Consider the following 115,343-nt stretch of genomic DNA (forward strand, 5'->3'; position numbering starts at 1 on the left):
CGACATTAGATGAAGAAGATCGCCGCGAATACTACCGTATCGAGGACACGATCGCACTGGAAATTCGGCCCCTGTCTGCCCCCGAAGCAGCAGGCCAGGAAGTGTTGCAGGATGCTTCCCCACTATTCAACCTGCTCAGCGAACTGCACTTGAGCGAATTCGAGTCACAGCACCTGCTGCGCCAGATCAGCGAGCGAGATCGAAACATCGCCAACTATCTGAAGGCACAGAACAAACGCATCGACCTGCTGAGCCAGGTCGTGGCACAAACCGTGCTCGGCAAGTTCGGTGAACCGCAGCACGTGGTGCTGTCGGAAGGCGGTATCGAGTTCGAGCACCACGTCGCCTACCCAGCCGGTAGCCATGTGGCGATCAAGCTGTTGCTGATGCCGCAAGCGCTGGGCCTGCTGTTGCGAGCCAAGGTCACTCACTGTGAACCGGAAAGCTTCGGCACCTTTGCAATCGGCACCGAGTTCGAAGCCCTGACCGATGCGCAACGACAGCTGCTGGCCCGCTATATCTTGCAGAGACAGGCACATGATCGACGTCTTGCACGCGAGCAAAACGAATCAGGCAATTAATTAAGGAAGACCCGTGACCCTAATCTACGGCCACCGTGGCGCCAAAGGCGAAGCACCGGAAAACACCCTGACCAGTTTCCAGCAATGCCTCAAGCACGGCGTACGCCGCTGCGAACTGGACCTGCACCTGTCCATGGACGGCGAGTTGATGGTCATCCACGACCCGACGCTCAAGCGCACCACCGAACGTCGCGGCAAGGTAGTCGAGCATTCGGCGGCGGAGCTTGTGACCTATGACGCACGCAAGGGCGGCCCGGGCTGGATCAAGCCCTGCCCGATTCCTACGCTGGAAGAATTGTTCGAAAAGTGCGATTTCGAGCACTGGCAACTTGAAGTCAAAAGCGCTTCACGCACCCGCGCCGTAACCACCGTGCTGGCGATTCGCGAAATGGCGCAACGTTTCGACTTGCTGGACAAGGTCACCATCACCTCGAGCTCGCGCGAAGTGCTGAAAGCCGCAGTGGATCTGGTTCCGGATGTATCGCGTGGACTGGTCGCCGAATACGCCTGGCTCGACCCGCTGAAGGTCGCGCAAAGTTATGGCTGTGAGATTCTTGCGCTGAACTGGACCCTGTGTACGCCGGAACGCCTGCAGAAGGCGCAGCGACAAGGTCTGCATGTGTCGGTATGGACAGTCAACGAACCTGCGCTGATGCGCAGGCTCGCTGATTTCGGCGTTGACAGCCTGATTACAGACTTTCCCGGTTTGGCCAGCGCCACGCTCGAGAATTGCTGAAATCGGTCTCCCCGGCCGGCTCAGGCCACCGGCCGGAGCCGCTCAAAAAAGCCGGTTGAGGCCGTCGTAGGCCGCTACCCGATAGGCTTCGGCCATGGTCGGGTAGTTGAACGTGGTGTTGACGAAGTACTTCAACGTGTTCAGTTCGCCCGGCTGGTTCATGATCGCCTGACCGATGTGAACGATCTCCGACGCCTGATAACCGAAGCAGTGAACACCCAGCACTTCCAGCGTTTCGCGGTGGAACAGGATCTTCAGCATGCCTTGCGGCTCACCGGCGATCTGCGCGCGCGCCATGCTCTTGAAGAACGCCTTGCCGACTTCGTACGGCACTTTGGCCTGGGTCAGCTCTTGCTCGTTCTTGCCGATCGAGCTGATCTCCGGAATGGTGTAGATCCCGGTCGGTACGTCGTTGACGAAGCGCCAACTGCCATTGTCGACGATGCTGCCAGCGGCCGAACGACCCTGGTCGTGAGCGGCACTGGCCAGGCTCGGCCAGCCAATCACATCGCCTGCACCGTAGATGTTCTGTATGCAGGTACGATAGTTCTCGTCGACTTCGATCTGGCCACGGCTATTGACCTTGACGCCGATGTTCTCAAGCCCCAGGGCGTCGGTATTACCGGTACGGCCGTTGCACCAGAGCAAGGCGTCGGCCTTGATTTTCTTGCCGGACTTGAGGTGCAGGATCACACCGTTGTCTACGCCTTCAACGCGATCGTAATCTTCGTTGTGGCGCACGGTGATGTTGTTATTGCTGAAGTGGTAGCTCAGCGCCTGGGAGATTTCCGAGTCAAGGAAGCTCAGCAGCTGACCGCGGTTGTCCACCAGTTCTACCAGCACACCCAGACCACTGAAGATCGAAGCGTATTCGCAACCAATCACGCCGGCGCCGTAAACGATGAGTTTGCGCGGGGTGTGGCCGAGGCTGAGGATGGTGTCGCTATCGTAGATACGCGGGTGGTGGAAATCGATGTCGGCCGGGCGATACGGGCGCGAGCCAGTGGCGATGATGATGTGCTTGGCCACCAGTTTTTCGACCACGCCGTTGGCGCAGACCACTTCGATGGTTTGCTCGTCAGCGAAGCTGCCGGTGCCGAAGAACACGTCGACCCGATTGCGCGCGTAGTAACCGGTGCGCGAGGCGACTTGCTTGGAAATGACTTTTTCTGCGCTTTTCAGCACGTCCGGGAACGAGAACCAGCGCGGCTCACCAATGGCCCGGAACATCGGGTTGGTGTTGAACTGCATGATCTGCCGGACCGAGTGACGCAAGGCCTTGGACGGGATGGTGCCGAGGTGGGTGCAGTTGCCGCCGACCTGGCGACGACTATCGACCATCGCCACTTTGCGCCCTGCTTTGGCGGCGTTCATTGCCGCGCCTTCTCCCGCCGGACCGGAACCCAGCACCACCACGTCGTAGTTGTAGACAGCCATGCGTACTCCTCAGAACAGGCCGCGGCACCCCGTTGGCACCTGCGGCTAAATCATGCCGGCCTTGCGGCATGAAGGAACAATTTGGGGTCAGTCGAGAACCCGGACACAGTCTATAGAAGCGTCAACGCCGCGCACATTAACCCTTGGTCGCGTCGTAGGCTAGTTTTGCCTGCACTACAGCACCAGCAATTGATGCCAATGACGCCGTATTTACTTGGCTTTTTCGGCGTTCAGGCGATCAAAAGCCTGACTGGTTCGCGTGACAAAGCCGGTATCGGTTCGAATCACAAAAAATGCACCGATGTCATGTTTTTCGGCGTAATCCCAACCACGCTCGGGGCCGAGAATCAGCAACAGCGACGATAAGCCATCGGCCATTAGCGTCGAAGGATGAATCACCGTGACGGACGCCAGGGTATGGGTGATCGGTGCGCCGGTTCGGGCATCGAACGTGTGGGAATAGCGCCGGCCATCCTGCATGAAATAATTGCGGTAGTCGCCTGAGGTTGAAACGCCGTTGCCATTCAGAACAATCACCCGTTCGACAACCTGCTGGTCATCGCGCGGCTCCTCCAGTGCAATCTTCCAGGGCGAGCCGTCGAGCTTCTTGCCGACGGCCTTGAGTTCGCCCGTGGCATCGGCGATGAAGCTGTCGATACCCATTTCCTGCAACTTCGCAGCGATCCTGTCGATGGCGTACCCGGCGCCAACGCTGCCGAAGTCAACCTCGACCGGCGCGTCTTTGCACAATTGATCGCCTTCAATCCGCAGATGAGCATAGCCGACGCGTTGTCGGGCCAGAGCCAAGGCCTCGGCGCTCGGGACCTTTTCATCGCGCGATTGTGGGCCAAACCCCCAAAGGTTCAGCAGCGGCTCCACTGTCAGGTCGTAGGAACCGTCGCTCGCCTCTGACAGTTGCTCGCCAACCTTGACCAACTGCAAGACCGGTGCCGGCATTGGCTGACAGCTGTTGGCCGGCAAACCATTAAATCGCTCAATATCGGAGTCGCTGCGGTAGGTCGACATCTGTCGATCGACCTCGGCCAGAATCAACTCGACCTGCTTCTGCACCTCGACCGGCCCCGGGGTACCCGGATGACGGATGTATTTGATCGAATAAGTGCTGCCCATGGTCGGGCCGCCAAAGCTTTCCATGGAATCGCCGTTACCGCAGCCCGATAAGGCGCCGACAAGCACCACGAAAACGCCCAGTCGCCGGTTCAACAACTCGCATATCCCCCAAAGAATTCCCTGACAGAACGCCAAGGCCGGCCATTATGCGATAGATGTGTGGGAGCGGGCTTGCTCGCGAAGAACGATGACGCGGTTTCCCTGCTTGACCGCAGCGCCCCCTTCGCGAGCAAGCCCGCTCCCACACTTGATCAGCGTCGCCCATACACCAGGTTTTAATTCACTCGGGTCCAGGATTTGAACTAGCTAATGGCTATAACGTTTAAGCAGCACGCTAACTATTGGTTGCCTACCGTTCTTGTTACACATATCGTTACAAAACTGTTCGCGGCACCGGCACAGACCATACCCGGCAGTGAGGATGTTTCAAGACCAGGGATTTCTAACAAGACAGCCAAAGTGAGTACGTCCAATGTCCTCGAATACGGGCAAAGGCAAAGCGATATTTCGCGTTGTCAGCGGTAACTTTCTCGAAATGTTCGACTTTATGGTCTATGGCTTTTACGCCACGGCCATCGCCAAAACCTTCTTCCCCGCCGACAGCGCTTTCGCTTCCTTGATGTTGTCGCTGGCGACCTTCGGTGCCGGCTTCCTGATGCGCCCACTGGGTGCAATCTTTCTCGGCGCCTACATTGACCGCCACGGCCGTCGTAAAGGTTTGATCATCACCCTCGCGCTGATGGCTGCCGGCACCGTGCTGATTGCCTGTGTGCCGGGTTATGCGACCCTTGGCGTCGCTGCGCCGCTGATCGTGCTGTTCGGCCGTTTGCTGCAAGGCTTCTCCGCCGGCGTGGAACTGGGCGGTGTGTCGGTTTACCTGGCAGAAATCTCGACTCCTGGCCGTAAGGGCTTTTTCGTCAGTTGGCAATCCGCCAGCCAACAAGCGGCGGTGGTGTTTGCCGGTTTGCTGGGCGTGGGCCTCAACCATTGGCTGAGCCCTGAACAAATGGGTGATTGGGGCTGGCGCGTACCGTTCCTAGTCGGCTGCATGATCGTTCCGGCGATTTTCATTATTCGTCGTTCGCTGGAAGAAACCCCTGAGTTCCAGGCGCGTAAACATCGTCCTTCCCTGCAGGAAATCGTCCGTTCGATTGGTCAGAACTTCGGTATCGTGCTGGCGGGCATGGCGCTGGTGGTGATGACCACCGTGTCGTTCTACCTGATCACCGCGTACACCCCGACTTTCGGTAAAGCCGAACTGCATCTGTCGGACTTCGACGCGTTGCTGGTGACAGTGTGCATCGGTCTGTCGAACTTCTTCTGGCTGCCGGTGATGGGTGCGCTGTCCGACAAGATCGGTCGTAAACCGCTGCTGCTGGCGGCGACCATTCTGGCGATCCTGACCGCCTACCCGGCGCTGTCCTGGCTGGTAGCCAACCCGAGCTTCAGCCATCTGCTGATCGTCGAGTTGTGGCTGTCGTTCCTGTATGGCTCGTACAACGGCGCCATGGTCGTGGCCCTGACCGAAATCATGCCGATTGAAGTCCGCACCACCGGTTTCTCCCTGGCCTACAGCCTGGCAACCGCGACCTTCGGCGGCTTCACCCCGGCGGCCTGTACCTACCTGATCCACGTGCTGGACAACAAGGCTGCACCGGGCATCTGGTTGAGCGGCGCTGCGGTGCTTGGCCTGATCGCAACGCTGGTGCTGTTCCGTGGCAACCGGCATGAACTGCGTACAGCACAGGCTGCTGTAGTCGGCGGCGCGCGGTAGATCGCATCGCTGGCAAGCCATGCTCCTACAGGATTTCGGTCAGATTTTGCATATGTGAACGACACGATACCTGTAGGAGCAAGGCTTGCCCGCGAAGAGGCCCGCCAGTACACCACAAATCATCGGTTCGCCATTTTCACAGACTGACTCCACCCCCCGCCCAACGCCTTGTACAAGTCCACCTGATTGATCTCCCGCGCCAGCTCCATCTGCGCCAGCTTCTGCTGTGCGTCGAACAACGAACGCTGCGCATCCATCGCCGAAAAGTAGCTGTCCAGCCCCGCCTCGAAGCGCAACCGGGATTGTCGGTAGGCTTCTTGATAATCCCCCACCAGACGCTTCTGATAGTCGACCTGGGTGAGCATCTCCTGACGGGCGTTGAGAGCATTAGCGGCTTCGCGGAAAGCGTTCTGCACCGTGGCTTCGTACGCCGCCGTCTGCCCGTTGAACCGCGCATGGCTGGCGTCCACCTGCGCCTTTCGCGCACCGCCGTCGATCAGGGTCAACGACCCCGCCAGAGCCACCGACCAGAACTCGGCCGGCGCACTCAACAATCGCGAAAAATCACCGGTCAGGCCGCCTACCGCCGAGGTCAGCGAAAAGGTCGGGAAGTAAGCGCTACGAGCTGCGCCAATGTCCGCGTTGGCCGCTCGCAACAAGGCTTCGGCCGCCATGATGTCGGGCCGCCGCGCAATCAGTGACGACGGCAACCCGGCGGGCACATCGGCGGTTGCCAACTGCTCACCCAGCACGCCAGTGGGCAACAACCCAACCGGCACCGGCTGCCCGACCAACACCTGCAGCGCATTCATGTTCTGCGCCACCTGCATGCGGTACGTGTTGATCTGAACCGCCGCCGTGTTGGTCTGCGCATCCGCCTGGTGAACATCGATTCGTGCACTGGAACCCAGATTGTAGCTCTTGCGCAACAACTCACCGTAGTGGTCCTGGGACTTGTAGGTGTTTTGTGCGAGGTCGAGCAGATTCTGATTGGCCTTGAGGCTAAGCCAGGTGCTGGCCACTTCACCGATCAACGCCAGGCGAGCCGTCTGATAGTCCGCCTCGGTCGCCTCGAAGCGTGCGCCTGCGGCGTTTCGCTGACTGCGGATGCGCCCGAACAGGTCCAACTCGTAAGACGTGAAGCCACCGCTGGCCTGAAAGGTGTTGGACGTGCTGCCTGAACTGACGCCGCCTCCCTGCGTCCTGACCTGTGACGGAAACTTGCTGCGGCCGGCGTAGGTGTTGAGTCCGATGGAGGGAAACAGCCCGGATTCGGCACCGGCGTACCCTGCCCTCGCCTCCTCGACGCCCGCCTCGAACTGACGCAGGCTGCGATTGTTCTTCAACGCCAGGTCGATCAACTGGCGCAGTCGGTCATCGAGCACGAAGCCGTGCCAATCCTTGTCGAACGCCTGCTTGGCGCTGCAACAGTCACTGGCCGAACTGGCTGGCCATTGCTGATCGATCGGCGCCTCCGGCTTCTCGTATTTGGGTTCCAGAGAACAACCGCCGAGCAGTAACAGCGACATGAAACATGAGGTGGATAAGCGTCTGTTCATGAGGCGCACCTACAAGCGTTGGCCGAGCAAAGCTCGTAACGAAGTGAGAAGGAAAGCCCAAAGACCTGAGCGGGTGGCGCTGATTTGCGGCAGCGGCTGCTGACGCGAGCGGAGGCTGATCGGGCGTAATCCAGGCAGTGAGCTGTAGGACGGCGCCTTGACCGGCCGCCACGAAGGCGGCGCCGTGCGCTTCTCGCCGAGCAACGAACGCCGTAACAAGGTGCCGAAAGCCAGGCCTGGTTCAGCCTTGCCGACCACGTTGACCGGCGCGTCACTGAACAGCCGCGCGATCAGCCGGCGCCGAAGCGTTTCGTCAAGGTCGACGAACCTCAAGCCCAAACGGTCCTCGCCGTGATGACGCATGACCTCGACATCCAGCCAGCCAAGTTTATTGATCCATACCTGCCCCCGCAGCCCGGGCTTGATCAATGACGCAACGGCACAGGAAATGGAGGCGCCACTCAGCGAAATATCCACCAGTTGGCCCGCCAGGGTTTTGCCGGCGAAGCGCAATCCACTGGGTTTATCGAAAGGAAAGCGCTCTTCGCCGTGCAAGCGCGGCCGGTCAACACACGCCACCAGGGTGGCCAGGTTGTAGATCAGCGCGACCACCGTCCAGCACAGGTTGAACAGCATATTGCCGTCGAACGCAGCCGCGTTGCTGATGGTGATGTAAGCGCCGATCTGCGAGAACAGTGTCAGCGCAAAAAAGAATCCGAACAGTTTCCAGTGGACCGTTGTGCGTGAACGATCCAGGCCCTTTGCCGTGACCTTGAAGGGTCGCCCGAACGGCCGGACCATGGCGCTGATGATCGTCGCCGTCACCGCCAGTGAGGCGACGATTTGGGTGACCTCGGTAAAAATCGGCAAGGTACGCCGGTCAGTGACCCACGTCCCGTAGCCCCAGAATGCAATCAACGCCGGCATGCCGAAGGCCATGAAATCCGCCGGATGGGCGTAGAACCCGGCAATACCGAAATACCAATACAACACCGGCGACACCAGCATCATCAGGATGAATGGCTTGGAGAACCAGTGCATCAAGCCATGCACGAAGTGCAACCGTTCATTGAGTGAGTAGCCACGACCGCGCAAGGGGCCCTCTTTGAGCAGCGCGACCTGGATCGTCCCCAGGCACCAGCGCCCACGCTGATTGATGTACTCGGTCAACCCCTCGGCGGACAAACCAATCGACAGTCGCTCATTCAACCAGCGGGTGACGTAGCCTTTTTGTTGCAGACGGCAGCTGGTGTAGAGGTCTTCGCAGACCGAGCCAGTGGGAAAGCCGCCGATCTCGTTGATCAAATCGCGCCGCACGACAAACGAGGTGCCCACGCAAAACGCTGTATCCCAAGCATCCTTGGCCGGCTGGTAGACGTCGAAGAACACCCGCTGCTCATCGACCCAGCAGGCGGATGTACCGAGGTTGTGCTGAATCGGATCGGGGTTGTAGTAGAACTGCGGCGTCTGCACCAGGCCGACCTTGGGATCATCGAACAATCCCAGGGTGCGCATCAGGATCGGCTGCTGCGGGGCGAAGTCGGCGTCGAGCACCAGTATGTACGGCGCATTGCTGCTGGCCGCCGACAGACGCAGGCCGTTGTTCAGGTTACCGGCCTTGGCGTGGGAATTGTCGGGACGTCGAGCATACTGCACGCCGACCTCGGCGCAGTAGTCGCGCAACCAGTCGCGGCGAGTGTCGTCCAGCACCCAGATGGTCACGTTGGGGTAGTCGATCGCCTGGGCGGCAATGATGGTTTTTTCCAGGATCTCGAGGCCTTCGTTGTAGGTGGCAATGAACACATCCACCGCCGGCACCGAGTGGCCCAGAGCGCGCAAGCGTTGCTCCCCGGCATCGGCACTGGCGTGGTGATCCGAGCGACAGAGCAGGACGATGATCGAAAATAGCGTGTAGCCGATCGCCAACATTTCGAAAAACAGGAAGGCGTAAGCCCAGACCGTGGCAAACCCGGAGTGTCCATCGGGCAAGGTGTCGCGAATCCGCCAGGCCACGTAATTGATCAACAACAGCGCGGTCAAGGCTCCGAAACCGGCACGTGCCATCCATTGATCACGGTGCGTCAGGCAGGTGAACAGAATCACCGCGACCACGGTCCAGAAATTGATTTGCACAAGTTGCAGCGTGTCCAGTGCCTGCATGTCAGTCAGCCTCTTGAAAACCGGTAAAGGGGTTGATGCCGGTGGCAGCGATCGCAGCCCAAGCTGTAGCGCCCAAGTGAGGCAGGTGGTAATAGAAAAAGTCGTTGGTTGTTGAGTCCGGGCCGATGGCCAACCCGGTACTGATACGCGGGGCGGGTGTTGCAAACAGCCAGCCATTGCCGGCCTGTTGGGCCAGCAACACATTCCACAGCGGCTGCGCCTTTTCCTTCATACCGCTCAAGCCCGCCACGGCGGCGGTTTGCGCGGTGCCCTCGGTCCATAAACCGTCCGGGTCGCGGTTGAAGCCATACCCGGCACCCGAGCGGTGCGCCTGATCGATAAACGTGAAGACGCGCCGCCAGTCCGCAGGAGGATCACTCAAGGCGATCAGGGGCCAGATCTGTGCGTCCAGTCCCGAGCGCTGGCGATCCGAGGTTCGTCCATCCTTCCCGGTGCCAATCAGAAAGCGCCCCTCCCCCGCGTCCCACTGACTCGATACGAATTGCCGGGCAATCTGCGCCTGGTGCGCCGAGCCCGGGTCGGGCGCAACCGTGTTGAGTGCCGACCAGGCCGCCGCCAGGTCGACGTTGTGTTCGGTGGACTTCCAGGTCTGCTGGATCTGCTTGGGGAAATACCCGTAGTAACCGCCGCTGAAACCCGCCGGAGCCTGTCCGTCATAAGTGTTTTTCCCGGACCACTGCAACACTCTGCGAGCGGCCTCCAGATAAGAGGAATCACCGCTCTGGCGCAACGCCTCCAATAACGCCAACGCGGCCCAGGCCTGATTACCGGTGGCACTGCTGACCTGATAGGCGTCTTGATTCCAGGCATTGCGCTCGATGCTCCAATAACCCGGCAGGCGCATCGACGACGAACCCACCGGGCCTGCCGCGTAGGCATTGCGCAAGCGTCCATCCTGATATTCCGGGTCATGAGTCGTGGCGAAAGCCAGTGCATCGGCAATCCGTCGCGCCGACTCGGCTTTGCCGCAGGCAAACAAGGCGATGCTGGCCAAGGCGTTGTCGTAGGTGAACGCAACCCCGCGTAACGCCTGGATTGGCGCCGGCTGACCATCCAGCGGCGGGTAGCTGGCCAGCAACACCGGCCCCGCCGCTTGCGATTGCACCGCATGATCCAGCGCTGCACACGTCATCGCCGCCAATTGCGGCTTGGCCGGCGTCGCCAGCGCAGATCCCCCGCTGCTCATCAGCATCACCCCGATCAGGCCCGGCAGCCACGGCCATTGCACAACGTTGCGCGGACTCATGAGTGAGACACCTCGGCGCTGGCCCACAGCCCTGGATTGCAGGTCATGGCGCGCTGGCTGTCGGTTAGGTCAGCGGCAAAAGTACCGACGACGTACACCGAGTTCTGCTCGGCATACGGGAAAGGAACGCTGTAGCTGTTAGGGCGAATGTCCTTAGTGCTGGATAACAACTGCACGACATTGGCCTTGAGTGGTTCGTCCAGGCCATGGATTCTCACCGTCAGGACACTGTCGTGATCAATCTTGCTGGCCATGCGTTCGGGAAACACTGCGACGACATAGCTTTCTTGGCAGTTGGTGGCGCGCAGCAAGGTCGACCCGGCTTGCACCACCGTCCCTTGGGGCGCCAACAGCTCTTGAACCGTACCGGACGAATACGCCGTGACCTCATAGCCAGCTGTCAACTTGACCCGATTCTGTTCGGTTTCAATCAGGTGGTTGAGATTGTCGAGTTCGCGTTGATAGGTCTCGCGGTTGCGGGCCTGATTTTCCAGGCTCAGTTTCAGGGTGGTCATCTGCGCGCTGAGGTCGAACATGCGCAACTGATCAGGGTCAAGGTAGACCTGCTTATTGGCGGCATTGACATCACCGTCATTGATTTGCAGCTGTGAACGGACAGACTCTGCCGCGCCTTGTAACGAGGCCAACTTGGCTTTCGAGGAGGCGACCACCGCGCCACTGACCGCCCCTTGAACGAACAACTCAAGGTTGCGCTCGACGGTTTCCTGCGCGTCCGTCAATCGGGCGCTGGCGGCACTGCTCTCGGCCTTCAGCGCGCGTTGGGCATAGAGCTGACGGGTATGAAACGCCGATTGATAGCGCTGACTGGTTTTCTCCAGCTCGTCGTAATACTGCTGATCGTGCTCGGCCTGACTGGCCGATGACGAGAGTTCCTGCTCCAGGGTCAAACGCCGGGTTTGCAGGGTCAGCAACGTCTCCTGGTTGGCCCGCGGGTTTTCAACCACTGCAATCTTCTGGCCTTGGGCGAAGGTCGAGCCGGGTTTGACCTCAAGCGAATTCACCACCCCCTCGATGGGTGTCGTCAGCAGAATGACCGGCGCATTCAAAATTGCCCGTGTCGCCGATGTCGACACCAGCGGCATCAGCAACGTCGAGAGCAACAGCCAGATGATAAATACCAGGACACCCAAGCCCACCAGACGCGGCAACAGGGACCATGAAAAAAACCTTGAGCGTTCTTCTGCCATGTTTAATTCTCCCAATAAGCCATGAATACACACGGCTATATGTCAGCACTGCGCAGCCGTCATGCCCGATTAGAACGTAACCGCGAAACACATTAAGCAGGATCAACGAAAGCGGATCATCAACTCCCCGGACAGCAATAAAGCCCGCACGGTTTATTTAGATTCAGTGTGATGTGAGCAGGAATAAGTTCCCTGTCTTTTTGGAGTATTAGTTGCCATCATGACGCACATTAAAACGCCACCATCTTTAAAATAGCACTGCCAAAGTTGTGCCAAAATTTTGAAAATTACCGTGAGTACTTGCCCGACAATACAGGCAATTTGCAGTCACCCAACCCCGACCAGTGCCGGAGCTGTCAGGGGGAGACACTAATTTCAGCACCCATCACTGTCAAGCAGCGAAGCATTCAATAAAATGGCGTCAATTATTGAACGCACCGTGTATTGGATCCATATACAGCAAGCAACAACACTCTTCCATTTCAACTGCTTATTTTATTTGAGGATTTTTTTATTATTGAATTTTTATAGCAATGACATGTCGATCTTTACAGCGCTCTGATTTGGCACACATCAAGAATAAAACGATATAACTGCACTGACCGGACATAGCAGATGACGCATGAACACTTCCAATTTAATAGATGATGTCTAATTGCTTCTTATAATGAACCGCTGCACATGAAAACGCCCCGACAAGTCGGGGCGTTTTCATGTGCAGCCAGGGCTTAGCGCGGCAACGCTGGAGAGTTCACATCGGCCGCCACTCAATCCTCCGCCCGCGAACAGCAATCCAGTTCAGTCAGGATTCGATGCGCCAGGCGCACCCGGGGTTCGTTGGGGTAGCTCTTGTTGGCCAGCACCACAATGCCAAACTTCTTCTCGGGGACGAAGGCCACATAAGCGGAGAACCCGCCGGTCGAACCCGTCTTGTTGACCCAGACCGCCTCCTGTGGTGCCAGTGGCGGATTCAATGCCGTGACGACATGACTGTCGTAAATCATCTTGTCGGCGTTGCCTTCAAGTAGCGCACTCAGCTGCACCGGGTAGTCGTACTGCTCCCAGATCAGGTCTTGAGTCATGGGTCCTGCCTGGAAATAGCCCTTGTGCGTTTCCATCAGCGCGCGACCGAGTTTTGCTTCAACCTTCGCGACTCCCAGATTGGCTTCGACAAAGCGAATCAGGTCCGTGGAGCTGGTTTTTACCGAGTAGGCCTCGTCGCCCAGTACACCGGCATTCAACCTGACCGGGGCATCCTTTTTGTTGTAACCCTGAGCATAGAGCGACAGCTTGCTCGCCGGGACGTTGATGAAGCTGTTTGGCATACCGAGTGCCGGGAAGAGTCGCTGTTCGAGCGCCGCCGCGAACGGCATCTTCATGCTGCTCGCCGTAATCATGCCCAACGCCCCGATGCTGGGATTGGCATAGGTTCTTTGAGTGCCCGGCGCATAAGTCGGCTGCCACGCCTTGAAGTAGTCCATCAGTTGTTGGTTGTTCTGTACCTGATCAGGCACCTGCAAGGGGAAGCCGCCAGCGGTATGGGTCGCCAGGTTGATCAGTGTCACTTTATCGAACGGGCTACCCGCGAGTTCGGGCAGGTACTTGCCGGGGTGGTCAGTGAGTGAAAGCTGACCGTTGACCTCAGCGTAGGTCGCCAAGGTGACCGTGAAGGTTTTACTGATCGAGCCGATCTCAAACAGCGTATCGCTTGTGACCTTCTGCTTCGTATCCTTTGAGGCCACGCCGAAGTTGTAGAACTGCTGCTTGCCATTAGCGGTCACCGCAATGGCCAGGCCGGGAATATTGTACTGCTGCATGACCCTCTGGGCGGCATCTTGCACGATGCTATCGAAATCCGACCGTTCGGCATTCGCCATGGCGAGATTGCCGAAAGAGACAGCACAGGTCAGCAATAGAAGCGCTGTGCAACGCTTTCCGATAAGGCGCATTGAAATCGTCCTCAGGTGTTTTGATTGGGGCGTAAAGGACGACAAACTATCATTTTGATGCGAAGGCTCTGGAGGCGATTTATCACAGAATATTTCGCCGACTCTGTAGAGGGCCAGTCAAACCGCACAAACAAAAACGCCCCGAACCAGTCGGGGCGTTTTCATGTGCGGCTAAGGCTTAGCGCGGGAATGCTGGCGGGTTTACACCGGCCATGTCTTCCATCACGCGAACCACCTGGCAGCTGTAACCGAATTCGTTGTCGTACCAAACGTACAGAACAACGCGGTTGTCTTGGCAGATGGTTGCTTCAGCGTCCACAACACCTGCGTGGCGCGAGCCAACGAAGTCGGTGGAAACCACTTCCTGCGAGTTGACGAAGTCGATTTGCTTATGCAGGTCGGAGTGCAGCGCCATGTAGCGCAGGTACTCGTTCATCTCTTCACGGGTAGCGGCTTTCTCAAGGTTCAGGTTGAGGATTGCCATCGACACGTTCGGCGTTGGAACACGGATCGCGTTACCGGTCAGCTTGCCGGCCAGCTCAGGCAGGGCCTTGGCAGCAGCGGTAGCAGCACCGGTCTCGGTGATAACCATGTTCAACGCGGCGCTACGACCACGGCGATCGCCTTTGTGGAAGTTGTCGATCAGGTTCTGGTCGTTGGTGTACGAGTGAACCGTTTCAACGTGTCCGTTGACGATGCCGAACTTGTCATTCACAGCCTTGAGCACCGGCACGATGGCGTTGGTGGTGCAAGAAGCCGCGGAAACGATCTTGTCGTCAGCGGTGATTTCGCCGTGGTTGATACCGTGAACGATGTTCTTCAGCTTGCCTTTGCCCGGCGCGGTCAGAACAACGCGGTCGATACCCGGGCAGGACAGGTGCTGGCCCAGGCCGTCGGCGTCACGCCATACGCCAGTGTTGTCCACCAGCAGCGCGTTTTTGATGCCGTACTGGGTGTAGTCCACTTCAGTCGGGTTCTTCGCGTAGATAACCTGGATCAGGTTGCCGTTGGCGGTGATGGTGTTGTTGGCCTCATCGATAGTGATGGTGCCATTGAACGAACCATGAACCGAATCGCGACGCAGCAGGCTGGCGCGTTTGACCAGATCGTTTTCAGCGCCTTTGCGCACAACGATGGCGCGCAGACGCAGGCCGTCGCCACCACCGGTTTTTTCGATCAGGATGCGTGCCAGCAGACGGCCGATACGACCGAAGCCGTACAGCACAACGTCGGTGCCTTTGCGTGCGCTAGCGTTTTGCTGACCCACTACATCGGCCAGTTCTTCACGGACGAACTGCTCGGCAGTGCGGCCATTGCCTTCGGCCTTGAACTTGACCGCCAGCTTGCCCAGGTCTACCGAAGCGGCGCCGAGCTTGAGCTCGCTCATCGCTTTGAGCAGCGGGAATGTTTCGTGAACGGACAGTTCGGCGTCATCGGACTGACGATGGCGAGCAAAGCGGTGAGCTTTGAGAATCGCGATGACAGACTGGTTGATCAGGCTGCGGCCATAGATCGAACTCACCACGTTGTTATTGCGGTAGAGCTGACCGATAAGCGGAATCATCGCTTCTGCGAGTGCTTCACGGTCGATCCATTCACCAAGACACTGGTCGGGCTTCTGAGTCACGGGAACCTTCCACATGTAGGGGCTGAAAAAAGGGGCTACATTATGCCGCCGAGTCGTCTGCGGAGCAATGCACGCCTATCGCAACATGGTTTTCCTTTCGTCGGCGGTAGTCTGCAACTGACAGCCGGCACCTTCGCCCGCTACAATTACCGACTTTGTCGCAACGCTGGAGCTCAACCTTCCGTGCCCGTTCTGCGTCTACCGCTTCTCCCTGCCGCGGCAGGTAAACAGCACTGGGGCAACCTGCCTGGTGCCGCCCTGAGCCTGGCCATTGCCGAGGCCGCCAGCGCTGCCAAGCGCTTTACCCTGCTACTGACCGCCGACAGCCAAAGTGCCGAACGGCTGGAACAGGAGCTGAGTTTCTTCGCCCCCGATTTGCCGGTGCTGCATTTCCCGGACTGGGAAACCCTGCCTTACGACCTGTTTTCGCCGCATCAGGACATTATATCCCAGCGCATCGCCAGCCTGTATCGCCTGCCTGAGCTGAGCCATGGCGTTTTGGTAGTGCCGATCACCACCGCCCTACATCGCCTGGCACCGACCAAATTCCTGCTCGGTAGCAGCCTGGTGCTGGACATCGGCCAGAAACTCGACGTCGAGCAAATGCGTACGCGGCTGGAGGCCAGCGGCTACCGCTGCGTCGACACTGTTTATGAGCACGGCGAATTTGCGGTGCGTGGTGCGCTGATCGACCTGTTCCCGATGGGCAGCAAACTGCCCTACCGCATCGACCTGTTCGATGACGAAATCGAGACGCTGCGTACCTTCGACCCGGAAAACCAGCGCTCCATCGACAAGGTCGAATCGGTTCGACTGTTGCCGGCGCGCGAGTTTCCGTTGCAAAAAGACGCGGTTACCCGTTTCAAGGCACGCTTCCGTGAGCGCTTCGATGTCGATTTCCGTCGCTGCCCGATCTTCCAGGACCTGAGCAGCGGGATTACCCCGGCCGGTATCGAGTACTACCTGCCGCTGTTCTTCGACGAAACCTCCACGCTGTTCGACTACCTGCCGCAGGACACCCAGGTGTTTTCCCTGCCGGGCATCGAACAGGCGGCGGAGAATTTCTGGAACGACGTGCGTAACCGCTACGAAGAGCGCCGTATCGATCCATCTCGGCCATTGTTACCGCCGGCCGAACTGTTCCTGCCGGTAGAAGACTGCTTCGCACGTCTCAAGAGCTGGCCGCGCGTGGTTGCCAGCCAGCAAGACGTCGAAACCGGTGTCGGCCGCGAGCGCTTCCCGGCCACACCATTGCCGAACCTCGCCATCGAAGCCAAGGCCAACCAGCCGCTGGAAGCGCTGTCGAACTTCCTCGATGCGTTTTCCGGTCGCGTGCTGTTTACCGCCGAGTCGGCCGGTCGCCGCGAAGTGTTGCTGGAACTGCTGGAACGCCTGAAGCTGCGACCGAAAACCGTCGACAACTGGCCGGATTTCGTCGCTGGCAAAGAACGCCTGGCGATCACCATCGCACCACTGGATGAAGGCCTGCTGCTGGACGATCCGGCCCTGGCACTGATCGCCGAAAGTCCGTTGTTCGGTCAACGAGTGATGCAGCGTCGTCGTCGCGAGAAACGCGCCGACGCCAATAACGATGCGGTGATCAAAAACCTCACCGAGCTGCGCGAAGGCGCGCCGGTGGTGCATATCGATCACGGCGTTGGCCGTTATTTGGGCCTCGCGACTCTGGAAATCGAAAACCAGGCCGCCGAGTTCCTGACCCTCGAATACGCCGAGGGCGCCAAGCTTTATGTGCCCGTCGCCAACCTGCATTTGATCGCCCGTTACACTGGCAGCGACGATGCACTGGCGCCGCTGCACCGCCTCGGCTCCGAAACCTGGCAGAAGGCCAAACGCAAAGCCGCCGAACAGGTGCGCGACGTCGCCGCCGAATTGCTCGACATCTATGCTCGCCGCGCGGCCCGCGAGGGTTATGCCTTCGCCGACCCGAAAGCCGATTACGCAACCTTCAGCGCCGGCTTCCCGTTTGAAGAAACTCCGGACCAGCAAACCACCATCGACGCGGTACGCGAAGACATGCTCGCGCCGAGACCGATGGATCGACTGGTCTGCGGCGACGTCGGTTTCGGCAAGACCGAAGTGGCGATGCGCGCGGCATTCATTGCCGTGCACGGCGGACGTCAGGTAGCGATTCTGGTGCCGACCACCCTGCTCGCCCAGCAGCACTACAACAGCTTCCGCGACCGCTTCGCCGACTGGCCAGTGACCGTGGAAGTGATGAGCCGCTTCAAGTCGACCAAGGAAGTGAATGCCGCCGTCGCCGATCTCGCCGAAGGCAGGATCGACATCGTCATCGGCACGCACAAGCTGCTGCAAGACGACGTGAAGATCAAAAACCTCGGGCTGGTGATCATCGACGAAGAACACCGTTTTGGTGTTCGTCAGAAGGAACAGCTCAAGGCTCTGCGCAGCGAAGTCGACATCCTGACCCTGACCGCCACGCCGATTCCGCGCACGCTGAACATGGCGGTGTCAGGCATGCGCGATCTGTCGATCATCGCCACGCCGCCGGCACGACGCTTGTCGGTGCGCACCTTCGTCATGGAACAAAACAAGAGCACGGTCAAAGAAGCCCTGCTTCGTGAGTTGCTGCGTGGCGGCCAGGTCTATTACCTGCACAACGATGTAAAAACCATCGAGAAATGCGCTGCCGACCTCGCTGAACTGGTGCCGGAGGCACGGATCGGTATCGGTCACGGGCAAATGCGCGAGCGCGAACTCGAACAGGTGATGAGCGACTTCTACCACAAGCGCTTCAACGTGCTGATCGCCTCGACCATCATCGAGACCGGCATCGACGTACCGAGCGCCAACACCATCATCATCGAGCGTGCCGACAAGTTCGGTCTGGCACAGTTGCACCAGCTGCGTGGCCGCGTCGGTCGCAGCCACCACCAGGCTTACGCCTACCTGCTGACACCGCCGCGCCAACAGATCACCCCGGACGCGGAGAAGCGTCTGGAAGCCATCGCCAACACCCAGGACCTGGGCGCAGGCTTCGTGCTCGCCACCAACGACCTGGAAATCCGTGGCGCGGGAGAACTGCTGGGCGACGGCCAGAGCGGACAGATCCAGGCCGTCGGTTTCACCCTGTACATGGAAATGCTCGAACGCGCGGTGAAATCGATCCGCAAGGGCGAGCAGCCAAACCTCGATCAACCGCTGGGTGGCGGCCCGGAAATCAACCTGCGTTTGCCGGCGCTGATCCCGGAAAACTACCTGCCGGACGTCCACGCACGACTGATCCTCTACAAACGCATCGCTTCGGCGACCGATGAGGACGGCCTCAAAGACCTGCAAGTGGAGATGATCGACCGCTTCGGCCTGCTGCCCGAACCGACCAAGAACCTGGTGCGCATGACCTTGCTGAAACTACAGGCCGAGCAACTGGGGATCAAGAAAGTCGACGGTGGCCCGCAAGGCGGCCGTATCGAGTTCGGCGCGCAAACGCCGGTCGATCCGCTGGTGCTGATCAAGCTGATCCAGGGCCAACCCAACCGCTACAAATTCGAAGGCGCCACGATGTTCAAATTCATGGTGCCGATGGAGCGCCCGGAAGAGCGTTTCAATACATTGGAGGCACTGTTTGAGCGCCTCACTCCAAAAACTGCTTGAAGGACGCCGCATGCGCCTGTTTCGCTCATTGACCCTGTTGCTGACCCTCGTCGCCCCAACGGCGTTTGCCGACAGCCTGTATCAGGTTGAAATGATCCTGGTCCGCCAGAACGCCGTACCGGCCATTGTCAGCCGCGCCGCGCCAGAAGACTGGGCCGCTGGAGCGCAGCCGGTAAACCCCGACAGCCTGCGCACGCCGAGCCTCAGCACCGAAGCGCAGAAGTTGCGTGCAAGTAGCGATTACACGGTGCTGCTGCAAAAAGCCTGGCAACAGAATCTCGGCGAAAACGCCAGTAAAGTGTCGATTAGTGATGGCAAGGAACAGTTCGGCCAATTCCCGATCGAAGGCACGCTGAACCTGAAACTCGGCCGCTTCACCGACGTCGACGCGAACTTCTGGGTCAACCAGTTCAGCGCCAATGGCATGGTCACCGCCAGCGAACGCCTGAAGCAGCAAAGCCACACTAAAAACGGTCAGTTGAACTACCTCGACAACGGCCACCTGGCCCTGCTGATCAAGATCACTTCGCTGACTGCACCTGCGCGTCCGCCAGTCCCTGACGTTCTCCCGGACTGATTGAAGTCCCTATGCCCCCGAGCCTGAGCAAACCCCTGGCCCCTTCCTGGGTCAGCCGATTCAAGGAACAAAGCCTGGAACGTGGCCGCCGCTACGCACTGGAAAACCGCGTCAGGATCGTCGAAGCCGGCGACAGCACCATCACCGCCAGCTGCGAAGGCTCTGGCGGCAATGTTTACCGTCAGACCATTACGCTGCGCGAATCCGCCAAAGGCACTCTGTTATTGGTCGATGCAGCGTGCAGCTGCCCGGTGCGCGTTAACTGCAAGCATTGCGCTGCGGTGCTGCTGAAAGTCCAGGAAACCCTTGAGTATCCGGCCGCCGCCAAAGATGCCGAACTGCTGGAAAAGCTTCAGGCTGTCCTCGAAAACCGCACACCCGCGCCTTTGCCGCAACAGCTGATGGAGAACGTGCAACCGGTGCCGCGTCTGTGGCTGGCGAGCATCGAGTTCAGCGCCTTCGAACCGCGCAACGGCAAAATGCAGCGCTACATCCAGCACCGCGCCGCGCTGTCCTTCAGCTATCTGGATGAATACGTCAGCGGACAGAAAAATGCCGACATCCTGATCCGGCAAGAACAGCAAACGCTACGGATCAAACGTCAGCCGGACGTCGAAAAAGCCTACCGGGAACAGCTGCGAATCCTCGGATTCAAAGTCGCGACGAGGCAAAGTAAAGCCTTGCCGGAAAGCGCCGGCGAACTCTATGAGATGGTCAACGACAGCGCCTGGCTGACCTTCACCCTCAATGAGCTGCCCAAGCTGCGCACACAAGGCTGGGAGCTGCAAATTGACGAAGACTTCGGCTTTGACCTGACAACCGTCGATGACTGGTACGCCACGGTCGAAGAGGCGCCGGAACGCGACTGGTTTGATCTGGAGTTGGGAATTATCGTCAATGGCGAGCGCCTCAGCCTGCTGCCAATCCTGCTGAACCTGATGCGCTCGCACACCGAGATTCTCAACCCGGAACGCCTGGCCAGACGCCGCGACGACGAGCTGATCCTGGTGAACATCCCGAACCGCCCGAACTCCGAGTATGGCCCGTTGCAGGTCGCGCTGCCGTTCGGTCGCTTGAAACCAGTGTTGGCAACCTTGGGCGAGTTCTACCTGCAAGAGCCCGGCGAAACCAGGTTGCGCCTGAGCAGCGCCGACGCCACCCGCCTCAATCCACTGGAAGATATGCCCTTGCTCTGGGAAGGTGGCGAGCACATCCGCACCTTCGCCCAGCGTCTGCGTGACATCAAGGACTACACGGCCGAGGCGCCCGAAGGCCTGAATGCTACGCTGCGGCCTTATCAGCTCGAAGGCCTGAGCTGGATGCAGTCGCTGCGGCAACTGGAAGTCGGCGGCATCCTTGCGGACGACATGGGCTTGGGCAAAACCCTACAGACTCTAGCGCATGTGCTGACCGAGAAAAATGCCGGACGCCTCGATCGGCCGTGCATGGTGGTGATGCCCACCAGCCTGATTCCCAACTGGCTTGACGAAGCGGCGCACTTTGCCCCTCAGCTCAAGGTCTTGGCGCTGTATGGCGCCGGACGCAAGAAACACTTTGAGCATCTGGCCGAATACGACCTGATCCTCACTACCTACGCGCTGCTACCCAAGGATGTCGAACGCCTGGCGGCGCAGCCATTGCACGTGCTGGTGCTCGACGAAGCGCAATACATCAAGAACCCCAACAGCAAGGCCGCTCATGCGGCGCGAGAGCTAAACGCCCGCCAGCGCCTGTGCCTGAGCGGTACACCGTTGGAAAATCACCTGGGCGAGCTGTGGTCTCTGTTCCACTTCCTGCTGCCCGGCTGGCTGGGTGATGTGAAAAGCTTCAACCGCGACTACCGCGTGCCGATCGAAAAACGCGCCAGCGACGTACGACTGCAACACCTGAACGGTCGGATCAAACCGTTTCTGTTGCGCCGAACCAAAGAACAGGTCGCCACCGAACTGCCGCCGAAGACCGAGATCATCCATTGGGTCGAGCTCAACGAGGCGCAACGCGACGTTTACGAAGCCATGCGCCTGGCCATGGACAAGAAAGTCCGCGACGAGATCACCCGCAAAGGTGTGGCTCGCAGTCAGATCATCATCCTTGAAGCGCTACTCAAGCTGCGTCAGGTGTGCTGCGATCTGCGACTGGTCAATGAGGCCGCCCTGCCCACGCGCGGCAGCTCCTCGGGCAAACTCGACAGCCTGATGGAAATGCTTGAGGAGCTGTTTGAAGAAGGCCGCAAAATCCTGCTGTTTTCACAGTTCACCTCGATGCTGTCCCTGATCGAAGCTGAGCTGGATAAACGCGGCATCGCTTACGCACTGCTGACCGGGCAAACCCGCGATCGACGCACGCCCGTGAAAGATTTCCAGAGCGGAAAGCGTCAGATTTTTCTGATCAGCCTGAAAGCGGGCGGCGTTGGCCTGAACCTGACGGAAGCCGACACGGTGATTCACTACGATCCGTGGTGGAACCCGGCAACGGAAAACCAGGCCACCGACCGCGCTTACCGGATCGGCCAGGAGAAGCCGGTGTTCGTCTACAAGATGATTGCTCGCGGGACCGTCGAAGAGAAAATCCAGCACCTGCAAAAGGAAAAATCCGACCTGGCGGCTGGTGTACTGGATGGTCGCACGACCGGGGACTGGAAGCTGCAGAACGACGATATCGAGGCGTTGTTTGCGCCGTTGCCGGATAAATCGAAGATTTAGCCGCGCTGGTTATACCGCTTTCGCGAGCAAGCCCGCTCCCACATTGGTTTTGTGGTGCCCACTATTGCGAGCTAACACAGATCCAATGTGGGAGCGGGCTTGCTCGCGAAAGGGTCGACTCGATGTAACAAATGCTTAGCCTTTAAGCACCCGCGCCAGCGTCGACTTCACCTTGCCCATCCCGTCATGCAACGCCTGCTCGATCTCGGCCATGGTAATCACTGCCGTCGATTTGCCTGCTGCCGGATTCACCACCAGCGCCAGACACGCGTAATCCAGTTCCAGCTCGCGGGCCAATGCCGCTTCCGGCATACCGGTCATGCCGACGATATCGCAACCGTCACGTTCCAGACGGGCGATCTCGGCAACGGTTTCCAGACGCGGCCCCTGCGTGCAGGCATACACACCATGACTGCTGTAAGCACAGCCTTCGGCAGCCAACGCGGCAATCAACTGCTCGCGCAATGGCTCGCTGTAGGGATAGCTGAAATCGATGTGGGTGACCTGCTCCAGGTCATCGGCAAAATAGGTGTGCTGGCGACCGCTGGTGTAATCGATCAGTTGATGGGGCACGCAGAAATGTCCGGTGCCCATGGCCGCATGAATCCCACCGACCGCGTTGACCGCCAGAATGGCCTGCGCACCCGCCTGCTTCAGCGCCCAAAGGTTGGCCCGGTAATTCACCTGATGCGGCGGAAAACGGTGCGGATGACCGTGACGGGCGAGAAACAGCACCTCACGCCCGGCGTACTCACCGACCTGGATCTCGGCCGACGGCGCACCGTACGGCGTGTCCAAGGCCAATGACTGGCGAATGCTCAAACCTTCGAGCTGGGTCAGACCAGTGCCACCGATTATCGCGTAAACCGTCATTGCAAAAAGTCCTTAATCAATCAGTTGGGCATCTTTGAGCGCGCCAAGGGCGGTGAGCCAGCGCGGATCCTGTCGATAATCAGTGCTGGCGAACGACTGGCTGCGCATCCGCGCAATGCGTGCAGACGGCTTGACCTTCAAGCGCTGAGCCGCGCTCAGGGCCAGTTCGGCTGCCGCGCGATCATTACAGACCAGGCCCATGTCGCAACCGGCAGAAAGTGCCGCTTCGATCCGGCTGGCAGCGTCGCCGACCACATGGGCGCCGGCCATCGACAGGTCGTCGCTGAAGATCACCCCGTCAAACTGCAACTCGCCGCGCAGGATGTCCTGCAACCAGCGACGCGAGAAGCCGGCAGGCTGTGAATCGACCTGCGGATAGATCACGTGAGCGGGCATCACGGCCGCCAGTTGCTTGCTCAAGCGCGCGAACGGAACGAGGTCCTTGGCGCGAATTTCCTCAAGACTGCGCTCGTCATTCGGAATCGCGACGTGTGAATCCGCCTCCGCCCAGCCGTGGCCAGGGAAGTGCTTGCCGGTAGCCGCCATGCCGGCGCTGCTCATACCGCGAATGAACGCCCCCGCCAGCAAGGCAGCGCGCTCTGGATCGCCTTCGAACGAACGGGTACCGACCACGGCACTGCGCTGGTAGTCGAGGTCCAGCACCGGGGCGAAGCTCAAGTCGAGGCCGACGGCCAGCACTTCAGTCGCCATGATCCAGCCACACTGCTCGGCCAGGTATTCGGCGTTCGGGTTGTCAGCAATCGCCCTCATGGCTGGCAGACGCACGAAGCCCTGACGCAGACGTTGCACCCGACCGCCTTCCTGGTCCACTGCCAGCAACAGGTCCGGCCGCACCGCACGAATCGACGCACTCAACTCGCGAACCTGACGAGGATGCTCGATGTTGCGTGCAAAAATGATCAGGCCGCCCACTTCGGGCTGACGCAACAGTTGGCGATCTTCGGCCGTCAGCCAGGTACCGGCGACGTCCACCATCAACGAGCCTTGCAGGCCAGCAGTCATAGAAATTCCTTGGTAACGAAAAGCGCTCGCGGCGCATCTTTGAAGAACCCGGCCCGATGCAGACACATGACTTCGCCGCCAAGGGCGATGCCCGGCGGAACGTGGTCGGTAAAGGAGAAATCGAGCGGGTCTGAAACGAGAGTCGGCATGGGCGGCTAGCTTAGCGGATGTAAGCTGCCGCGCCCACCCGTGTGCGGTTAAACCTTGGCGGCCAGCGGTACCGATTTGCTGCGAGGACGCAACTGGGCCGAGGCCATGGCGTCGTCGGTAACGCCCGTTTCGGCACGCATGCCAGCGGCCAGGAACGGCACCATCAGACGCATCACCTGCTCGATCGAGGTATTCACCCCGAAATCGGTCTCGGCGATCGCGCGCAAAGCCTTGATCCCCGACATGCTGAACGCCGCCGCACCGAGCATGAAGTGCACCCGCCAGAACAGCTCGATAGGCGGAATACGCGGCGCGGCATCATTGACCAGCATCATGTAACGGCGGAACACCTTGCCGTACATGTCTTCCAGGTAACGACGCAAATGCCCTTGGCTCTGACTGAACGCCAGCCCCAACAGACGCATGAAGATAGACAAATCATTGCCGCTGCGTGGCTGCACCACGAGGGCTTGTTCGACAAGGATTTCCAGCAGCTCTTCAAGGCTCGGCTTGCTGTCGGGCTTGGCCTGACGGCGCTCCAGCTCACGATCGAGACTGATGCAGAATGGCCCGAGAAAACGCGAGAAAACCGCTTGAATCAACGCTTTCTTTGAGCCGAAATGATAGTTCACCGCCGCCAGATTGACCCCAGCCTTGCTGGTGATCAGCCGCAATGAAGTTTCGGCAAAACCTTTTTCCGCGAACAACTGCTCGGCAGCATCGAGAATGCGTTCAACGGTTTCCGACTGGGCCATGGCTACTCCGCCTGACAAACACTTGTTTGAAACATACGTTTCAGCCTGTGCCTTGTCAAGCCTGCCAGTTCGTTTTGCGAACGGTCGGTCAGCTATTTAACCATACAAGTCAGCAGCTGTAGTCAGTCCTGCAGGCAGCAAGCTGACGATCTGTAAACCGACCGTCCAGCGGTCGGGTAAAAAAGGAGGATTGCCAAGATCACTTCACTGTATATAATCCCAGTCACTGTATAAAAAGACAGAGCGATCGACATGCTAAAACTGACGCCACGCCAAGCTGAGATTCTGGCTTTTATCAAACGTTGCCTCGAAGACAACGGCTATCCGCCGACCCGTGCAGAAATCGCCCTGGAGCTTGGCTTCAAGTCGCCCAACGCGGCTGAAGAACACCTCAAGGCACTGGCGCGCAAGGGCGCGATCGAAATGACGCCCGGCGCCTCACGCGGCATTCGCATCCCGGGCTTTGAAGCCAAGACAGATGAGTCCACCCTGCCAATCATTGGCCGGGTTGCTGCCGGCGCCCCGATTCTCGCCCAGCAGCACATCGAAGAATCCTGCAACATCAATCCTTCCTTCTTCCATCCTCGCGCCGACTATTTGCTGCGCGTCCACGGCATGAGCATGAAGGACGTGGGGATTTTCGACGGCGACCTGCTCGCCGTGCACACCACTCGTGAAGCCCGCAATGGCCAGATTGTGGTTGCACGGATCGGCGACGAAGTGACCGTCAAGCGCTTCAAGCGCGATGGCAGCAAGGTCTGGTTGATTGCCGAAAACCCCGAGTTTGCCCCGATCGAAGTGAACCTGAAAGATCAGGATCTGGTGATCGAAGGCTTGAGTGTCGGCGTCATTCGCCGCTAAAGGAGGCGTTATGCAGTTCCCTCACACACCGCAGCACGCACAACTTCCGCTGTTCGAAGCGTTCATGGCTCAGCCGCTGGCGCCGATTATCAAAGACGTGGTCGAGTCGCCCTGGAGCGCCGAACCCGAAGTGTTCAGTGAGTTGTCATTACGTGGTGCGGCCGGGAACTGCCTGAACCTTCTGGCCCCTATCCTCAGAGAACTGAGCCAGGATCAGGATGCTCGCTGGCTGACGCTGATTGCACCGCCCGCCAGCCTGACTCAAGCCTGGCTGCGAGACGCCGGCCTGAACCGCGAGCGCATTCTGCTGCTGCAACCGAGAGGGACGCAAAGCGCTCAGCAACTGGCTTGCGAAGCCTTGCGCCTGGGTCGTAGTCATACCGTTGTGAGCTGGCTGAATCCGTTGAACAGTAGCGCGCGGCAACAACTGATCAGCGCCGCCCGTAACGGGGATGCGCAAAGTCTGAATGTTCGGCTGGGTTAAGTGACACGCACCGTGCACCTGAAAAGCGCAGGGCTTCTCCAGGACAGAGAAGCCAATCTGTAACTTTGATGTGAAATGATGCCCTACGAAAAGCCGACAAACGGAATCAATGGAGAATCCGTGGCCCTTCTTCTTTGTCGAATTCGCCTTCAACCAAGCGCCCAGCCATCTGCACACCCACGCTCAACATCGCCTTGGCGACTTCAACGTGCTGGCCTTGCAGGAACGCCTTGGCGTCTTCAGAGAAGTCCAAAGTCACCAGAGAACCCTCGTCCTCAGCTCTGCGCAGCTCAATACGGCCGTCTGGCAGCTCGACAATTTCTAGAAAGGACGTTGGCATAAAGGTCTGTTCTCCACGAAAGGCGGGGATTATATAGTCATCCGCGCAGCTTCGCTCGGGATCTTGACCGGCTGCACGTCACCGAAACCGCTGCTGGAGATCATCCCTGATCCATAGTCACCCATGAACGCTCAGCGTTCAGTGCAGAGACTCAGCACTCATTCAGCCCTTCGCGAAACCGAATCGCCAGGCCTTTAAGGTTCTGACGCCAGCTCTCAAGCTCTTCTCGACTCAACTCTTGAGGAGGCTCTTCTTCATCCAGGTTAACCGCCAGGATCAGTGGCTGCGTTACATCGCCCTTGGGCTTGTGCGGTGCACGTGGCGGCTGAAACAGCGCGGCATAAGCAGCCAGAAGTTTTGCCAGCCAGGTTTCAGGGTTGTTCGCCAACTCGACCATCTCCGCCATCTCCGGAATAGCGATGGTTTCGAGCACTTCACGAGTCAGCAGCAATTCTGCTCGCGGCGCATTGGCCTGAGGCAAGCGGTAGAAACCGGCAATCTCGTGGCACAGGCCCAGCAGCGCACCATACAAATGAAACAACGCTGACTCACGCCCTGCCTGGATCAGCGCCAGGGAGTTCATCGCCCGCCCCTCTTCCGCTCGGGCCAGCGCCTCAAGCGACAGACCGGCGAAGTAAATTTTCTGATTGGTACGGGTATAAAGTTCGTGGGCCATGGCGGCAGTCTCCACAACGAAATAAGACGCGTGATGCAGGTCTGACAGTGTCATGGATCAGACAAGCCCACTGCAAGCGCAAAACAAAGGCCGCATGAAAACCCGAGGGTTCGCATGCGGCCTTTTGCATCGCATTGCCCGGTTACTTGGCTACGCGCTTGTCTTCAACCACCCACTTGCCACCGTCGTAGAACGCCTTCCAACCGGTAGGCTTTCCTTCGACTTCGGTCTGCACGTACTGCTCCTTGGTCTTGCGGCTGTAACGGATCACCGCCGGGAGACCATCCGGATCCTTCTTCGGTGCTTCGCAGAGGAAGTGGTATTTCGGATCGATCTCATCCTTGTGCGGCACGATCTCGATCACCAGCGGAGCACGGGTCTCGCGGTTTTTCGGAAACTGGCTTGCCGCCAGGAACAGGCCGGAAGCACCGTCACGCAGAATGTAGGTGTCGTTGACCTTCTCGCACTTGAGCTCGGGCATCTTCACCGGATCCATCTTCGGCGGCGCCGCGTCACCGCTCTTCAGCAGTTTGCGGGTGTTCTTGCAGGTCGCATTGGTGCAACCGAAGAACTTGCCGAAGCGGCCAGTCTTCAACTGCATTTCGCTGCCGCACTTGTCGCATTCCAGGCTCGGACCTTCGTAGCCCTTGATGCGATAGCTGCCTTCTTCGATCTCGTAGCCGGCGCAATCCGGGTTGTTACCGCAGATGTGCAGCTTGCGCTTCTCATCCAGCAGGTAAGCGTCCATCGCGGTACTGCAGATCGGGCAGCGGTGCTTGCCACGTAGCACCAAAGACTCCGACTCACCCTCGTCGTCCGCAGCGATCTCATCGCCCGGCACCAGGTTGACGGTGGCCTTGCAGCGTTCTTTTGGCGGCAGGCTGTAACCCGAGCAACCGAGGAAAACACCGGTCGATGCGGTACGAATCTGCATCGGACGACCGCACGTGAGGCACGGGATGTCGGTCATGACCGGCTGGTTGGCACGCATGCCGTTTTCCGCGCTCTCGGCTACTTCGAGCTTCTTCTTGAAGTCGCCGTAGAACTCGTCGAGCACGCTTTTCCAGTCACGTTCGCCCTGGGCGACGTCATCGAGGTTCTCTTCCATGCCGGCGGTGAAGCCGTAGTCCATCAGGTTAGAGAAGCTTTCGGACAGACGCTCGGTGACGATGTCACCCATCTTTTCCGAGTAGAAACGACGGTTGTGCAGCGCGACGTAGCCACGGTCCTGGATAGTCGAAATGATCGCCGCGTAGGTCGAAGGACGACCGATACCGCGCTTTTCCATCTCTTTAACCAGGCTCGCTTCCGAGTAACGCGCCGGCGGCTTGGTGAAGTGCTGGCTTGGATCAAGCTTGATCAGCTTCAGCACATCGCCCTGCGCCATGTCCGGCAGTACATCATCGTCGCCTGGCTTGGCCATTTGCGGCATGACGCGGGTGTAACCGTCAAACTTCAGGATGCGGCCCTTGGCACGCAGCTCGAAGCCGCTAGCTGCGACGCTGACGGTGGTCGACAGGTATTTCGCCGGCAGCATCTGGCAAGCGACGAATTGGCGCCAGATCAGCTCGTAGAGACGCTCAGCGTCACGTTCCATGCCAGACAGCTTGCTTGGATCGGTATTCACGTCAGAAGGACGAATCGCTTCGTGAGCCTCTTGCGCGCCTTCCTTGCTGCTGTAGACGTTCGGGGTTTCCGGCAGGTACTTGCTACCGAACTCGCCTTCAATATAAGTACGCGCCATCGCCACGGCATCAGCCGAGAGGTTGGTCGAGTCGGTACGCATATAAGTGATGTAGCCAGCTTCGTACAAACGCTGGGCCATCATCATGGTTTTCTTCACGCCGAAGCCCAGGCGGTTACTGGCAGCCTGTTGCAGCGTGGACGTGATGAACGGTGCCGACGGTTTGCTGCTGGTCGGTTTGTCTTCGCGTTTGGCGATGGTGTAGCTGGAAGACTTGAGCTTCTCAAGCGCGGCCATGGCCTGGGCTTCGTTGAGCGGCTTGAAGGCTTCGCCGTTTTCACGGGCCACTTCAAAACGCACAGTGGCGCCCTTGGCAGTGCCAAGGTCAGCGTGGACTTCCCAATACTCTTCCGGGTTGAACGCACGAATCTCGCGTTCACGCTCCACCACCAGCTTCACTGCTACCGACTGCACACGGCCGGCGGACAGGCCACGAGCTATCTTGGCCCACAGCAGCGGCGAAACCATGTAACCCACCACGCGGTCGAGGAAACGACGCGCTTGCTGAGCGTTGACCCGATCGATGTCCAGCTCGCCTGGCTGGGAGAAAGCTTCCTGAATCGCCTTCTTGGTGATTTCGTTGAACACCACGCGCTTGTAGCGGCTGTCGTCACCACCGATGGCTTCGCGCAGGTGCCAGGCAATGGCTTCCCCCTCGCGATCCAAGTCGGTTGCGAGATAGATGGTGTCAGCATCTTTGGCGAGCCGGCGCAGCTCTTCGATAACCTTTTCCTTGCCTGGGAGGATCTCGTACTTGGCTTTCCAGCCATGATCGGGATCGACACCCATGCGCGAGACCAGCTGCTTGCGCGCCTTTTCCTTAGGCGACAGCGCCGGCGCTTCACCAGCAGCAGCCTTGCCACGCTTGGCAGCAGGCTCTTTGCTGGCGCTAGCCGAACCGCTGGTGGGCAGGTCTCGGATATGGCCGATACTCGACTTCACCACGTATTGGTTACCCAGATACTTGTTGATGGTCTTGGCCTTAGCCGGGGATTCCACAATGACCAGCGATTTGCCCATGGATCAGAAAATTCCTGAATTCTAGAAGTGAAAGGCGGTTGGCGCCTGACGCGGCACCGCTATATATAGTGGCAACAAGGTGAGGTCAAGCGCAGGGTTCTGCGCGCTCTCAGCTTATGGCCTTGAAAAAAGGCTCGGTTCGGCTTGCACCAAAGCAAAGCGTGGGACCTGCTCGCCGTCAACTTCGACCGACTCCAGGAACATGCTCAAGGGACGCACCCAAAAGCCGTAATCGCCATACAGGGCTTGGTAGAAGACCACTTCTTCTTCGGTCTCGGAATGCCGCGCAACACTGAAAACTCGGTACTGCGGACCTTTGTAATGCTGGTAGAGCCCTGGTTGTATCGGCATGGTCTGGCCCTCACTCAAATCTCTTGAAATAAAAAACAAAAAAATCTTCAGAAAAACAAAAACCGGGGCACATGGCCCCGGCTTTCGTCGACGAATCGCTTAAACGCGTTCGAAGACGGTGGCAATGCCCTGGCCGAGGCCAATGCACATGGTCGATACACCGAAAGTGCCGCCATTCTGCTTCATTACATTGAGCAGGGTGCCGGAGATACGTGCACCGGAGCAACCGAATGGGTGGCCCAGGGCGATCGCGCCGCCGTGCAGGTTAACCTTCTCGTTCATCTTGTCGAGCACTTTCAAATCTTTCAGCACTGGCAGGGCCTGTGCAGCGAAAGCTTCGTTGAGCTCGAAGAAGTCGATATCGGTAATTCCCAGACCAGCGCGCTTCAGTGCTTTCTGTGTCGCCGGTACTGGACCATAGCCCATGATCGCCGGGTCCACACCTGCCACTGCCATCGAACGGATCACCGCCATTGGCTGGATGCCCAGGTCCTGCGCACGCTGCGCCGACATCACGATCATGCACGAAGCACCATCTGTGATCTGCGACGAAGTACCGGCTGTCACGGTGCCGCCCTTTGGATTGAACGCCGGCTTCAACGCCGCCAGACTTTCCAGGGTGGTTTCCGGACGAATGGTTTCGTCGTAGTCGAACAGTTTCAGGAAACCGTTCTCGTCGTAACCCTGCATCGGGATGATTTCGTCTTTGAACTTGCCTTCCACCGTCGCTTTATGGGCGAGTTGGTGGGAGCGCACGCCGAAGGCATCCTGCTGCTCACGGGTGATGCCGTGCATTTTGCCGAGCATTTCTGCGGTCAGGCCCATCATGCCCGAGGCTTTCGCCGCGTACAGCGACATGTGCGGGTTCGGATCGACACCGTGCATCATGCTGACGTGCCCCATATGCTCGACGCCGCCAACCACGAACACGTCACCGTTACCGGTCATGATCGCTTGCGCTGCGGTGTGCAGTGCACTCATCGACGAGCCACACAGACGGCTGACGGTCTGACCGGCAGCAGTGTGCGGGATCTGAGTCATCAAGGACGCCATTCGGGCGATGTTCCAGCCCTGTTCCAGGGTCTGGTTCACACAGCCCCAGATCACGTCTTCGACTTCGCTCGGGTCGACCTTGACGTTGCGCTCCAGCAATTTGCTGATCAGGTGCGCCGACATGTCTTCGGCGCGGGTGTTGCGGTGCATGCCGCCCTTGGAGCGGCCCATCGGAGTACGACCGAAGTCGACAATCACGACGTCTCTTGGATTCAAGCTCATAAATATTCTCGCTCTAGTCGTTTGGGCGCTTAACCGAAGAAGCTCTGGCCGTTTTTGGCCATCTCGCGCAGCTTCTCGGTCGGGTGGTACAGCGCGCCCAAATCAGCGTACTGGTCAGCCAGGGCAACGAACTCTGCAACACCGATCGAGTCGATGTAGCGCAGCGCACCGCCACGGAATGGAGGGAAACCAATACCGTAGACCAGGCCCATGTCGGCTTCGGCAGCAGTTTCGACGATGCCGTCTTCCAGGCAACGCGCGGTTTCCAGACACAGCGGGATCATCATCCAGTTGATGATGTCTTCGTCGGTCACTTCACGCTGCTCGAAAACGATTGGCTTGAGCACTTCCAGCACCGACGGATCGGCTACTTTCTTCTGCTTGCCGCGCTTGTCGGTCTCGTAGGCGTAGAAGCCCTTGCCGTTCTTCTGGCCCAGGCGCTTGGCTTCGTAAAGCACGTCAACGGCCGAACGACGGTCGTCTTTCATGCGGTCCGGGAAACCTTCAGCCATCACGTCACGACCGTGGTGGCCAGTGTCGATACCGACGACGTCCATCAGGTACGCCGGGCCCATTGGCCAGCCGAATTTTTCCATGATCTTGTCGATACGGACGAAGTCCACACCGGCGCTGACCAATTTGGCGAAGCCGCCGAAGTACGGGAACAGTACGCGATTGACCAAAAAGCCCGGGCAGTCATTGACGACGATCGGGGTCTTGCCCATTTTCTTGGCGTAGGCAACGGTGGTGGCAACAGCCAGCTCGCTGGACTTCTCGCCACGAATGACTTCAACCAGCGGCATCATGTGCACCGGATTGAAGAAGTGCATGCCGACGAAGTTTTCCGGACGCTTGAGGGCTTTGGCCAACAGGCTGATGGAAATGGTCGAGGTGTTCGAAGCGAGGATGGTGTCCTCTTTGACCTTGTCTTCGACTTCGGCCAATACCGCTTGCTTGACCTTAGGGTTCTCGACAACCGCTTCGACGACCAGGTCGACGTGGCCGAAATCACCGTAGGACAGGGTTGGACGAATGCCGTTGAGCACTTCGGCCATTTTCGCTGCGGTCATGCGACCTTTATCAACGCGACCTACCAGCAGCTTCGCGGCTTCAGCCAGACCCTGCTCGATACCGTGCTCGTTGATGTCCTTCATCAGGATCGGCGTGCCTTTGGACGCCGACTGATAAGCGATACCGCCACCCATGATACCGGCGCCGAGTACGGCAGCCTGTTTCACGTCTTTGGCGATTTCGTCGTAGGCCTTGGCCTTTTTCTTCAGTTCCTGATCGTTCAGGAACAGACCGATCAAGCTCTGCGCAGCAGAGGTCTTGGCCAGCTTGACGAAACCAGCGGCTTCAACTTCCAGAGCCTTGTCGCGACCGAAGTTCGCGGCTTTCTGGATTGTCTTGATCGCTTCAACCGGCGCCGGGTAGTTCGGGCCAGCCTGACCGGCCACGAAACCTTTGGCGGTTTCGAAAGCCATCATCTGCTCGATGGCGTTCAGCTTGAGCTTTTCCAGCTTCGGCTGACGCTTGGCCTTGTAATCGAATTCGCCGGAAATGGCGCGCTTGATCAGCTCCAGGGCCGCTTCCTGCAGCTTCTCAGGAGCGACCACCGCATCGACCGCGCCGACTTTCAGCGCGTCTTCCGGACGGTTTTCCTTACCGGCGGCAATCCACTCGATGGCGTTGTCGGCACCGATGATGCGCGGTAGGCGAACGGTACCGCCGAAGCCCGGGTAGATGCCCAGCTTGACTTCCGGCAGACCGATCTTGGCCTTGGTGGACATGACGCGGTAGTCCGCCGCCAGGCACATTTCCAGACCGCCACCCAAAGCGATGCCGTTGATCGCGGCTACGGTTGGAACGTTGAGGTCTTCGAAATCGCTGAAAATCTTGTTGGCTTCGAGGTTGCCAGCAACCAGCTCTGCATCCGGCAGCTTGAAGTTGTCGACGAATTCGGTGATGTCGGCGCCGACGATGAAAACGTCCTTGCCACTGCTGACGATCACACCCTTGATCGACGCATCTGCCTTGATGGCGTCTACGGCCTGACGCAATTCGTTCAGGGTTAGACGGTTGAACTTGTTGACGGACTCACCCTTGAGGTCGAATTTCAATTCGACGATGCCACTTTCAAGAGCCTTAACCGTGATGGCTTTACCTTCGTAAATCATCAACTGATCTCCACGATATGGAAGCTGAACAGTACACGTCGGACGCTGACGTTCTGGCTCGGCATGGACGTTACCGTCGATGCTAACGCCATTCCACCAGGCACACCCGCCAACGCGATAGTCGGGATTCTGTAGGAGCTGTTCGTAATACAAACGCTCAATTCATACGCCCGTTTGATTTGGGTACGCCACCTTCACGGAATTTCCGACAATTGTCAATCGCCCAAAATGCGGGTTGTAACTCGACTTTGCGGTCATATCCGTACCACGAAGACCTGCAACACGCGGGTGCATGTTCAGCCATTCATAGAATCAATATTTAGAAACGTCGCCCTAATTAGCTGCGCAACTGGAAATACGCAGCTACGCTGGCCGAGGACGATAAACGAAATAGAGGGGGCGCTTATGGCGAACGCCAAGCGCAAGATCAGCGCCACACCTGAGATAGCGTGACGATTTAGCAAGTTACCGGCCTGCCTGGCCAACTCCAGCCCGATGAAGATGTCGGGCTTTTTATTACCCGCGTGCAGAAGCTGCCGAAGGTTCGGGCCGCGTTCGGACGATCTTAAAAAACAAAGTCAAAAGATCGCAGCCTTCGGCAGCTCCTATGGGGGATTGCGTTTCAGGCTAATGCCTTCAGCAATGCGTCGATCTCATTCAAAACACTGGCCTCGCCCCTCTCGCCCCAATATAAGGTGATCATCTGCTTGTCGGCCTCAACCTTGTAGACATTGGCCGGCAACTTCCGGAAATGAATCAGCACCGACTCATCCTGACAAACTTCTCGCCATTGATTGACCCACACGCCCGGCGCACTTTGCCAATAAATCCAGCATGCGGGCTGATTACCACGTCGCGGCCGATGATATTGCGCACACGGGCTGGGCGGCTCTGGCTCCAGCCAATGCGGCCACTCCTGCGGCGCCAGCTGCATGGCCAGACCGATACGCCTTGCCTCCATGCGCAAGGCCATCTGTCCGCCCTGTTTACGCGAAGGCCGCAGCCATGCCAGCGGGCTCAACACCACTGCGAGGATTGACACCACTATCCAGACCGTCATATCTGTACTCCCGATTCTTGATGGGCAGATTGATCCATGCCAGAACCAATCCGCTTGAAACCAGCCATACTTACCGTTATCGCAATCCTCAGGAGGAGCACCTCATGCCCTACCACCATATTCTGGTCGCCGTAGATCTAACCGAAGAGTGCGATCCTGTGATTCACCGTGCTCGCGAGATATCGGTCGGCAGCGGTGCCAAATTGTCCCTGGTTCACATTGTCGAACCGATGGCCATGGCCTTTGGTGGTGACGTGCCGATGGATCTGTCGCAACTCCAACAACAGCAGTTCGATCAGGCCAAGGAACGACTCGAGCGCCTGATCAACAAGTATCCTGAACTCTCCAAAGAGAACAGCCACCTGACCTATGGCCAACCGCGCCAGGAAATCCATCATATGGCCAAAGAGCAGGAGTGCGACCTGATCGTCGTCGGCAGTCATGGCCGCCACGGCCTTGCACTGCTGCTGGGATCCACCGCCAATGACGTGCTGCATGGTGCGCCTTGCGATGTACTGGCGGTGCGACTGATCAAAAGCTGACAACACGAAACCAATGTGGGAGCGGGCTTGCTCGCGAAAGCGGACATTCAGTCAGCATCAATGTTGAATGTAAGTCCCTCTTCGCGAGCAAGCCCGCTCCCACACTGAATCTGTGCCGGCCTGCCGACCGTATTCCATATGAAAAGCCCGGCGCTCATTACTGAACGCCGGGCTTTTTTACATCAGCAACGGATCAATCAGGCATCCAGCTCGGCCCAGCGCTCGACCAATACGTCGAGTTCCGCTTGCAGTTGCTCAAGCTGCGCGATGACCTTGGCGGTTTCGGCAGCAGGACGCTGATAGAAACCGCCATCAGCCATGTCAGCTTGCACCGCGGCGATCTGCTGTTCCTTGGCGTCGATATCACCCGGCAACGCTTCCAGCTCACGCTGCAGCTTGTAGCTGAGCTTTTTCTTGGCCACTGGTGCTTCCTGAGCAGCCACTGGCGCAGGCGCGGCGGTGACGACCGCAGAGTTCAGCTCGGCCTTGCCGGACTTGTTCTCGGTCACGCCCAACAGTCGCGGCGAGCCGCCCTGGCGCAGCCAGTCCTGATAACCACCAACGTATTCACGAACCTTGCCTTCACCTTCGAAGACCAGGGTGCTGGTGACCACGTTGTCGAGGAATGCCCGGTCGTGACTGACCATCAGCACGGTGCCGTTGAAGGTCAGCAAGACCTCTTCCAACAGTTCGAGCGTTTCCACGTCGAGGTCGTTGGTCGGTTCGTCGAGTACCAGCAGGTTAGCCGGTTTGCTGAACAACTTGGCCAGCAACAGACGCGCACGCTCACCACCGGACAACGCCTTGACCGGCGTACGGGCACGCTGCGGGCTGAACAGGAAGTCGCCGAGGTAGCTCAACACGTGACGGCTCTGACCGTCGATATCGATGAAGTCGCGACCTTCGGCGACGTTGTCGATCACGGTTTTTTCCAGATCCAGCTGATGGCGCAACTGGTCGAAATAGGCCACGTCGATTCGCGTGCCCTCTTCGACTTTACCGCTGGTTGGCTGCAAGCCGCTGAGCATCAGCTTCAGCAAGGTGGTCTTGCCGGTACCGTTGGCGCCGAGCAGGCCGATACGGTCGCCGCGCTGCAGGACCATGGAGAAATCCTTGATCAGGAACGGGCCACCCGGGTGAGCGAAACTCACGTTCTCGAGGACCATCACCTGTTTGCCGGACTTGTCAGCGGTATCCAGCTGAATGTTGGCCTTGCCAGTGCGCTCACGACGCTCGCTACGCTCGACGCGCAGGGCTTTGAGGGCTCGCACGCGGCCTTCGTTACGGGTACGGCGGGCCTTGATGCCCTGGCGAATCCAGACTTCTTCCTGGGCCAGGCGCTTGTCGAACAAGGCGTTGGCCGTTTCTTCGGCCGCCAGGGTGGCTTCCTTGTGAACGAGGAAGCTGGCGTAGTCGCCGTTCCAGTCGATCAGGCCGCCGCGATCCAGTTCCAGAATGCGGGTTGCCAGGTTTTGCAGGAAAGAACGGTCGTGCGTAATGAACAGCACCGCGCCCTGGAAATCCTTCAAGGCTTCTTCGAGCCAGGCAATCGCACCGATGTCCAGGTGGTTGGTCGGTTCGTCGAGCAGCAACAGATCCGGTTCGGAAACCAGGGCTTGGGCCAGCAGGACGCGGCGACGCCAGCCGCCGGACAATTCGGCGAGGGTTTTGTCGGCGGGCAATTGCAGGCGGCTCAGGGTGCTGTCGACCAATTGCTGCAAACGCCAGCCATCGCGGGCTTCGAGATCGTGCTGGACGTGCATCAGCTTGTCCAGATCAGCTTCGGTAACGCAGTTCTGACTCAGGTGGTGGTATTGCGCGAGCAATTCGCCCACACCGTCCAGCCCCTCGGCAACCACGTCGAATACTGTCCGCTCGTCGGCCACCGGCAATTCTTGCGGTAATTCGCCAATCTTGAGGCCAGGCGCACGCCAGACAGAGCCGTCATCAGGCCTTTGATCGCCCTTGACGAGCTTCATCATGCTGGATTTGCCAGTGCCATTGCGGCCGATGATGCACACCCGCTCACCACGGGCGATCTGCCAGGACACCTTGTCCAACAACGGCATAGCGCCGAAAGCAAGGGACACATCGCTGAATTTGAGCAGGGTCATGAGCTTCTCCAAAAACCGGGCGCGCATTCTACCTGACTTGAGGCGTCAGAAGGCCGGCATTTTCAATGTCGAAGCACTCTGCACAACAATTGTTGCGAACTTATGCCGACAAGCCGGCAAAGCTTTCACCGGTTGCTGGCAAAAGGCTAAGCTACAGGCAATCAGTGCTGGCACATGCCGGCACTTGTCATGATTTCTCTGCCCGGATGTCTCATGCGCAGTCGCATTTTCAGCCTTTTATCGTGTTTGCTTCTTTCTGCCACTGCCGTTCAATCCGCCCAGGCGGTGGACCTGTTCACCCAGCGCCAGTATTACGATGAAGCCAAGCGCGCCTTGGCCAAGGGTGATACAGGCCCGTATTTTCGCTACAGCCAGGCCCTCAGCGACTACCCGCTGGAACCTTACCTGGCCTATGACGAGTTGACAGCCCGCCTGAAAACCGCGAGCAACGACGAAATCGAACAGTTCCTTGCCGAGCATGGCGACCTGCCGCAAGCCAACTGGATGAAGTTGCGCTGGTTGCGCTGGCTCGCCGACCGTGGTGACTGGTCGACCTTCGTCAAGTACTACGACCCCAAGCTCAATTTCACCGAGCTGGACTGCCTCAACGCGCAATATCAGATCGGTCACAACCTTAAGTCCGAAGGTTACGCCAACGCTGAAAAGCTTTGGCTGACCGGCAAATCCCAGCCTGAAACCTGCGATTCGCTCTTTGCGCAATGGGCCGCCGAGGGCCAATTGACCGAACAGAAACGCTGGGAGCGCGTCAAACTGGCCGCTCACGCACGCAACTATGCGCTGGCCAACAGCCTGATCAATAACATGACCACCCTTGCACCGCGCGGGCGCTTATTGGTTGAAGTCGCGCAAAGACCTGAAATGCTCGACCAGCCTTCGCGCTTCACCCCGGCCGATGAAGCCATGTCCGACATTGTAAGCCTTGGCCTGCGCCGCTTCGCGCGCCAGGACCCGGACCGGGCGATGGACCTGCTCGACAGTTATGCCACCAGCATGCATTTCTCTCGCGACGAAAAAGTCGCCATCGCACGTGAAATCGGCCTGACCCTGGCTCGGCGTTTCGACAGCCGCGCCCTCGACGTGATGACCAAGTACGACCCGGAGTTGCGCGACAACACTGTGTCCGAATGGCGCTTGCGCTTGCTGTTACGACTGGCGCGCTGGGACGACGCTTATCAACTGACCCGTCGCCTGCCGCAGGATTTGGCCACCACCAACCGCTGGCGCTACTGGCAGGCCCGCAGCCTGGAGTTGGCCCAGCCGAAAAACCCGGAAGCGCAAATCCTGTACAAAAACCTCGCCCATGAGCGTGACTTTTATGGGTTCCTCGCTGCTGACCGCTCGCAATCGCCTTATTCGCTGGTCAATAAGCCGCTGGTGTTAAGTCAGGCGCTGATCAACAAGGTCCGCAATACGCCAGGCGTACGTCGGGCACTGGAGCTCCATGCTCGCGGGCAGATCGTCGACGGGCGCCGCGAGTGGTACTACGTCAGCCGCCACTTCAGCCGTGACGAAATGGTTGCGCAGGCGAAACTGGCCTACGACCTGAAGTGGTATTTCCCGGCGATCCGCACCATCAGTCAAGCGCAATACTGGGACGACCTGGACATTCGCTTCCCGATGGCTCACCGCGAAACCCTGGTACGTGAAGCCAAGGTCCGTGGCCTGCATTCGAGCTGGGTGTTCGCCATTACCCGTCAGGAAAGTGCCTTCATGGACGACGCCCGCTCCGGCGTCGGTGCCAGCGGCCTGATGCAGTTGATGCCTGGTACCGCCAAGGAAACCGCGCGCAAGTTCAGCATTCCGCTGGCCTCGCCGCAGCAAGTGCTGGACCCGGACAAAAACATCCAGCTCGGCGCGGCCTACCTGAGCCAGGTTCACAGCCAGTTCAACGGCAACCGGGTCCTCGCTACCGCCGCCTACAACGCCGGTCCCAGCCGCGTTCGCCAGTGGCTAAGCGGTGCCGACCACCTGAGCTTCGATGTCTGGGTCGAAAGCATCCCGTTCGACGAAACCCGCCAATACGTACAGAACGTGCTGTCCTACTCAGTGATCTACGGCCAGAAGCTCAACTCGCCGCAGCCGCTGGTGGATTGGCATGAGCGATATTTCGACGATTTGTAACCGGTAATGCCGGTTATGTAGGAGCTGCCCCGAAAAGATCGCCGTCTTCGGCCGCGCCCACAAACTGCAACGCCGCCAGCCGCGCATACAGCGCATTGCTGGCGATCAGCTCGTGGTGTGTGCCAACCGCTACCAGTTTCCCCTGGTCCATCACCGCAATCCGATCAGCGTTCTTTACCGTGGCCAGGCGATGGGCGATGACCAGCGTGGTGCGGTTTTTCATCAGGCTGGGCAGCGCTTGCTGGATCAAGTATTCGCTCTGCGCGTCGAGGGCGCTGGTGGCTTCGTCCAACAGCAGAATCGGCGCATCCACCAACAACGCTCGGGCAATGGCCAGGCGCTGGCGCTGACCGCCGGAAAGACCAAGGCCGCCGTCACCAAGATGAGTCTGGTAGCCATCGGGCATTTTTTCGATGAAATCGTGAGCGTAGGCAATCTTCGCCGCTTCCTGGACCTGGGCCAGAGTCGCCGAGGGTTTGCCATAGCGGATGTTCTCTTCGATGCTGCCGAAGAACAGCGCAGGGTTTTGCGACACCAGTGCGAAACAACGGCGCAAATCCATAGGATCAAGTTGAATCAGTGGCACGCCATCCAGCAGGATGCGGCCGGCTATCGGATCGTAGAAACGCAGCAACAGGTCATAAACCGTCGACTTGCCCGCCCCCGAAGGCCCGACCAGCGCGAGGGTTTCGCCGGCCTTGATCGCAAGACTCAAACCATCGATAGCGTAACTTTCGGGCCGCGACGGGTAGGAAAAACGCAGATCTTCGAGCAGCAAATCGCCGCGTACTCGCTCAGGCAAAGTCACCTGCCCAGAGACCGGAGGCTGGATAATGTTTTCCGAACGCAACAACTCGGCAATCCGCTCAGCGGCACCGGCTGCCCGCTGCAGCTCACCAATCACTTCGCTCAAGGTGCCGAAGGCGCTGCCGACGATCAGGCTGTAGAACACAAATGCCGCCAGCTCACCCGCGGAAATGCGCCCGGCAATCACGTCCATGCCGCCAACCCAGAGCATCACCGCAACCGCCCCCAGCACCAGCATGATCACCAGCGTAATCAACCAGGCGCGCTGGACGATGCGTCTGCGTGCGGTATCGAAAGCCTCTTCCACGGTGACGGCGAAGCGCTGCTCGTCCTGCACCTGATGGTTGTAGGCCTGCACAGTCTTGATCTGGCCGAGGGACTCCGACACATAGCTGCCAATATCGGCGATGCGGTCCTGACTCAAACGCGACAGGCTACGCACCCGGCGACCGAAAATCAGGATCGGCGCCAGCACCAGCGGCAAGGCAACCACCACGATGCTGGTGAGTTTCGGGTTGGTAATGAACAGCAGGACTATGCCGCCGATCACCATCAATGCATTGCGCAAAAACAACGATAGCGATGAGCCGATCACCGATTGCAGCAGCGTGGTGTCGGCGGTCAGGCGCGACTGGATCTCGGAGCTGCGGTTGTTCTCGTAGAATCCCGGGTGCAGGTAAATCAAGTGATTGAACACGTGCTGACGGATATCGGCTACGCAGCGTTCGCCGATCCATGACACCAGGTAAAAACGCATAAATGTGCCGATCGCCAGGCCGAACACCAGCAACATGAACAAGCCAATGGACTGATTGAGCAACTGCGGTGACTGGGTCATGAACCCCTGGTCCACCAACAGGCGAATGCCCTGCCCCATGGACAACGTGATGCCGGCAGTGACGATCAGCGCCAGCAATGCACCGAGCGCCTGCCAACGGTAAGGCGCGACAAAACGACTGGCCAGGCGAATCGCACGGCGGTGACGAGCAGAAAGCATCAGGATCATCCGAAAGCGAAAAACTGAAGGGATCAACCCGGTCAAGCCTACACCGGTCGATCCGCCGCAACCCTGTAAATCACAATGAGTCAGGTTAAATATGACCGCTGACACTAGAGCCTAGATGTTATTGGTCTAAAGTCCGGCTAGAAGTCCAAGGTTATTTCTGGTGGACTGATATGGCCGCCTTGTCACCCTGTAGGGAGCTGTCACAGCTTGGTCATTTGGTGGTTTTAGAGTAAGTGCACAACCTGATGAGGAGACAGGCCATGTCCTTGCAACAAAGCAGCGACGACAAGATTCAAGTGATCCGCACCCAGCCACACCAGTCTCTGGGCTGTGCCATTATTGACGCCCAAGGGCTCGAAGTACCGATCACTGAAGAGATGATCCAGAGTGCGTGCCGCGAACTGGAGCAACGGTTGGTCAAGCCTGCCAAGCAAGACTGATACATAGCCTTACGTCTTCCGACCCGGCCCCTTGGCCGGGTTTTTTACGGCTGCCATTTGTAGAGGTCCATTGCGGGCCGGATCAAACACAGGATTCAGGTCAGCGCACATCGCTTCGACGGTAAAGGCTCAGCCCAACAGCAAGAAACGCCAGCAATCCAGCGCAACTGCGATTGATCCATTGCATGACCCTGGCTGAAAAAGTTCGCATGGCGTGACGCCCACCGAGGGCGTAGATCACCATCATCATGCAATCTATCGCAGCGCTGACCAGGGCCAAAATGACGTACTGCTGCGCTACAGGCTCTTGAGGCCGCACAAACTGCGGGAGGAAAGCCGAAAAAAACAATAGACCTTTGGGATTGGATAACCCAACCAGTAACGCGCGCGCAAACGCCGATCGCCCTCTGGCAGCACCCTGCGCAGGCGTGTTCACAAGGGCCTGAGTTGGCGCATGCCACAAGACCCACGCAAGGTAGAAAAGGTAGACAGCACCTCCCCATTTGACGACGGAGAACAACTGCTCTGACGCCTGCAGCAGTGCACCAAGCCCACACCCCACCGCACCAATCAATATCAAGTCAGAAAGCGCAGCGCCCGCGATGCCACACCCGGCGATGCGCATGCCATGGGAGGCACCGTTATTGAGCGCCAGAAGCATGGAGGGGCCAGGTGTCATCATGACCGCACTCACGGTGATGACATAAAGAAGCAAGGTAGTCATGTCCATCTAAAACCCCGGAAAGCGGTGTTGAGTTATCACCCGATAAAAACATATCCCGGGCATCACCTCTAAGAAAAATGAGCGGCTTCAGCGATACGGATGACGCGAAAAACATCAGGCACTGGTCAATCTCAAACCGTTACACGTCATCACAGCACAGCAGTCCCCCCGGAGCTCATAGCGGTCTCAAGCAAGCCTTCATGCTTTCGCAGGCGCTGCTCGTGGCAGTCGCTCAGACAATAAGAACCATCAGACTAATGGCTCTTTAGTATCAATTCTTGGAGTTTTTATTCATTAACCGGATAGAACAACTACAAGTTCACAGATCAAGCTTTCGACATAAAATGTTACAAACATAATAGAAGTCTATTAATATAGCCTCCCTTCCGCTCGCTCTAAAAAGAGGCGAAATGTGCACCGGGTGCATCCCTGCGCGCACCCGCATTGCCCATAGAGCGCAGCGGAATATCCTTATAAGTCAACTCCAGCACTCAAAAATGCGGACTTCCTCTCAATTCACTCTCAAAACTTGTCAGTAGTGCCTCGCTCTGTAGCCTGACTCGAGAGATCAGCCACACCACTCTATTGCTCGCTTAATGTGACAGCGGAAAATGTCAACCGAAGAGCCTAACTCGACTGAAAGGGGCGCACCAACTAAGTCTGACATGTCAAAAACAACTGGGATTAAGCCAAGCAGTTGGCTATGTCATTGAATTAACTGAAGCCACTCGCGATGGAATGATCAGCTTGGGCGCCTGTTCACGACGGGGAAATGTTATAAAACGTCAGATAACTTCAGAATTTTGTGTATTAAGATTACAACGCCAGCACATATGAGTAATTTTCATGATGAACACCGAGAGCACGATCAAAAACAACCAGAGAGGTATTCTCGCTATTGGGCGCACGTGGCGCTCGACAGAGGAACTAAGGCAGTTGTTTGTACCGAACTTCACACACATTTATACGTTGGACTACCCGACACCTCCACGATTTGATATCGACACTCAGACTCTCGATGCAATACTGATAGAGATTGAAAACCCATCAACACTTGATGACTGCCTTAAACTTATTAAAAAATTACGTGCAGAACATGTAAAACCGGCCATTGTTGTCGCAATCAATTATCGCTCTCCGCACACCAAAGTTGAATGTTACCTGGCTGGCGCCGATCACTGCATCAATGTACCTAACGATCTGGATGAAAAGACAAAGTTAATTTCAACATTGTTCAAAAGCCCTGAATGGCAACCCACGATCAAGTTAACCCTGGATCAAACGTGCCTGCACTTATATGACAACCAACAAAAACTGGATCTCGCCTACCAGGAAATGAAAGCCCTCGATGCGCTTATTCACGCAGAAGGCAATATCTTGCACCATGACTGCATGGCCGAGTCCATGGGTTTAAATATTAAGCTCTACGATTCACGTGTACTGGAAAAATCCATCAGTCGTCTTCGAAACAAAGTAAAAAAAAATTTTGGTATTAACATCATTCACAGTGTTCGCGGTTATGGCTACCGACTGCTCCGAGGGGTCGTATCTGTAAAGCAAACAAATTTTCACTCTTAAAGGGACTGAATCATGGAATCAAGCAGGCAACATATAGTGCACGACAGCTTCGCTTTGATTTTCTTTAGGCAACCGATTCTCAAACGAAACGACGAACTGTTCGGCAGTGAAATCCATGCCAAGGCGACCAAACACAATGTCCCCCTGACCAAGGGGTATCAGCCATTGCATCCCGACTATCCACTGACGATCTATCGCGAAGTACTGAAGCGGATTCAGTTGAATGCCATTTCACAGACCGAGGCTATACCGTTCCCTCGCGCACAGACTCTAAACAAGCTGTTCGTGACCATGAATCAATCCGCTTTATTGGACAAAACGCTCATCAAGGAAATGATCAATGCTCAAGCGACACTCAACAAACATGAGCAACAACTGATCCCCAGCCTCAACAGCAGCTCGCTCATATCGCTTAACTTAAAAGAAAAGAGAACCATTATCAGTCACGCTCACCTATTAAAAGATAACGGGATCGAGATTGCTTTCGATGGTTATGACTTAATCGACGACAGCGCCGAAAAGCTGATCAGCCTGGCGTTGTTTGATTATATAAAAGTGGACCTGACCCACTCCAACTTCGACATCATGGTCGAACACAATCAGGACTTTTTCAACAGGTCCTACGACTACCTGAGCCGCATGATCCATGACAGCAAAATCAAGTTCGTAGCAGACCGAGTGGAGCACAAAGCGCTACACACACTGGCCCGCAGCATGCCCTTCGACTTTTTCCAGGGGAGATACTACTCGCCGACCGAGGTTATTTAAGCTCTCAAAAGATTCATCCGCCCAGGAAGGAACCTATAATGAACACGCAGAATAACAACTTTCTAATTTTCACCCGAGACCAACGGGCACGACAAGCAATAGAGTCGCTTCTCGTACAACGCCTGTATTTATCTTTTGAAATCGAGTCCGGAAAACTCAGCAGTGAGCGAATCAGAAAGAGTCGCTTCACGCACATCCTGCTCGACCAGGCGGACATATCGCTGAGTGATGTCAGCTTTATCCGCAAGAATCAAAAAGATGCGGAAATCATACTCATAACGCCCAATTCGGAGCACTCGGAACTCCATCACTTCTCTCATTTCGGGGTCGATGGCTTTCTCAATAAGCCGGTGGCCGACGAGGAGTTCATCTCGGCGGTAAGTCGGATTAAAGAGTCGCAAGGTAATCCTGATATCTGGTGGTTTAATGCAGACGAGCGAACCTTGGTCAAAGAAGATACGACCATCCCACTGACCGGTACCGAATCATTGATGCTCACGCAACTGGTCATCAGCGATCGACGGGTAATCAGCAAGACAGATTTGATTCTGCGGATTGATAAGGACCCGGAATGCTACAGCGGTCTTGAAATGTGTTTGAGCAGGCTACAAAAAAAATTCAAGGACGCAGCCAACGGAGAGCGTCTTGTTCGTTCGGTGAGAAACCGCGGTTATTGCCTGGCCCAAAGGATAAGAGTCGCTTACTGATTGAGTTCGCAAAAACAATAACAATAAATGCGATCCCCAACCCCCTTCAGAGACATGAACATCGCTTAACTGCCTACCTTCCTCGCCCATCGGCTCCTGCCCTCTACCTCCCGTGCATCCACCACGCCATAGTTCCTACCCGGCTTTTTCTCGCTGGCACTCGGCAAGCGCCTGTTTGAGTGCGTTAATTATATAGACGATTCCGCGACATACACCTATTCAAAGTGCATGACCTTTTATAACAGCCCCCTAAAAGTGCGGCCGTTATAATTCGTCAGACACCCGCAAAGATTAAGGCACTAGTATAAAACCGGACACTGAGACAACCGTATCAGTTGACACCTTTTATAAAAGACAAAACCCCTATGGCCAGTCATAAGCCCGCCGAAACCCAACTCGAATAATAAAAACAACTTCTGATGGAATCGCGCTCGCCAAGCCTTTGTGTGTGGCTGCCATTTATCAACCGTCAACTGATACACAACGTGGCGCACGCCCGAGGGATACCGCTATGGTACATAATCGTATTAATCGGAACAGCATAACCAAAGGACTTACGTTCTGGGGGCAATGGGCAACTGCCATCACTTCGGTCAGTGCATTGTTATTTGCTCTGGCGCTGTACCAGACCGGAGAAATCGACGCCCATTATCGTGTGCTGGCGGTTCTTACTTTCCTGGGTTCGGTCCCTTCTTACTCCCTGCTGCAGGTTTATCACAAGCGGCACGGTTACCTCACCGGCCTGGGACGCCTGCTGCTGGGTTGGCTGCTGACGCTGGCCGGACTGACCAGTATCGGTTTCCTGAGCAAGACCAGCGAATTGTTCTCCAGGGAAGTCATCCTGATCTGGGCCGTGGCCGGATATTGCCTGCAGGCTTTGCTGTACCTTCCCCTGCACGGTTTTTCGAGGCACTACCATCGGCAATTGCACAGCCAATACAACACCCTGATCATCGGCACCGACCAACTGGCATTGAAACTGGCAGACAAACTGGCCAAGACCGAATACCCCCCACTGGTCGGTCTGATCAGCTCCAAACCCAACGAGCTGTCTACCAACGTCAGTGCTCACAGGATCGTCGGCCAGTTGCAGGAGCTGCGCGAGCTGATTCGGGTTCACGATATCCGGCGGCTGTACATCGCGCTGCCCTTGAGCGAAGCCAAACAGGTCGAAGCGCTGTACATCGATCTTCTCGACTCGAATGTGGATGTGGTCTGGGTTCCCGACCTGGGCAGCATGACCTTGCTCAATCACTCCGTCAGCGAGCTGGACGGTCTGCCCGCCATCCACCTCAATGAAAGCCCGCTGACCAGCTACCCAACGGCGGCGCTGAGCAAAACCTTGCTCGACAGAAGCCTGGCTGCCCTGGCGCTCATCGCCTTCAGCCCGCTGCTTCTGGTGATCGCCGTCGCGGTAAAGATCTCCTCCCCGGGCCCGATCATCTTCAAACAGGAGCGGCACGGCTGGAACGGCAAGATCATCAAGGTCTGGAAGTTCCGCTCCATGCGCCTGCATGACGACCACCAGGTCCAGCAGGCCGGCCGTGAAGACCCGCGCATTACGCCAATCGGCCGTTTCATACGACGTACTTCCATCGATGAACTGCCGCAATTCTTCAATGTGTTGCAAGGCCATATGGCGCTGGTCGGGCCTCGGCCACATGCGACTGCCCATAACGACTACTACACGGGCAAGATCCGCGCCTATATGGCCCGCCACAGGATCAAACCGGGCATTACCGGGCTGGCCCAGATCAGTGGCTGCCGTGGCGAAACCGAAACCCTCGACAAGATGCAGAAGCGTGTAGAGATCGATCTGAACTACATCAACAACTGGTCGTTATGGCTCGATATAAAGATCCTGATCAAGACCCCCTTCACGCTCTTTTCCAAAGATATCTATTAACCGCCGCGACATTCGCGCCCGCTCAGAGTCTGTCTATTCTTCAGCCTGTTGCGAACAGGGCTGCAATCCGGCAGTCAGGCCACTGACTGCGCCGGAGCGCCCCGCACACTTCGGCCCATCCCATTTCAGGTTGAACCATGCGCCCTATCACCCGACGCCAACTACTTGCCGCCACAGCCTGCGGGGCTGCCGGCCTGACGCTTGGGCAACTGGCCGTGTTGCAATCGAAACCGCCGGCACCGCACGCGCACGACCTGGCCACGCTTGAACGGGTCAACGCGGCGTGCGAGCAACTGTTCAACAGCATGCACATTGTGGCTCCCTTGAGCCTGGCGAATCTCTGATGACGACCGATCCCACCCTGGAAACACTCATGGCCAATACCGCGCTGATCGCTCAGGCTGCGCAGCGCTCGGATGCCGCCTCCAGGTTACAGCACCGCTTCGTTCATGGCGGGGCTGATGAAAGCATACCCACCGAGTCTGGTCCGCTCCCGACGCTGAGCAAATGGAAAGCCGATACCGATCAGGTGTTTGCCCAGGTAAAGGCGATAGCCGACTCGAATTCTCGCCGGGAGGTTGCCGACCCCACCGCTCGGGCGGATGGCAGTCCCCTGCAGAGCGGTGACGAATACTTCAACACCCAGGAAGGGCTCAAGAAGGTCTATAACGGCGCGGCCTGGTATATCCCGAATGCCAATGGGCAGATGATCCAGCGGAACCTGGCCAACGCCGCCGACCCGAATACCGGTCCGAACATGGTGGGGTTTCTGCAATCGGGGACCGGCACGCAATCGCGCACAGTCGGCGATAAGCTCCAGGAGCGTCACAGCCTGCTCGACTTCATGACAAAAGCCGAGCGAGATGATGTGACCTCCGGGGCCTCGCTGCTCAACCACACGGCAGCGATCAATCGAGCCTTTGCCTCGGGGTATGAAATAGAGCTGCCGGACGGGGTGCTCAATGCCGAGTACATCAATCTGGTGGACGGTACTCGCGCCATCGGCAAGGGGCATATCGCCGGTCGCCTGGGTACCAACAACTGGAGCGGCACGGTAATCAGGGCCCTGCCCTCTGCGGAACGAAAATTTATCCGCATGCCCGCAGGCAAAATCAGGGGCGTGTTGCTGGAAGGGTTTACCCTGGCCGGTGACCACGTGCATAACCCCTTGCAGGATGGCATCAGCCTGGAGGGAGCGGTTAGCGGCCGAGACGGCGGTTTGTGGGATTTCGAGCTGCGCCGCCTGTTCATCAAAGGGTTTGCCGGCGACGGTCTACGACTGGTGGGGGGCTATAAGGATACTCAGGCCCCTGTGCAGTTCGGCCAGGTCGCTCATGTACTCGTTGAACGACCCGTGGCGACGGCACGAAGCCTGGTGTTGATGGGACAGTGCGAACATATCGAATTCGACGAGTGTCGATTCGATGGTGTGTATGGCCTGGGGCCGGTGGGCGTGGGTTCCTATATCGGCAGGTTCGATCCCGCCTACGACATACGACCCAACAACATAACCTTCACCAACCCGAGCTTTCAGCGCGCCAGCGTCGGCATCGAGATCGACCGCTGCGAAAATATCGTGATGATTGCGCCGTGGTTTGAAACGGTCAAAACCGCGGTCCAGCAAAACAACTCATCGACCGGGCTGGAGTTGATCGCACCGCGCTTCGCCAATGTCGTCACCGGCCTGGATTGCGGCAAGAACTGCATGGCGTCGATCCGCTCCCCCATCGTCGCGGGGAGCATTTCGAACCTGGTGGTCGGCAGCAACCATAGCGGAGTCAGGCTCGACTCACCGTCCAAGGCCGGCGTCGGCACCAGCGGTGTCCATTCCACGGTGTCGTTCAATTCCGGGCGCCGGCTTGACGTCAAGGCCCATGCCTTCCTCAACATCGAGTTTGGTCCGGGGCTGACGATAGAGACAATCAACGGCTACCACATGCCAGGACAAACCTTGACCCTGTCGGTGAGCTCCAACCCGGTGAGATTCGCATCCGGAGGCAACCTCGCGCTGGGCAGTCTGGGGACTTATAAAGTGCTTGCCCCGGGAAGCACCATTACCTTCCTTCGCACAGACGCACCCGGCGTCGCTAACTGGCAATGCATAGGGCTGGTATGAGGTAGCAACCTCGATCCGCCCACCCGGTAACGGCAGACCGCCAGGCGTCTCAACACCCGTTCAACGCAACCAGCGCCACGCGATCAGCAAGCCCGTCAGCACGCCAAGACTGTTTGCCAGCATGTCGTAGGGTGAAGCCGTGCGCAGTGGCATCAACCCTTGCGCGCCCTCGATAAGTAAGCCGGTGAGCAAACACCCCAGCGCTACCCAGAGCAACCTCACTTGGGGAAAGGCCAAACAGCAACTGCAGGCAAAGACCAGGAACCCGAGCCAGTGATGGAGCTTATCCTCTTGGGCGAACAGCTCCGGGATCGGCTGAGGACGCAAGCCCGCGGTCAGCAGAATCGCAGTCACCACAGCAAAGACCAGACCCCGCAGCCAGAATGGCAGCTCGGTCAAACGCTTGAGTCGCACCATCATTCGGTAATTTTCTCGAAGTTGTTGTAGAACCGGTCGCTGTCACGCCCGTCGGTCATGGTCTGCAGCGAGTAAGCACGGCCCAGGCGCGCGCCGCCATCGCGGGTCAATGGCGCCCAGACGATATTGGCCCGGCGCATGGTCGAAGTACTCATCAACTCGTCGAACGGGATGGAAATATAGATCCCCTTGTCGAAGCTGCCCTCACCATATTGTTCTTTCGAGGCGGTGGTCAGGGTGACCCAAGCGCCAAACTTCACTCCGTTATTGAACTCCCGCGACAAGTCGACGGTTGTACCCCAGTCCCGCGCCAGATAACGCCCGACACTGACCGCCGCCTTCAGGTCGTTGGGCAGCTCGGTATAGCCGGTGACATGGCCCGTCACGGTCCGGTAATCACGCAGACCGAAGCCCTGATCAAAATCACGCTGACGCACGAAGTTCAGATCGGCGCCCACCGACCAGCGTTGCCCCATAGGGCGATACAGCACTTCGCTGCCGACCCCGGCAAACATGGATTCCAGGTAGCCACCGTAGACCATCCCATACAAGTCCTTGTCCAGCTGCACCGCATGGTTGAGCTGGAACGTCGGCATCGTCACATCGGAGGTGGTCAGGTATTTGCGCAGATCGGTCCGCACCCGGGGCAATCCACTCGGCGCGTCGTAAGTGAACTTGTCGTAGTTGTTCAACAGGTTGGCGCTGAGCAAGCCGTTCCACCAGGTATTACGGGTAAAACGGTACTCTGCATCAGCATCGGCGGTGAACTGATAGAGCAGTCCGTCGGGGCCGCCGATGTTCTGTTTATACCCCAGGCCGAAGCCGTAGCTGAACGGATCCAGCGCCTGGGTGTAGAGCGTGGTTTCATGGTGCGCAACCGCCGGATTGACTTCGGTCGAGCGGTGCAGATCCTTTAGCGGCTGCTCGTTGTTCACCACCGCGCGGAACGTTTCCCGGGGCAGGCTGGTTTCCTCGATCGACATGTCATAACGCTGGTCTACCAAGGTGAACCAGTCGATATCCTGATTGACGCTGTTATCGAGAATCCGGCTGGCCCGTCCCACGGCCTTGGCCGGGTAAAAGTAGCGGGACTGCTCGCCATACACCATCAGCTCCGAACCGCGCTGGGTGATGCGCTTCACCTTGTAGCCGGCATTTTGCTGCAGCCGGTTGGAGACATTGGCCCAATTGACCTGGTCGGCCGGGATCGACGGCTCCCGTGCGGGCAGCGGCTCGGCGGGAGGATCGTAGGTCTTGGCCGGCGCCTTGCGGCTGACAAAGTTGGTGTGCAGGGTGATGCCGAACATCGCGGTGTTGCCACGCTCCCAGCCGGCACTCAGATCGACGCTGTCGGCCAGCTTGTAGACCACGCCAATATTGATCGGCAGATCTTGCTTGATCGGGTTGTTCAGTGGCTCGTTCCGGTAGTCATTGCCCTCGTACTCGACTTTCAGGCTCAGCGGTTCCCAGGGTGTTTGATAGGCAACCCCGCCAAACAACGATGGGCGTCCCTTGAAATAAGCATTGGAGTTCACCCCACCTGCTCTGGAGACGGCTGCATCGCTCTGCGGGCGATCATTGAACTTGCTGCCGAACACCGCCAGCGGGTTGCTCAAATCTCCTCGATTACCCAGATAGCCCCAGGCAATACCGAGGCTGAAATCCAGGTCGGCATAGCGTTTGTTTGCGACGAAATACTCGCTGGAAAACAGCCCGGTACCGCCGATGTCCCGGGCCCCGAATGCGATCTGCGGCGCCCAATGACTTTCTTCCCAAAACCGTGCCTTGACGTCGATGGCCTTGTCTTTGAAGCTCTGATTGCCGCTCAACGCCTCGGTGCCGTACTTGCGGTTGGTGACCGCGGTGTAACGAAACGAGCTTTCCAGCCAATCGAACGGCTGCAGGGAAAAGCTATAGCGCGAATAAGGGTCGGTACGACTGGCAGTGGCACTCAACTCCCCGGCAGGGGCCATGCGCGCGGTAGGTGTCTGCAATAGACCGACACCACCAAAATCATTCTGTGTGTAACGCGGTTCGCCTTGAACCAGTCCGCAGGGCAAGAGCAATACAGCAGCAAAACGTAACTTCAAGGGGCCACCTCAGCCAGGGGTTGAGTGGCGAGAAACTCGGCCAGTTGTTGATTGAGCTCAGGGGTCGGCACATCGAGATCGTCGTTCCTGATCGGCACCAGGATCCTGCTGCCGGGGGCCGGCACGACGCCCTCCTCACGATTCCATGCCGCCACACCGACGCGCCGCACCTGGCCGTCGGGCTGGATCAGCCACAGATAATCGCTCTCGGCATCGCTGAGGATGGCGCAGTGCCGGGCATAGTCGCGGGCCTCCTGCATCGCGCTGTAAGGCACATGACAGGGCTGCGCAACCGCCCCCCAGACTTCCACGGTGGACGGCAGCGCGGGGTAAATCAGAAGGTCGCCATCATCCAGCAGAGCGTTACGGGCGAACCCCACCTCCAGGGCGATCGGATCAAGTACCGCGACCTGGCGCCCGGTGACCGGCAACCGTTCGATCTGCTCATACAGGCGCGCGCTCAAGGTCGCTCGCGTGTTCCTGTCATCGAGCAAGGCAACCCGCTGCAGCAGTTTCAAATCGAACAGCACCCCGGCCTTCAACCGGGTCTGCTTATCCACCAACGAGCGGTGCAGCCACGCTGCGCCCAGCCAGTAGCTTTCGGCGTTGGGTTGGGCGGCGCTGATGACATCCAGCAAACGTGCGCCAGGTTTGACCTCGAACTGGCCGGGGCTGCGGACATCACCACTGACAGTGACGGCTGCCTGGCCCACGCCCGGGCCGATCAATAACAGGCCAAGCAACAAAAGGCTCGGACACTTCATCGGGCAACTCCCCGATCAAGGCGCAACTGCACAATCTTCAGGGACAGCTGCGGCGTCAGATGCTGCTCGCTGCGCATGATGAAACCGTCCCGGGGGTCGACCCAGTAGCGGTTGGTGGCGTGGAAATCCAGGGTGGGCGCATCCACCTGCTCATCGATCCGCAGCAAGGCGTAATCCTTGTCCAGAATTCGGATGCTCTCGATGTCGTGGGTGCTGAAGCGACTGTTGACCGCAATGCCGACACGGTAGCCGTCGTAAATATCGATCCAGCGAGTGCTGGCATAGCCGTCGGGCAAGTGCAGAAGACCGCGCTTGAAGGGTGATTCGCCGCTGAAGCGAGTGCCGTCCAGGGAAACACCCAGCCCGACAGTGCGCACCACCAGGCCGTCACGCAGCATCAGCACTTGTTTGCCGGAAGCGATCCAGAACTCCAGGTCACCACGCTGACGAGCCTTGGCCATCACCCCCTCGCTGGTGGCGGTGGTGACCAGGATCTGCGAATAAGGCACGGCATCGACCTGAGCGCGGGTCAACTCGATGGAGGCAGGTCCCGTGGCAGACGCTTTAAGCGTGTTCCAGGAGGCCTGCATCAAAGGGTTGCACCCGCACAGCAGTAGCGCCATCGTCAGATAGGCGCTGATAGGCAAAATGTTCACTGCTTGATTGAGCCTTATCTGCTGTTAGCTTCGCTGAGGTTGTTGACAGAGCTGGCGCCGGTCCCGAGGACACTGGCCGTAGGCAGGAGTTGACTGATCAGACGGTTCCAGCGCGTCACGCCGGCCGGGCCGACATAGACGATATCTTGCGGCTGCAAGTCGAAACGGGTGGCCAGCACCAGGGCGGAAGGTGACTCAGCATCGAGCTGGAAGACCTTGGCCGGCTCGGTTTCCAGATTGTCCGCGCCGCGAATTACGTACACCGCATTGCCATTGGAGGTGGTCTGGTTCAAACCTCCCACAGTGCCGAGGGCATCGGTGAGGTTCATCGATTTGCTCTTGAAACTCAGCGCGCGAGGTTGGTTGACCTCACCCATGACATAGATCCGTTTGAGATCGTTATAGGGCAGGTACAACTGATCGCCCCCCTTGAGGTAGACCCTGTGCAACTGCGAGTCCTGACGATTGAGGGTGTCCAGATCAAGCCGGTACTCACGTCCATCGCGAGTCAGCGTCAAACCCGACAGGTCCGCGTTAAGCGGATCCACCCCGGCAACGCCAATGGCCTCTACTACGCTCAGCGGGTTAGTGGTGATCGGCTGTTGACCGGCCCTTGCCACGGCACCGGAAATCACCACCGTCTGGCTGGCGAAGCGCAATACACTGACGTCAACCTGAGGGCTTTCGACAAATTGCGACAGGCGCTCGGCGATAAAAGCTCGCAACTCTTCGATGGTTTTACCGGCGGCCGGGACATTGCCGATGTAGGGATAAAACAACGTGCCGTCCGGACGAACCAGGCGACCGTTGGCATCGATTTGCTGTTGCGGCCCCGAAGGTGCCGTCAACTCGGGGTGATCCCAGACCGTGATAAACAGTAAATCGTTGGCGCCCACGCGATAACCACCCGGCGTATAGGACAACAACTCCGAAGGCACCGACTCGCGAACGCGTGCGGCGGCATCCATGGCAATCAATTTAGGCGTGATGGGAATAAGCTCCACCCGGCTACTCTCCCCAGAGCCGTCACGAACCAATTGACGGGTATCCATATGTTGGCCAGGCGAAAACATACAACCGTGCAAGCTAATACTTGCCAGCATTACAACATAAAACCTACGGATCATAATGGCACTACGCTAGTCGAGGGCAAGTCTGAAACAAGATCACCCAGAAAGTTCTGAGTGATCTTGAGCAACACATTTTGGAGGGTATCAATGGGTGCCAGTAGTTCCGGTAGTACCCGTAGTGCCAGTCGTTCCAGGCGTTCCGCCATTGGAACTACCACCCGAGTTTGCAGCGGCCACCGCCGCGGCGACAACAGCCGAGCCGACCAGCACACCTCCCCCGACTGTAACGCCACCGATCAATGGGGTACTCAACGCGAGGGGGGCCTCCGCAGCCGCTTCCACAGCTGCTTCTGGGGTCGCCGCCACAGGGGCAGTCAAGGACAGGGGTTCTGCCGCCAACGCTGCGGTGCTCATGACCGCCAGCAAGCCAACAGCAAGTAGTTTCTTCATATCAAACTCCTTCTCGACATCAACTCTTCATAAGATTTGATACTAAGTGGCCAGGAATGGAACAGCCGGCATATAAACTGCTCCCCTAGATTGAACGGGGTAGTTCATGCACATTGCCTCCTTTGGAGCATGTCATTTACAGGTGTTGCACGCCATAGACCGACAATCACCCGCCCCCGAGCCAAGCGCCTGTGCAGAACAGGCACTATTGACGACCTTCTACGACATTTAGCACTTTACGAGGCATTTTCAGCGCAAGCTGGCGAGCAACAGCCATTCGCTCCTCAGGCCTATTGTTATTATTAGTCAGGATTCTCCCGCCGCATTGACCTTGAGGATTTTATCGCGACGGGAAGTTCCAGGTAAAACAGCGCCCATTAATAACATTCACTGTTAAATATAGACCGTTAATAACCATAAACTGAATGTCCGCGCGAATAGCGATAACGCGAAAGTTCAGCCGTGAGGGGTTGTTGATCCCAGTTGCAGCAGCACCCGTTGCAGCTCGCGCATCCAGCTTTGCGGTGCCAATCCATGGGCTTGCTCAAGGGCTTGGCAATCCAGCACGGACCAGGCGGGTCGCTTCGCCGGGGTTGGATACTCGGCGGTGGTGATCGTCTTCAAGCTCGGGCGTTTTTCCAGCAAACCCAGCGCCAGGGCCTGACTGAAAATCTCATCGGCGAAGTCGTACCAGGTGCAGGCGGGCGCGCCGCTGTAGTGATACAGGCCCCACTTGAGCGCACCGTCGCGTTGAAAAATCGCCGCAAGGGTCCACAAGGTATCGGCAATACTGCCGGCGGAAGTCGGACAGCCACGCTGATCCGCCACCACGGCCAGCTCATCCCGGTCGCGTCCGAGGCGAAGCATGGTTTTGACGAAGTTGTTGCCATGGGCGCCGAACACCCAACTGGTTCGCAGAATCACATGGCGCGAACAGTGTTGCTGCAGTTGCTGCTCGCCGGCCAGCTTACTCGCCCCATACACGCCTGAAGGAGCAGTGACATCGCCAGGCTTGTAGGCGCTGTTGTTGTCACCACTGAATACATAGTCGGTGGAAATATGCAGCAACGGAATACCCAGCTCCTCGGCCGCCAGCGCCAGGTGCGCAACGCCGTCCCGATTCACCCCGTAGGCCCGCTCGATCTCGCTCTCAGCCTTGTCCACCGCGGTATAGGCCGCCGCGTTAATCAACAACTGCGGCTTGATTCGGGCCAGGACCTCCCGGACCTGAGCCCGGTCACTGATATCCAGATCGCCCGAACCGTAGCCAATGACGCTGAACCCAGGCGGTACTCTCTGCAGCAACTCGCGCCCGACCTGCCCTTGCGCTCCAGTCACTAGAACCTGCATGGTCATTCCCCGCTCAACAGTGTGCGCAAGCGCGGATGGCGCCGGTCTTTTTCCGAGAGTTGCGGCGACTTCAAGGGCCACGCAATGTCCAGAGCCGGATCATTCCAGAGAACCCCACCCTCGTCCTCGGGGTAATACAAGTCGGTGCATTTGTATTGAAAGTCGGCAACATCGCTCAGCACACAAAAACCGTGGGCGTAACCCGGCGGAACCCACAATTGGAGATGATCATCGGCAGTCAGTTCGACTCCCACGTGTTCACCACACGTGGCGGACTCCGGGTTGATGTCCACCACCACGTCGTAAACGGCACCGCGGGTTACCCGCACCAACTTGCCCTGGGGGCGAGTCCGTTGGAAATGCAAACCACGCAGTACGCCATACTGGGAGCGCGAGTGATTGTCCTGCACGAAAGGCAATTCGATTCCGATGTCGCGATAACGCTGCTGGTGATAACTCTCGAGAAAGAACCCACGGGCATCGCCGAACACCTTGGGCTCGATAATCAGCACGCCAGGCAACCTGGTTTTAATGACATTCATTTCTCAGGCTCCGTGCTCAGCACTTGTGCCAGATATTGGCCGTAACCGGTTTTGCATAACGCCGTAGCCTGTCTATCCAGTTGTTCAGCTGACAACCAACCCTGGTGATAGGCCACCTCCTCAAGGCAGGCCACTTTCAACCCTTGGCGTGCTTCGATGGTCTGGACGAAATGCCCGGCCTCCATCAACGAATCATGAGTCCCGGTGTCCAGCCAGGCAAAGCCACGTCCCAGCACACTGACGTGTAGATCCCCGCGCTGTAGATAAGCGTTGTTCACGTCAGTGATTTCAAGCTCGCCGCGGATCGAAGGTTTGACTTGTTTGGCAATGCTCACCACGTCGTTGTCGTAGAAATACAAACCAGTGACCGCATAGTTGGACTTCGGACGTTTAGGTTTCTCCTCGATCGAGACCGCCTTGCCGTCGCTGTCGAACTCGACCACACCAAAACGCTCAGGGTCGCTGACTCGGTAACCAAAAACGGTGGCGCCGGTCTGTCGTTGTGACGCTTCGCGCAACAAGGCGCTGAAACCGTAACCGTAGAAAATGTTGTCGCCCAGAATCAGCGCCACATTGCTGTCGCCGATAAAGCTCTCGCCGATCAGAAACGCTTGTGCCAGGCCATCGGGGGAGGCCTGTTCGGCATAGCTGAGTTCAATGCCGAAAGAAGAACCGTCCCCCAACAAGCTCTGGAAGTTGGGCAAGTCCTGCGGCGTGGAGATAATCAATATCTCGCGAATGCCCGCGAGCATTAATACCGACAACGGATAATAAATCATCGGTTTGTCGTAGATCGGAAGCAGTTGTTTGGATACACCACGGGTAATGGGATGCAAGCGGGTGCCGGAGCCTCCCGCGAGAATGATGCCTTTCATATGGGGATTCCCTTCTAAGTTGATCGAGAATAGAGGCAGTGTTGGTCTGTTTCAGGAGGTTTGGCCAAGACGTCCCAGCCGGTACTGACCGTTCAATACTCGTTGCCACCATTCTTGATTGTGCAAGTACCACTGAACCGTTTTGCGTAGGCCACTTTCAAAGGTTTCCTGTGGCCGCCAACCAAGTTCGCGCTCGATCTTGCCCGCGTCGATGGCATAACGAAAATCGTGACCTGGCCGGTCTTTGACGAAGGTAATCAGCTCGCGATAACGCTCGACACCGGCTGGCTTGTCGGGTGCCAACTCTTCGAGCAAATCGCAAAGGGCTGCCACAACCTCAATATTGGTTTTCTCATTGTGGCCGCCGATGTTGTAGGTTTCACCGACCTCGCCCCGGCACACCACCTCGCATAGCGCACGCGCATGATCTTCTACAAACAACCAGTCACGGATCTGCAAACCATCGCCATATACCGGCAGAGGCCTGCCGTGAATGGCATTTAGAATCACATGGGGAATCAACTTCTCGGGGAAGTGATAAGGGCCGTAGTTATTCGAACAATTGGTGACCAGCACCGGCAGACCGTACGTACGTTGCCAGGCCCGAACCAGGTGGTCCGAACTGGCCTTGGACGCCGAATAGGGTGAACTGGGCGCATAAGGCGTGGTTTCACTGAACAGGCTATCGGTGCCTTCCAGGTCGCCGTAGACCTCATCCGTGGAGATATGGTGGAAGCGAAAAACCTGTTTTACCTGTGCCGACAGCCCGTTCCAGTAACGACGGGCCGCTTCGAGCAACGTATAGGTACCGACAATGTTGGTCTGAATAAAGTCGGCGGGGCCGTCGATAGAACGATCGACGTGCGACTCCGCGGCGAGGTGCATCACCGCATCAGGCTGAAACACCGTGAATACTTGATCCAGGGCCTGAGCGTCACAAACATCGACGTTAAAGAAGTGATATCGCGGCGACTCGGCAACTCCCGTCAGGGACTCCAGATTGCCGGCATAGGTTAATTTATCGAGGTTGGCCACTTCGCATCGAGTATTTTCGATCAGGTGCCGGACGACCGCAGAGCCGATAAAGCCGGCTCCGCCAGTCAGGAGAATACGGGTAGTCATAGTCGTCTCTCTACCGACTGACGGGATACCAGTCAGTCAATAATTTTTCATATTGAAGCAAGATTTGATTCCACGTGAACCGCTCGTGAAAGCGCGTAAGACTGGCCGCTTTCATCTGCGCAAGCGTTGAATCGTCCGTCAGCAGTTGGTCAAACAAGGCAGCGCAAGAGGCTTCATCCTTGAAGTAAGCGGAGCCACTTTCTGTCACCCATCGATTGAATGGGTTGTCATGGGCAATAACCGCACACCCCGCGCCAAGCGCCTCGACCAACGATGGGTTGGTTCCACCGACACGATGCCCATGCAGGTAAAACCGACAGTAATAGCGCAGTGACTGTACGACCGCAGTCTCATAGATCGCTCCGGGAAAGATGACCTCTGAGCTGGCCGCGTCCATGACCTGCTTATGGTATGGATTATTATTCGGTTGAAAATTGCCTAGAACGACAAGCCGATGATTGCGAAGGGTGGAACTGAACGCGCGAACCATCTCGAGGAACGAGTTTTCGGGTTCCGGTCGGGCAATGATCACCGAAAACTTGCCGGGCTCTATGGCATAAGTTGCCAATAAACCCGCATCTGCACTCAGAACCCTGTCTCCACCATAGGGGATCATAGTGATCCTGGCTTCGGAAACCCGTGTCGCCAGGTGCTGTTTTATCTTGGGGTGATCCGCGACCAGGTGATTACCCATCCAGCAACCGGCACGCTCATTGAGCCAGAACCAGGTCTTGGCAATGGTTCCCCACTTGTCACGCCGCCACTCAATGCCATCCATATTGATGATGTTGGTCTGCCCTTTAAGCCTTTGCAGCAAACTGAAGACGGCGGTGTTGTAACCGAGGGTCAGAAACAGCCCCTTTTGCGAGGTCGCATGAAGCGTGGCTTTCCAGTCAAAAAAAACCGTGCCCAGCGCACCCTCCTGGGAAACAGGGATATGAATCCTGTTGACACCATTCCAGATGCTCTCAGTGATTGCTCCACGGCCCTCTTCCTGGCAGTAGACATACACCTGCCAGCCGTATGCCGTTAAATAAAGAGATAATTTCTCCGCGAACGTTTCGAAACCACCATGTTGAGCCGGAACACCTCTTATGCCCAGGATATAAAGTTTTTTAGGTGTCATGCTGCATCTCGTTGAATAATGTTGAGAACTTGCTTTCGAACACTTCCAGGCTAAAGTCCCGAGTACGGGACAACGCATTACCAGACAGCCTCTTGTATTTCATCGGATCCAACGAAATCCTGCATATCGCGCGGTAAAGCTCCTCAATGTTGTATGAAGAGATTAAATAGCCTTCGATATCACTGCGTACCAACTCCGCGGGACCTCCCACCGGCGGAACGATCACGGGCAAGCCGTGGGACATGCCTTCGAGGATGGTCAAACCGAATGTTTCAATCCAGCCATCAGGTTGGGAAAGGTTTAAAAGCAAATCAGATCGCGAATAAAAACCCGACATATCTGATTGGCGAGGATAAATCGCCACATTGCCCGGAACATCGATACTGGAAAAATAACTATCGACTTCACTTTGGCTGGCATTTAGCACCAGCGTAAAGTTCAGGTGCTTGTCCCCTTCACTGCGCCGGGCAAGCGCCAGGAACTCCATGACGCCCTTATAGGCCTTCAAGGAGCAGATCATCAACGAGGTAAAACCCGCCTCTTCCTTGATTCGATATGGTTGCTCAACCGCAGTATCCAGGGCGTTATGAATAACCACTTGGGAAAGTTTTGCAAAGTTCTCCGCCTGCATCAGATAGTTCGAAACGAATACAACCTTTGTGCTGGTCTTTTCAATAACGAACCTGAGAAACCTCTTCAGGACATTGGGCTTTATCGAGGTTTCATGCACATGATAATAAACCGGTATCTTCAGCAGCTTTCCTGCCAGCGCGGCACCAAAGGGCATCATGGTATTGACATAAAACACCACGTTCTGCTTCTTGTATTTCAAGCATTGAATAAACAACAACCCCTGAGAGATCAGGTAGTAGCCAAGGGTCAGCAACTTATTTTCTGACCTTTTATAAAAAAGTCTGCTCTGCACATCCGCCACGTCTGACAAGAAGCCATCACCATGACCGCTGGTAATCACCTCGGTGGCTATATTGTTATTCACCGCGGTCTTGATCACTTGAGACAAAACCTTGGGACTTCCACTTCTGTCGTTGAACAGGTGAATGAAAACCATCTTCTTCGAGTGCATGCTTATGTTCTTTTGATGAGGGAGCGACTGAGCGTTGAAAACCGCTCGGTAAGGGCCATGCACACCCAAAAAATGGCTATCGAATGCGCGGGAATGGTCTGACTTGAGAAGCCCATGGCCAGAAAGAATGCGACCAGGGCGGCACCTACTCTTACTTGATAGCGGTCGACACTCTGATCAATCGCCATCCTCCTGACAGCGGTCAAGCTGCGTTTGATCACCAGAATGATGAACGAGAAAAAGACGATGAACCCGACGACGCCAGTGTCGTTAAGTATTGCCAACGGCAAATTGGAGATCCATGCACTGCGATGATTCTCCGAACCGACCAACTCCGGCGCAAAAGAATATATTTCGCTAAAGCTGTAGATACCATTTCCGAACATAGGGTTTTCCAGAATGGAATTCGCCGCCAATGCCCACATGATAAAACGCGTCTTGACCGAGTGGGTTCTGCTGATCAGTTCATAATCGCCAAAAGAAGAGGCAATGAAATAAGACAGTAACGACATCACCGCCACCAACAGCGCGGCCCCCAACAGGTACTTCACCAGGTCCCTGTTCTTGTACTTCCTCGGATAGCTCAGTCCGTGATAAAGCCAGACGGAGATAATGTAGGAAACCCAAGGCGCTCTTGAGAACGAAAAGAGCAGAGAGGTATGCAAACCGATGATAAGGATCCACCACCATAATTTTCGGTAATAACCCAGGGCCAGCACGGTCAAGATAATCAGTGATACAAACACCCCGAATAGATTGGCCTCATAAATTCCGCCACGGATGCGCGTTCCACCACTCCCCTCTTGCAACCAGTGAATGGCCACCTCAGGAAGAGGAAACTTCAACAGTGAAAGAATATAAATCAACGATAAAAACGGGCCAGAAAACCATGCCAAAAGCAGATAGGTCCTGGATTTGAAAATCGTAAAGGGATTGGCCTTTAACCAGATCACCACATAATAAAATGAAGCAGCCAGGAGTAAGCCTGCGTACATTTTCAGCGACCAGGCCTCAACCGGGCCGGAAGCTGATGCGTAAAAAGCCAGCACTATCCATACGGTCAGGATGATTCCCGTCCTGGGCAGACGCAGGGGGATATTCGAGCAGACCAATAGCAATACAACGATGAAAAAAACAGGAGCAGCCAGCAACCTTTCCAGGGTCAGGTTGTTGCCGCCCAACGACCATTCAATATTGTTAAAAACCACGGTGAAGCCGATGATGACAGCCAGCACATAACGCGGATTGATACTCGAGGACTTAACGCTAGTGGTACCGTGACTCATCATAAAATTTTAATTGGCCTTTTTGCTATTTTGGTTGAAAGCGCTCCATCGAGATAACGCCAGGTAATCAACCTCAGTGCTTCCAGCTTTTCATGACTGTTGGTGAAATCGATTGTTTTACCGACGACCGAGTCGACCTCACTCATGTTGTTCACCAAGCGATCGGTCAACTCGACTTTATCCAAAAGACCTTTGATTCTATTCAGCCCGCTTTCGGGTAGCGCCGTGACAAAGGGAATACCGAAGTTCACGGCGAATGCGGTGCCATGGAACGAGTTGGTGATGACAAAGGAGGCATTGGCGAACAGCGAAATATAATCGGCAGGGCTGGCATCCATTATGTGCCTGTCGCTCTTGTAGCCAAGAAAAGGGTCCTGATCGATTGCCACGACTCGCAACCCTAATACAGTCCTTATTCTATTTATCGTTTCCCTGACCAAGGTGTCTTTCTTCAGGGTGTAAACGAGAATGTATTTATCGTTATTTCCTGGCGTTCTGCCCGCAAGCTGCAGGCTCTGCATCCACTCTTGCTTGTTTAGCATCAAGGTAGGATCCAGGGTGTGATAAACCTTTTGGTTACCAAGCATGCTGCGCAGATTTCGCGCAGTGTCCTCTTCCCGGACAGAGATACTGTCAAAGGTCGACAGTGCCTTTCTGACCTTGGGCACTTCCTCTTCCGAATAGCGATACGAGCCTGCGCTTGAGGAAAACGAGATCTTCTTTTTCGCCCGGGAAAACGCCAGCATATAGTTCAGGTCCAGATACCCCGTGATAGCCGGATTCCATATCTGGTCGCTGCCGCAAACCACACAATCAAAGTTACCTGACAGGGTTTGAAGCGTCTGTAAATCCGGGCACGCGGGGGTCAGATTATAGTTAACCCGCATGAACTCCTTGAACTTCGCTATCAATCGCCTGCGGGGGAGGATTCGAAAAAAATCCTTGCCCGCTCTAAACAAGCTACGCGGACTGCTGTCCACTCGAATCAGCTTCAGTGTGTTTTCCAGCTCTTTGCTTTTGTAATCAATAATCTTGACGTCGCCATACTTCGACAGCACGTTCTGGCTGGCGAGCGCTTGTAGAGTCCCACCATAACTATTGGCGTGATGTATCGTGATCAATGCAATTTTCAAGGTGCTGAGTCCTTTGCGACCAGGGGTGAGTACTTACTGACTGGACAGCTTGGTATACACTTCTTCGAGAGGGCGACGCGGAGAGGCACATACCGTGTTCTGCTCATTCGGATAACCTATCGCCAACATCATCATCACCGTATGTTGCGGACTTATCTTGATCACTTTTCGGAAGTTTATATCCGCCCTCCCCGACTGGCTCCAGTTCAAACAGCACGAAGCAATACCTATTGAATGCAGGGCCAGGATCAACGACATGGAAAACATCCCGCCATCGATCCAGTGCTGGTAACGTTCTCGAGGGGAAACGAACGCACGCAAGTCTGTGGTTACAATCAACAAGTCTTTGATCTTGTGCCCGAATCCGCGGTTGCCGTCTTGAAAAGCAAGGGCGTGTTGTGCAAGTTCGCCATCCAGATGATAGACATGCCACGATTGCCGGTTACAGGCAGAAGGTGACTTCATGGCCATTTCCAGCGCTCTGTTAAGCTCTTCAGCACTGATGGCGGCGTCGGAGAACTCTCGAAGCGAGTACCTGGAGAGGAAGAAGTCCTCTGGGGTTATCAATCGACCTTTATTGAACTCTGTCTTGGCGCGATTGATCGCGCCACTGTTGTAATAGAACGGGATAGTTTGCTTGCTCAGGCTCTCGACTTTAACCAGACGTTTTATAAGCTCAGCGGTTTTTTCCGGCTGGTGAGCTTTTTCAGCTTCAGCGAACTTCTTCAATACCGTGATCGCCACCAGGTCATGATAGCCCGTGCCATTGAGCATGAATGACTGCTCCAACGCCTTGATAAGCGCATTGGCGCCCGCCCATCCAGACCCCGGTTTCCTGTTGGTAAAGCTCAGGCTCTTTTCAAGGGTGTGGTACACCTTGACCATGTAATAGTTTCGAGCTTCGACCGAACTCAGTGAGGATCGCCATCCCGAATACCTGACATACCGACTCAGGTCATATAAAAAGCCAAATCCTGCCAGTAGTGTCCGAGCATAGATTTTTACGGTATCAATCATGAGAGTTCATCTCCCGATTGTCGGTAGTGATAATTAGTTTAGGCATGGGAGCTGTACCTGTTATCGGAACTTGTTCTTGAAAACCAGTCGTTGGGCGCCATAAAAGTACAACGACAACAGCAATAGATTACTGACAACAGTCGCTATCGCAGCGCCACGCAGGTCATACAAAGGAATTAATGCAAGGTTGAGGAACACATTGATTATCGCCACCAGCGCCATGTATTTAACTTTCACCTTCATGTGTTCCTGCGTCACCAACGTGGCACCCGCGCTGAAAGCCAGAAAAATAACCGGTGCCGACAGGGAAAGAATCTTCAATACCGAGGACGCCTCTCGATAGGTCTCACCAAACAGCAGAGGCACTGCCCAGTCCGCACAGACCAGAATCACCAGCATCGCCAGAGTGCCGAGCAGCAACATCAGCCAGTTGCCCTTTCGGTATATCTGATAAAACATATCTGGATCATGGTTGGCCCAGCGATGCATCTTGGGCAGCAGGAACCTCTGATAAATCACACTCGGCAACAAATACACCGCCGTCATGATGGTAAAAGCGACGCTGTATATACCTGCAGCGCTATTACTTGAGAGGTGTTTCAGCAAGATGATGTTGCTTTGGAAGTAAATCAGGTGCGAGAACGCCGCAACGCCAAACGGCCAACTGGCGCCGGCCACGCTTGACATGCTCGGCCTCACGGACAGTGCCGTGAACCCGGCGGTTAGCTCGTGACCCTTCAGAGTCAGCTTCCCATTTGCTATGTGCAGCAACTGCGGGATGGCCAGTAAAAAAAACACCACTGCAATGACGGAATAAAATACAGCGTAGTACTCCGCGGCGATCGGCATGGAACTCATGACCGCCGTGATGAAGACCATCGAGCAACGAAGAAAATGTGGCAAAAACTGCCACAGCGCCAAGTGCAAATATTTTTCTTCAAGTTGAAGTTTGCTGCTCACCAGTTCTACTGACAGCTGTCCCAGTATGTACAGGGAGAGAATCAACAGCAGGTTTTGCGTTAACCGGTCATGGCTGGAATAAAGCGCCCACGCCACGATGGAGCAAATAAGGAACAAGGTGCTTAAGGCGATGAACTGGAACGAAGGTGTCAACCAGCGCTTCGCCGCCCAGCCCTCCTGGCCGAAAGCCTTGAGCCAATATTGGGATATCCCGAATCCCGCCAGGGGCGCAAGTAGAGTGATGGTCGTCAGCGCTGATGAAAAAGCACCGAAGTCATTGCTGCCCAACTTCCTCGCCAACAACACTTGAGTCAGAAAGGCAAACCCGGCTCCTGCCAGGGATCCTATCCAGAGGAGCGATATAGCCTTGAACGCTGTGGTTTTATTCATTGACCTATGTCGTTCGCAATCACGCTACCGCCCCAGGATTTTTCGTCATATTCCTCAGGACGTAGTGTTTCTATGAAATATTGGTTTGATCATGCCTGTGGGGCTATTGATCCGGCGCGGCAACCACGATAAAAATTTAAACTTCAAAAACTACCGTAGCGCCGTCATAAACTCAACTTATGACACTGTCTGTTCACTGCCCATCAATTTTTGTCAGAAGCATAGGCGTAGTGGTAATAGCCATAATCACTGTAGCCATATTTAGTGGAGGCTTTTTTCTCCACACCATTAAAGATCGCACCTTTAATGGCAACTCCGTTCTGAGCGAATCTGCGGACCGTCAACTCGATTTCCTTCGCCGGGTTCAGGCCAAAGCGCGCGACAATCAGATTGGTCCCGGACAGGCGTCCGACGATCGCCGCATCCGTCACAGCCAGCAGCGGTGGCGTATCAAGAATCACCAGATCGTATAGCTCACTCACCTGCTCCAATAGCGCGCTGAAATTGGCGTGCATCAGCAACTCGGAAGGATTGGGCGGAATCTGGCCTCGGCTGACAAAATCAAAGTTTTCGATTTCAGTCTTATGGATCGCGCTGGCCACATCGCAGCGCCGGGCCAGGACGTCGGAAAGCCCGTTGTCCGAAGAAACACCCAACACTTTATGCAGATAACCCTTGCGCATGTCGACATCGACCAGCAATACCCGCAGCCCGGTTTGCGCGATCACCACCGCCAGGTTGACTGACACGAACGTTTTGCCCACTTGAGGGCTGGGGCCGGAAATCATCAACCGGTTATTGTCGGCCTCGTGCATGGCGAAGTGCAGGCTGGTACGCAAACTGCGCAGCGCCTCGACCGCCAGATCGGTGGGGTGACTGATGGCCAGCAATGAAGAACCTGCACCGGAACGTCCTCGTCCACGCAAGGCTTTGTCTTCTTCGGCTTTCTGCAGAAGGCTGTAGGGAATCGACGCATACACCGGCAAGCCGAGTTGCTCGATGGCTTCCGGGCTTTCCAGGCCACGGTTCAATGCCTTGCGTACCAGCACCAGGGCCACCGCCAGGAATCCACCGAGAAGCGTGGCGACCAATACAATCAAGGCCTTTTTAGGTTTCACCGGTTTGAGGAAATTGACGTCCGCGGTGTCAATCAGACGCACGTTACCAACGGTCCCCGCCCGCATTACATCCAGCTCCTGAGACTTGTTCAGCAGCTGGGTATAAATGGCCGTACCGACCTCTACATCCCGGGTCAGGCTCAGCAGTTCCTGCTGGGTGGAGGGGAGGCTTTCGACCTTGGTCGCCAGGCTTTTCTGCTTGCTGCTCAACTCACCGATCTGCGTCAACAATGCGCGATAAGCGGGATGTTGACGGGTGAACTTCCTGTCCATCTCGGCTTGCTGCAACTTCAACTCGGAGATGCTGGTGTCCAGGCCGACAATCTGATCAAGAATGGCCTTGGTTTCGAGCGTGATATCCACGGACTTGCGGCGGGTCTGGTATTCATTCAAGGAGTTTCCGGCTTTTTCCAGGTCCTTTTTGACCAGCGGAAGTTGCTCTTTGAGAAACGCCAGACTCTGTGCTGCCTCTGCCGACGTGCGCTCTATGTTTTTTCGCACATAGATATCGGCAATTTCATTGAGTATTTTAATCGCCTGTTCCGGGTCTGTACTTTCCAACGCCAGACCAATCATGCCCGACTCTTTTCCGCGTTCGGAGACATCCAGCGCCTCTTGATAGTCGAGGATACTGGTCAGGCGGGAATTACGAATGATTCTGAAGCGGGTTCCAGGCTTGGCGTGCATTTCCTCTATTTCAAACTTGACGCCATTTTGTTCGAACAGTTGCCCGGACTGGTTGGCCGCCAACAGCTTGTCATCTTCGTCCACCAGAGTGTAATGACCCTTTTCACCCGCGGTCAGGGTCAACTTCTTGCCCAGTTGCGACTCGGGGAGATCCAGTTTGAATATCTTCAGCGACTCTCCTCCCCAGGCGAAACTGTTCAGCCCCAACCAGGCATTGGCTATTTCACCGGGATTGTTATTCTTGAATCGACGCGCCAGGAATTCACCAATAACCGGGAAGTACATCGGCTGTATGACAATATCAAGTTTCAAGTTATCGACGGTTTTACCAATCACCGAGCGGGACTGGATCAACTCGATCTCGGTGGCCGACGGAGACTCCTTGCCCAGCATGCTGCCGATATCCGAGAAGCCCAACAAGTCGTTCTTTTTCGCTTCAACCTGCAGCAGCGCATTCGCCTGAAATACCGGCGTTGCCAGCACTGCATACGCGGCGCCTGCCACCATGAAGGCGCCGGTAATCGCGGCAATCAGCCATTTATGGTCGATGAGTGTTCCAAACAGACCGAGAAGATCAATCTCGTCATTGTCGTCTTCCCGCACGTGGACTACTGGCGCTTGCTGCATAAGTCGGATTCTTTGCCTTTATTACGATTCAAAAAGTAGTGGTCATCAGCGTGTTAGACGCTGTGCCCATGCGTGTACGGCTTCTTCGATCAACGCATAAGCGTGCACAAAAGCAGGTTTGCCTTGACGGTAGGGGTCGCTGATTTCGCGGTCGTCTTGCCATTTACCCAGCATCAGCACCTTGCCTCGCGCTTCGGGGGCCATGTCGAGCACACCGCTGACATGCCGCTGCTCCATCACCAGTATCAAGTCCGCCTCACTGACAGCTTGAGGCGTGAGCTGAATGGCCTGGTGCTCATCGGGCAGGTGGCCATGTTCCTCGAGCACCGCGCGCGCCATCGGCTCGATCGGCTTGCCGACCATGGCGGCAAGGCCGGCTGAACTGACTTCGATATCGGAATGAACGAGCGCCCCACGCAGCAGATTTTCCGCGGTAGGGCTGCGGCAAATATTGCCCACACAAACAATCAAAACTCTTTTAAGCAAGATAACCTTCCCCGTCTTGTCAACATTGGCGCTGACATAGCACTTGCCGAACATAAGAGTTCCAAACCACGGATGAACCTGGGCATTTATAAACCCAGCAACGGCAGTATCAACGCCGAAACATCAAGTGTGTATTTATTACCACGACACTTGAACAGCACTCAATTTTTTCTTCAGACAAAAAATAACACTTCACTCTTCGAAAATTGAAAATAACAGTCAGCGAATTTATTCAGACAATTTCTAACAGTTGCGGTTTTCCCGCGACCGATCAATTTAGATTACGCGGCACGTAGCGAATGGACAATGTATAGCCGTCCCGCTAATACATTGCCAGGGCCCAGTCAGATGTCGGGTTATTAATTGAGGTACGCAGCGCCTTAGGCAACAACTTTGTTTACCGCGGGTTGCGAAGAGCATGCCGCGGAATAACCGTGCGTAGTCGCCCGCCATCCGACAGCCTGGGTCGAGTTTTCTTACTGCCATTAGCCAATACATCAGTCTACTTTTCAAGGACGCTCAATGATTCGTAAATGTCTGTTCCCCGCTGCCGGCTATGGGACCCGCTTTTTACCCGCCACCAAGGCCATGCCGAAGGAGATGCTGCCGATCGTCAATAAGCCACTGATCCAGTACGCCGTCGAAGAAGCACGCGATGCCGGCCTGCAACAGATGGCCATCGTCACCGGCCGCGGCAAGCGAGCGCTGGAGGATCATTTCGATATCAGCTTCGAGTTGGAACACCAGATTCGCGGCACCGATAAGGAGCGGTTCCTGGCCGGCACCCGAGAACTGATCGATACCTGCAGTTTTTCCTATACCCGTCAGGTGGAGATGAAGGGCCTGGGGCACGCCATTCTCAGCGGCCGCTCGTTGATCGGTGATGAGCCATTCGCCGTGGTGCTGGCCGACGACCTGTGCCTGAACCTGGAAGGTGATGGGGTGCTGGCGCAAATGCTCAAGCTCTACGCCAAGTACCGCTGTTCGATCGTGGCAATCCAGGAAGTGCCCCGCGAGCAGACTCAAAAATACGGCGTGATTGCCGGCGAGCAGATTCACGAGGGTATTTACCGGGTCAACAGCATGGTCGAGAAACCCCGCCCGGAAGACGCCCCTTCCAATCTGGCAATCATCGGTCGGTACATTCTGACCCCCGATATCTTCGACCTGATCGCCGATACCGAACCTGGCAAGGGCGGTGAAATCCAGATCACCGACGCACTGATGAAGCAGGCCCGGAACGGCTGCGTACTGGCTTACAAGTTCAAGGGCCGACGCTTCGATTGCGGTGGGGCCGAGGGTTACGTCGACGCCACAAACTTCTGCTTCGAGCACTTGCATCAAAACAACCTGTGACGGCCTTTTGGTCCTCTTTACCCTATGGACGAAACCTCTATGAACACTTTGAGCGGTTTCAAGGCGGATGACAGTCGCCATCCGTATGGCGCTGAACTTAAAAGCAACCTCGCGTACCTCATCGTCCGCGCCTATGCGTCGGAACTGATCTTCCCGCGCACGCAAAAACCGCCAGTGCTGCTGGTGGAACGCATCGGCGCCTTTCCTTCTTCCGGGGAGATCCGCCGTCAAGTCAAGGATGGAACCGCGCTGCTGGCGAGCATCAAGAACCGCTACGCCACCGATGCCCTGGACATCAATGAGAGCGACGGGCTGAGCCTGATCTTTGCCGACTGGCGCTTCAGCTTGCGCCTCTCGGGCAATGACTATGAGACGTGCCTGAATGTCGAAAGTCGCGGCGACATCTCGTTAATGCAGCGCAAAACCGCCGAGCTGCTGGAGCAGATCGGCGCAGGGACAGACTAAATATCGGCACACAAAAAGGGATGACTTCGAATGAACGCGAGTGCAGAACACGCCGCCAAAGCCTGGTATCTGGTCCAGTGCAAGCCCAGACAAGATGAGCGCGCCGAAGAACATCTGCAGCGCCAGGGCTATGCCTGTTTTCGATCAAAGTACAATCGTGAGCGCATTTCACGAGGGCAGCGACGGGTAAGCAGCGAGTCGCTGTTTCCGGGCTACCTGTTTATTCAACTGAGCCTTCAGGACAGTTGGGGCCCGCTGCGTTCGACCCGTGGTGTTTCGCGAGTCGTCGGGTTCGGCGGCCAGCCTCTGCCAATCCGTAATGCGTTGATCGACGAGCTTCAAGAACGCAACAGCCAGGCCATAGTGACAACGCTGTTGAGACAGGGCGAAACCGTACGCATCACTGAAGGCCCATTCGCCGATCTCGAAGCGGTGTTCCTGGCCATGGATGGCGAAGAACGGGTGCTGCTGCTGATGAATTTCCTGCAACGCGAACAGCGAATCAGCCTGCCTCTGTCAGGGGTCAATTCGCTGTAAATATCCTCCTGCGAAGGCAGGTAAACCCACCACTGGCGAGCCGATGAGGCTCGCCAGAACTCTCTCTGCGCCAACGCCCCCACGAGACCTGACTCAGTGCTTGTCGTACTCGTCGTGACGGCGCCACCAAGGGCCTGTCTCGTTGCGCCCTTTTGGGGCGCGGTCGAGCCACTGGTACATGCCCCAGAGGCCATCCAGCCCGCGCGCATAGGTGGAATAGGTGTGGTAGACGACGCCGTCCTCGAGCACAAACGCGCTCATTCCCGGCCTGTCCCGCGTATACGTGGGCGCGTCGGTTCCGCAGGTGGCCGCAAACCGTGCAACGGGTTCCGGGACCTGTGTCGCGTCCATCGCGTGGCCGCCGCGCCGGTAGTTGTATTCAACGCCCCCCTCGCGCTGTTGCTCCTCGGTGAATGCGACGTTGAAGTCGAAGTTGAAGTCGCTGTCGAGCGAGGACGCCCAGGGAAACGTCCACCCCATCCGTCGCTTGTATGCCTGCAGCTTCACCAATGGCGCCCGCGACACTGCCGACAGCGTGACGTCGTGGTTCGCCAGGTGGACGACGAAGCCGTCGAACCCGTCCGCGATCGCCGAGCAGGACGGACACCCCGCCGTGTAGTCAGGCCCGAACATGAAGTGGTAAACGAGGAGCTGCGAGCGCCCTCTGAAGAGATCTGCCAGCGAGGCACTCCCTTCATCGGTTTCGAATCGAAACGCCTTGTCGACCCGAACCCAGGGCAGCGCCTGACGTTGCCGAGCCAGCTCGTCGCTGCGCCGCGTTAGCGCCTTCTCCGCTTCCAGCAGCTCGAGCCGCGCTGCCAACCATTCTTCACGTGTGCCGGTCATGTGTTTGTTCATCAACGTTGCTCCCTTCGTCGTTCGCTCAGCTCTCGATACGACGGGTAGTTTGGTGGTCGTGAGATAGACTAATCAGCGAGCATCGGACGGTGGGAGTGACAAGTGTGGCGCGATTCAGATGGACTCGCTGATCACGGCTGCAGCGCGTGCGCTCGCAGCGGGTGATCCCCTCGGCGCACTGAACCGGGTCGCCTTGCGCGATGATGCGCCTGCGCTCGCGCTTCGAGGGATCGCGATGGCGCAGCTCGGCGAGCTTGTTCGAGCGAAGGCACTCTTGCGAAGTGCGGCACGTGCCTTCGGTCCGAAAGAAGCCTTGGCCCGTGCGCGGTGTGTCGTCGCCGAGGCCGAGATCGCGCTCGCCTCACGCGACCTGGGCTGGCCTGCGAAGGCGCTCGACACGGCGCGGGCGACGCTTGAGGAGCACGGCGACCGGGTGAACGCCGCACATGCGCGGTATCTCGAGATCCGGCGCTTGCTCCTGATCGGGCACCTCGACGAGGCCGAACATATGCTCGCCGAGCTCGACCCCGCGCCTTTACCGCCTGCATCGAGGGCCGTCCACGAGCTGGTCGTTGCGGGGATCGCGATGCGCCGCCTCCAGGCGAAGACGGCGCGCGCTGCGCTCGCTCGGGCCGAGCATGCCGCGCGCCACGCTGGCATCCCTGCGCTGACGGCCGAAATCGAAAGCGCACTCCTCGTCCTCAACGCGCCCGCAGCGCGCCTGATTGCGGGTGGCAAGGAGCGGCTCCTGCTGCTTGAGGAGGTTGAAGCGTTACTGACGTCGGAGGCGCTCGTCGTGGACGCCTGCCGTCATGTCGTGCGCGATGCACGCTCGCTGGTCTCGCTCGCAAGGCGTCCGGTGTTGTTCGCGCTCGCGCGAGCGCTGGGTGAAGCGTGGCCCGCCGACGTGCCGAGGGAGACGCTCATCGTCCGAGCCTTCCGATTGAAGCTCACTGATGAGTCGCATCGCGCACGGTTGCGCGTCGAAGTCGGGCGGCTTCGGGTCGCGCTTCGGACATTGGCCGGCGTGACCGCGACGAAGCGCGGGTTTGCACTGGTGCCGTACGGCGCACCGGAGGTCGTCGTGCTGGCGCGGCCCGTCGAAGAGAAGCAGGCGGCGATGCTCGCCTTCCTCGCTGACGGTGAGTCGTGGTCGAGCTCGGCCCTGGCGCTTGCGCTTGGCGCCAGCCAGCGCAGCACGCAGCGGGCACTCGACTCACTGGCGACGTCCGGCAAGGTGCAGTGGTTTGGTCGCGGGCGAGCGCGTCGCTGGATGACCCCGTCGGTGCCGGGTTTCGCGACGTCTTTGTTACTCCCCGCTCCACTGCCGAGTGACTAGGATCACTCCACGACCAAACCACCAGGGTAGAAGACATGAAACGCTCAGCAGCCGAAATCATCCGCGAATATGGACCCTTTCCGGGGGTCGACAACGTGCACGGGGTCACCTATGACGGCCAGCAGGTCTGGTTTGCTTCCGGAGACAAGCTGAACGCCCTCGATCCGGCGAGCGGGAAAACCCTGCGCTCGATCGATGTCGCCGCGCATGCAGGAACGGCCTTCGACGGCCAGCACCTGTTTCAAATCGCCGAGGATCGCATCCAGAAGATCGACCCGAAGACTGGTCGTGTGCTCGCCACGATCCCGGCGCCCGGCGGCAGCGACTCAGGGCTCACGTGGGCCGAAGGGACGCTCTGGGTAGGCGAGTATCGGGACCGGAAGATTCATCAAATTGATCCCCTGACCGGGGCGGTTCTTCGCACGATCGAGTCGAACCGCTTCGTCACCGGCGTCACCTGGGTCGACGGAGAACTCTGGCACGGCACCTGGGAAGGTGACGAGAGCGAATTGAGGCACGTCGACTCTCGAACGGGAGAGGTCCTGGAGAGTCTCAAGATGCCGTCTGGAGTCGGCGTATCGGGGCTCGAATCGGATGGCGCCGATCAGTTCTTCTGCGGCGGTGGAAACAGCGGCAAGGTGAGAGCTGTTCGCCGACCTGGATAAGGCTTCGCGGCCGGCAGCGACTCCGCTCCCCCATAGGCATGGAACTCTTGGCTGGCGCCACACATCAAAAAAGATGTGGCAGGTCATTTACGTTTCATGCTTTTGGAGGACACGTTATGCGCCGCATATTCCTCATCCCATTGCTAATGCTTTGTCTGCCCTTTGGTTCGGCCATGGCCCATAGGCCCCATGGTCCCGATATTGATGCGCGCGACGTTGCTACTTCGGCAGGGATATCCGTGTCGCTGTACTCGACTTTCAAGGACTACAAACTCGTGACTCCCGCCCGCGATGACGCTTCCAGCTTCATTGCAAGTGGAGGCGCAATTCGCGGCGCTTATCTGGAGTCGACGTTGAAGCAGATTCGGCACGATTATCCAGACCTCAAGGCAAGTGACGAAGATCTGGCCAGTATGCTGCTCATACAAGATGAGCTGCCGGCAGGTCGCTAGAGGCGTCATCAGCAACACACATGTCTGCTGCTGGTGATCAATCTGCGGCCACAAGTATTGCCGCAAATGCCTGGACCGTGATTGGGCCTATCGATAACCCCGTGCCTGTAAGTCAAACAACTGCGCATAACGCCCGCCGGCCGCGACCAGGCTGTCGTGATCGCCCCGCTCCAGGATTGCGCCCTGGTCCAGCACGATGATGTGGTCCGCATTGCGCACACTGGAGAACCGGTGAGAAATCAGCAAGGTCATGCGGCCCTGGGTGTGCTGGCTGAAATGCTCAAACACCGCCGCTTCCGCCGCCGGATCAAGTGCCGAAGTCGGCTCATCCAGAATCAGGATATCGGCGTTGCGACGCATGTAGGCGCGGGACAAGGCAATCTTCTGCCATTGCCCGCCGGACAGTTCCTGCCCACCGGCAAACCATCGTCCCAATTGAGTGGCATACCCTCGATCCAGATGTTCGATGAAGGGGGCGGCCATGCCCTCGGCGGCGGCTGCATGCCAGCGTTTTTCATCGTCAAAGGCCAAGGTGTCGCCCACTCCGATGTTCTCGCCCACGGAGAACTGATAGCGAATGTAATCCTGGAAGATGACGCCGATGCGCCGACGCAGCGCATCCTCCTCCCACTCCTGCAAATCGCTGCCATCCAGCAAAATGCGCCCCTGATCAGGGCGATACAAACGGGTCAGCAACTTGATGAGCGTGGTCTTGCCCGAACCGTTCTCACCCACCAGTGCCACACTGCGACCTGGTACAAGGTGCAGGTTGATGCCCTCCAGAGCGGCTCGACTCGCCCCCGGATAGCGGAAACCTACATTCTCGAAACGCACCCCGTCACCGGGCACAACGCCCATGCTCAGATTACCGGTATCCACCACCACGGGTTCGGCGAGGTACTCATAGAGGCTCGACAGGTAAAGCCCGTCCTCATAGAGACCACTGATGGCACTCAAGCTGCTGCTGACGGCAGTCTGCCCCTGCTTGAACAGCACCAGGTACATGGTCATCTGCCCGAGACTGATGTTGCCATGAACGGTATCGACCACCACCCAGGCATAGGCCAGATAGAACGCCCCCGTACCCAGCAAACCGAGCACAAATCCCCAGCCATCCCGGCGCAGGGTCAGGCGCCGGTCTTCGGCGTAAAGACGAGCGAACGTGTCTCTGTATCGCTGCAACAGCAGCGGTGCAAAGCCAAACAACTTGACCTCTTTGATGTAGCCCTCGTGGGAGAGCAGCGTCTCGATGTAATTCTGCTGCCGACTCTCCGGCGCACGACGGGTGAAGAGCCGAAACGCATCGCCGGAGAAATGTGCTTCGGCGAAAAACACCGGCAGCGCACCGACCACCAGCAGCACCAGCGCCCAGGGCGAAAAATGCACCAGCAACAAGCCGAAGCTGATCAGCACGATCAGGTTCTGGATCAGCCCCAGCGACTTGATCACCAACGCCAACGGCCGGGTCGAGGCTTCGCGCCGCACTCGGACCAACTTGTCGTAAAACTCGGAGTTCTCGAACTGCACCAGGGACAAGGTCTGAGCCTTCTCCAGAATCAGGGTATTGACCTTCTGCCCCAACTGCACCCGCAACAACGACTGCAGGACCGAGAGTGCACGCTGGGTCCCGGACAGTAACGCGAGCACACCGGCTTCAAACAGCACGTAACGCACCACGGGCCACAACGGCGCGCTGCCCTGCTGGGCGTGCAACTGCATCGCGGTCACCACTGCGTCAACAATGCGCTGCCCCAACCAGGCCGCCAACGCCGGCAGCACACCGGCAATCAGCGTCGCCAGCACCAGCCCCAGAAACAGCCCGCGTGACGTTCCCCACACCAGCAACAAGGCACGTCTCGCCTGGTCGAGCAACGAGGCGAAACGGTCAAGAGCAGGCATAGGACGAAGGACTCGGCTGAGGATGGGAGATCGGCGTGTCGGGGTCGTTGATCATGACCATGCGCCATGGTACTTCAGCTCGACAATGGGGCGCTCCCGCTAACGCGCGTGTCTGCAGCTGAGGCGATAAGCCTCGCCTCATCCATAGAAAAAACATCTAAAAAAACACACCCGCCCACCGCGTTTTAGCGCTTTGCTACTGGGGGTCAACCCCATCGGAATTCGAGGACAAACCTGACGTCCAGCCGATGCACTCACCATAGCCGGGAGCAGAACATGAAAATCAATCCCTACCTGATCTTCAACGGCGATTGCAAAGCCGCCTTCACCTACTACGCCCAATGCCTGCCAGGCAAGATCGAACTCATGATGACCTTTGGCGAAAGCCCGGCGAGTGAGCATGTCCCAGCGGACAGTCACAACCTGATCATGCATACCCGCCTGCTGGTCGGCGACCAGGCCATCATGGGCTCGGACACCACACCCGACCGTCCCACTAACGGCATGAGCGGTTGTTCGATCTCGTTGAACGTCGACCGTGTTGCTGAGGCAGAGCGCATCTTTGCTGCGCTGGCGGACAAAGGTGCCATTCAAATGCCGCTGGAAACCACTTTCTGGGCGGCGCGCTTCGGGATGCTGGTTGATCGCTTCGGTGTGTCGTGGATGATCAATTGTGAGAAGGATCAGTGAACCTGGCTTCAGCCATTCGATAAGGGGTAACTGTGGCGGGGATATTTTTCAGGCATGAAAAAGCCCAACCTGGAAAGGTTGGGCTAAGTCATTGAAAAATATGTCGGGATGGCGTGATTCGAACACTTGAGCTCGGCGCGCTGCTTCAGAAAACCAGTGTGGCCCGTTGCGAGTTCTCCAGGCGCACATCTCGCCCAATCCCCAAACTCGTTACTTAAGCTGTGGTACTGAACCCACCATTTTTCAACTCATTCATCAGGGCGGCGCTAACTTGTCCCAAGGCGGCGTTGACCATAGAGATTTGCCCCTGAATACCCATAGTGACGGTAGTTTTGGCTGTCGGTGACAGCGTATTTCGTATGATTACTGACTTCAAGCTGTTGTTGAAGTTGCTGTAATTGCTCTTGAAGGTCTTTCATTCGCTTTAAAAGCTCTTTGACCGCGAGACTCATAGTGTCGTCGCTGGTTTTTTTGGCCTCATTAACACTCATAGTGAGTGAGACCTTTACAGCACCTTGACCTCCATCTTTGGCGTCTGCTTGTTGCGCTGTGTCGGTGGCACTGGAGCTATTCATCAATTTATTGGCAGTCGCCGCGGCACTTTGATCGTCCGGCAGTTTAATTTTTACTGCCGACAAACCGGTAATAGTAGACATGTCTTTTTCCCTATGTATTAAGCACTGCGCGATCGATACCGATATCGGATTGTCAGTTCATCAAAAATATTAACCGGGTATTGGATGTACGGATCATCGCTGCATGCGAATCCGTGGGGTTTGGAGATATGGAAAGAATGCGTCGTAGTTTTGTTCGAATATTCGGTCAATCACCACAAGCACTGAGGCGATCGGCGCGTGACGATCTTCGTCACGGCTGAGACGCCTATACATTCACGTTTATGTGAAGTGAGGGGTGCAGAGGAGGTTCAAGCGCATGAGCAGAACCTTGCTCCCCCTCTGCTCCAGGCTTATTGAAACGCTTAAAAACAAGCCCTGCTTAACGTTTGAGCTGTTCGAGACCGTCCACGAAGTCACGGATAATAGCGGCGACTTCAGTGGGCGATTCGAGGGGGGACAAGTGCCCCGTGCCGGGTAACACCTGCAGGGTTGATTGAGGAATCCGTGTCAGCACTTCCGCTTCCAGGGTCGCGACAGGATCAATGCGGTCCAGTTCGCCCGCGATGACAAGGGTCGGCACATTGATTGCCGTAACTTCATGGGTGATGTCCTCATGGCTGGTCGAGTTCGGCCATGCGGCTTTCGCTTGTGGCGCACCCCGCAGGCTGTCTTCGATGACCTGTTCACGGTGCTTCGGACTTAACGGTTTTGCCGTCAACATGTGATCGATTGCCATGCCCACACTCTCACGAGAGTCGTAGGCGGTCTCCATTGCCGCACGGACTTCCAGAGGGAGAACAAGCGGGCATGGAGGCGATGGTGCTACCAGCACCAACCCCACCAATCCAACCGGGCGCCGCGAAGCAAACAATTGCGCGATCTTGCCACCCATGGAGTGGCCAACCAACACGTAATGTTTCAGGTCCAGCGCCGCGATGACCGCCAGCGTGTCGTTGACGAAATCGTCCAGTGCATAGCCGGTCGCAGGACCGTCCGACTTCCCCCAGCCTCTGTTATCGGGCGTGATGGTCCGATAACCCGCCGGGAGTGCTGCAAGCACGTCGTCCCAGGTCCTCGAGGAACCGCCCCAGTAATGCAGAAAGACGATGACCGGCGAGCCGACGCCTTGGTCTTTGACGTGAATCTGAACGCCGTTGGAAGCTACTTTCATGTTGATCTCCTGAGGCTGAATGTCTGGGCCGATCATAGATTGATGCGACTGACGCGATAATTGGCAACTTGCCATCATCACTCAATCGCACCGCTATCGAATGGAGTCTTGATGGACCGTTTCACAAGCATCAGCGTGTTTGTTGCCGCCATCGAAGAAGGCAGTCTGGTCGCAGCGGGCCGGCGTTTCGGACTTTCGGCCTCCATGGCAGGAAAATACCTGAGTGGTCTGGAAGCGGAGTTGAACGTGCGGTTGATCCAGCGCAGCACCCGAAGCCTGAGCCCAACGGACGCCGGGCGTGCTTACTACGCGCGATGCAAACGCATTATTGAAGAGTTTGACGAAGCCAATCACGAAGCCAGTGATGCAAACAGCGCTGTGCGGGGGACGCTGCGGATTTCCGCTCCCGTGACCTTCGGCGCGTTGCACATGGGAGAAGTCATCGCGCGCTTCCTGGAGGACCATCCTCACGTCAACACCGAAGTGCTTCTCGATGATCGCTACGTGGATCTCCACACCGCCAGCATCGACGTCGCGATACGTATTGGCCGACTGCCTGACTCCGAACTGATTGCACGCCCCCTTGCGCCGTGCCGGATGGTGATCTGTGCTTCGCCAGCATTTTTAGCGCGTGAGGGCACACCTCAGGTGCCAGAGGACTTGCGTCACGCCCCACGCTTGGCATTTAGTGAAGCCGTTTCAGCCCACGGCTGGACGCTGAGCGACGCTCAGCATCAAACCCATGTGATCGATGGGCCGCTTCGCCTGCGCGCAAACAATATGCACATGCTTCTCTCTGCTGCGCTGGCGGGAATCGGCGTCGCTTACGGTCCTACCTTTGTGTTCGGGCAACACATCGCGTCAGGAAGCCTCGTAAGGTTACTGCCGGACTTTAGAGCGACCGAATTAACGGTACATGCCGTCTACCCGACAGCACGCTACGTACCCGCGAAAGTTCGTAAATTTATTGAGTACGTGGCGACTGATTTTGCCGGAGAACCACCATGGGACCGCTTTTAAATATTACATTTCAGACGTCCTGCAGGATCAGATCGGCGCCCTTCTCCGCCACCATCAGTACCGCCGCGTGGGTATTACCGCTGGTGACGTTCGGAAAAATCGACGCATCGACGATGCGCAAACCGTCGAGACCGTGGACCTTCAGCCGCTTGTCCACCACCGATGTCTGCTCGTCCGCGCCCATGGCACACGAGCCGCACAGGTGATAAATCGAACCGCTGTTCTCGCGAAAGTACTGCAGCATCTGTTCATCGCTTTCGACCAGCGGCCCAGGCAACACCTCTGCAACAGTGATGCCCTTGAGCGCTGGCGCCTGCATGATCTTGCGCATCAGCCGACTGCCCTGGATCACCTCGTCGATGTCCTTTTGTGTGCTCAGGTAGTTGGGATCGATTAACGCAGCGTCCCGTGGATTTTTCGAGGCAATCTCGATATGCCCGCGACTGGTGGGCCGACACGGGTTGAAGCACAGCAAAAAGCCTGAATACGGTTCGGGCTTGAGGCTCGCTTTGTTGTTTTTCGGGATCTGGTACGACAACGGGTTGAAGTACAACTGCAGGTTCGGATTGGCCTGCACGTCATTCCCCCGGAAGAACCCACCAGCCTGGTTGACGCTCATGGCCAGGGCGCCTTTGCGCGTCAGCAGGTATTTGAGGCCGAGCTTTAACTGACCGAACAGCGAGCTGAGCTGATCATTGAGCGTCGGGATGTTGGCCTTGTAATAGTAGCTGGCGCACAGGTGGTCCTGAAGGTTCTGCCCCACCGCCGGCAGGTGTTTGACCAGCGGGATCTGATGTTTGGCCAGCAGCGCCTGATCCGCCACACCGGACAATTGCAGAATCTTCGGCGTGTCCACGGCACCGGCGCAGAGGATCACTTCCTTGCGCGCGGTGAACGTGCGAACCACGCCGTGCTGGGTGACGCAAATACCGGTCGCACGCTCGTTATCGAACAACACCCGATCCACCAGAGCGTAATGCTCCACCGTCAGATTCGGCCGGCTCAGGGCCGGGTGCAAGTGCGCGAAGCTGCTGGAACAGCGCTGGCCGTCCTTGGTGTTGACGTCGTAGATGCCCGAGCCTTCGAATTTCGGCCCGTTGAAGTCATCGCTGTGGGGGTAACCCAGCTCGTCGCAACCCTTGAGGAACACATCACAGATCGGATGGGTATGGCCCTTCATCGGGGTGATGCTGATCGGGCCGCTGCCGCCGTGGTATTCGCTGTCGCCCAGCGGATGGTTTTCCAGTTTGCGGAAGTACGGCAGCACGTCCTTGAAACCCCAGCCGTCGTTGCCGTTGGCGGCCCAGTCGTCGAAGTCATGGGCCTGGCCACGGACATAGACCATCGCGTTGATCGAACCCGAGCCACCCTGCACCTTGCCGCGCGGGGCATAGATTTCCCGGTTGTTCAGCTGCTTTTGCGGCTGGCTGTAATACATCCAGTTGAAGGTCGGGTTGTAATACATTTTGGCGAAGCCGACCGGGATCTTGAACCACAGGGAACTGTCCTTGCCGCCTGCTTCCAGCAGCAGCACCGTGTGTTTCCCGGAGGCCGAGAGCCGGTTGGCGAGGATGCAGCCTGCGGCGCCTGCGCCAGCGATGATGTAGTCGTATGTCATGTAAGTCGTTGTCCAAATAAACCGTCAGGCGCAAACCCTGTGGGAGCGGGCAAGCCCGCTCCCACAAGGGGGACTGCGCCATTTTCGTCAGCCTCTGGCCGGCGATGTGTCTTTGACGTCCGCCGGGGTCGGCGCCATTTGCAGGTGCAAGCGCTCACCGGTGTATGGCGAATGCTTGCGCACCACGTCCATGTTCAGCTCCACCCCAAGGCCCGGCTCGGTGGACGGGATGATGTAGCCGTCCTCCCATTGCAGCGGTTTGGTCAGCACTTCAGCGTGGAAACTGCCCCAGGTCATGATGCTTTCCTGAATCAGGAAGTTCGGCGTGCAGGTTGCCAACTGGAAACTCGCCGCCGCGCCGATCGGCCCGTTGTAGAGGTGCGGCGCGATTTGCGCGTAGTAGGCCTCGGCCATGCTCGCGATCTTCTTGGCTTCCAGCAGACCGCCGCAGCGGGCGACGTTCATCTGCAGAATCGACGCACCGCCCGCCTGAAGCAGCTTGAAGAATTCGTACTTGGTGGTCAGCCGCTCGCCAGTGGCAATCGGGATGGTGGTCTTGGCCGCGACATGCGCCATGGCCTCTTCCTGACCCGGCGGTACCGGTTCTTCGAACCACAGCGGGTCGTACTTCTCCAGGCGCTTGGCCAGACGAATTGCCGAGGACGGCACCATCTGCCCGTGGGTGCCGAACAGCAGGTCGCACTTGTCGCCCACCGCTTCGCGGATCTTGCGGCAGAAGGTTTCGCAGCGCTCCAGCACTTGCAGCGAAATCTGATGCCCGGAGTACGCGGTATACGGCCCAGCCGGGTCGAACTTCACGGCGGTGAAGCCTTTGTTCATGTTCTCGATGGCGCATTCGGCGGCCAGGTCCGGGTCGTCGTAGTCGTATTCGCCCTTGCTGTTGATCGGGTACAGGTAGGTGTAGGACCGCAGGCGTTCGTTGACTTTGCCGCCCAACAGTTCATACACCGGTTTGTTCGCCGCTTTGCCGATGATGTCCCAGCAGGCCATCTCCAGGCCGCTGACCACACCCATCATGGTCAGGTCCGGACGCTGGGTGAAACCACTCGAATAGGCCTGACGGAAAAAACGCTCGATGTGGTGCGGGTCGTGGTTGAGCAGGTAGCGTTCGAACACGTCTTCGATGATCGGCAGCATGGCTTTGGGGCCGAAGGTCGCGGCGTAAATCTCGCCTACACCTTCGATGCCGCAATCGGTCTTGAGCTTGACGAACAGCCAGTACATGCCGCCGATGTGCGGTGGTGGTACGGCAACGATATGGGTTTCAAGGGCGACGATTTTCATCTCAGGCTAACCTGTTTGCTTGAAGATTTACGATTGATACGACCGCGTAGGGTCAGGGCCGCGAGGGTCCCCAGCAGACCGACGAAAGCGATGTAGCCGAAATACAGCTTGTAACCAAAGGCACCGGGGAAATGCTCGGTGAGGTAGCCGTTGATCAAGGGAATAAAGGTGTCCGGCAGATAACCGACCACCGAGACAATGCCAATGGCCAGGCCGGTGATGCGCAGCGGAATGTCGCAGGTGTCAAGGATCGCCCAGTACAGGCCGCGAATCGCGTAGGTCATCAGGCCGATGAAAATCACCGTGCCGATCAGCAGGCCCAGGCTGTTGAGCGCCGGGAACACGATCAGGCCGACCATCGCCAACGTCGCGCAGAACAGCGCCACGATCAGCACCGAAATGTTCGAGAACTTGTCGCCGAGCCAGCCACCGCCGATACCGCCAATCGGGCGCATCCACAACTTGATGGTGGTGATGGTGCCGGCCATGACCGCGGTCATGCCGCCGCCCTGCAGGTAATCGGAGAAGCTGTAGGTGGCCCAGAAAATGTGGTAGCCGCAGAACACGATAGCGGTGACCAGCCACAGTTCAGGGATTTTCACCAACATGGTCAGGTCGCTGAGCAGGTTGAACTTGCCCTTCTCCACCGCTGCGGTTTCTTCCATCGACTTCGGGTCCTTGATCAGCACCAGCACACAGCCGATGGCGATACAGGTGAAGGCATACAGGTAGACCACGTGCTTGAAGCCTTCGGCGGCCGACTCGCCACGGGTTTCGGTGGCGAACGCAAACAGTCCCAGGGCGACGGTTGCCAACAAGGCTTCCACCAGGCCGCGACCACCGTCGAGGATGCCGAAAAACCGGCCCTGTTCAGTGTGATGGGCAATCATCTTCACCCGCTTGAGCACCGAGGCCCAGAACGTCAGGCCGGTGGTCAGGCCCCAGCAACCGAAGATGATCATCAAACCGGTCATCGACGGCGCCGTGGAGTACCAAAGCCCCAGGGCTCCGGTGGCCACCAGCGAAAAGAAAATCAGAAAACGTGGCGCAACCCGGTCCGCCAGCCAGCCGCTCGGCAAGTAGCTGAGCAGGAAAATCGTCCCGAGCATCGAGTACAGATAACCCAGCTCGCTGTGGTTGATCTGGAACACATCGAGCATGGTGGTCTGGTAGACCTGACGCAGGTACAGAATCGGGTAGATCGCACCGGCGGCCAGCACCAGCAGCGTCAGTTGGAAATAGCGACTTCCTTTGTCACTGTGGCTTTTTGAACCCGCGTTCGAACCCTGAACAGCGGCAACAGTGGTTGCAGACTTGGACATCTGTGTGACCTCGGGCAGCCCGGTGGTCCTGGTGCCCCAAATAATTGTTTTTATAGGTTTGGAGCAGCTGCAAGCCCCAAGCTACAAGCGCCAAGCCAGAGCCAGTCACCGTTCGCTTTAACTTGCAGCTTGAAGCTTGAAGCTCGTAGCTGCTGTTCTAGTACTTCATCACCACCAGACGGGTCTGAGTGAATTCGAGCATGCCGTGCTTGCCGTCATCGCCGCCCAGGCCTGAGCGCTTCCAGCCGGCGTGAAAGCCCTGATACGGGTCGGCCGGGGTCCGATTGACGTACAACTCGCCGGCCTCGATGGCGTTGGCGACTTTCATGGTGGTGCGGTAGTTCTCGGTGTACAGCACCGACGACAGGCCAAACTGGTGATCATTGGCCATGGCCAGTGCTTCGTCGATGTCGCGGTACTTGAGCACTGGCAGTACCGGGCCGAAGATTTCTTCCTGGATGATTTCCATGTCCTGACGGCAGCCGCTGAGCAGGGTCGGCGGGTAGAAGTGGCCGTTGCCCTGCGGGATAAAACCGCCTGTTTCCAGTACAGCACCGTCGGCGATGGCGCGCTCGACCATGGCGTGGATGTTCTGCTGCGAACTGGCGTTGACCAACGGACCCATCAGGGTGGCGTCGGTTGCACGGTCGCCGAACTTCACCGCGCTGATCTTGGCTTTGAGCAGTGCGAGGAACTGGTCGTAGACGCTTTCCTGCACGTAGACCCGCTCCACTGCCGTACACAGCTGGCCGCAATGGGTGGTCTTGGAGGCGATGATGTCGCTGGCGGCTTTTTCCAGATCGGCGTCGGCTTCGATGATCGCCGGGGTTTTGCCGCCCAGCTCCAGCGATGGCTTGGCGATGTTGGCCTTGCAGTAATCGAGCACGATGCGCCCGGCGTTGACGCTGCCGGTCAGGGTGATCAAACCGACAGCCTTGTGGGTGCAGACGCTGGCGGCGGTGGCGTGGTCCATGGTCAGGATGTTCACCACGCCGGCCGGCAAGCCGGATTGCTGCACAGCCTTGGCAATTTCAAACGCCGAGGTCGGGGTGTTGTTGCTCGGGCGCACCACCACGGTGTTGCCGGCAATCAGCGCCGGGGCGATTTTGCGCAACAGCGTATAGACCGGGTAGTTGAACGGAATCAGGCACGCGACCACGCCAATCGGCTCGCGGTGCAGGAACAGGTTTTCGTTCGGGGTGTCGCTGGGAATGATCTCGCCTTCGATACGACGCGCCCACTCGGCGTGGTAACGGGTGATCTGCGCGGCGTAACGGGCTTCGTTGCTGGCATCACTGACGCTCTTGCCGGACTCGGCGGCCAGGGCGGCACCGATGTTTTCGGCGCAGGCTTCAAGGGCGTCGGCAAAGGCCCGCAGGTGTTCGGCGCGTTCAATGCTGGTGAGTTTGCCCCAGACCTTCTGGGCGGCGGCTGCGGCGTCTACGGCGGCCGTGGCTTCAGCGGTAGTAGCCGCCGAGACCTGACCGACCAAGGCTTCGGTCGCCGGGTTGTAGACTGCAATCAGCGCGTCGCTGGCAGGCTCAATGAAGTGACCGTTTACAAAGTTTCGCTCGAGTCGCATGTGAATCGCCCATCGTTGTTTTTATCCAGTTCCCGCAGTCTTGGCATCCTGCACCGGTTGAACAAACGATTTATTGAGCGCAGGAACATTCGAAAAAGGCAGGTTACCCCGACGGGCGACGAGTTCCCCTGTGGGAGCGGGCTTGCTCGCGAAGGCGTAGTGTCAGTCAACATTTATATTGATGACCCACCGCTTTCGCGAGCAAGCCCGCTCCCACAGGGGGTGGGTACGTCAGTTGGCTGCGGTTGAAGGCTCCAACTGCCGCTGCGCCAACCAGATCTCCTCCTGCAACCACTGGCTGAACATCTGCAATTGTGGCATCAAGGTCTGCTCCGGCCGGGTCACCAGCCAGTAGGATTGGTGCCCTTCCACGTGCACGTTAAGCACCTGGGTCAACTGCCCGTTGGCCAGTTCCGGGGCGACCATGTGCCAGTCGGCGATGGTGATGCCCAAACCGTCAGTAGCCGCGCGGATCGCCAGGTCCAGCAGGTCGAATTCATAACCGCCCTGGGTGTCGACGCCGGTGATTTTCGCCGCGTCCAGCCAGTGTTTCCAGGTCAGGTAGCGCTGGTCTTCCCGGGCCAGCACATGCAGCAACGTCAGGCGATTGAGGTCGATGCCGCCCTCGCTCCACTCCCGCGCATACAAGGACGGCGCACACACCGCGATGTGCCGTTCCTGAATCAGCAGCGAGCTGTCCAGGCCGTCCCATTCGCCATCGCCAAAACGGATCGCGCAGTCCAGGGTGCTGGTTTCCGCCAGGCTGTCCTGCAGGCGAGTGGTGATGCTCAACTCCAGTTCCGGATGCTTCTCCCGCAGTCGTCCCAAGCGTGGCATCAGCCAGCGGCTGGTGAAAGTCGGCGGCGCGTTGATGTGCAGCCGATTGGCGTGGGATTTCTGCTGGATGCTGCGCACCGTCAGCTCGATCTTGTCGAAGGATTGATGCAGCGCCCGCAGCAAAACCCGGCCGGCGCTGGTCAGTTCAAGGTGATGATGCCGACGCTCCAACAGGTTCTCGCCCAGTTGCTCCTCCAACTGACGCACCTGCCGGCTGACCGCACTCTGGGTGACATTGAGCAACTCCGCCGCCCGGGTAAAGCTGCCGGTGCTGCCGGCCACTTCGAAGGCTTTGAGCGCATTGAGCGCGGGCATTTTGCGTTTCATGAAGGTGACTCGCGCAAGGACTGACGAGATCCAAGCATCCCACGCCTTGTGGGAAATTTCCTGAGTAACATGCATTTTTGTGTTGTGCAGGACGATTTCTACTGTCTTGCCCGATTCCGCTTTGGGTGGGAGCGAGCTTGCTCGCGATAGCGGTTCATCAGTCAATATTGCTTCGCCTGACCCACCGCTATCGCGAGCAAGCTCGCTCCCACAGGGGTCCATCGGACCGTCTACTTCAAGCACCCGCGACACCCGCGTTCAGTAACATGCATTTATCGAACGTTTACGCGTTGAATTTATCGTTTGTCGATCTTTGCGCCGATGACAAAACTGCGGCCATCTCAAATAAAAACAACATGAGAGCTGCCCCATGCCTTATCTCGACGAGTTAAAGACTCTGGACGGCGACTTGCCGCACCCAGCAGTAAACGACCTGTGCACTCAAGTCAAAAACGGCAAGATCAACCGCCGGCAATTCCTGCGCACCGCCGCGCTGCTGGGCATCACCGCCGCCAGCGCCAGCACCTTCCTCGGTTCAGCCCTGCTCGGTAATTCGGCCCGCGCCGCCGATGTCGTCCCGCCGCGCCAGGGCGGCAGTCTGCGGTTTGCTTGCGCCATCCAGGAAATCCAGGACCCGATGCTGATCACCTGGATCGAAGCCTCGAACCTGCTGCGCAACTCGCTGGAGTACCTGACCTGGGTCGACGCCGACAACATCACCCACCCGTACCTGGCCGAGAGCTGGAGCCCGTCGGACGACCTCAAGACCTGGACCTTCAACCTGCGCCAGGACGTGAAGTGGAGCAATGGCGACACCTTCAACGTCGAGGACGTGCAGCACAACATCGAGCGCTGGATTGCCACCGACTCCAAGTCGGTCAACCGCACCGCGTTCCAGGACATCAGTGCCTTCGAAAAACTCGGCGACTTCCAGTTCCGCCTGGTGCTCAAGCGACCGATGCTGGCAATCCCCGAAATGCTCAACGCCTTCACCTGCGCCATCGTCCACCGCAGCTTCAAGGCCGGTGATGACTGGGCGAAAAACCCGCTCGGCACCGGGCCGTTCAAACTGGTTTCGTTCGCGGTCAACAAGCAAGCGACCTTCGCCAAGCGTGCCGATTACTGGCGCAAACCGGCCAACCTCGACGAGTTGCGTTACGTCGACATGGGTACTGACATCTCCACCCATCTCGCGGCGTTGCAGGCCGGGCAAGTAGATCTGCTGTACCGAGTGACCGTGGCCGAACTGGACCTGGCCAAGCGTTTGCCGGGTGCGCAATTGCTGACCTGCAAATCGGCGCAAACCGTCGTTATGCGCATGGCCTGCGACCAGAAACCGTTCGATGACCTGCGGATTCGCAAAGCGGTGGTGCTCTGCGCCGACAACGCACAGATGCTGAAAATCGCCTATCGCGGCATGGGCACCCTGGGTGAAGACCATCACGTCGCCCCGTCCCATCCGGAATACTTCCCGTTGCCCAAACGTACCCGGGACGTCGCTGGCGCGAAGAAACTCCTTGCCGAAGCCGGTCATCCAAACGGCATCGACATCGACCTGATCGTCGGCAACACCCAAGGCCGCTACGAACAGGATTGCGCACAAATCCTGCAGCAGAACTGCGCCGAGGCCGGCATCCGCATCAACCTTAAAGTGATCCCGGCCACTCAGTACTGGCCAATCTGGGACAAGGCTGCCTTTAGCCTCACCTACTGGGCTCATCGCCCATTGGGTGTGATGTCCCTGGAACTGGCTTACCGCAGCGGCGCGGCCTGGAACGAAAGCCACTACAGCGACCCGGCCTTCGACGCCGCGCTGGACAAGGCCATGGGCATCATCGACCCGAAACAACGGGCCCTGGCGATGGAAAGCGTCGAGAAGATCCTGCAGGACGCGTGCGTCACGGTGCAGCCGTTCTGGGGTGACAAGTTCACCGCCGCGAGCACGAAGGTCCAAGGGTTCAAGGTTCATCCTTCGGACTTCTACCCAATGGATGAAGTCTGGTTGAGCGCCTGATTCAAGCGCCCCGAACGAGCTCGCCCACTGCGGTGCGGCGGGCCGACATCCCTTGATTAGCCGGAGCGTGCGAGCATGGCTGAATTTCTATTGCGCAAGTTATTGGCACTGGCGGCAACCCTGTTGTCGGTGTCGGTGATCGTGTTCCTGGCCCTGGAACTGAACATCGAGGACGTTGCGATCAACGTCCTCGGCCCCTACTCCGCCGCCGACCAGCGCGCTGCGTGGCTGGTGGAACACGGTTACAACCAACCCTTCGCCTGGCGTTATCTGGTGTGGCTGAAGGATTTTGTCAGCGGCGACTGGGGCACCTCCGTGCACTTTCGTGAGCCTGTGATTGACCTGCTGCTGCCCAACCTGGGGCAAACCCTGATCCTCGCCGGGCTGGCCTTGCTGGTGATGGTGCCGGTGGCCCTGACACTCGGCATTCTGGCAGGCATTCGACAGGGTTCGGCGGTGGATCGGCTGGTGTCGTTTCTGTCGATCGTCACCACCTCGATTCCAGACTTTGCCAGCGCGGTGTTCGTCTCGGCGATCTTCGTGTTCTGGCTCAACTGGCTGCCGGGCGTGAGCAGCATGAGCGACGGTTTCAACGCCGTGGAACTGGCGCTACCGCTGATGGTGCTGTGCCTGTTCGGCATCGGTTATCTGGCGCGGATCACCCGGGCCTCGATGGTCGAAGTGATGCAGGCGCCGTACATCCGCACCGCCCGTCTCAAAGGCGCGTCCACCTCACGCATCGTGCTGCGCCATGCCCTGCGCAATGTACTGATCGCGCCGATCACGGTGATCATGTTGTACATCCCGTGGCTGCTGTCGAACGTGATCGTGGTCGAGGTGTTCTTCGCCTACAAAGGCTTCGGTTCGCTGCTCTACACCGCATCGCTGAACCATGACGTCTACCTGATCGAAGCCTGCGCGATGATCAGCGGCATCGTGGTCGGCGCGACCAAAATCTTCTCGGACCTGGCCTACACCTGGCTCAACCCGCGCATCACCTTGCGCAGTCTTGGCGGAGGTGGCCAATGAACTTCCTCAATTCGTTCAAACATCCCTTGGCGTTGCTCGGTTTGCTGCTGGTCGGCGGCTGGGTACTGATGGCGCTGTTCGCGCCGTGGCTGGCGCCCCACGATCCACTGGAAAGCTTCACCCCGCTGCTGACGCCAATGACCCCGGATGGCAACGGCATGAGCTTCCTGCTTGGCACTGACATGATCGGCCGGGACATTCTTTCGCGGCTGATCTGGGGCACGCGCACCGTGTTGTTCTGGTCGATTCTGGCGACGCTGACCGCATTCGCCGTGGGCATCGCCATGGGCCTGTGCGCCGGTTACTTCAATGGCTGGGTCGATGCGTTGCTGTCGTATGTCGCGGACACCGTGCTGTCGTTCCCGGTGCTGGTGTTGTACATCGTGATCATCATCGCCCTCGGCGCCTCGGCACTGAACATCCTGATTGCGGTGACCTTCACCAGCGCCCCGGCGATCTTCCGGATCATGCGCGCACTGACCATCGACATCCGCTCCCGGGACTACGTGCTCAGCGCCATCACCCAGGGTGAAAGTTCGCTGCGGATCATGCTGGTGGAAATCCTCCCCAACTGCGGCGGACCATTGATCGTCGATTTCTGCCTGCGCATCGGCTACACCGCGATCATGATTGGCGCCCTCGGTTTCCTCGGCCTCGGCCTGCCACCTCCCACGCCGGACTGGGGCGGCATGATCAACGAAGGCCGCAGCATGGCCATCGCCTTCCCACACTTGGTGATCTTCCCGTGCATTGCCATCTCCAGCCTGATGCTGGGCCTGAGCCTGTTGGCGGATGGTCTGGACGAACACGCCCAGAAAGGCACAAGGAGTTGAGCATGAGTCATCTACAAGTATTGAAGGTGGAAAACCTTTCCATCGAACTGCCTGCCGGCGCCGACCGTAGCCATGCGGTCAAGGGCATCAGCCTCGACGTGCGCAAGGGCGAAATCCTCTGCGTGATCGGCGAGTCCGGCTCCGGTAAATCGGTGCTCTCGGCGGCGATCATGGGCGACTACGCCAAGGGCCTGCGCCACAGCGAAGGGGTGATCGACTTTCTCGGCGACGACATCTGCTGCATGGACGAACACTCGCTGCGCCGCTTGCGTGGCAACCGCATCGCGATGATTTTCCAGGAGCCGATGGCGGCGCTGAACCCGGCGATTCGCATCGGCCAGCAGGTCGAAGAGATCTTCGACATTCACGCGCCGACCATGCCCGCCGCCGAGCGCCGGGAACGCATGCTCGCCCTGCTCGACTCCACCCAATTGCCCGACCCGCCACGGATCGCCAACAGCTTTCCCCATCAGCTCTCCGGCGGCCAATGCCAACGGGTGGTGATTGCCATGGCGTTGGCGATGAACCCGGACTTGCTGATCGCCGACGAACCGACCACGGCGCTGGACGTGACCACTCAGGCCCAGGTGCTGAAACTGGTGCGTGACCTGCGTGGTCGCGGTCAGCACGGCATTCTGTTCATCACCCACGACTTCGGCGTGGTGGCGGAAATCGCCGACCGCATCGCCGTGATGGAAGGTGGTGTGCTGGTGGAAATCGGTGAGCGCGATCAGGTGCTCAATGCACCGAAGCATCCGTACACCCGCAAGTTGATCGCTGCCGTACCGGCGCTGCATCCCGAATTGCACGCGCCGTGCGCCGATGGCGAACTCGCGCTGCGCATCGAGCACCTGACCAAGACCTACAACGTCGGCGGCCGCTTGGTGCCGGCGCTCAAGGACGTCTCGCTGCAACTGCCACGGGGCAAGACCCTGGCGATTGTCGGCGAATCCGGCTCGGGCAAGAGCACGCTGGTGAAAGCGGCGATTCGGCTGGTAGAAAGCGACAGCGGCCACGTCTGGGTCGGTGACACGGATTTCCTGGCCTTGCGCGGTTCGGCGCTGGCGGCCAATCGGCGACGGATCCAGATGATTTTCCAGGACCCTTACGGCTCGCTCAACCCGCGCCATCGGGTCGGCGACATCATCGCCCGCGCTGCGCAACTACGTGGATTATCGGCCAGGGATGCGTGGACCGAGGCCGGCGACTTGCTGGAACAAGTCGGGCTCAAACGTGACGTTCTCAAGCGCAAGCCACGGCAGTTCTCCGGTGGCCAGCGCCAGCGCATCGGCATCGCCCGCGCCCTGGCGATGCGCCCGGAAGTGTTGATCGCCGATGAAAGCGTCTCGGCGCTGGATGTCTCGGTGCAGAAGCAGGTGCTGGAGTTGCTCGCCGAGCTGCAACAGCGCCTCAATCTGAGCATTTTGTTCATCACCCATGACTTGCGGGTGGCGGCGCAAATCAGTGACTACATCGCGGTGATGCGTCAGGGCGAAGTGGTGGAGTACGGCACAGCGGAACAGGTGTTGTTGCGACCGCAAAACACCTACACCCAGACCTTGCTGGCGGCGGCACCCGGCGCTTCGGTGATACCGGTTGCGCCCGCGATTGCCCCCCCGTTGAGGCTGATCCGACCTCAGGCCAACTGAGTCAATAACCCTTTCCCCAGGCCGCAGCGTTCGTTGCGGTCCGGGTTGCTGCTGCCAACTATAAATCAGAAATCAGGAGTCTCACTGTGCGCACAACCACCCCTCGCGCTATCCGTTCCATTGCTCTAATTCCTGTGCTCGGCGCCTTCGCGGCACCGGCTATGGCGGTTCAGGTGACTGACAACCTCGACCTTGGCGGAGCCGTCCGGGCGCGTTGGGACTATGACCCGGATCGCGACATCCAGACGTTCAACTTCGACACCGCGTTCCTCACCGCCAAGTACAACTCCGACACCTGGATCGGCGCGGCCAAGTACCGATTCTACGGTCGGTCCTACCCGTACAAGTACACCGATCGCATCGGCGCGGTTCAGTTCGCCGAAACCGCCTGGGTGGGCTACAAATTCAACCCGGACCAACAGGTGCAGGTTGGTCTGAACCAAGTACCGTTCGGCCTGCAGCCCTATTTCGGCAGCACTTTCTACGAGACCCTGGGCAACGTGGTCGGCCTCGAAGACGTGGAACAGGTGGGCGCCAAATACATCCAGCAGTACGGTGACTGGAACCTCCAGGCCGGTTATTACCTGCGCCCGGCTCTGCAAGGCCGAGGCACCAGCAACGGTGACACCTACTCCACGGTGGTCTCCAAGGCTGACAGCTACGTGGCCGATGGCAGCAACAACCAGGAACACAACACCGCGGTGGTGCGCTTGGCAAAAGCCGTGCAGTTGGGTGACTGGAAATCCGAAGTCGGGATCTCGGGCCTGACCTCGACCCTAGAGAACCGCGACACTCGCGAAGATGGCCGACGCAATGCCCTGGCCCTGCATTATCTGGGCAAGAACGGCCCGTGGGGTGTGCAACTGCAAGCGGCCCGTCAGCAGATGTCGCCGCGCAACCCCGGAACCGACCAGGTGGTGACCTTCGGCGGCTACGACGGTACGTTCAACGTTGCCAGCCGCGGCAACCTGTACGTCGCCGACCTGAGCTACGACGTGGACGGTAAATACCTGTTCGACGAGGTCAGCGGGATCAAGCTGTACGCCAACTACAGCGCCTTCGACAAGTCGGCGGACGACTTCAAGACCTCTCAGCGAATGATCCTCGGCACCTCGTTCTCGGTGAGCAAACTGTGGATCGCCACCGAGTGGCTGTTCGGCAAGAACGACCCGTACATCGGTGGCAGCAGCTACACCCAGAGCCTGGGGGCCGGCGGTAGTAATCAGTGGGAAAACCAGTTGTACATGAACATTGGGTACTACTTCTAAACCCTGAAAAGATCGCAGCCTTTGGCAGCTCTACAGGGTGTACGCATTCCAACGCAGGAGTTGCCGCAGGCTGCGATCTTTTTGCTTCACCTCAACATCGCCCCCTTGCACCCACCCTTCACAGAGAGTCAGATACGCCCTACAGAACATTCACCAAAAAAACAATAAACCTGCCCCACGCTTCCAAGTGTCGGCGTCAGGTGCGGAGTCATCCTTTCATGCGCCAACTGCCCTCGCTCAACATGCTGCGAGTTTTTGAAGAAGTCGCGCGGCATCGCAGTTTCAGCCAGGCGGCGCTGGGTCTGAACGTTACCCAAGGCGCAGTCAGCCGTCAGATCAAGCAACTCGAAGACTATCTCGGTGTAACCCTGTTCATTCGCACGCCTCAGGGTCTGTCGCTGACCGAAACCGGTATCGCCCTCTTCCCACACTTGAGCGACGCCTTCGACCACATCGAACGCGCCCTGCAAGCGGTACGCGTGCCCAACCTGCGCCAGCGCCTGCGCATCGTCGCTCCACCGACCTGGGCCACGCGCTGGTTGTCGGCGCACTTGCGCGCCTTCTGCCAACGCTATCCGGACATCAGCCTGAGCGTGATCCACCAGAGCGGCCACGACAACCTCGCGGAAATCGACTGCCACATCCGCTTCGGCCTCGAAGCAGCGAGCCATTGCAGCAGCCAGTTGCTGGTGATGGAACGGCACATGGCGGTGGCTAGTCCGGAGTTGTTCGTCAACGGCCAGCCGCCGGACTTGCGGCAGTTTCCACTGCTGCACATTCTGCACGACGGCAAGCGCTTGAAGGTTTGGGAGAATTGGTTGGCGGCGATGGGGCGTGACGATATCGATGCCGCGCAGGGGCTGGAATTCAGCACGCTGGATCAGGTGATTCACACGGCTCTGGCCGGTGGCGGGTTGGCGGTGATTGACCGGCAGATGATCGAGAAGGAACTGGCCAATGGCAGCCTGCTGCCGATCACCCCGGTTGAGGTGATCGGACCGTATGGTTATTGGCTGGATGTGGCGAACGACAAACAGGGGTTGTCGAAGGTGCGGTTGTTTACGGATTGGTTGGGATGGGTCAGCAACCCCTGAGGCAATGGCATTACAGGCCGCCCATCAACAGGTATTTGATTTCCAGGTAGTCCTCCAGACCGTACTTCGAACCCTCGCGACCGAGGCCCGATTCCTTGATGCCACCGAAAGGTGCGACTTCCGTGGAAATGATCCCTTCGTTGATCCCGACCATGCCGGCTTCCAAGCCTTCGGCCATGCGCCAGACGCGACCGATGTCGCGGCTGTAGAAGTAAGCCGACAGCCCGTACGGTGTGTCGTTGGCCCGTTGCAGGACCTCGGCTTCGTCCTTGAAGCGGAAGCACGCGGCCACCGGGCCGAAGGTTTCGTCCTGGGCGATCAGCATCTCGCTGCTGGCGTCGGTGAGGATGGTCGGCTCAAAGAACGTGCCGCCGAGCGCATGACGACGACCGCCGCACAACAGTTTGGCGCCCTTCTCCAACGCGTCACCGACATGCAGTTCGACCTTGGCCAACGCCGCCGCGTTGATCAGCGGACCTTGCTCGGTTTCACCGTCGAGCGCACTGCCGACGCGCATCGCGGCGACCGCTTCAGCGAGTTTGCCGGTGAAGGCTTCGTACACGCCGTCCTGAATGAAGAAGCGGTTCACGCAGACGCAGGTCTGCCCGGTATTGCGGAATTTCGAAGCCATGGCGCCTTTGACGGCGGAGTCCAGGTCGGCGTCGTCAAAGACAATGAACGGCGCATTGCCGCCCAGTTCCAAAGAGACTTTTTTCAAGGTGTCGGCGGCTTGACGCATCAACAGTTTGCCGGTGCGGGTGGAGCCGGTGAACGACAGTTTGCGCACGATGCTGGAGGCTTGCAGCGCCCCGCCAATCGCCACCGCGTCGCCGGAGACGATGTTGAACACGCCGGCCGGAATGCCCGCCTGCTCCGCCAGCACCGCGAGGGCAAAGGCCGACAGCGGGGTTTCTTCCGATGGTTTGAGGATCATCGTGCAACCCGCCGCCAGCGCCGGGCCGACCTTGCGGGTGACCATCGCCAACGGGAAGTTCCACGGGGTGATCGCCGCAACCACGCCGATGGCTTCCTTGACCACGATGATTCGCGCGTCAGCCTTGTGGCTCGGGATCACGTCGCCGTAAGCGCGCTTGGCCTCTTCGGCGAACCACTCCAGAAAGCTTGCGGCGTAGACCACTTCGCCCATGGCTTCGGCCAACGGTTTGCCCTGTTCACGGCTGAGCAAGGTGGCCAGGTCCTTCTGGTTGCTCAACATCAGCTCGCTCCAGCGCTTGAGGCGCTGGCTGCGTTCCTTGGCGGTCAACTTGCGCCAGGCCGGCAAGGCACGATCGGCGGCCGCGATGGCGAGGTTGGTTTCTTCGGCACCGGCCTTTTGCACTTCGACGATGAGTTCGCCGTTGGCCGGGTTGAGCACCGGATAAGTCGCGCCACCGCTGGACCATTGGCCATCGATGAAATTGCCATTACGGATCAGCGCGCTCATGCCACAGCCCCTGTCAGATTAAAACGTTCCAGAGCCGGACGGGCCGAGCGCAGGATGCGTTTGCCGGCGGTGTAATCGTTGATCACGTCGCACGGAGTGTAGTTGCGCTCTAGCTCATGCAGCTCCTCGGCGTCGAGTTTGGTCTCCAGCGCCGCCAGGGCACTGTCGAACTGCGCGGTGGTGTCGGCGCCCACCAGCATGCAATCGACGCCCGGATGGTTGGCGACCCAGGCCTGGGCGATCTGCGCGTTCGATACACCACGGGCACGGGCCACGCGTTGTACCGAATGAGCGATTTCGAACGAGGCTTCGTCGCTGTACATCTGTTGGGTGAAAAAGTCGGTCTGGTTGCGGGTCGATTGCACGTCACCGGTCAGCAGGCCACGGGCCAGCGGACTGAACACCGAGACGCCGAGACCTTGATCGCGGCAGAACGGGATCATCTCGCGCTCTTCTTCGCGGTAGGCACAGTTCAGTTGCAACTGCATGTTGATCGGCTTCACCCAACCATTGCGCTCGCAAGCCATGAGGATCGTCGCCAGTTGCCCGGTGAGCATGGTCGACACTCCGATGTAACGGGCCTTGCCGGAACGCACGATGTCGTTCATCGCGCTCATGGTTTCTTCAACCGGGGTGTTCATGTCGAAGTAATGCAGCATGAAGACATCGATGTAATCCATGTTCAGACGCTTCAGCGAGGCGTCGATGCTGTCCATGATGTGCTTGCGCGAATGACCGCTGGCATTGATGCCGTTGCGGGTGCCGTAGCCTACCTTGGTGGTGATCACCAGGTCGTCCCGACGAGCCAGACGCTTGACGATGCGCCCCACCACCTCCTCACCGACCCCGGCGGAATAGAAGTCCGCAAGGTCGATGAAATTTACCCCGTTATCGAGGGCGTGGGCGACGATCGGCTCGCTTTGCTTCTCGTCGAAAATCCACGGTTTCCAGTCCGGGGTGCCCATGTTCATGGTGCCCAGGCACAGGCGGGAGACTTGCAGGCCGGAGTTGCCCAAACGAATGTATTGCATGGCGCGGACCTCAGGCTTTTGGGGTGTAGAAAGGGTTGCTGATGTGATCGACCACATCCGCCAGTTGCGCTGTTTCCGGCTTGCCGGTCAGGGCGGCACGGATCGCTGTGCGGCAAGCGTTGTAGTTGTTCAGGTAGACCGCATCGAGGTCATCGCAGGTCGGGTTGACCCAGTTGGCCGTCACGATGGCCCACTCGTCTTCGGCTTCCGGTGGCAAGGTGCCGTCCAGCAGCGCTTCAAGCACAGCCTTGGCAATCCCGGCCTGGGAGGCGCCCCAGGTCGCGTTGCCATGCAAATCGCTGCTGATCGCGGCTTTGTTGACGTAAAGGGTCATCGGTTTGACCGGAATGTTCGGCTGAGCGATCACCATGAATGGGCAATGCCCCTGGCTCGGCGATGCCAGGCTATTGGCAAACGCCTGCCCTGCCGGACCGTTGCGCGGCCCGATCAGAATGTTGATGTGCGCGGCGTTCACGCCAGGGCCTTCGAAACCTTCACCGATGTACAAGTCGAGTTCTTTCATGGGTCATTGCTCTTTTTGGCTTTTTGGGGGTGATCAGAAGTGCACGCGAATCTCGAAGATCGCGGGGCAAATATCGGGGTTCGAAGAGCGCAGCACGGGGCTGGCGAGGACGCGGCAGTGAGGATCAGTCATGGTTGCAAACGCTCTTTTTTGTTGTTGATGAGCTGTGTTTGCGATTTTTTAACACTGGGGATTCGGGAGGCTGTAACCATTAAAAGTCATGGGGGCATGAGTTCTGGTCATACTCAGCGAACTCAAGGGCGGTGTTCATGATGGGTTACGACCTGCGCAGTCTAGTCCCCAACGGCTATGCGATCCGGTTCCACCCAGAGCCAGCCGACTTGCTGTGAGTTAGCAGCGGATTTGGCACCGACCAGGACCTTGCAAGAGATTCCGAGCTGACCGCTAGAAGCCGCGGCCGACGGATCTTTCGAGGGTTCAGCGGCACTCAATCGGTGCCAACTACCTGCAAAATGGTTTGTCACCAAAACAGCAAGAAGTCGGGTGAATTTGCGGTCTGTTTGGCACTGCGGTTTGGGCCCAAAAACGTCGAATTTGGAGGTATGAGGCAGGCTCTCGGACGCGATGGTTTGATTCCAAATCGGCCCCTGGGCCTTGGGATCAAAGGGCTCGGCCAGCGACTAGAGACCTTCCGCAGACCTGGCGATTACCCAACGACCCTCCCCGCCTCCCCGCGCTCCGTTCCGTTTCCCTAGCGCACAATCGGAAGTCTGGCCTAGAGGTACATTCGCGGCTTCCGTTTGCCTTAAAAGGCACGGTCCGCGTGACGTACAGCCGGTTCCACTGATTTGGGATGTTGACCTTTAAGAAAGAAAAATCGGAACTGAGCTTCCAGGGTTTAGAGCCGCGGTGGGGTGAGGAAAAACGCCCTAATCGCCCGGAAACAGGGCGTTTGGCAAGGCTATCTGACATGCGAAAACGCTGAGAAAGGAAGAAAAATATCGGAGTGGATTGGTGCCAAAGACAGCGCGAAAAAGGGCCAAAAGCGGCGTGAACTCACAATGTGGGGGTATTTTTTCGGGTATGAAAAAGCCCAACCTGAAAAGATTGGGCTAAGTCACTGAAAAATATGGTCGGGACGGAGTGATTCGAACACTCGACCCCTAGCACCCCATTCAGTTAAGCATTAGTCATCCCTGGCTCGCGCCACTCCCCTATAGAATCCTCAAGCCCAGTAAAACAAGGCGCTTTCAGCGCTTAACCCTTCCAACGATCTCTATCCTGATCTACCCTTAGCTGACGAATCAGTGGGAGTAAATGTGGGAGTAAACTTATCAGGAGGTTGATTATGACCAAGCTCACTGCCAAGGAATTGGAAGCACTGACCGAGCAGGATGTCGGCATTATCATACGCGACGAAGGCAGCCTCGCGGGCAGGGTCTCACTCCGCAAAAAAGGTATCGCCATCCCCTTTTACTTCCAGTTTCGTTGGAAAGGGATTTACACCCGCTTCTCGTGCGGTACCTGGCCAAACAAGTCGTTGACCGAAATCCGCAAGGAGCGCAACGAAGCGCGAGACCTTGTAGCCAAAGGGATCAATCCAAACGAGAACAAGCGCGCAGGGAAGGTCAGACAAAAAGCGGAACTGGCTGCACAACTCGCGGAGGCCGATCGACAAAAGTCTAAGGAACTAACGCTGCTAGACCTCGCGGGAGAATGGCTTCGCGATGGTGTGGCGCGCAAGGATGGTAATGCCGAGCTACGGAGAAAATTCGCGAAAGATCTTTACCCCGCCCTTGGCTCAAAAGTCATCAGCTCAATTAGTGAGCATGACCTGCGGAACCTGGTGCGATCCGTAATATCTCGCGGCGCTACTCGTCAGGCCATCAGTCTTTTTTCGGATATCGTTCAGATGTTTGGATGGGCCCAGAAACGCCAGCCATGGCGAACACTGCTGATTGACGGAAACCCAGCAGACCTGGTCGAAATCAACAAGCTTGTACCCAGTGACTACCAGGAGGAGCGAACTCGGATCCTCTCCTCCATCGAACTTCAAGAATTATACCAACGCTTTCAAAAAATGACTGCGGACTATGCAGCACTACCTGCCGGCGAAAAGTACGATGGGATTCGCCCACTCAAGCCAGAGTCCCAACTTGCGCTTTGGATCTGTTTGGGAACGTTATGCCGGATTGGTGAACTGCTTCAGGCCGAATGGAAAAACGTTGATTTGGAAAACGGTGTCTGGTTTATTCCCGTGGCAAACGTCAAAGGTAGCCGGGGGAAAAAGCAGGACCACCACGTGTTCCTATCTGCGTTTGCGATCCACTATTTCAGCAAGCTTCGGCTGCTCACAGGAAACTCTCAATGGTGCTTTCCCGCAAAGCATCATGATGGTCATGTCGATCTCAAGGTCGTCAGCAAACAGGTGGGAGACCGCCAATCACGCTTCAAAAATCGCAAGCCGCTTTCACGTCGCCGACATGATGACACCCTGGTGCTGTCCGGTGGTGCCAATGGGGAATGGACACCCCATGACTTGAGACGAACGGGTGCAACCATGATGCAAGCCTGGGGCATAAGCCTTGACGTGATAGACCGGTGCCAGAACCACGTGCTGGCAGGTTCCCGGGTCCGCCGTCACTACTTACACCATGATTATGCCGAAGAGAAAAAAGAAGCTTGGAACCTGCTGGGCGAGAAGCTCACCGACATCATGATTGGCCAGGATGGTCTGGAGGGACTAGGTAGAGGCAACTCAAATGGGCACAAAGCGCCCATGACGACGCCTGCCTCGACCACCGGAAAATTGAACCCGAATTAATCAACATCTGAACGGCAATAGTCATCCGTCGACCGTAAGCTCTTATTTTTCCCCACGGGGTGAGCTATGAATCACACAGCCAAGGTTGACGGGCAGTATGCAGAGAGACTGACGGATCTTGAGCCCTGGCAACAGGACGATGCCCTGGGTCCCCAAAAACGTTGCGTGAGCATTTTCCAGCACAGCACCTACGACGGGACACAGCATTGGAACGCCCTTATTTCGATCGGTATGGCAACGAATGAAGAAAAGTCTCCTCTTGTGAAGGAAATCGCTGCCGCGGGGTCTCCTCTAAACGACAATTACTTTATCGATGCCGAGAATCTGGAGCTTTGGATAAACAAGGAGCTCGCGGGACTTTGTCGGTACCGTAGCCATGGAAGTGAAGATCTGGACGGCGAATCCGAAACACAGGGACCGTTGAGGTTCTTGTTCTCACTCGACGCCGTATTCGTTCGCCCGCTTTATCATTCATTAGGTTTTGGCGAAATTTTGTCGGAACACCTAGCCGAGCAGTTAATGGCCGGGCTACTCACACAATTGGTCCGCATAAAATCACATGATGCTGGCGCGGACGTCGTTTTATTCGCGGACTTTGATTCCGTCGAAGGAGATCGTTTTTTTGAAAATCTGGCCGAATTGATCGAGCTGAAAATTGAAATCTCCTCCAATTCACTTGGTATACCGATCACCTTCTCGACAGATTCAGGATATTAGGAAAGACGGAGCCATCGGGCCGTTGCGCTTGGTTAATCAGCAGACCTGAAATTTGCGTAGGAGCGCGATTTTCGTACCGGCTCTGACTTTCAAACATGCTCTAAAACGTTTTCCACAGCCTCGGTCGTTTGCTGCCCGTCGTGACGGACAGCAAGCCCCAAAAGCGGTCAGTGTGCGTCCACGATACAAGGGGAAATTCACAGATCACTGCCTGGTCGATCGCGTTTCGCAGAGCCACCTTGGGCGTCAAAAATCGCGGTACTTCTCGACCGCTTCATTTAAGACACTGCGGATGTGCTCCCGCAGTTGAGCAGGCGCTAGAACTTGAATGTCCGCCGCGTTACTCAGCAGGAACAGGCGCAGCCCCTGCGAATCGTGCACTTGGCATTTAAGTATCCATTCCTTCCCGCTGGAAATCACAACCTGGTCAGCATTGAGCGGGTTCTCGCTCAACCGATTGTGCAGGTTATCGCTCAGACGGAGCTCTAGATCGATAACTCCATCCCCATGGATCGTCATCAAGTCCTTCTGGACATCAATGGCGTGCACATCGTAACCCGGTGGCTCGGGTATCTTTTCCCAGTGAGAGCGGACATCTACCATCCGGTGCAGCATCAGGACGCACGTTTGGCCGCGGCCATTGCTGCTGTACTTACCCCGAGGGGCGCCCGCAGGTGGTTCCTGCCCCTCTGGCCATGTTTCGTCAGCGATAAGCGCTGAAAGGTAGATATTGGAATCCTGATACGAAAGCGCGAGCGGCTTGAGCCGGTACGTGCATGTCTCAACGCCACTGGCGTCTCTTGGGCGATAGACTACGTCCAGGCTTTCATCACTAACCATTGCATCCTGAATGGTGGTGAGGTGGTCTGAGTTGTAATCGCCCGGCGTCAAAACCATAAACCGGGTACCGCTAGTTATCCGGCCCTCCGCAACCAAGTTGCGGGTGGATCGTGCCCAAACCTCCGACTCTGCATACTCCCTGAGCTTGGTCAGTTCTTCGGATTTAATCCGAAAGCCAAACCGGTCGGCGTGCTGGAAAATCGCGGTGAGCGTCATCGACTCCGCAGGTGACAGCGCAAGGTCAAGGCTTCCCCGCCCCAGAGTCCAATAGCATCTTTTATGATTAGGTCCTTCCGCCGATTTTGCGAACTGGGGGCCGGCGGCCAGCGCCTCCAGATCACGGCGGGTGGTTCTAATGGAATAGTCTCCAAACGCTTTTTGCATACCGTCGTGAAGCTCTTCGGTAGATTGTGCACCGCCTGCTTGCTGTAGCAATTTCCGCAAAAGTTTTCGACGTCTTTCACGATCCGGCGCGGTGTATTTGTTTGCGGCCAAAGCAGAGGTTCCTAGCGGACAAAAAGTGGTCGTTCCAGTAGATACCATCTCCTCGTTGGCACGCAATCTTGCAATCTGAATGGCCAACCCACTGGAGTATTTATGAAGACCAAACAAGCCTACGCCACCCTCCCGCACGTCACTGGTTTCATTGATTGGCTCGCGACAGAGCTCAATTCCAAAACGTTGTTCAATCATCAATACGTGGATCGCCGCAGCGGCAACAAGTGGTCGTGCGATAGCCTGTTTGGCGCTTACCAGTCCTACAGCTGGAACTTCCCGGGCAATGCTCGTTTGGCCTACAACCCCGGCTCTTGCTCCGCAAGCAACGCGAAAGCCCTCGATGCTCTGCGCCAAGACCTCATCGCCGCCGGCAGCAATGACGCCCTTGTGTTGCAGGCTGCTACAGACGTTATGGCTTGGGGCGGTGTGACTTCCCGCAATGTGGAATGGCTCAAGGTAAACAAGACCGGCCTTGGCCGCATGATTCAGGAAGTGAAAACTGCACTGATCCAAAAAGATCCCGACGCTCCCGTTTTGCGCTCGAAGTCGCTCCGTTTCAACTCGGGCATGACCAAGATTTACTCGCTGATCTGTCCCGAATTTCTGATCTACGACAGCCGCGTGGCCGCCGCACTCGGACTGCTGGTGGTTCAGTATTGCAAAGCCAAGGAGCTCATTCAGGTGCCTGACGCGCTCTGCTTCCCCTGGGCCGCCGCGAAAGAAAGCGAGAACGCCGTCGCCCCCAAGCGCCGTAATCCGAGCACCGGAACCCTCCAGTTCAAGCGCCTGCGTTCCGGGTCTCACCATGCACAATGGAACATCCGCGCTAGCTGGGTACTGAGCCAAGTCATTGCTCATGAGGCCGCCACTCATAGCCCCTTCCATCAGATCGACGCCCCTGCAAACGCGCTACGTGGCCTGGAACAATCCCTGTTCATGGTGGGTTACGACCTTGGCCATGCAGGCCTGCTATCTAACGACTGATCATCTACTTCTCAATCCCTTTGAATACGAGGTGTCCATGATCCCATTGACTGAATTACAAACCCTGGTCGTGCGCCTCGCAGAGGGTGGAATTGCCGCCCCTGCACTGCGGCGCGAGGTGATGCGCCTTCATCCCGAGTTGACCGACAGCAAATACCTGTCTGAATTGCTGTCGCTTCAGGACCAGCGACGACTGTTCGGAGACGAAATCACCGGTGTTTGGGTGTTCACCTCGGTATCCGATGAGGACATCAAGAACAGCGCACTCGAATACAGTCCGCAGTTTGCGGAAATGATTACCGCAACTGACTGTGGCGAATGGCAGGACATCGATGCGGATGACATGATTGCGGAGTTGGAAGCAATGCTGCAAAAGGCACAGGCCCGAAAACACACCTGAACTGCCCCGGATTTTCAAGGCCGCACCGAACGTTAGTTGTTACCTGGTCGCGATGAGCGATGACTGTCTGCTTTTGGAGATGTCCGCTCTTAGCTGATTTCTGCCCGTCGCCACCGGCAGCTATGGGCAGTTCACTGCCAATCATGGCTACGAAGCGTGCTGGTCAGATCGAATGCAAACGGGTGGTCAAGTGGAGTGCAATTTCGCACGGAATTCCAATTGGTATTCCAACTAAAAATAAAAACCGATATTAATGTTATAAATCAATATCTTACTGATCGTATTCAAATTACCCCGGCCACCATTTCATCATCTAAAGACGTCCACGGACGTCTTTTTTGTGCCTGAAATCCAGCAAATACAAGGCTTTCAGAACCATTAGTGTCCATGGACACGAAATGGTTGGTAAAGGAGCCCTGAGGGATGGGACGCATGAAGTTAGTCAGCAACCCGCAGACCATTCACTCTCCCATCAAATGCTCCAAAAATAACCCCGCCGCCATTGACAACCCCTCCCGCGACCGCACACATAGCGTCAACTCCCGCAACGCCCACTCCTCATCCAGCACCACCGTCCGCGCGCCGTCCATCTTATAAATCCCCACACTCTCCTCCGGCATGATGCCGATCCCGACACCCGCCTGAACCATCAAGCACAGCGCGTCGTAGGTGGAGACCTCCATGCGGATCTTCAGCGACCGCCCGATGTCGTTCGCAGCTTTGATCAGCTGAAAATTCAGGTGCGTACCGCTACGCAGGGCCACGTATTCGTAGTCGAGGGTGTCGGTGAACTTGATGATTTTGCGGTCCGCCAAAGGATGGCCGTTGGGGACGAGCAAGGTCAGGCGGTCTTTACGGAACGGGAAGACTTCAATGTCGGCGCCGTGGGGCATCCGGGTGAAGATGCCGATGTCAGCGCGGTTTTCGGCGACGGCTTTGGTGATGCCCAGGCTTTCCTTTTCTTCGAGGGCGACGTTGATCAGCGGGTAGAGGTCCATGAACGACTTGATCAGGCCCGGCATGAACTGGGTGATCGCCGAGATGTTCGCCAGCACATGAACAGAGCCGCGGCGTCCGTGGGAATAATCGCGCATCTGCACGACGATTTCGTTGAGGTTGTTCAGCGCGCTGCGGGCCATGTACAGCAGGGAGATGCCCGCCGTTGTCGGGGTGATACCTTTGTTGGTGCGGGTCAGCAGTTTCGAGTCGAGCAGCTCTTCCAGTTCACTCAGGCGCTTGCTGACCGCCGCCGCAGCGATGTGTTCGCGCTTGGCAGCGGCAGTGATGGTGCCTTCCTCGATAACGCTGATAAAGAGTCGCAGTGAAACGGGATCGAGCTTCATGTGAGGTACCGGGCTTGCTGGCCTGAATGGCTGCCATAGTACCTCGTCATTCATGCGTCCAGAACGCCCCTGCTACTGGAATGGCCGACTATCAGTACTGGCCGGACAACAGATGACCTGCGTTCGGCACCTGGGCTTTCAGCCCGAGGGTTTTCAGGATCTGGTACACAGTGGCGACCGAGGCCGACAGCACTGGCATGTCGAGGCGATCCTGAACCACTTGGATTGCTGGCAACGAAGGCATCTGCACACAGGCTGAAAGCACCACGCCTTCCGCTTGACCGATGTTCAAGCGATCAGCGTGTGCCACCAGATTCATCGGGTCCAGGCGACCCACGGCCAGGTTATCGGAGACTTCCAGACTGATCGAGTCGGTCACTTCAATCCCTGCGGCTTCGATGTAGTCGATGACTTGTTGGGTCAGTGGCTTCATGTACGGCGTGATGATCGCGACTTTTTTGTAGCCCAGCACGTTGAGGCTGTCGATCAGGGCACCTGCCGAGCTGAGTATCGGCGTCGGTGCGTTGTTGCTTTCGACCGTTTTGCTCAGACGCGCCTGGGACACCGTGTGGTAACCGGCGCCTTGGCACATGATTGCAACCAGGCAAGCGTAGGCCATGACGTCTACGCGAGCGTCGCTCAGTTCCAGCGCGCAACGGTCGCTGTCCACGTCCATTTTTTTCAGCTCTTCAGCGCTGACGTTCATCATGCGCATGCGCGCCGAGTGAAAGGTGAAGTGCTCGTCAGGGAACAGCGAGTAACGCGAGGTCAGCATCGCCGGGATTTCGGTTTCCATGGTGGTGTTGGAGCTTGGAACGATTTGGCCGATACGAAAATTTTTCATGATTCAATCCTTCTATTGAAAGTCAGTTGCCGCTGGTCAATTGAACGCCCTTGGTTTCCTGGAGCGTGAACACCATGACGGCGGCAATCGCGTAAGAAACAGAGGCCAGTGAAATGGTCGCGGTGAAGCCCACAAGGGGGATCAGAATGGGTACCAGCTTGATGCCGGCAATCGCACCCACGCGGCCGAAGTTGAAGCAAAAGCCTGAGGCAGTGGCGCGGATGCTGGTCGGAAACAACTCCGAGTACCACGCACCGAAACCGCTGAAATAACCGGTGAAGAAGCCCAGCAACGCCGCCAGGGAGCCGAGCGTGATTACGTTCTGGGTGGTAAACAGCAGCTTGCCATCGGTCAGTGGCATCAAGGTCGCGGAGTAGGCGAAGACCGGAACCATGATCGCCATGCCGGCGAAGAAGATCGCGAACGACAACCGGCGCCCCAGACTTTCAGCCAGGTAGCCGTAAGCCAGATAACCGATGGTGGCACCGATGCCGATCCAGATGACGAATACTGGCGCCTGATCGATGCGCACATTCAGAATGTTCTGCAAGTAAGCCGGCATGAAGGTGCTGATGATCCAGTAGCCGTACATGCCCAGTACCGAGATGCTCAGGCCCAGCATTGTCATCCTGAGGTACTGCGGACGGAAGATCTCCAGCAACCGGCCTTTGTCACTGTTCTGACGCATAAATTCGCGGTTAGCCAGCCAGACCGGTGACTCCTTGACGAACAGCATGATGAACACCAGCGTGAAATAAGCCGGGATCGAGGCATAGATGAACAGAGAGCGCCAGGACTCGGGATCATCTGTCTTCAGAAACGTCCAGGCGAACACCGCAGCCAGAAGACTACCGCCCGACCAGCCGGTCTGCATCACGGCGAAGGCCTTGGCGCGGCCGGCTGGCGGCCAGATTTCAGAGACCAGCGCGGCGGCTGCGGACCACAAACCGCCCACTGCAATACCGACGCAGAAGCGAAACAGGTTGAGCTCCCAAAGACTGTCGGCAAAACCGCAGAGCAAGGTACCGGTGCCATAGACGAACACCGAAATCATCATGGTTTTCTTGCGGCCGATCTTGTCGGAGATGTTCCCGAGGCAGAAGCCGCCGATACCGGTCGCCAACAGAAACCAGGCCACAGTCGAGACGACGTCGCCAAGACCGACCGAGAAGGTTTTGGCAATGGCGAGCAGGACAAATCCGAAAACCGTGGCATCCAGGGCATCGAACAACCATGCCGCCCAGGAGCCGCCCAAAGTCATGTAACGCTGGCTGGCGGTCAGCTTACCGCTGCCGTCCACGGAAGCGACGGATGCCGCTGGCCCTGCAGTAATGGTTTTCATGGGGGAACCTCGTGGGATTCAACTTATTATCTTCTCAAGCTCACCCGGCAAGTGGAGGACGCTTGCGGGCGAATGGTCATATGCGATCGATACTAGAAGTGAAGGATGGGGGGTGTATATCAGGCATTCGCGAGCCTGCCATCGCCAACCGCGATGGCAGAAATCGTCATAAATTGAGTTGCACGCCGCGAGCCATGCATCGGATCTCAAACGTTGCCTTCCGAAGCGACCGATAGCGTGTTGCGCACAAATAAATGCACCCTGGCACATAGATGCGCTTGGCTTTCTATGCATGAACTGCTGCTTGAGGCGGTAGCCAGGCATATAACCTCACACCGTTTTCACCATAGTGTTGACCACACGAAAATCACGCCTTCAAACTGAACAACGCCACCTGCGGCGTTTCGCTCACCCAGTAACCGCTCACCGACCAGCCAGCACGCGCCGCCAGTTTGGTGAAGGATTCGACGGTGAATTTGTGCGAGCTCTCGGTATGCAGACGTTCGCCGTCGCTGAAGTGGAAGGTATGCCCGGCAACCTTGACCACTTGTTCGCGGCGGCTCACCAGATGCATCTCCATGCGCTCATCGGTGTCGTTCCACAACGCCAGATGGTCGAAGGACTCGACGTTGAAATCGCCATCCAGTTCACGATTGATCCGGGTCAGCAGGTTTTTGTTGAAGCGCGCGGTCACCCCTTCGGCATCATCGTAAGCCGCGACCAGAATGTCGGCGTCCTTGACCAGATCCACGCCAACGATGAAGTGCGCCTCATTACCCAACAATACGTGGGCCGAACGCAGGAACTTCACGGCTTGATCATGGGTGAAATTGCCGATGGTCGAACCGGGGAAGAACCCTACGCAGATGTGCTCGGCAGCTTCGGCCGGCAATTGCAGCGCGCGGCTGAAATCATCGATCAGCGGCGCGACCTTCAACTGCTTGTACTGTTTTTTCAGCTGTGCGGCTGCCTTCTCCAGCGCATTGGCGCTGATGTCGATGGGCACGTACAGCGCAATCTGTGGCGCGGCGTCGAGCAGCAGACGGGTTTTCTCGCTGGCGCCGCTGCCAAACTCCACCAGAGCCGCGCCCGCTGGAATCACCTCGGCGATCTGTTGCGCAACCTGGGTCAGCAGGCCGGTTTCGGCACGCGTCGGGTAGTACTCGGCCGTCTCGCAGATGGCCTCGAACAGCTCGGAGCCCGCCGCATCGTAGAAGTATTTGGGTGACAAGCATTTTACCGGGGCCGACAAGCCGGCGATGACATCACGGCCAAACTCACTGTCGTGGTTGTTCACCACACCCGGCTGACGCGCATCCCGGGCCAGGCGCAAGCCGGAGAACATCCAGCGTTTGTCCGGGGCGAAAAAGTTGCGATAGGTGGAGCGGGCATGACCGGGGGAAGTGATGCTGGCACCGCCACGCAACACCATCACGTTAATCATGAACTTGCCGTTGTATTCGCCGACCGCGCTGTCCGCCGGGCGGAATCCCGGGTAGGCGTTGTACGCACTTTGTGTCCACTGCCAGGCCACGTTATCGACTTGTTCCAGCAGACCGGCTTCAGCGGCGGCTTCCCACTCGGCTTCGGTCGGCAGGCGTGCATCGGCCCATTGGGCAAACGCAGCGGCTTCGTAATAGCTGATGCTGATCACCGGAGCTGTCGGGTCGATGGCTTCCAGACCGCGCAAGGTCATCTGCCGCCAGCCCTCGTCGTCGTGCTGCCAATAGAGCGGGGCGTTCCAGCCATTTTGCTGCACGACCGCCCAACCGTCTGATAGCCATAGGCTGGCTTTGCTGTAGCCGCCGTCCGCCATGAAGGCCAGCCATTCACCGTTGGTCACCAAGCGGTCACTGATCTCGAAGGATTGCAGGTAAGTGGTGTGTCTTGGACCTTCATTGTCGAAGGCGAACCCCCTGCCCTTGTGACCCATTTCGGTCAGCCCGCCCTTGAGCGGCTTGAACTGGCCGCGACGCCCGGAGAGGTCTTTGCACCAGCGCAGGTCATAGGCTGGCTTGAGAGAGGAAGTACTGAACAAATGCAGGATGTCCATCAGTAACAGTTCTTGATGCTGCTCCTCATGGGCCAGACCCAGTTCGATCAATTCGGCGGTGCCTTCGGGCAACGCCGACTCCAGCAAAGTATGCATGTGTTCGTCGACATGCTTGCGGTAGTTCAGCACCTCGTCCACGGTCGGACGTGTCATCAACCCGCGTTGTGGCCGGGGATGACGGGGGCCGATCGCCTCGTAATAGGAGTTGAACAAGTAACCGAATGCCGGATCGAACGGCTGGTAGTCAACGACATTTTCGGCCAGCACAAATGTCTCGAAAAACCAGGTGGTGTGCGCCATGTGCCACTTGGTGGGGCTGGCATCAGGCATTGACTGGACGACCATGTCCTCGGGGCTGAGCGGTGCAATCAGACTCTCTGTCCGGTTGCGAATAGTTTGGTAACGCTTGAGGAGCGCGTTACCGGCGGGGAGGTCGCGTAGCTCGCTTACGGTGCTGGTCATCAGGTTTTGTCTCCGGTGAATCGTCGTTGCGCGGGTCTGCCGATCCCCGGGTATTTCCAGTGGGGACAGGGCTTCGTACATTCTTTCCATGGCCGAGCCAGGGCGAAGTGCTTGTGCACCTCGTCCTGACCCGAATAGCGATGATGCGTGACTGCTCGCAAGCGCCTGGTTCGTAAACGCTGGCTCAGCCCTGCGCGCCTTCGATTTCGAAGGTCACCTTGTCAGCGTAAAAGGCGACGTGCTCCTTGATTTGCGCCATTGCCGGGTACGTGTTTTCGTAGCTCCAGACCGCGTTTTCTGCGGTCTTCCCGTCGGCGCTCAGGTCGAAATAATTGGCGTCCCCCTTGTAGGGGCAATGGGTTGTATGTTCGGTTCGCGCGTAATACTCAACCCGAATGTCGGATCTCGGGATGTAAAAAACCGCTGGATATTTGGCCTCTTCGAGCTTCACTGCTTTGTCGGTCTGCGCGACGACGACGTCATTGAAGCGAACGGTGACGCGCCCCTGGAATGGGGTAATGGTGATGGGATGATCGGGGCCGGGGATTTTCATGATGATCAGTCCTTATAATTCACGTGGGAAAGGTGTCGCCGAACATCGGCCGCCCGCTTCTGGATTCAGCATTACTTGCTTCGTCCTGCAAGACGTCCCAGTGTTCGGCGAGCCGACCGTCTTCGATCCTGAGCACATCGGCAGCGATCCATGCAACGGGTCGACCGTTGCCTGAGAAGCGCCCGTGGACGATGACGTAGTCGCCTTCTGCGACGATAAGCTGATGCTCGTAGCGCAGGGTATCGGGCGCACTGCGGATCAAGGCAAACAAGCCTTCGCGTCCGGGTTCGATATGCGCGCTGTGTTGGATGTAGGCGTCCGACCAAAAGCGCGTGGCCACCCTGTAATCTCTCTTGTTGAACAGCGTGTCAAAGGCCTCCAGTACGAGTGCCTTGTTCTGCTCCGGGGTGGTTTTGATGGTCATATCGATCCTCCTCACGTTGCCTGCTACTTCAGGCGGAGCGCTGCACCGCCCAAAAAGACACTTGAAAAGCCGATGCGCAAATTCACGTTTGTTGTTAGGCCGACGTGCTAGCGCGCTTTGAAACCTGGTCGTACCAGCGTTTCAGGTCGGCGTGTTCCTCCGGTATGGGAAAGTTGATCGCTTTGGCCGCAAAATCCACGGCTACCAGAGCCGTGATGTCGGCGACGGAGTAGCGATCACCCGCCACGAACGGAACCTCACCCAAGCGGGTATCAAGGTCGGCGAAGAAGTTCTTCACCCGCAGCTTGCTGCGCTCGGCCAGTTCCGGAATCTGCTCGTAGTCATAGGGACCCGCAATCGCGCGTCCCTTGAGGCCTGGTGCGACATTGCGGATGGCGTCCATGACGGCCGCGAAACCTTCCAGCTCGGCGCGCCGCTCCCACATCGTGACTAAGGCCCTTTCCTTTGCGGTCTCGCCGAGCAATGGCGTTTGCGGATAGGTCTCTTCAAGGTATCGGATGATGGCAGGCACCTCACCGATGGCGGTGCCGTCTTCCAGCACCAGGGTCGGAACGACTCGACGCGGGTTGATCGCACGGTAGGCCTCGGAATGCTGTTCACCCTGGCCCAGATCGACCGGGACGAGCGGAATCGACAAGCCCTTCTCGGCGAGAAAAATGCGCACGCGCCGCGAATTGGGCGAGCCCGCGGACTGATAGAGTTTGAGTGTATTGGCGGTCATGGTTTGATTTCCGTTGTGAGACTCGGAGGTAGAGCAATGTGTCGGGCTTTGGCTAATGCCCCGACGGCGATGTCATCAACATATGTTCAGAGGGAAGCAGTCTCGGTAAGAAAACTCTTCTTTCGCTGCGCCACCAAAAGAGTGATTGCAGTGAGGCTTAGCAAGGCGATAACGCCCGCGCCAAGGTCAACTGCGAGACTCAGCCCCGCGTGTGTCGCCACGATGCCCAGCCCAAGGGCGACAACGCCAAGCGAGAGATAAGCGAATAGGAAAAGGGCCGAGAACACACCACCGCGGTGTTGTGCGGGCGTCGCGCAATTGAGTAAGGCAAGTCCACCCAAAAAGAGCAGACCGTATCCGACGCCGGTCATCGCGTTTGCCGCAAGGTATAGCCAAAGTGCGTGCCAAACGACGGATAGCGCAAGTAAGGCCATTCCGACAGCGGAGGCGATCGAACCCAAAATCATGGAAAGCCTTGGCCTCAGCCGTCGCGCCACTGCCCCGGACAGCGCAGAGGTGACCGCAAATAAGGCCAGTACTGCGCCATTGACCAAGGCATTAGGGGATCCGATTACGTCGCGGGCGACCTGCCCACCGAGCGATAGAATCAGCACGCCATGTGTGTAGGCGATGGTCACCGCTAATGCAGCGATGGTGAACGCAGGTCGTAAAACAGAGGGAATGGACGGCGCCCTTGGCCGCCACTTGCTGGTAGCTCGCGTACCCACGTGGCGCGGCAGATGCCACACCGCAACGAAAAGCACCACGAGGAGCACAAATAGTACCCAGAACGAGAGATGCATCGGCCATGGAGCGTACTGTGTAAGCGCACCTCCAACGAGCAGTGCCGCTGTGAAACCGAAGGCCTGTGCGACCGCAGTGACGGATGCAGCCCGTCTGACCTGAGCATCGGTACCGAACTCAACCATCGCGGCGGTCGACGCCCCCACGCTAAGCCCAACACCAATGCCCATCAATGCTCTGCCAACGAACAACCACAAGACACCTGGAGCGATGGCAAATAGCAGTACGCCGAGCAGCGAGGCGATCAGCCCGAAAAGCATCGTCGTTCTGCGGCCGATGTAATCAGAGAGATCACCAAACACAATCAGGACTGCGACCACGAAGAGCGGATAGATGGCGAATATGCCCGTCGTCACCGTGTGGGATAGTTGCCAGTGCTCCGCATACAATCGGTAGCTCATGGCCGGTGCTGCGCTGGTCCACAAAGTGTGTGCGACTACCCCCGCCGACACCCAGAAACTAGCGCGCGGGCTCAGCTCGTTGGGCCGAGAAGCCAGAGCAGCGATCCGTGGTGGTGGACAGTGCGGATAGACGACGGGCATGGCAGATACTCCTTTGTGCCGGCAGAAGGACTCAAATCTTCGAGCCACCACCAACCTGATGACGGGCACGGGTCACGAAGCGGTTTTGCCGCCGTTGACTCGAATGATTTGGCCTGTAATGAAGGTCGCCTTACCGGATGCGACAAACACAATGGCGTCGGCAATCTCTTCCGGGGCTCCGGCGCGCTTGAGTGGAACACTCATCAGGAAAGCGGCTTTGCGCTCGGCCGTACCGGTCAGCCGGTCGAGCATCGCTGTCTGAATCGGTCCAGGGGCAATTGCATTGACCCGCACACCGGAGGCCGCACCCTCAAGGGCGGCCGACTTGGTCAGACCTTCCACGGCATGCTTACTGGCGGTATAGAGGGATAAATTCGCCCCACCACGTTCACCCATCGTTGACGAAATGTTGACGATGCTGCCGTTACCCTGCGCCAACATCACCCTCATCTCGTGTTTCACGCTGAGGAATGTGCCGAGCACATTGGTATCAAATGTTGCCGCATAGTTCTCGGGCGTCACCTCCGTTACGGCGATGGACTGCCCCTCTGTGCCCGCGGCGTTAACCGCAATGTCCAGCCGGCCGAAGCGTTCGACTGTTGCATCGATCAGACTGCGAACCTCATCTTCATGACGCACGTCGGACATCAGAAATTCCGCTTCGCCGCCGAGTGCACGGAGTTCGGCCGCCAGTTTCTGACCTTCTTCTTCACGTCGTCCTGAAACGACAACTTTGGCACCTTCATTAGCGAAGGCGATCGCAGTCGCTCGACCTATACCGGTCAGTGCGCCTGTGATGAGAACAACAGATTGAGTAGACATTTGCTTTATCCTGGTTAAGTACTCTTAGCTCGAAGAACCATCGTTCAGAGCTTTGTGCCGCCATCGACGTGCAGGGTGTCGCCGGTGATCCAACGGGCGTCATCGGAAGCGAGGAAGACAACGGCCGCTGCGATGTCATCGGGCTGGGCCATGCGCTTAAGCGCCTGGATGCTCAGCGTGAAGTCCCGCCCCGCATCGGTTTTGGCGAAACTGGACATCTCGGTTAGAACCACGCCCGGTGCTACGGCATTGACGCGGATGCCCCGCCCGCCGAGTTCCGATGCGAAGTACTTGACCAGGGTATCGATGGCGCCCTTGGTGGCTGCATAGGCGGACAGCGTCCCAACGCCGGTGTGCGCTGCTGCACGCGATGACAGGAGAACAACGCTGCTGCCCTTGCACAGAGCGGGTAGCAACTGCTGCACTAGGAAATACGGGGCGCGCACGTTCACCGCAAAGAGATCGTCAAAGTCCTTGACGGTGGTTTTCTCGATCGTGTCGGCCTTCGAGATACCGGCATTGGCGACGAGGATGTCCAATCGACCACCGACGATGGCGCGCACGCGCTCGGCCAGCAAATGCGGCCCGTCTGCTGCGCCCATGTTGGCGGAGATCTTCTCGGCCTTCCCGCCCGCTTTGCGAATTTCGGCGACCACTGCTGTCGCCTCCTTCTCTCCGCTACCGTAGTGGACGAGCACTTGAGCGCCGGCTCTTGCCAGCGCTAGTGCGCTGGCACGGCCAATGCCGCGGGAGGCACCGGTGACGAGTGCGGTTTTGCCATAGAGGTTAGTCATAATAAGCATCCCTTGGTCTTGATCCAGAATCCCGCTGCAAGATTCAGGCGTGCCCGGTCTATTCAGAAAGGAACAGGGACGCGTGGCCGACAAAGCGCTCGGGGTATTGATACTGCGAGCCGTGGCTGGCATCCGGGTAGAGGATCAGTTGCGCGTTCGGCAGATGCCGCTGCAGGATCAAAGAGTTCACCGAATAGATGATCACGTCGTTGTCACCAT

99 protein-coding genes (1 of these 99 running past the window's edge) are annotated in these 115,343 nt (G+C 57.7%); 35 read left to right on the plus strand and 64 right to left on the minus strand.

Features of this window, described 5'->3' with window-relative positions; genetic code table 11:
- Positions 1 to 581: PilZ domain-containing protein (locus ACIPIN_RS08215; protein ID WP_401117357.1), on the plus strand; the 581-nt coding region annotated here is incomplete at its 5' end.
- A gap of 13 nt (positions 582 to 594) precedes the next feature.
- A complete protein-coding gene (locus tag ACIPIN_RS08220; RefSeq protein ID WP_401117359.1) occupies positions 595 to 1,317 on the plus strand; it encodes a glycerophosphodiester phosphodiesterase in 723 nt (240 codons plus the stop codon).
- Between the two features lie 42 nt (positions 1,318 to 1,359).
- Here ACIPIN_RS08220 and sthA read toward each other — a convergent pair whose 3' ends face one another.
- Both sthA and ACIPIN_RS08230 read right to left on the minus strand, forming a co-directional pair.
- Positions 1,360 to 2,754, minus strand: coding sequence for a Si-specific NAD(P)(+) transhydrogenase (gene sthA / locus ACIPIN_RS08225; protein WP_123425859.1), 1,395 nt, complete (start codon positions 2,752 to 2,754; stop codon positions 1,360 to 1,362).
- A gap of 210 nt (positions 2,755 to 2,964) precedes the next feature.
- Positions 2,965 to 3,909, minus strand: coding sequence for an FAD:protein FMN transferase (locus ACIPIN_RS08230; protein ID WP_401117658.1), 945 nt, complete (start codon positions 3,907 to 3,909; stop codon positions 2,965 to 2,967).
- Positions 3,910 to 4,357: 448 nt separating this feature from the next.
- Here ACIPIN_RS08230 and ACIPIN_RS08235 point away from each other — a divergent pair, with 448 nt between their 5' ends.
- Positions 4,358 to 5,659: an MFS transporter gene (locus tag ACIPIN_RS08235; RefSeq protein WP_401117361.1), complete on the plus strand. Its 1,302-nt coding sequence runs from the start codon at positions 4,358 to 4,360 to the stop codon at positions 5,657 to 5,659.
- Between the two features lie 119 nt (positions 5,660 to 5,778).
- Here the strand turns inward: ACIPIN_RS08235 and ACIPIN_RS08240 are convergent, their stop codons facing one another.
- The 6 genes from ACIPIN_RS08240 to ACIPIN_RS08265 form a co-directional block, all read right to left on the minus strand.
- A complete protein-coding gene (locus ACIPIN_RS08240) occupies positions 5,779 to 7,218 on the minus strand; it encodes an efflux transporter outer membrane subunit (protein WP_401117362.1) in 1,440 nt (479 codons plus the stop codon).
- Positions 7,219 to 7,227: 9 nt separating this feature from the next.
- On the minus strand, positions 7,228 to 9,378 hold the full coding sequence (locus ACIPIN_RS08245; protein WP_401117364.1) for a glycosyltransferase family 2 protein: 2,151 nt from the start codon (positions 9,376 to 9,378) through the stop codon (positions 7,228 to 7,230).
- Between the two features lies 1 nt (position 9,379).
- The gene (locus ACIPIN_RS08250; protein WP_401117366.1) at positions 9,380 to 10,645 is read right to left on the minus strand and encodes a hypothetical protein; all 1,266 of its coding nucleotides are present in this window, start codon (positions 10,643 to 10,645) and stop codon (positions 9,380 to 9,382) included.
- A complete protein-coding gene (locus tag ACIPIN_RS08255) occupies positions 10,642 to 11,853 on the minus strand; it encodes an HlyD family secretion protein (RefSeq protein WP_401117368.1) in 1,212 nt (403 codons plus the stop codon). Before ACIPIN_RS08255 ends, ACIPIN_RS08250 begins: the two co-directional genes overlap by 4 nt.
- 767 nt (positions 11,854 to 12,620) lie before the next feature.
- Positions 12,621 to 13,802, minus strand: coding sequence for a class C beta-lactamase (ampC, locus tag ACIPIN_RS08260; RefSeq protein ID WP_401117370.1), 1,182 nt, complete (start codon positions 13,800 to 13,802; stop codon positions 12,621 to 12,623).
- Between the two features lie 178 nt (positions 13,803 to 13,980).
- The gene (locus ACIPIN_RS08265) at positions 13,981 to 15,444 is read right to left on the minus strand and encodes a glyceraldehyde-3-phosphate dehydrogenase (protein WP_401117372.1); all 1,464 of its coding nucleotides are present in this window, start codon (positions 15,442 to 15,444) and stop codon (positions 13,981 to 13,983) included.
- A gap of 168 nt (positions 15,445 to 15,612) precedes the next feature.
- Here ACIPIN_RS08265 and mfd point away from each other — a divergent pair, with 168 nt between their 5' ends.
- Genes mfd through ACIPIN_RS08280 form a run of 3 tightly spaced genes read left to right on the plus strand, consistent with a single transcriptional unit; the run spans position 15,613 to position 22,341 of the window.
- Entirely contained in the window at positions 15,613 to 19,062 is a 3,450-nt protein-coding gene (gene mfd / locus ACIPIN_RS08270) for a transcription-repair coupling factor (RefSeq protein ID WP_401117374.1), read from the plus strand.
- Positions 19,063 to 19,072: 10 nt separating this feature from the next.
- Positions 19,073 to 19,639, plus strand: a complete 567-nt coding sequence (locus tag ACIPIN_RS08275) for a CsiV family protein (protein ID WP_401117376.1) — start codon at positions 19,073 to 19,075, stop codon at positions 19,637 to 19,639.
- Between the two features lie 11 nt (positions 19,640 to 19,650).
- Positions 19,651 to 22,341, plus strand: coding sequence for a DEAD/DEAH box helicase (locus ACIPIN_RS08280; RefSeq protein ID WP_401117378.1), 2,691 nt, complete (start codon positions 19,651 to 19,653; stop codon positions 22,339 to 22,341).
- 135 nt (positions 22,342 to 22,476) lie between these two features.
- Here ACIPIN_RS08280 and ACIPIN_RS08285 read toward each other — a convergent pair whose 3' ends face one another.
- From ACIPIN_RS08285 to ACIPIN_RS08300, 4 genes are read right to left on the minus strand one after another with little or no spacing between them, the layout of a single operon-like run.
- On the minus strand, positions 22,477 to 23,214 hold the full coding sequence (locus ACIPIN_RS08285; protein WP_103315332.1) for an S-methyl-5'-thioinosine phosphorylase: 738 nt from the start codon (positions 23,212 to 23,214) through the stop codon (positions 22,477 to 22,479).
- A 12-nt stretch (positions 23,215 to 23,226) separates the two neighbouring features.
- Positions 23,227 to 24,225: a beta-N-acetylhexosaminidase gene (gene nagZ, locus ACIPIN_RS08290; RefSeq protein WP_401117660.1), complete on the minus strand. Its 999-nt coding sequence runs from the start codon at positions 24,223 to 24,225 to the stop codon at positions 23,227 to 23,229.
- An 8-nt stretch (positions 24,226 to 24,233) separates the two neighbouring features.
- Positions 24,234 to 24,386, minus strand: coding sequence for a hypothetical protein (locus tag ACIPIN_RS08295; protein WP_401117380.1), 153 nt, complete (start codon positions 24,384 to 24,386; stop codon positions 24,234 to 24,236).
- 48 nt (positions 24,387 to 24,434) lie between these two features.
- Positions 24,435 to 25,142, minus strand: coding sequence for a TetR/AcrR family transcriptional regulator (locus ACIPIN_RS08300; RefSeq protein WP_401117382.1), 708 nt, complete (start codon positions 25,140 to 25,142; stop codon positions 24,435 to 24,437).
- Positions 25,143 to 25,394: 252 nt separating this feature from the next.
- Here ACIPIN_RS08300 and lexA point away from each other — a divergent pair, with 252 nt between their 5' ends.
- Both lexA and sulA read left to right on the plus strand, forming a co-directional pair.
- On the plus strand, positions 25,395 to 26,003 hold the full coding sequence (gene lexA, locus ACIPIN_RS08305; protein ID WP_401117384.1) for a transcriptional repressor LexA: 609 nt from the start codon (positions 25,395 to 25,397) through the stop codon (positions 26,001 to 26,003).
- Between the two features lie 10 nt (positions 26,004 to 26,013).
- A complete protein-coding gene (gene sulA, locus ACIPIN_RS08310; protein WP_401117386.1) occupies positions 26,014 to 26,487 on the plus strand; it encodes an SOS-induced cell division inhibitor SulA in 474 nt (157 codons plus the stop codon).
- 106 nt (positions 26,488 to 26,593) lie between these two features.
- On the opposite strand, the gene ACIPIN_RS08315 is transcribed toward sulA, so the two are convergent.
- The 7 genes from ACIPIN_RS08315 to ACIPIN_RS08345 all read right to left on the minus strand — a co-directional run bounded on the left by ACIPIN_RS08315 (position 26,594) and on the right by ACIPIN_RS08345 (position 35,130).
- A complete protein-coding gene (locus ACIPIN_RS08315) occupies positions 26,594 to 26,827 on the minus strand; it encodes a hypothetical protein (RefSeq protein WP_123426092.1) in 234 nt (77 codons plus the stop codon).
- Positions 26,828 to 26,978: 151 nt separating this feature from the next.
- Positions 26,979 to 27,503 carry a DUF6586 family protein gene (locus tag ACIPIN_RS08320; protein WP_401117388.1) on the minus strand — a complete coding sequence of 175 codons (525 nt, stop codon included), beginning with the start codon at positions 27,501 to 27,503 and terminating at the stop codon, positions 26,979 to 26,981.
- A 142-nt stretch (positions 27,504 to 27,645) separates the two neighbouring features.
- Positions 27,646 to 30,267 (minus strand): type I DNA topoisomerase, encoded by a 2,622-nt coding sequence (topA, locus tag ACIPIN_RS08325; protein WP_401117390.1) that lies wholly within the window; start codon positions 30,265 to 30,267, stop codon positions 27,646 to 27,648.
- A gap of 114 nt (positions 30,268 to 30,381) precedes the next feature.
- On the minus strand, positions 30,382 to 30,618 hold the full coding sequence (locus ACIPIN_RS08330) for a DUF1653 domain-containing protein (protein ID WP_019692748.1): 237 nt from the start codon (positions 30,616 to 30,618) through the stop codon (positions 30,382 to 30,384).
- 99 nt (positions 30,619 to 30,717) lie between these two features.
- Positions 30,718 to 31,893: an acetyl-CoA C-acyltransferase FadA gene (gene fadA / locus ACIPIN_RS08335; protein WP_401117392.1), complete on the minus strand. Its 1,176-nt coding sequence runs from the start codon at positions 31,891 to 31,893 to the stop codon at positions 30,718 to 30,720.
- A 29-nt stretch (positions 31,894 to 31,922) separates the two neighbouring features.
- Positions 31,923 to 34,070 carry a fatty acid oxidation complex subunit alpha FadB gene (gene fadB / locus ACIPIN_RS08340; protein WP_401117394.1) on the minus strand — a complete coding sequence of 716 codons (2,148 nt, stop codon included), beginning with the start codon at positions 34,068 to 34,070 and terminating at the stop codon, positions 31,923 to 31,925.
- 622 nt (positions 34,071 to 34,692) lie between these two features.
- Positions 34,693 to 35,130, minus strand: a complete 438-nt coding sequence (locus tag ACIPIN_RS08345; RefSeq protein ID WP_401117396.1) for a hypothetical protein — start codon at positions 35,128 to 35,130, stop codon at positions 34,693 to 34,695.
- Between the two features lie 104 nt (positions 35,131 to 35,234).
- Here ACIPIN_RS08345 and ACIPIN_RS08350 point away from each other — a divergent pair, with 104 nt between their 5' ends.
- The gene (locus ACIPIN_RS08350) at positions 35,235 to 35,672 is read left to right on the plus strand and encodes a universal stress protein (RefSeq protein WP_262117248.1); all 438 of its coding nucleotides are present in this window, start codon (positions 35,235 to 35,237) and stop codon (positions 35,670 to 35,672) included.
- Between the two features lie 197 nt (positions 35,673 to 35,869).
- Here the strand turns inward: ACIPIN_RS08350 and ACIPIN_RS08355 are convergent, their stop codons facing one another.
- Positions 35,870 to 37,786 carry an ATP-binding cassette domain-containing protein gene (locus ACIPIN_RS08355; RefSeq protein ID WP_401117398.1) on the minus strand — a complete coding sequence of 639 codons (1,917 nt, stop codon included), beginning with the start codon at positions 37,784 to 37,786 and terminating at the stop codon, positions 35,870 to 35,872.
- 213 nt (positions 37,787 to 37,999) lie between these two features.
- Between ACIPIN_RS08355 and ACIPIN_RS08360 the strand changes: the two genes are divergently transcribed.
- Positions 38,000 to 39,928: a transglycosylase SLT domain-containing protein gene (locus ACIPIN_RS08360; RefSeq protein ID WP_401117400.1), complete on the plus strand. Its 1,929-nt coding sequence runs from the start codon at positions 38,000 to 38,002 to the stop codon at positions 39,926 to 39,928.
- A 13-nt stretch (positions 39,929 to 39,941) separates the two neighbouring features.
- On the opposite strand, the gene ACIPIN_RS08365 is transcribed toward ACIPIN_RS08360, so the two are convergent.
- Positions 39,942 to 41,741 carry an ABC transporter transmembrane domain-containing protein gene (locus tag ACIPIN_RS08365; protein ID WP_401117662.1) on the minus strand — a complete coding sequence of 600 codons (1,800 nt, stop codon included), beginning with the start codon at positions 41,739 to 41,741 and terminating at the stop codon, positions 39,942 to 39,944.
- A gap of 260 nt (positions 41,742 to 42,001) precedes the next feature.
- Here ACIPIN_RS08365 and ACIPIN_RS08370 point away from each other — a divergent pair, with 260 nt between their 5' ends.
- Positions 42,002 to 42,181 (plus strand): PA1571 family protein, encoded by a 180-nt coding sequence (locus ACIPIN_RS08370; protein ID WP_401117402.1) that lies wholly within the window; start codon positions 42,002 to 42,004, stop codon positions 42,179 to 42,181.
- 100 nt (positions 42,182 to 42,281) lie between these two features.
- On the opposite strand, the gene ACIPIN_RS08375 is transcribed toward ACIPIN_RS08370, so the two are convergent.
- Positions 42,282 to 42,911 carry a LysE family translocator gene (locus ACIPIN_RS08375; RefSeq protein WP_401117404.1) on the minus strand — a complete coding sequence of 210 codons (630 nt, stop codon included), beginning with the start codon at positions 42,909 to 42,911 and terminating at the stop codon, positions 42,282 to 42,284.
- 840 nt (positions 42,912 to 43,751) lie between these two features.
- Between ACIPIN_RS08375 and ACIPIN_RS08380 the strand changes: the two genes are divergently transcribed.
- From ACIPIN_RS08380 to ACIPIN_RS08405, 6 genes are all read left to right on the plus strand, one after another.
- Positions 43,752 to 44,483 carry a winged helix-turn-helix domain-containing protein gene (locus tag ACIPIN_RS08380; protein WP_401117406.1) on the plus strand — a complete coding sequence of 244 codons (732 nt, stop codon included), beginning with the start codon at positions 43,752 to 43,754 and terminating at the stop codon, positions 44,481 to 44,483.
- A gap of 36 nt (positions 44,484 to 44,519) precedes the next feature.
- Positions 44,520 to 45,251, plus strand: a complete 732-nt coding sequence (locus ACIPIN_RS08385) for an EAL domain-containing protein (protein ID WP_401117408.1) — start codon at positions 44,520 to 44,522, stop codon at positions 45,249 to 45,251.
- Between the two features lie 38 nt (positions 45,252 to 45,289).
- Positions 45,290 to 45,958, plus strand: a complete 669-nt coding sequence (locus ACIPIN_RS08390; RefSeq protein ID WP_401117410.1) for a winged helix-turn-helix domain-containing protein — start codon at positions 45,290 to 45,292, stop codon at positions 45,956 to 45,958.
- Between the two features lie 511 nt (positions 45,959 to 46,469).
- Entirely contained in the window at positions 46,470 to 47,864 is a 1,395-nt protein-coding gene (locus tag ACIPIN_RS08395) for an undecaprenyl-phosphate glucose phosphotransferase (RefSeq protein ID WP_401117412.1), read from the plus strand.
- A gap of 137 nt (positions 47,865 to 48,001) precedes the next feature.
- The gene (locus tag ACIPIN_RS08400) at positions 48,002 to 48,208 is read left to right on the plus strand and encodes a twin-arginine translocation signal domain-containing protein (protein WP_401117414.1); all 207 of its coding nucleotides are present in this window, start codon (positions 48,002 to 48,004) and stop codon (positions 48,206 to 48,208) included.
- Entirely contained in the window at positions 48,208 to 49,980 is a 1,773-nt protein-coding gene (locus ACIPIN_RS08405) for a hypothetical protein (protein WP_401117416.1), read from the plus strand. Before ACIPIN_RS08400 ends, ACIPIN_RS08405 begins: the two co-directional genes overlap by 1 nt.
- A 60-nt stretch (positions 49,981 to 50,040) precedes the next feature.
- On the opposite strand, the gene ACIPIN_RS08410 is transcribed toward ACIPIN_RS08405, so the two are convergent.
- From ACIPIN_RS08410 to ACIPIN_RS08495, 18 genes are all read right to left on the minus strand, one after another.
- The gene (locus tag ACIPIN_RS08410; RefSeq protein ID WP_401117418.1) at positions 50,041 to 50,400 is read right to left on the minus strand and encodes a VanZ family protein; all 360 of its coding nucleotides are present in this window, start codon (positions 50,398 to 50,400) and stop codon (positions 50,041 to 50,043) included.
- Positions 50,397 to 52,487 (minus strand): YjbH domain-containing protein, encoded by a 2,091-nt coding sequence (locus ACIPIN_RS08415; protein ID WP_401117420.1) that lies wholly within the window; start codon positions 52,485 to 52,487, stop codon positions 50,397 to 50,399. The genes ACIPIN_RS08410 and ACIPIN_RS08415 overlap by 4 nt, the downstream gene beginning before the upstream one ends.
- The gene (locus tag ACIPIN_RS08420; RefSeq protein ID WP_401117422.1) at positions 52,484 to 53,251 is read right to left on the minus strand and encodes a capsule biosynthesis GfcC family protein; all 768 of its coding nucleotides are present in this window, start codon (positions 53,249 to 53,251) and stop codon (positions 52,484 to 52,486) included. Before ACIPIN_RS08420 ends, ACIPIN_RS08415 begins: the two co-directional genes overlap by 4 nt.
- Entirely contained in the window at positions 53,248 to 53,907 is a 660-nt protein-coding gene (locus tag ACIPIN_RS08425) for a YjbF family lipoprotein (RefSeq protein ID WP_401117424.1), read from the minus strand. The genes ACIPIN_RS08420 and ACIPIN_RS08425 overlap by 4 nt, the downstream gene beginning before the upstream one ends.
- Before the next feature lie 14 nt (positions 53,908 to 53,921).
- Positions 53,922 to 55,034 (minus strand): polysaccharide biosynthesis/export family protein, encoded by a 1,113-nt coding sequence (locus tag ACIPIN_RS08430; protein WP_401117426.1) that lies wholly within the window; start codon positions 55,032 to 55,034, stop codon positions 53,922 to 53,924.
- Between the two features lie 87 nt (positions 55,035 to 55,121).
- Positions 55,122 to 55,427, minus strand: coding sequence for a hypothetical protein (locus tag ACIPIN_RS08435; protein WP_401117428.1), 306 nt, complete (start codon positions 55,425 to 55,427; stop codon positions 55,122 to 55,124).
- A gap of 456 nt (positions 55,428 to 55,883) precedes the next feature.
- On the minus strand, positions 55,884 to 56,777 hold the full coding sequence (gene rfbD, locus ACIPIN_RS08440; RefSeq protein WP_401117430.1) for a dTDP-4-dehydrorhamnose reductase: 894 nt from the start codon (positions 56,775 to 56,777) through the stop codon (positions 55,884 to 55,886).
- 2 nt (positions 56,778 to 56,779) lie between these two features.
- The gene (rfbC, locus tag ACIPIN_RS08445) at positions 56,780 to 57,319 is read right to left on the minus strand and encodes a dTDP-4-dehydrorhamnose 3,5-epimerase (RefSeq protein ID WP_401117431.1); all 540 of its coding nucleotides are present in this window, start codon (positions 57,317 to 57,319) and stop codon (positions 56,780 to 56,782) included.
- Positions 57,316 to 58,194, minus strand: coding sequence for a glucose-1-phosphate thymidylyltransferase RfbA (gene rfbA, locus ACIPIN_RS08450; RefSeq protein WP_401117433.1), 879 nt, complete (start codon positions 58,192 to 58,194; stop codon positions 57,316 to 57,318). The genes rfbC and rfbA overlap by 4 nt, the downstream gene beginning before the upstream one ends.
- Positions 58,195 to 58,245: 51 nt before the next feature.
- Positions 58,246 to 59,316: a dTDP-glucose 4,6-dehydratase gene (rfbB, locus tag ACIPIN_RS08455; RefSeq protein ID WP_401117435.1), complete on the minus strand. Its 1,071-nt coding sequence runs from the start codon at positions 59,314 to 59,316 to the stop codon at positions 58,246 to 58,248.
- Between the two features lie 10 nt (positions 59,317 to 59,326).
- Positions 59,327 to 60,442, minus strand: a complete 1,116-nt coding sequence (locus tag ACIPIN_RS08460; protein WP_401117437.1) for a DUF1972 domain-containing protein — start codon at positions 60,440 to 60,442, stop codon at positions 59,327 to 59,329.
- A complete protein-coding gene (locus tag ACIPIN_RS08465; protein WP_401117439.1) occupies positions 60,432 to 61,526 on the minus strand; it encodes a glycosyltransferase family 4 protein in 1,095 nt (364 codons plus the stop codon). Before ACIPIN_RS08465 ends, ACIPIN_RS08460 begins: the two co-directional genes overlap by 11 nt.
- Before the next feature lie 2 nt (positions 61,527 to 61,528).
- Positions 61,529 to 62,812 (minus strand): O-antigen ligase family protein, encoded by a 1,284-nt coding sequence (locus ACIPIN_RS08470; RefSeq protein WP_401117441.1) that lies wholly within the window; start codon positions 62,810 to 62,812, stop codon positions 61,529 to 61,531.
- Positions 62,812 to 63,945 carry a polysaccharide pyruvyl transferase family protein gene (locus tag ACIPIN_RS08475; RefSeq protein WP_401117443.1) on the minus strand — a complete coding sequence of 378 codons (1,134 nt, stop codon included), beginning with the start codon at positions 63,943 to 63,945 and terminating at the stop codon, positions 62,812 to 62,814. The genes ACIPIN_RS08470 and ACIPIN_RS08475 overlap by 1 nt, the downstream gene beginning before the upstream one ends.
- 33 nt (positions 63,946 to 63,978) lie before the next feature.
- Positions 63,979 to 64,962 carry a nitroreductase family protein gene (locus ACIPIN_RS08480; protein ID WP_401117445.1) on the minus strand — a complete coding sequence of 328 codons (984 nt, stop codon included), beginning with the start codon at positions 64,960 to 64,962 and terminating at the stop codon, positions 63,979 to 63,981.
- Positions 64,963 to 65,022: 60 nt separating this feature from the next.
- Positions 65,023 to 66,312 (minus strand): oligosaccharide flippase family protein, encoded by a 1,290-nt coding sequence (locus tag ACIPIN_RS08485; RefSeq protein ID WP_401117446.1) that lies wholly within the window; start codon positions 66,310 to 66,312, stop codon positions 65,023 to 65,025.
- A gap of 203 nt (positions 66,313 to 66,515) precedes the next feature.
- Positions 66,516 to 68,744 carry a polysaccharide biosynthesis tyrosine autokinase gene (locus ACIPIN_RS08490; protein ID WP_401117447.1) on the minus strand — a complete coding sequence of 743 codons (2,229 nt, stop codon included), beginning with the start codon at positions 68,742 to 68,744 and terminating at the stop codon, positions 66,516 to 66,518.
- 45 nt (positions 68,745 to 68,789) lie between these two features.
- Positions 68,790 to 69,284: a low molecular weight protein-tyrosine-phosphatase gene (locus tag ACIPIN_RS08495; RefSeq protein WP_401117449.1), complete on the minus strand. Its 495-nt coding sequence runs from the start codon at positions 69,282 to 69,284 to the stop codon at positions 68,790 to 68,792.
- Positions 69,285 to 69,752: 468 nt separating this feature from the next.
- Here ACIPIN_RS08495 and galU point away from each other — a divergent pair, with 468 nt between their 5' ends.
- Genes galU through rfaH form a run of 3 tightly spaced genes read left to right on the plus strand, consistent with a single transcriptional unit; the run spans position 69,753 to position 71,588 of the window.
- Positions 69,753 to 70,586, plus strand: coding sequence for a UTP--glucose-1-phosphate uridylyltransferase GalU (gene galU / locus ACIPIN_RS08500; protein ID WP_401117451.1), 834 nt, complete (start codon positions 69,753 to 69,755; stop codon positions 70,584 to 70,586).
- Positions 70,587 to 70,625: 39 nt separating this feature from the next.
- A complete protein-coding gene (locus ACIPIN_RS08505; protein WP_401117453.1) occupies positions 70,626 to 71,051 on the plus strand; it encodes a phosphomannomutase in 426 nt (141 codons plus the stop codon).
- 30 nt (positions 71,052 to 71,081) lie between these two features.
- Positions 71,082 to 71,588, plus strand: a complete 507-nt coding sequence (gene rfaH / locus ACIPIN_RS08510) for a transcription/translation regulatory transformer protein RfaH (RefSeq protein WP_401117455.1) — start codon at positions 71,082 to 71,084, stop codon at positions 71,586 to 71,588.
- 93 nt (positions 71,589 to 71,681) lie between these two features.
- Here rfaH and ACIPIN_RS08515 read toward each other — a convergent pair whose 3' ends face one another.
- On the minus strand, positions 71,682 to 72,446 hold the full coding sequence (locus ACIPIN_RS08515; protein WP_401117457.1) for a DUF899 domain-containing protein: 765 nt from the start codon (positions 72,444 to 72,446) through the stop codon (positions 71,682 to 71,684).
- 118 nt (positions 72,447 to 72,564) lie between these two features.
- On the opposite strand from ACIPIN_RS08515, the gene ACIPIN_RS08520 reads away from it, so the two are divergent.
- From ACIPIN_RS08520 to ACIPIN_RS08530, 3 genes are all read left to right on the plus strand, one after another.
- Positions 72,565 to 73,785: a helix-turn-helix domain-containing protein gene (locus tag ACIPIN_RS08520; RefSeq protein ID WP_401117459.1), complete on the plus strand. Its 1,221-nt coding sequence runs from the start codon at positions 72,565 to 72,567 to the stop codon at positions 73,783 to 73,785.
- A 35-nt stretch (positions 73,786 to 73,820) separates the two neighbouring features.
- Complete coding sequence (locus ACIPIN_RS08525) at positions 73,821 to 74,450, plus strand: PQQ-binding-like beta-propeller repeat protein (protein ID WP_401117460.1); 630 nt, start codon at positions 73,821 to 73,823, stop codon at positions 74,448 to 74,450.
- Between the two features lie 116 nt (positions 74,451 to 74,566).
- Complete coding sequence (locus tag ACIPIN_RS08530) at positions 74,567 to 74,902, plus strand: DUF2388 domain-containing protein (protein WP_401117462.1); 336 nt, start codon at positions 74,567 to 74,569, stop codon at positions 74,900 to 74,902.
- 87 nt (positions 74,903 to 74,989) lie between these two features.
- Here the strand turns inward: ACIPIN_RS08530 and ACIPIN_RS08535 are convergent, their stop codons facing one another.
- Positions 74,990 to 76,801 (minus strand): ABC transporter ATP-binding protein, encoded by a 1,812-nt coding sequence (locus ACIPIN_RS08535; RefSeq protein ID WP_401117464.1) that lies wholly within the window; start codon positions 76,799 to 76,801, stop codon positions 74,990 to 74,992.
- Between the two features lie 276 nt (positions 76,802 to 77,077).
- Here ACIPIN_RS08535 and ACIPIN_RS08540 point away from each other — a divergent pair, with 276 nt between their 5' ends.
- Positions 77,078 to 77,491, plus strand: a complete 414-nt coding sequence (locus ACIPIN_RS08540) for a VOC family protein (protein ID WP_401117466.1) — start codon at positions 77,078 to 77,080, stop codon at positions 77,489 to 77,491.
- 266 nt (positions 77,492 to 77,757) lie between these two features.
- Here ACIPIN_RS08540 and ACIPIN_RS08545 read toward each other — a convergent pair whose 3' ends face one another.
- The gene (locus ACIPIN_RS08545; protein WP_401117468.1) at positions 77,758 to 78,147 is read right to left on the minus strand and encodes a hypothetical protein; all 390 of its coding nucleotides are present in this window, start codon (positions 78,145 to 78,147) and stop codon (positions 77,758 to 77,760) included.
- Positions 78,148 to 78,487: 340 nt separating this feature from the next.
- Entirely contained in the window at positions 78,488 to 79,279 is a 792-nt protein-coding gene (locus ACIPIN_RS08550; protein WP_401117470.1) for an alpha/beta fold hydrolase, read from the minus strand.
- Between the two features lie 111 nt (positions 79,280 to 79,390).
- Between ACIPIN_RS08550 and ACIPIN_RS08555 the strand changes: the two genes are divergently transcribed.
- A complete protein-coding gene (locus tag ACIPIN_RS08555; RefSeq protein ID WP_401117472.1) occupies positions 79,391 to 80,299 on the plus strand; it encodes a LysR family transcriptional regulator in 909 nt (302 codons plus the stop codon).
- Positions 80,300 to 80,309: 10 nt separating this feature from the next.
- Here the strand turns inward: ACIPIN_RS08555 and ACIPIN_RS08560 are convergent, their stop codons facing one another.
- The 5 genes from ACIPIN_RS08560 to ACIPIN_RS08580 all read right to left on the minus strand — a co-directional run bounded on the left by ACIPIN_RS08560 (position 80,310) and on the right by ACIPIN_RS08580 (position 87,290).
- Positions 80,310 to 81,917, minus strand: coding sequence for a GMC family oxidoreductase (locus tag ACIPIN_RS08560; RefSeq protein ID WP_401117474.1), 1,608 nt, complete (start codon positions 81,915 to 81,917; stop codon positions 80,310 to 80,312).
- Positions 81,918 to 82,004: 87 nt separating this feature from the next.
- Positions 82,005 to 83,222 (minus strand): mandelate racemase/muconate lactonizing enzyme family protein, encoded by a 1,218-nt coding sequence (locus tag ACIPIN_RS08565; RefSeq protein WP_401117475.1) that lies wholly within the window; start codon positions 83,220 to 83,222, stop codon positions 82,005 to 82,007.
- Complete coding sequence (locus tag ACIPIN_RS08570; protein WP_401117477.1) at positions 83,219 to 84,544, minus strand: nitrate/nitrite transporter; 1,326 nt, start codon at positions 84,542 to 84,544, stop codon at positions 83,219 to 83,221. Before ACIPIN_RS08570 ends, ACIPIN_RS08565 begins: the two co-directional genes overlap by 4 nt.
- A 157-nt stretch (positions 84,545 to 84,701) precedes the next feature.
- Entirely contained in the window at positions 84,702 to 86,126 is a 1,425-nt protein-coding gene (aldA, locus tag ACIPIN_RS08575) for an aldehyde dehydrogenase (RefSeq protein ID WP_401117479.1), read from the minus strand.
- A 231-nt stretch (positions 86,127 to 86,357) separates the two neighbouring features.
- Positions 86,358 to 87,290, minus strand: coding sequence for a LysR substrate-binding domain-containing protein (locus ACIPIN_RS08580; protein WP_401117481.1), 933 nt, complete (start codon positions 87,288 to 87,290; stop codon positions 86,358 to 86,360).
- Positions 87,291 to 87,660: 370 nt separating this feature from the next.
- On the opposite strand from ACIPIN_RS08580, the gene ACIPIN_RS08585 reads away from it, so the two are divergent.
- The 6 genes from ACIPIN_RS08585 (at position 87,661) to ACIPIN_RS08610 (ending at position 95,177) form a co-directional block, all read left to right on the plus strand.
- Complete coding sequence (locus ACIPIN_RS08585; protein ID WP_401117482.1) at positions 87,661 to 89,304, plus strand: ABC transporter substrate-binding protein; 1,644 nt, start codon at positions 87,661 to 87,663, stop codon at positions 89,302 to 89,304.
- 75 nt (positions 89,305 to 89,379) lie between these two features.
- Positions 89,380 to 90,333, plus strand: a complete 954-nt coding sequence (locus ACIPIN_RS08590) for an ABC transporter permease (RefSeq protein WP_401117483.1) — start codon at positions 89,380 to 89,382, stop codon at positions 90,331 to 90,333.
- Positions 90,330 to 91,166 carry an ABC transporter permease gene (locus ACIPIN_RS08595; protein ID WP_401117485.1) on the plus strand — a complete coding sequence of 279 codons (837 nt, stop codon included), beginning with the start codon at positions 90,330 to 90,332 and terminating at the stop codon, positions 91,164 to 91,166. Before ACIPIN_RS08590 ends, ACIPIN_RS08595 begins: the two co-directional genes overlap by 4 nt.
- 2 nt (positions 91,167 to 91,168) lie before the next feature.
- Positions 91,169 to 92,815 (plus strand): dipeptide ABC transporter ATP-binding protein, encoded by a 1,647-nt coding sequence (locus tag ACIPIN_RS08600; protein WP_401117487.1) that lies wholly within the window; start codon positions 91,169 to 91,171, stop codon positions 92,813 to 92,815.
- A gap of 86 nt (positions 92,816 to 92,901) precedes the next feature.
- Positions 92,902 to 94,083: a hypothetical protein gene (locus ACIPIN_RS08605; RefSeq protein ID WP_401117489.1), complete on the plus strand. Its 1,182-nt coding sequence runs from the start codon at positions 92,902 to 92,904 to the stop codon at positions 94,081 to 94,083.
- A 218-nt stretch (positions 94,084 to 94,301) separates the two neighbouring features.
- Positions 94,302 to 95,177: a LysR substrate-binding domain-containing protein gene (locus tag ACIPIN_RS08610; protein ID WP_401117491.1), complete on the plus strand. Its 876-nt coding sequence runs from the start codon at positions 94,302 to 94,304 to the stop codon at positions 95,175 to 95,177.
- Positions 95,178 to 95,187: 10 nt separating this feature from the next.
- Here ACIPIN_RS08610 and ACIPIN_RS08615 read toward each other — a convergent pair whose 3' ends face one another.
- The 3 genes from ACIPIN_RS08615 to fae are packed head-to-tail and all read right to left on the minus strand — an operon-like array spanning position 95,188 to position 98,175.
- Positions 95,188 to 96,621: an NAD-dependent succinate-semialdehyde dehydrogenase gene (locus tag ACIPIN_RS08615; RefSeq protein ID WP_401117493.1), complete on the minus strand. Its 1,434-nt coding sequence runs from the start codon at positions 96,619 to 96,621 to the stop codon at positions 95,188 to 95,190.
- Positions 96,618 to 97,652, minus strand: coding sequence for an aldo/keto reductase (locus ACIPIN_RS08620; protein ID WP_401117495.1), 1,035 nt, complete (start codon positions 97,650 to 97,652; stop codon positions 96,618 to 96,620). The genes ACIPIN_RS08615 and ACIPIN_RS08620 overlap by 4 nt, the downstream gene beginning before the upstream one ends.
- Before the next feature lie 10 nt (positions 97,653 to 97,662).
- The gene (fae, locus tag ACIPIN_RS08625) at positions 97,663 to 98,175 is read right to left on the minus strand and encodes a formaldehyde-activating enzyme (RefSeq protein WP_401117497.1); all 513 of its coding nucleotides are present in this window, start codon (positions 98,173 to 98,175) and stop codon (positions 97,663 to 97,665) included.
- Between the two features lie 1,309 nt (positions 98,176 to 99,484).
- Here fae and ACIPIN_RS08630 point away from each other — a divergent pair.
- A complete protein-coding gene (locus ACIPIN_RS08630) occupies positions 99,485 to 100,960 on the plus strand; it encodes a tyrosine-type recombinase/integrase (RefSeq protein WP_401117499.1) in 1,476 nt (491 codons plus the stop codon).
- A gap of 66 nt (positions 100,961 to 101,026) precedes the next feature.
- Positions 101,027 to 101,677 carry a hypothetical protein gene (locus tag ACIPIN_RS08635; protein ID WP_401117501.1) on the plus strand — a complete coding sequence of 217 codons (651 nt, stop codon included), beginning with the start codon at positions 101,027 to 101,029 and terminating at the stop codon, positions 101,675 to 101,677.
- A gap of 246 nt (positions 101,678 to 101,923) precedes the next feature.
- Here ACIPIN_RS08635 and ACIPIN_RS08640 read toward each other — a convergent pair whose 3' ends face one another.
- Complete coding sequence (locus ACIPIN_RS08640) at positions 101,924 to 103,012, minus strand: helix-turn-helix transcriptional regulator (protein WP_401117503.1); 1,089 nt, start codon at positions 103,010 to 103,012, stop codon at positions 101,924 to 101,926.
- 102 nt (positions 103,013 to 103,114) lie between these two features.
- On the opposite strand from ACIPIN_RS08640, the gene ACIPIN_RS08645 reads away from it, so the two are divergent.
- Both ACIPIN_RS08645 and ACIPIN_RS08650 read left to right on the plus strand, forming a co-directional pair.
- Positions 103,115 to 103,999, plus strand: a complete 885-nt coding sequence (locus tag ACIPIN_RS08645; protein ID WP_401117505.1) for a hypothetical protein — start codon at positions 103,115 to 103,117, stop codon at positions 103,997 to 103,999.
- Positions 104,000 to 104,036: 37 nt separating this feature from the next.
- Positions 104,037 to 104,399: a hypothetical protein gene (locus tag ACIPIN_RS08650; protein WP_401117507.1), complete on the plus strand. Its 363-nt coding sequence runs from the start codon at positions 104,037 to 104,039 to the stop codon at positions 104,397 to 104,399.
- A gap of 461 nt (positions 104,400 to 104,860) precedes the next feature.
- On the opposite strand, the gene ACIPIN_RS08655 is transcribed toward ACIPIN_RS08650, so the two are convergent.
- The 11 genes from ACIPIN_RS08655 to ACIPIN_RS08705 form a co-directional block, all read right to left on the minus strand.
- Positions 104,861 to 105,742, minus strand: a complete 882-nt coding sequence (locus tag ACIPIN_RS08655) for a LysR family transcriptional regulator (protein WP_401117509.1) — start codon at positions 105,740 to 105,742, stop codon at positions 104,861 to 104,863.
- Positions 105,743 to 105,833: 91 nt separating this feature from the next.
- Entirely contained in the window at positions 105,834 to 106,586 is a 753-nt protein-coding gene (locus ACIPIN_RS08660; RefSeq protein ID WP_401117511.1) for an Asp/Glu racemase, read from the minus strand.
- Between the two features lie 22 nt (positions 106,587 to 106,608).
- Positions 106,609 to 107,928 (minus strand): MFS transporter, encoded by a 1,320-nt coding sequence (locus ACIPIN_RS08665; protein WP_401117513.1) that lies wholly within the window; start codon positions 107,926 to 107,928, stop codon positions 106,609 to 106,611.
- 367 nt (positions 107,929 to 108,295) lie between these two features.
- Entirely contained in the window at positions 108,296 to 110,443 is a 2,148-nt protein-coding gene (gene egtB / locus ACIPIN_RS08670; RefSeq protein ID WP_401117515.1) for an ergothioneine biosynthesis protein EgtB, read from the minus strand.
- A 184-nt stretch (positions 110,444 to 110,627) separates the two neighbouring features.
- Positions 110,628 to 110,996 (minus strand): DUF427 domain-containing protein, encoded by a 369-nt coding sequence (locus tag ACIPIN_RS08675; protein WP_401117517.1) that lies wholly within the window; start codon positions 110,994 to 110,996, stop codon positions 110,628 to 110,630.
- A 19-nt stretch (positions 110,997 to 111,015) separates the two neighbouring features.
- The gene (locus tag ACIPIN_RS08680; RefSeq protein WP_401117519.1) at positions 111,016 to 111,420 is read right to left on the minus strand and encodes a nuclear transport factor 2 family protein; all 405 of its coding nucleotides are present in this window, start codon (positions 111,418 to 111,420) and stop codon (positions 111,016 to 111,018) included.
- Between the two features lie 94 nt (positions 111,421 to 111,514).
- Entirely contained in the window at positions 111,515 to 112,162 is a 648-nt protein-coding gene (locus tag ACIPIN_RS08685; protein WP_401117521.1) for a glutathione S-transferase family protein, read from the minus strand.
- Positions 112,163 to 112,248: 86 nt separating this feature from the next.
- Positions 112,249 to 113,508 carry an MFS transporter gene (locus ACIPIN_RS08690; RefSeq protein ID WP_401117523.1) on the minus strand — a complete coding sequence of 420 codons (1,260 nt, stop codon included), beginning with the start codon at positions 113,506 to 113,508 and terminating at the stop codon, positions 112,249 to 112,251.
- Between the two features lie 72 nt (positions 113,509 to 113,580).
- Positions 113,581 to 114,330, minus strand: a complete 750-nt coding sequence (locus tag ACIPIN_RS08695) for an SDR family NAD(P)-dependent oxidoreductase (protein WP_401117525.1) — start codon at positions 114,328 to 114,330, stop codon at positions 113,581 to 113,583.
- A gap of 44 nt (positions 114,331 to 114,374) precedes the next feature.
- Positions 114,375 to 115,124: an SDR family NAD(P)-dependent oxidoreductase gene (locus tag ACIPIN_RS08700; protein ID WP_401117527.1), complete on the minus strand. Its 750-nt coding sequence runs from the start codon at positions 115,122 to 115,124 to the stop codon at positions 114,375 to 114,377.
- 58 nt (positions 115,125 to 115,182) lie between these two features.
- Positions 115,183 to 115,343: the end of an alpha/beta fold hydrolase gene (locus tag ACIPIN_RS08705; RefSeq protein WP_401117529.1), read on the minus strand. It continues 688 nt past the right edge of the window; only the last 161 of its 849 coding nucleotides appear in the window; its start codon lies beyond the right edge, outside the window — the gene reads right to left on this strand; its stop codon occupies positions 115,183 to 115,185.

Source organism: Pseudomonas sp. NPDC087697, assembly GCF_044743155.1.
Taxonomy (GTDB): domain Bacteria; phylum Pseudomonadota; class Gammaproteobacteria; order Pseudomonadales; family Pseudomonadaceae; genus Aquipseudomonas.

What these genes read in the sequence shown, in the direction of transcription:
- sthA (WP_123425859.1), bottom strand. Translation starts at nt 2,754, where the DNA reads ATGGCTGTCTACAACTACGACGTGGTGGTGCTGGGTTCCGGTCCGGCG.
- ACIPIN_RS08230 (WP_401117658.1), bottom strand. Translation starts at nt 3,909, where the DNA reads ATGGAAAGCTTTGGCGGCCCGACCATGGGCAGCACTTATTCGATCAAA.
- ACIPIN_RS08235 (WP_401117361.1), top strand. Translation starts at nt 4,358, where the DNA reads ATGTCCTCGAATACGGGCAAAGGCAAAGCGATATTTCGCGTTGTCAGC.
- ACIPIN_RS08240 (WP_401117362.1), bottom strand. Translation starts at nt 7,218, where the DNA reads ATGAACAGACGCTTATCCACCTCATGTTTCATGTCGCTGTTACTGCTC.
- ACIPIN_RS08245 (WP_401117364.1), bottom strand. Translation starts at nt 9,378, where the DNA reads ATGCAGGCACTGGACACGCTGCAACTTGTGCAAATCAATTTCTGGACC.
- ACIPIN_RS08250 (WP_401117366.1), bottom strand. Translation starts at nt 10,645, where the DNA reads ATGAGTCCGCGCAACGTTGTGCAATGGCCGTGGCTGCCGGGCCTGATC.
- ACIPIN_RS08255 (WP_401117368.1), bottom strand. Translation starts at nt 11,853, where the DNA reads ATGGCAGAAGAACGCTCAAGGTTTTTTTCATGGTCCCTGTTGCCGCGT.
- ampC (WP_401117370.1), bottom strand. Translation starts at nt 13,802, where the DNA reads ATGCGCCTTATCGGAAAGCGTTGCACAGCGCTTCTATTGCTGACCTGT.
- ACIPIN_RS08265 (WP_401117372.1), bottom strand. Translation starts at nt 15,444, where the DNA reads ATGTGGAAGGTTCCCGTGACTCAGAAGCCCGACCAGTGTCTTGGTGAA.
- ACIPIN_RS08275 (WP_401117376.1), top strand. Translation starts at nt 19,073, where the DNA reads ATGCGCCTGTTTCGCTCATTGACCCTGTTGCTGACCCTCGTCGCCCCA.
- ACIPIN_RS08280 (WP_401117378.1), top strand. Translation starts at nt 19,651, where the DNA reads ATGCCCCCGAGCCTGAGCAAACCCCTGGCCCCTTCCTGGGTCAGCCGA.
- ACIPIN_RS08285 (WP_103315332.1), bottom strand. Translation starts at nt 23,214, where the DNA reads ATGACGGTTTACGCGATAATCGGTGGCACTGGTCTGACCCAGCTCGAA.
- ACIPIN_RS08295 (WP_401117380.1), bottom strand. Translation starts at nt 24,386, where the DNA reads ATGCCGACTCTCGTTTCAGACCCGCTCGATTTCTCCTTTACCGACCAC.
- ACIPIN_RS08300 (WP_401117382.1), bottom strand. Translation starts at nt 25,142, where the DNA reads ATGGCCCAGTCGGAAACCGTTGAACGCATTCTCGATGCTGCCGAGCAG.
- lexA (WP_401117384.1), top strand. Translation starts at nt 25,395, where the DNA reads ATGCTAAAACTGACGCCACGCCAAGCTGAGATTCTGGCTTTTATCAAA.
- sulA (WP_401117386.1), top strand. Translation starts at nt 26,014, where the DNA reads ATGCAGTTCCCTCACACACCGCAGCACGCACAACTTCCGCTGTTCGAA.
- ACIPIN_RS08315 (WP_123426092.1), bottom strand. Translation starts at nt 26,827, where the DNA reads ATGCCAACGTCCTTTCTAGAAATTGTCGAGCTGCCAGACGGCCGTATT.
- ACIPIN_RS08320 (WP_401117388.1), bottom strand. Translation starts at nt 27,503, where the DNA reads ATGGCCCACGAACTTTATACCCGTACCAATCAGAAAATTTACTTCGCC.
- topA (WP_401117390.1), bottom strand. Translation starts at nt 30,267, where the DNA reads ATGGGCAAATCGCTGGTCATTGTGGAATCCCCGGCTAAGGCCAAGACC.
- ACIPIN_RS08330 (WP_019692748.1), bottom strand. Translation starts at nt 30,618, where the DNA reads ATGCCGATACAACCAGGGCTCTACCAGCATTACAAAGGTCCGCAGTAC.
- fadA (WP_401117392.1), bottom strand. Translation starts at nt 31,893, where the DNA reads ATGAGCTTGAATCCAAGAGACGTCGTGATTGTCGACTTCGGTCGTACT.
- fadB (WP_401117394.1), bottom strand. Translation starts at nt 34,070, where the DNA reads ATGATTTACGAAGGTAAAGCCATCACGGTTAAGGCTCTTGAAAGTGGC.
- ACIPIN_RS08345 (WP_401117396.1), bottom strand. Translation starts at nt 35,130, where the DNA reads ATGACGGTCTGGATAGTGGTGTCAATCCTCGCAGTGGTGTTGAGCCCG.
- ACIPIN_RS08350 (WP_262117248.1), top strand. Translation starts at nt 35,235, where the DNA reads ATGCCCTACCACCATATTCTGGTCGCCGTAGATCTAACCGAAGAGTGC.
- ACIPIN_RS08355 (WP_401117398.1), bottom strand. Translation starts at nt 37,786, where the DNA reads ATGACCCTGCTCAAATTCAGCGATGTGTCCCTTGCTTTCGGCGCTATG.
- ACIPIN_RS08360 (WP_401117400.1), top strand. Translation starts at nt 38,000, where the DNA reads ATGCGCAGTCGCATTTTCAGCCTTTTATCGTGTTTGCTTCTTTCTGCC.
- ACIPIN_RS08365 (WP_401117662.1), bottom strand. Translation starts at nt 41,741, where the DNA reads ATGATCCTGATGCTTTCTGCTCGTCACCGCCGTGCGATTCGCCTGGCC.
- ACIPIN_RS08370 (WP_401117402.1), top strand. Translation starts at nt 42,002, where the DNA reads ATGTCCTTGCAACAAAGCAGCGACGACAAGATTCAAGTGATCCGCACC.
- ACIPIN_RS08375 (WP_401117404.1), bottom strand. Translation starts at nt 42,911, where the DNA reads ATGGACATGACTACCTTGCTTCTTTATGTCATCACCGTGAGTGCGGTC.
- ACIPIN_RS08380 (WP_401117406.1), top strand. Translation starts at nt 43,752, where the DNA reads ATGATGAACACCGAGAGCACGATCAAAAACAACCAGAGAGGTATTCTC.
- ACIPIN_RS08390 (WP_401117410.1), top strand. Translation starts at nt 45,290, where the DNA reads ATGAACACGCAGAATAACAACTTTCTAATTTTCACCCGAGACCAACGG.
- ACIPIN_RS08395 (WP_401117412.1), top strand. Translation starts at nt 46,470, where the DNA reads ATGGTACATAATCGTATTAATCGGAACAGCATAACCAAAGGACTTACG.
- ACIPIN_RS08400 (WP_401117414.1), top strand. Translation starts at nt 48,002, where the DNA reads ATGCGCCCTATCACCCGACGCCAACTACTTGCCGCCACAGCCTGCGGG.
- ACIPIN_RS08405 (WP_401117416.1), top strand. Translation starts at nt 48,208, where the DNA reads ATGACGACCGATCCCACCCTGGAAACACTCATGGCCAATACCGCGCTG.
- ACIPIN_RS08410 (WP_401117418.1), bottom strand. Translation starts at nt 50,400, where the DNA reads ATGATGGTGCGACTCAAGCGTTTGACCGAGCTGCCATTCTGGCTGCGG.
- ACIPIN_RS08420 (WP_401117422.1), bottom strand. Translation starts at nt 53,251, where the DNA reads ATGAAGTGTCCGAGCCTTTTGTTGCTTGGCCTGTTATTGATCGGCCCG.
- ACIPIN_RS08430 (WP_401117426.1), bottom strand. Translation starts at nt 55,034, where the DNA reads ATGATCCGTAGGTTTTATGTTGTAATGCTGGCAAGTATTAGCTTGCAC.
- ACIPIN_RS08435 (WP_401117428.1), bottom strand. Translation starts at nt 55,427, where the DNA reads ATGAAGAAACTACTTGCTGTTGGCTTGCTGGCGGTCATGAGCACCGCA.
- rfbD (WP_401117430.1), bottom strand. Translation starts at nt 56,777, where the DNA reads ATGCAGGTTCTAGTGACTGGAGCGCAAGGGCAGGTCGGGCGCGAGTTG.
- rfbC (WP_401117431.1), bottom strand. Translation starts at nt 57,319, where the DNA reads ATGAATGTCATTAAAACCAGGTTGCCTGGCGTGCTGATTATCGAGCCC.
- rfbA (WP_401117433.1), bottom strand. Translation starts at nt 58,194, where the DNA reads ATGAAAGGCATCATTCTCGCGGGAGGCTCCGGCACCCGCTTGCATCCC.
- rfbB (WP_401117435.1), bottom strand. Translation starts at nt 59,316, where the DNA reads ATGACTACCCGTATTCTCCTGACTGGCGGAGCCGGCTTTATCGGCTCT.
- ACIPIN_RS08460 (WP_401117437.1), bottom strand. Translation starts at nt 60,442, where the DNA reads ATGACACCTAAAAAACTTTATATCCTGGGCATAAGAGGTGTTCCGGCT.
- ACIPIN_RS08465 (WP_401117439.1), bottom strand. Translation starts at nt 61,526, where the DNA reads ATGCACTCGAAGAAGATGGTTTTCATTCACCTGTTCAACGACAGAAGT.
- ACIPIN_RS08470 (WP_401117441.1), bottom strand. Translation starts at nt 62,812, where the DNA reads ATGAGTCACGGTACCACTAGCGTTAAGTCCTCGAGTATCAATCCGCGT.
- ACIPIN_RS08480 (WP_401117445.1), bottom strand. Translation starts at nt 64,962, where the DNA reads ATGATTGATACCGTAAAAATCTATGCTCGGACACTACTGGCAGGATTT.
- ACIPIN_RS08485 (WP_401117446.1), bottom strand. Translation starts at nt 66,312, where the DNA reads ATGAATAAAACCACAGCGTTCAAGGCTATATCGCTCCTCTGGATAGGA.
- ACIPIN_RS08490 (WP_401117447.1), bottom strand. Translation starts at nt 68,744, where the DNA reads ATGCAGCAAGCGCCAGTAGTCCACGTGCGGGAAGACGACAATGACGAG.
- ACIPIN_RS08495 (WP_401117449.1), bottom strand. Translation starts at nt 69,284, where the DNA reads ATGTTCGGCAAGTGCTATGTCAGCGCCAATGTTGACAAGACGGGGAAG.
- galU (WP_401117451.1), top strand. Translation starts at nt 69,753, where the DNA reads ATGATTCGTAAATGTCTGTTCCCCGCTGCCGGCTATGGGACCCGCTTT.
- ACIPIN_RS08505 (WP_401117453.1), top strand. Translation starts at nt 70,626, where the DNA reads ATGAACACTTTGAGCGGTTTCAAGGCGGATGACAGTCGCCATCCGTAT.
- rfaH (WP_401117455.1), top strand. Translation starts at nt 71,082, where the DNA reads ATGAACGCGAGTGCAGAACACGCCGCCAAAGCCTGGTATCTGGTCCAG.
- ACIPIN_RS08515 (WP_401117457.1), bottom strand. Translation starts at nt 72,446, where the DNA reads ATGAACAAACACATGACCGGCACACGTGAAGAATGGTTGGCAGCGCGG.
- ACIPIN_RS08520 (WP_401117459.1), top strand. Translation starts at nt 72,565, where the DNA reads ATGGACTCGCTGATCACGGCTGCAGCGCGTGCGCTCGCAGCGGGTGAT.
- ACIPIN_RS08525 (WP_401117460.1), top strand. Translation starts at nt 73,821, where the DNA reads ATGAAACGCTCAGCAGCCGAAATCATCCGCGAATATGGACCCTTTCCG.
- ACIPIN_RS08530 (WP_401117462.1), top strand. Translation starts at nt 74,567, where the DNA reads ATGCGCCGCATATTCCTCATCCCATTGCTAATGCTTTGTCTGCCCTTT.
- ACIPIN_RS08535 (WP_401117464.1), bottom strand. Translation starts at nt 76,801, where the DNA reads ATGCCTGCTCTTGACCGTTTCGCCTCGTTGCTCGACCAGGCGAGACGT.
- ACIPIN_RS08540 (WP_401117466.1), top strand. Translation starts at nt 77,078, where the DNA reads ATGAAAATCAATCCCTACCTGATCTTCAACGGCGATTGCAAAGCCGCC.
- ACIPIN_RS08545 (WP_401117468.1), bottom strand. Translation starts at nt 78,147, where the DNA reads ATGTCTACTATTACCGGTTTGTCGGCAGTAAAAATTAAACTGCCGGAC.
- ACIPIN_RS08550 (WP_401117470.1), bottom strand. Translation starts at nt 79,279, where the DNA reads ATGAAAGTAGCTTCCAACGGCGTTCAGATTCACGTCAAAGACCAAGGC.
- ACIPIN_RS08555 (WP_401117472.1), top strand. Translation starts at nt 79,391, where the DNA reads ATGGACCGTTTCACAAGCATCAGCGTGTTTGTTGCCGCCATCGAAGAA.
- ACIPIN_RS08560 (WP_401117474.1), bottom strand. Translation starts at nt 81,917, where the DNA reads ATGACATACGACTACATCATCGCTGGCGCAGGCGCCGCAGGCTGCATC.
- ACIPIN_RS08565 (WP_401117475.1), bottom strand. Translation starts at nt 83,222, where the DNA reads ATGAAAATCGTCGCCCTTGAAACCCATATCGTTGCCGTACCACCACCG.
- ACIPIN_RS08570 (WP_401117477.1), bottom strand. Translation starts at nt 84,544, where the DNA reads ATGTCCAAGTCTGCAACCACTGTTGCCGCTGTTCAGGGTTCGAACGCG.
- aldA (WP_401117479.1), bottom strand. Translation starts at nt 86,126, where the DNA reads ATGCGACTCGAGCGAAACTTTGTAAACGGTCACTTCATTGAGCCTGCC.
- ACIPIN_RS08580 (WP_401117481.1), bottom strand. Translation starts at nt 87,290, where the DNA reads ATGAAACGCAAAATGCCCGCGCTCAATGCGCTCAAAGCCTTCGAAGTG.
- ACIPIN_RS08585 (WP_401117482.1), top strand. Translation starts at nt 87,661, where the DNA reads ATGCCTTATCTCGACGAGTTAAAGACTCTGGACGGCGACTTGCCGCAC.
- ACIPIN_RS08590 (WP_401117483.1), top strand. Translation starts at nt 89,380, where the DNA reads ATGGCTGAATTTCTATTGCGCAAGTTATTGGCACTGGCGGCAACCCTG.
- ACIPIN_RS08595 (WP_401117485.1), top strand. Translation starts at nt 90,330, where the DNA reads ATGAACTTCCTCAATTCGTTCAAACATCCCTTGGCGTTGCTCGGTTTG.
- ACIPIN_RS08600 (WP_401117487.1), top strand. Translation starts at nt 91,169, where the DNA reads ATGAGTCATCTACAAGTATTGAAGGTGGAAAACCTTTCCATCGAACTG.
- ACIPIN_RS08610 (WP_401117491.1), top strand. Translation starts at nt 94,302, where the DNA reads ATGCGCCAACTGCCCTCGCTCAACATGCTGCGAGTTTTTGAAGAAGTC.
- ACIPIN_RS08615 (WP_401117493.1), bottom strand. Translation starts at nt 96,621, where the DNA reads ATGAGCGCGCTGATCCGTAATGGCAATTTCATCGATGGCCAATGGTCC.
- ACIPIN_RS08620 (WP_401117495.1), bottom strand. Translation starts at nt 97,652, where the DNA reads ATGCAATACATTCGTTTGGGCAACTCCGGCCTGCAAGTCTCCCGCCTG.
- fae (WP_401117497.1), bottom strand. Translation starts at nt 98,175, where the DNA reads ATGAAAGAACTCGACTTGTACATCGGTGAAGGTTTCGAAGGCCCTGGC.
- ACIPIN_RS08630 (WP_401117499.1), top strand. Translation starts at nt 99,485, where the DNA reads ATGACCAAGCTCACTGCCAAGGAATTGGAAGCACTGACCGAGCAGGAT.
- ACIPIN_RS08635 (WP_401117501.1), top strand. Translation starts at nt 101,027, where the DNA reads ATGAATCACACAGCCAAGGTTGACGGGCAGTATGCAGAGAGACTGACG.
- ACIPIN_RS08645 (WP_401117505.1), top strand. Translation starts at nt 103,115, where the DNA reads ATGAAGACCAAACAAGCCTACGCCACCCTCCCGCACGTCACTGGTTTC.
- ACIPIN_RS08650 (WP_401117507.1), top strand. Translation starts at nt 104,037, where the DNA reads ATGATCCCATTGACTGAATTACAAACCCTGGTCGTGCGCCTCGCAGAG.
- ACIPIN_RS08655 (WP_401117509.1), bottom strand. Translation starts at nt 105,742, where the DNA reads ATGAAGCTCGATCCCGTTTCACTGCGACTCTTTATCAGCGTTATCGAG.
- ACIPIN_RS08660 (WP_401117511.1), bottom strand. Translation starts at nt 106,586, where the DNA reads ATGAAAAATTTTCGTATCGGCCAAATCGTTCCAAGCTCCAACACCACC.
- ACIPIN_RS08665 (WP_401117513.1), bottom strand. Translation starts at nt 107,928, where the DNA reads ATGAAAACCATTACTGCAGGGCCAGCGGCATCCGTCGCTTCCGTGGAC.
- egtB (WP_401117515.1), bottom strand. Translation starts at nt 110,443, where the DNA reads ATGACCAGCACCGTAAGCGAGCTACGCGACCTCCCCGCCGGTAACGCG.
- ACIPIN_RS08675 (WP_401117517.1), bottom strand. Translation starts at nt 110,996, where the DNA reads ATGAAAATCCCCGGCCCCGATCATCCCATCACCATTACCCCATTCCAG.
- ACIPIN_RS08680 (WP_401117519.1), bottom strand. Translation starts at nt 111,420, where the DNA reads ATGACCATCAAAACCACCCCGGAGCAGAACAAGGCACTCGTACTGGAG.
- ACIPIN_RS08685 (WP_401117521.1), bottom strand. Translation starts at nt 112,162, where the DNA reads ATGACCGCCAATACACTCAAACTCTATCAGTCCGCGGGCTCGCCCAAT.
- ACIPIN_RS08690 (WP_401117523.1), bottom strand. Translation starts at nt 113,508, where the DNA reads ATGCCCGTCGTCTATCCGCACTGTCCACCACCACGGATCGCTGCTCTG.
- ACIPIN_RS08695 (WP_401117525.1), bottom strand. Translation starts at nt 114,330, where the DNA reads ATGTCTACTCAATCTGTTGTTCTCATCACAGGCGCACTGACCGGTATA.
- ACIPIN_RS08700 (WP_401117527.1), bottom strand. Translation starts at nt 115,124, where the DNA reads ATGACTAACCTCTATGGCAAAACCGCACTCGTCACCGGTGCCTCCCGC.